A 108,913-nucleotide genomic window follows, 5' to 3' on the forward strand; every position below is an offset into this window, starting at 1 on the left:
TCGTCGGCATCATCACGCTGATCTTCTTCCGCACGTCCAAGTCCTGGGTCCACTACAGCGGTGATTCGAAATGACAACCATGGCAACACCCACACAGCCGAAACCCGTCAAGCAGGCAGCCGAAGCCCCGGCGCCCGTGTACAACCCGAAGTCCGAGTCAGCGGGCGCCAAACGCGCCAAGAGCGTCATCTTCCACATCGTGGCGCTGGCACTGACCGCCGTCGTCCTCTACCCGGCGCTCTGGATGATTGCCTCGTCCTTCAAGCCGAACGCCGAAATCGGCGGGTCGAACACCTCCCTGTGGTCCAGCAACTTCAGCTTCGACAACTTCGTCACGGCCATGGAAGGGATCGGCGGGGTCTCCACCCTGCAGTTCTTCACCAACTCCCTGGTCCTGGCCGTCGGCGCCGTGGTGGGCACCATCCTCTCCGCCTCCGTCTCGGCCTACGCCTTCGCCCGGATCAAGTTCCCCGGCCGCAGCATCTTCTTCGGCATGATGATTGCCACCCTGCTGCTGCCCTTCCACGTGGTGATCATTCCGCAGTACATCGTCTTCCAGCAGCTGGGCCTGGTGGACACCTACGTTCCGCTGCTGATCGGCAAGTTCCTGGCCGCGGACGCGTTCTTCGTGTTCCTGATGGTCCAGTTCATGCGGAACCTTCCGGCCGAACTGGACGAGGCGGCCCGCATCGACGGCGCCGGGCACGTGCGGATCTTCACCTCGATCATGCTTCCGCTGATGAAACCGGCGCTGATCTCCACCTCGATCTTCTCCTTCATCTGGAGCTGGAACGACTTCCTGGGCCCGCTGCTCTACCTGAACTCCCCGGAGAAGTATCCGCTGCCGCTGGCGCTGCGCCTCTTCGTGGACCAGACCCAGTCCTCTGACTACGGGGCAATGATCGCCATGTCCGTGATGGCCCTCCTTCCCGTCCTGGTGTTCTTCCTGGTCTTCCAGCGCTACATCGTTGAAGGCGTCTCAACCCAGGGCCTCAAGGGCTGACGGCGTGGACAGCACCACACCCGCGTCCGGCCGCGAGGAACCGATCCCGGTCAACCGCTTCGCCCTGTTTTCCGAGACCCTGCTGGCCGGACTGCTGGTGCTGGTGCTGTCCATCCCGCTGGTGACGATCCCCGCCGCGTATGCGGCGGGGATCGCCCACCTCGAGCGGCACCTCTCGGGCAGGGATGACTCAGTCCGCGGCCTCTGGGGCACGTTCCGCTCGGCGTTGCCGGGCAGCTGGAAGCTGGGAATCACGACGGCGGCAGCCGCCGTCGTGGTTGTCCTGAACCTCCTGCTCGCAACGGCCGGGCAGTTGCCGGGCAGCTCCGTTGTCCTGCCGGCCACGGTCGTCCTGGCGGCCGCAGGAGCCATCCTGCTGCTGCGCACCGCAGCAGCGTGGTCGGACTTTGCGGGCGGCCAGGCGCCCGGGCGCGGCTGGCCGTCCGCCCTGGCAGCCGCGAAGGCACTCTCGGTCCGCGACTGGACCGGCTCCCTCCTGCTGGCCGCCGCGCTCTTCGCCGCCGTGGTGTTTGTGTGGATGCTGGCAGCCCTGTTCGTCGTGGTGCCGGGCACCCTGGTCCTGGCCGCGGCCGCAGTCAAGATGCGCGCGGCGCGCGCGTAGCACCACACCGTCCCAGCAGGTCCCCTTCACAACCGAGTTGAGCCAGACGTGACTTCCGAGCGCCACCCGTCCGAAGAGTCCCTCCAAGCCCCCGAACATGGTCCAGGACATGGTTCAGGACAACGTTCAGCGCCGGCAGCTGCGCCAGGATTAGAACGGCCGCCGCGCTGGTACCACCCGCTGGCCCAGCGCAACTACCGCCTGTTCGTAGCCATTCAGCTGGCCGGCAGCACGGGCGTCTGGATGCAGCGCCTGGCCCAGGACTGGCTGGTCCTGCAGCTGACGGGAAGCCCCGCGGCCGTGGGCGTGGCGGTGGCGCTCCAGTTCCTGCCCATGCTGGTGGTGGGACCGCTCAGCGGCGTGCTGGTGGACCTCTTCCCGAAGCGCCGCATCCTGCTGATCTGCCAGTCCGTCACTGCCCTCCTGGCCCTCACCCTCGCCGTCCTGGATGCCGGCGGCGGGATCACCGTCTGGGCCGTATACGCCTGCTGTGCGGCCTTGGGTGTCACGTCCGCCGTGGATGGCCCGGCCCGCCAGGCTTTCGTCAACGAGGTGGTGGGGGATGCCGCCCTGCGACCCGCGATCGGCCTGAACAACGCTATCGGCCAGCTCGGGGCGATGGTGGGCCCCGCCCTCGGCGGCCTGCTGATCGCCAGGGCGGGTTCGGCTGCCGCCTTCGCCGCGAACGCGCTGGTGTGCCTGGCGGTACTGGGCATGATCATCGCCATCAGGACCTCCCAGCTGCACCCCAGCGAACCGCCCCTCCGCGGGCGCGGGCAGGTCCTGGCCGGCTTCCGCTACGTGCGCCACCGGCCGTCCCTCCTGCTGGTGATGCTGCTGGCCGGGCTCCTCGGCGCGTTCGGCATGAACGGACCCGTGGTGCTTGCGGCGTTCGCCAGCGACGTCTGGCACAGCGGCGCCGCCGGCTTTGGCATGTTCAACACGTTCAGTGCCGGCGGTGCCCTGGCCGGCGCGTTGCTGGCGGCGCGGCTCCGCACCCTGGGGCGCCGCGGAATCGTGGTGAGCGCGGGGCTGTTCGGCCTTACCCAGCTGGTGGCCGCCCTGATGCCGACGCAGGAGCTGTTTGTGGCCATGCTGGTACTGGTGGGGGTGATGACGCTGCTCTTCCTGACCAGCGCGGCAACCACCGTCCAGCTGGAAGCCGGAGCGGAAGTCCGGGGCCGCGTCCTTGCCCTGTACCTGCCGCTGCTGCTGGGCGGGCACGCCCTTGGCGGGCTGCTCGCCGGCTGGCTTACGGAAGAGTTCGGCGTCAGGACCGGACTGGTGGTGACCGGCGCGCTCGGAATGCTGTCCGCTGCAGTCATCGGGCTGCTGCTGTGGCTGACTGCCAGGCGGCGGTCCGGCGACGGGTCTTTTGCCAGCTAACCCGAGCCGTCGACCGCCGTAGTCCCTCGAGCCGGACAAAACCGGCAGCGCATCCGCATTGACTGCGACAGGGCATTGACTGTGACCGGGCACACATTTAGGGTAAGTGAGAAAGCGTTTTCTCGCTCGTTTCAATCCACCCGTCGAAGAGGACATCGAATGATTTTTCGCGCCCTAAAATCCCGGACTCCCAAGATTGCGGCAGTGGCGGCCGCCCTCGCGCTGACCCTTTCCGGCTGCGGAGGCGGTGCCCAGTCCGATGCCGGCGGCCCTGTGACGCTGCGCTTTACCTGGTGGGGCTCGGATGTCCGGCACAAAATGACGCAGAAGCTGATTGACGCGTTCGAGGCCAAGAACCCCAACATCAAGGTTGAGGGAGAGTACGGGGACTGGTCCGGCTACTGGGACAAGCTCGCCACCCAGGTGGCTTCGCAGCAGGCTCCGGACGTCATCCAGATGGACCTCCAGTACCTGGGTGAATATGCCAAGCGCGGGGCGCTGCTGGACCTCAAGGACGTGGACCTGTCCAAATTCGACAAGGCTGCGGCAGACGCGGGGAAGACCCCGGACGGACAGTTTGCCGTGACGGCGGGAATGAATGCACTGGTGGTGCTGGCCAACCCCTCGCTGGTCTCCGCCAGCGGCGTGCCGTTGCCGGACGACCAGTCCTGGACCTGGCAGGACTACGAGAAGACGGCCGCCGACATCACAGCCAAAGGCAAGGCGGGCACCTACGGATCCGGGCCCATCACCGGAGACGCCTCCTTCAATCTCTGGCTGCGGCAGCATGGGAAGTCCCTCTTCGCCGCGGACGGGAAGCTGGGGTTCGATGAGTCCGACGCCACGTCCTACTTCGAGTTCCAGGCCGGGCTCCGCGACGCCAAATCGGTGCCGCCCGCCTCCGTCATGACTGAAGAGGCCAGCGCATCGCTGGACCAGACAGGCCTCGCCACCAACAAGTTCGCCATGGGGTGGCTGTGGTCCAACCAGCTGGGAGCCCTGACCAAGGCCTCCGGCCAGCCCCTGGAGATCAAGCGGCCGCCGAGCACGGACGGTGATGCCAAGTCGGCAAAGCAGTACTACAAGGCGTCCCAGCTCTGGTCCGCGAGCTCGCGCACCAAGCACCCGAAAGAGGCACAGCAGTTCATCGATTTCCTGGCGAACAGCGTCGAAGCGGGCGAGATCGCGCTGGCTGACCGCGGCATCCCCGGCAACTCCGAAGTGCGCGACGCCATCCAGCCCAAACTCAGCCCGGCGGACGCCGCCACGGCCACCTTCATCAACGACATTGCGGATGAAGTGGGCGACGCCCCTGTTGTCCCGCCGGCAGGTTCAAGCCCGGCCTCGGAAATCCTCACCCGCTTCGTCACCGAGGTCCACTTCGGCCGGCTGAGCCCGGAGGAGGCCGCGAAGAAGTCGATCGACGAGATCAAGAGCGGACTCAGCTAGCGGGCCGAGCCAGGGCCGGCCGCCTGGCTATTCCGGCCGGAAGTGCCAGGTCCCCGGATGGATCCGGAACGTAACGGGGCCGGCTCCCGTGGAGGGCCCGACGACGGCGGAAACCGGCGTCGTCGGGCCCTCCGCCGTGTAGCGTCCGGCCGGCAGCACCACCACGGCGCGGACGCCGGCGGGCACCGTGCAGCCCAGTTCCATCCCGGCGGGGCCGCGATGCCAGCTGGCCGAAACCGTTCCGCGCTGGAGCGGGACACTCCCGCGGGCGTGCCCCAGCCGGCCGGCCGGCGGTTCGATGCGGGCCTCCGCGCCCCCGTCAGCCACCCGGATGCCGAGCAGGTGGCTCAGGATTTCCCGGATCACGGAAGCGGACCACGCGTGCGACTGGCTGTAGTCCGTGGCCTCGTCCAGTTCCCAGGCTTCCCAGGTGAAACTGGCCCCTGATTCCAGCAGCCGTGCCCAGCCGGGCTGCCCGGGGTTGGTCAGCAGGTCCAGCACCTCGTCCACCAGCCCCGCCGCCAGCAGTGCGCGCACCAGGCGGTGCACGGTCATGGGACCCTGCCGCATTCCCATCCCGGCCAGCCGCCGCCCGTCGTGCAGGACCCACTCCGGCGGGGTGATGCCGAGCGACAACGGGAAGGACGTGGCGTGCTGGGAGGCGTGGCTGCTGGGGGTGCCGTCCCCGTGCAGCCCGTCCACCATCACTCCGTCCACGCGCAGGCGGGCGTTGATCGCGGCGGAGAGCTCAACCGAGCGTGCACGGTACTCCTCGGCTTCCCGGCGTCGACCGGTCAGCCCGCACAACCCGGCCACCGCGTCCAGGACCGAAAAGGCCTGCGCGTTGACAGTGGTTTTGGCCGCGCATGCCATGTCGTAGCCGAACCGGCCGGGCGCCGGCCAGTCCACAATCCCGTGGAGGTAGGGACCGGAGCCGCCGCCGAGGCAGGTGACGAGTCCCGCCGTCGGGCCGTCCGCCGGGATGTGCCGCAGCACGTAACCGGCGGTGGCGCGCAGGGCCGGCAGCAGCTCTTCCACCAGGGCGGTATCGCCGCTGTTCCGGTGGTAATCCTCCACCCATTCCGGCATCATCAGGGAGAAATCCGGGATGTCGCGCTTGCCGTCGCCGTTGGGATACACCGCGTTGTAGCGGCCGTGGTCGCCGCCGCCGGACCAATACCGACCGGCCGACGCCGCAAACTCGCGCAAGGCCTGGGCCGTGAGCTGCCGCTCGCCGAAAAGTGCCATGGTGGCGTAAGAGATATTGACGGCGTCGCCCAGGAACTGGCCCTTTTCGCGGGTGGGGGTATCCACGAACTGTTCCTGCGCGCCGTACAGCGCGGAGTCCCGCAGCAGCGTGAACACGGCGTCAAGCGCCGGATCGGAACTGCTGAAGCCGCCCTCCCGCTGTCCGCTTCCGGGATGTTCGGAATGGACGACGACGCCGCCCACCGCGGCGATTTCCGCCGCCGGGATTCCGGGTACTTCGACGTACCGGAACCCCAGATGGACGGCGGCTTCGTAACGTTGCGGCCCGGAAGCCTGGGTGTAGGGAAAGGACATGTCCGTGTTCTGGCTGGCCGACTTGCCGCGGTCAACCCGGCCCTCTTTATCCAGGGTGTAGCCGGCCCGGATCATCACCGTGCGGCCGGCCCGGCCGTCGGCGAACTCCACCACCGGCCGGGCTGGAAGCACGCGGCCGAAGTCGGCCACCACCGTACCGTCCTGCGCCGTCAGCAGCCTGGCCGCAGGCACGGGTATCCGGGCCAGGAACGTGCGCCGGGGGAGAACGGCGGGAAAATCTGCCACGGGGTGCCTGCCGAGCGACGTGGCGGGTTCCCAGGTGGCGGACTCCGAGGCTGCCGGGGCGGTGGCGTCCAGATGCTCCACCGGGTCGCCTTCGTCGTTCCGGTAACCGGACTGCCGGTACGGACCTTCCGCCACCTGCCAGCCGGGACCGGTGCCGAACACTTCGCGGCGGCCGTCGTCGTAGTCGACATGGAGCTGGGCCAGGAGCCCGGGAACGCCGGCGGCCCTGCCCTGGCCCGGCCCGTACCAATGCACCCGGGCGGAGAGGACCACATCGCGGACCCCGGCCTGCAGCAGGGCGGTGACGTCGGCGGCGTCGTAATAGCCCTCACCCGGGTAGCCGAAGGACGACGTCTCCAGGACTGCCCTGCCTGAGGACGCTGTGTCGATGCGGAACACGGCCTGGTGGCTGGCGGCGGCGAACAGCCTGGCGCGCACCACGGTGCCGGAAAGCGGTATGTCCGTGCGGGCCAGCGTCCACTCGTCGGGCTGGCGGTGGGTGGTGGTGCGGGTCCATTTGGCGAGGCAGGCAGTTGCGCGGTCAGCCCCGACGTCGTAGAGGTGGTCAACAAGCGCCGTTCCGCCCGTGGTTTCAGTGACCAGGAGCGAGCCGTATTCGGCCTGGCTCCGCGGGCCCTGATGCAAGGCAAGGCTTCCCCGGAACCCGGCAGGGGCGGGCTCGTCCACAGTGAGTAGCTCCGCGCCGTCGAGCATCACCGTGATGGTGCGTCCGTCGTCGGTGACTGTCAGGTCCTGCCAGGTGCCGGGGACCAGGTCCTTGCCGGGCAGCCGTTCCTGGCCGATGGTCACGTCGCGTTCCCGCTGGGCGCTGGCGAGGACCTCGGTTGCGGGCACGGAAGCGCAGGGGATCTCCCACCGGGCCGCGCGCCGGAGGACCACGGCCCCGGCGGAATTCAGTTCCAGCAGCAGGCCGGTACCGGGGCCGGTGGTGCGCAGGAGCAGGCCCGCCCATCCCATCGCAGGCCTCAGGCGCGCCTCCAGCCGGACCTGGCGGACGGGCGGGGAGGGGAGCGGGAGGTACGGCGAACCGGCAACCCGCAGGGCGCCGTCGAACAATTCCAGCGGGGCGCGGCCGCCGGGCTCCCGGCGGATCCATTCGGCGTCCCAGTCCGGAGTGTCGAGGCCCGTGCTGAAACCCTGCGGCGCGGACCAGGGCCCGGGGACGCCGCTGGCGTCGTGGACGCGGACGGCCCACCGGTAGTCGGCGTCCGGTGCGAGCTCAAGGCCGCCGTAGGGGACATAGTGCTGCTCACCGGAGGCCACGATGCCCGAGTCCCACAGTTGCGTGCCGGCCGCGTCGTTGACCCGGAGCTGATAGGCGCTCTGATGGCGGGAGGCCGGATCACTTCCCTCTCCGGCCGCCAGGACCCAGCCGAAGTGCGGGCGCTTTGAGGCGGTCAGGCAGGCTTCAAGCCCGTCGGTGAGAAGACCGGCGGGGGCAAGGTGCCCCGTCACCTGCCAGCAGCCAATGCGCCAGCCTCGGACGGGGCCAGCGTGCCGTCGGCGATCCACACCGTGAAGGAGCGACGGATCGATTCTCCCGCGGCGAGGATCACCGGACTGTCCCAGGCCAGCGCCGAACCCACCCCCGGGTAGCCGTGCAGCCGGACGAACCAGGGATCGGGTGCCTCGGCCGGCGCCGCAAACACCAGGCTCGCCGCGCCCTCCGGGAACTCCGCGGTCCAGGCCAGCCAGGGCGAGACGGAGCCGTGGACGGCTGCCTCACCCTCCCGGTCCGCCGTGAAGACGTCCGCCGCGGAGCAAGCAGGCAGCCGCCAGAAGAACCCGCCGTAGCCGCTGCCCGCGGCACCGTTGGACCCGGGACCGCCCAGCGAAGCGTCGACGACGGCGGTCAGTTCGGTTGCCAGGTCCAGCCGCCAGGTCCGGTGGTCCACCCTCCCTGCGCGGGTGGTGCGGCGCTCGCGGAGGAGTTCGCTGCCGTCCGGCGCCTGCCAGCTCAGGTCCTGGTGGAGGGATACGCCGGCCGGTGATGCCGTCTCCGGCCTTGCCGCGAGCTGCACAATCCGGCCGTGGTCCGGGCGTTCCTCGTACCGTCCGGCGGCGCGGGTATACGTCTTGCCGCCCCAGAAGTTCGCGCCGTTCACGTCCTGCAGGGCGATGCCGGCGCCCAGGTGCCACGGATGGTCCGCGGGCAAGTGGTCGGTGACGGTGACGCCGCCGAATGACCGCACCGGATGCAGGTACGGGCGGGGCGAGAGGCGGGCCGCGAGGGCGGAACCGCTTCGGACCGTAACGATCGGCACTGCGGAAAGAGGCACTGTGGAAAGAGGCGCTGCGGAAAGAGGCGCTGCGGAAAGGGACAGGGTGTCCGCGCCGTCGGCAGAAGGCCGCGCCCAGGGCAGGCCGAGTTCGCTGAAGGTGGCGTGCGCCGCCGTCGCGCGTTCCAGGGCATCTTCGATGCCAGCGATCACCGGGTGGGCGGAGTCGCCCTCGCCTACCCAGTCGATATAGCGGGCAGGAACCAACTCAGGGGCAGCGGCGGTGCGGATCGCCTCCAGCACGCGCATGAACGCGCCGCTGTCCGCGAGGGAACTGATCAGCGGCGCACCGGTCGGCAGGTCCTGCGGGCGGCGGTTCCGCAAGTGCTCCAGCAGGTTCTCGGTAAGGTCGAGCCGGCCGAACACCTGATGGCGCTCGCCGGCGGCAGTGCTGACGGTCAGGCGGTCTTCGGTGTAGTGGAACACCGCAGTGCCTTCACTGCCCTGCAGGGTGACGTACGGTTCCACGGATTCCGTGGCGCAGAGGGTCAGTGCACAGGTGATGGGAAGGCCTGATGCGGTGCGGACGCGGATGACGGAGGTGTCGTCCGACTCGATGTCATTGGCGCGGTAGAGGTCAGTTTCCACCGAGGCGAGATCGTCCCCGGTCCGCGCGCCGGCGATCCGCAAAGCAGTGGCGATGGCGTGGGCCAGGGGGTTGGTCGCCACGCCGTCCACCACGTCGACGCCGTCCAGGCTGCGTTTGCCCGCCCAGCGCGACCTCTTGTAGTAGGCGCGGTCGCGTACCCAGCGGCCGGTCGCGGAGATTCCCAGGAGGGTGCCGATTTCGCCGGCGGCCAGCAGCTCTTCGATGGCCTGCAGGGCTTGCGAGCCCAGGCTCTGGAAGCCGATCTGGACGCTCCGTCCGGCCGCTGCGGCGGCGTCCTGCAGCCTGGTGAAATCGGCCAGGGAAGCCACCGGGGGCTTCTCCAAGTAGAGGTCGGCGTGGGGGAGGGCCGTGAGCGCGAGCGGTGCGTGCGTCTGGATGGGCGTGGCCACAATAATGAGGTCCAGCGCCGGGGTTGCCGCCAGGAGCTCGTCCAGGGTGCCGAACACTCCGGTTCCGGGCGGGAGCGCGCCGGCGGCCGGAGGATTCGGGTCGGCAACGGCCACCAGGGTGACGGCTCCATCGTGCTGGAGCCTTTCAAGGTTGTGGAGGTGGTGGGTGCCGAAGCCGTGAACGCCGACGAGGGCCACCCTGGCCGGGGCGGAGGCGATCCTGCCTTCTGTGGCAGGCATGTCGGGTTCTTCCGGGACGGGCGCGGACAGGGTGCCCATGGCTCTCCTCTTCTGTGCCCGGGGCTTCCCTTTCCGGGGCCGGGTCTGACGTCGGTGTCGATGCGGAAATCGCCGGGGCGGGGCCCGCGACCGTCGCTTTCAGGGTAGGCCGGGGGGCCCTCCTCATCGGATGGTAAGCGCTTTCCAATTTGCTGCTGCCATCAGTCTAACCCGGCTCGGGCCAATATGTAACGATTCAAATTTCGCCTTGACCGCCGCAGTAAAAGCGTCTAGATTTTCGAGAAACCGCTTACTGAGGTGACGTGGACCACTGTGGCCCCCGTTTCTGCAACGATGGAGATCCGAAGGGGGCTGGCTGTGCTGGCTGGAAGTTTTAGCGCCAAGGCGTACTCATTTTTCGACACCCTGCTCTGGATTGCCTGCCTGAACCTGCTGTGGATGGTGTTCTCGCTCGCCGGGCTGGGCGTCCTCGGGGCGGGCCCCGCCACGGCCGCCGCGCAGGTCATGGTGCGCCGCCGGGTCCGGGGCGAGGCTGCTCCGCTGTTCCGCTCCTTCGCCCGGGAGTATGGACGCAACTTTGGCCGCGGCAATGCCCTGGCGCTGCCGATCCTGCTGGCCGGAGCCGCCCTGGCCTTGAACTGGAACTACTTCTCCCGCTCCGGCGACCTTCTTTCGCAGCTGCTGGCGGCCGGGACCTTTGTTGCCGCGATCTTCCTGGTGGCTGTTGCCTGCCATCTCTTTCCGATGTTTGCCCGCTACGAGCTTCCGCTTCCGCAGTACCTCCTGATGTCCTCGCGGTTTGCCCTCCGGCACCTGGCGGGGACGGCGATCCTGCTGTTCGTGACCGCCGTCGCGCTGTTCGCCAGCCAGGCGCTGCCGGGACTTATCCCTTTCTTCAGCGTCGGAGCGTGGCTCTACGTGACCGGGTGGCTGTGCGACCGCTTCTTCACTGCGAACGACGAATCGGTGACCGGTAGTGCTGGCGAGCCTGCCGCGGGCGCCACGCTCCCGGCCGCCATGGTCGGAGCCCCCCTTGCCTGAGCCGTCCGACGCCCGCCGGAGCCTGGAGTCCTCCGCGTTGGCGCGGGCCAGCTTTCCCGGGCACGTAATGAAACGTATCAAAATGATGCCGGCACTTCCCGGACACACACCTGACTCCAGAGCCAGCCCCAAAAACTGACCAACCGAACCACCTGACCCAACCGACCCCGAAGAAGTGGAAAAGGAAATCACCATGATCCGTAGAAAACTCAGCCTGGCGGCCGCCGTCGTCACCGCCACCGCCTTGACCCTCACGGCGTGCAGCGGGGGTGAAGCGCCGGCTGCCGATTCCTCGAAGATCACCATCATGGCGCCGTTCCTGGAGGCACAGCCGCCGTCCGCCGACGGCGCGGTGCAGCAGAAGCTGGAGGAACTCACCGGCAAGGACGTGAGCATCACCTGGACGCCGAACGCGTCCTACGAGGACAAGATGAACATCACGCTCGCCTCCTCCGAGATCCCCCAGGTCATGGTGGTGCAGGGCAAGTCGCCGGGCTTCGTCAAGAATGCCGAGGCGGGGGCCTTCTGGGACCTCACCGACAAACTGGACGAGTACCCCAACCTGAAGACCACCTTCCCGGAGGTCGAGAAGAACGCCAGCGTCAACGGCAAGGTCTACGGCGTCTTCCGTGCCCGCAACCCCATCCGCTCGGCCGTCATGTTCCGCCAGGACTGGCTGGACAAGCTCGGACTGAAAGCTCCCGAAACCACTGAGGACCTCTACAAGGTGGCCAAAGCATTCACCGAACAGGACCCGGACGGCAACGGCCAGAACGACACCTGGGGCATCACCGTTCCCAAGTTCGGCGCCCTGGGCACCAACAGCCCGTACGACATGATTGAAACCTGGTACGGCGCGGGCAACCGGTGGACCGAAAGGGACGGAAAGCTGATTCCCAGCTTCGAGACCGAGGAATTCCTGGAAGCCAACCGCTTCGTCAAGAAGATGGTGGACGAGAAACTCATCAACCCGGACTTCGCCACCTTTGACGGCACCAAGTGGAACGAACCGTTCTTCAACGGCAAGGGCGGCATCATCGTTGACGTCGACTCCCGCGTCAGCGTCCTCATCAGCCTGTTCAAGCAGGCCAACCCGAACGACTTCCAGAACAAGGTGGGCTTCGTCGGCGGGCTCAAAGGCCCGGACGGCGAACTGCACACCCATCCCACGGACGGCTACTCCGGCTTCCTGGCCGTGCCCAAGACCAGCGTCCGCACCGAGGCTGAGCTGAAGAACGTTCTGCAGTTCCTCGACAAGATGAACTCCAAGGACGTGGCCGCGCTCCTCAACAACGGCATCGAAGGCATCAACTTCACTGTCCAGGACGGCAAGGCAGCCGCCATCAAACCCGAAACCCCTGAAGGCAAGGCCGTGGCCACGGACATCAAGAGCTACGCGCAGCTGGGCACCAACGTCACGGGCAACAACTTCTACCCCGTCAAGCAGGCCTCGGACTACGAGCAGGAAGTCTTCGACAAGCGGGTCGAGGTCATGGCTGAGGACCTGAAGAGCGCCGTCTACAACCCCGCCGCAGCGTTCGTTTCGCCCACCTACGTCGCCAAGGGCGCACAGCTGGACAACATCGTGGCCGACGCCCGGATCAAGTACCTCGCCGGCCAGACCGATGAGCAGGGCCTGAAGGATGCCATCAAGCTGTGGAAGACCAGCGGAGGCGACAAGGTCCAGGACGAGATCAACAAGCTCTGGCAGGACAGCAAGTGACAACGTCCACCGTTGACGTCAAAGCCCCGGAGCAGGCGCCGCCACCAGCGCCTGCGCCGGGGCGGCGGCGCCGCTTCGCCGTCCACTTCGCGCACTACAAGTGGCTGTACCTGCTCCTGCTGCCGGGGGTCCTCTACTTTGCGGTGTTCCGGTACGCCCCGATGTACGGCGTCAGCATTGCGTTCAAGGACTACGTCCCGTTCCTGGGCGTCAACGCCAGCCCGTGGGTGGGCTTCCAGCACTTCCAGGATTTCTTCGCCAACCCGGACTTCGGCCGGCTGCTGGGCAACACCCTGATCCTGGCCTTCCTGAACCTGGGCATCGCGTTCCCGCTGACCATCGTGCTGGCGCTGCTGCTGAATGAGGTCCGCCTCTCGATCCTCAAGCGCACCGTCCAGACGCTGGTGTACATCCCGCACTTCCTGTCCTGGACCATCGTGGCGTCGCTGAGCTTCCTGCTCTTCGCCCTGGACTTCGGGCCGCTGTTCCTGTTCATCAACTCAGTGCTTGGCACGGACATCGACTTCCTCTCCGACCCCGCCTGGTTCCGGCCGCTCATTGTGCTCCAGGAGATCTGGAAGAACACCGGCTGGGGCACCATCATCTTCCTCGCCGCCCTGGCCACCGTGGACCAGGACCAGTACGAGGCCGCGATCATCGACGGTGCCGGCAGGTTCCGCAGGGTCTGGCACATCACCCTGCCCGGGATCCGCTCCACCATCATCGTGATGCTCATCCTGGCGATCGGGCAGATGCTGAATACCGGCTTCGAACAGATCTACCTCATGACCAACGCCCTGAACCGCGAGGTGGCGGACGTCTTCGACACCTACGTGTACTTCGTGGGCATCACCCAGGGCGCCTACAGCTACTCCACCGCCGTCGGACTGTTCAAGTCCCTGGTGGGCATTGTGCTGATCTTCGGCACCAACGCCCTGGCCAAGCGGTTCAACCAGAGCGGACTGTTCTAATGAAGATCCACAACACCACCGGCGGCCGGATCTTCGATGCCGCCAACTACGTCTTCCTGGCCGTGATCGGCGTCCTGACACTGCTGCCGTTCGTCTACGTGTTCGCCGGCTCGTTTGCCACCGAAGCGGAAATCACCCGTCGGGCCTTCTTCGTCTGGCCGGAACAGTTCAGCCTGGGAGCCTACGAATACATCTTCTCCACCCCGGCCTTCATCCGGGCGCTGGTCACCACCGTCCTAGTCACGGCCGTGGGCACGGTGGTGCAGCTGATCCTGACCGTCACCATGGCCTACCCGCTGGCCAAGCGGAACCTTCGCGGCCGGCAGCTGATCCTGTCCCTGGTGGTCTTCGCGATGGTGTTCTCCGGCGGCATGATCCCCACCTTCCTGCTGATCAAGGACCTCGGCCTGCTCAACAGCTACTGGGCGCTGATCCTGCCGGCCGCCATCAACCCGTTCAGCCTGATCATCATCAAGAACTTCTTCCAGGAACTCCCGGCCGAGCTGGAAGAGTCTGCCAAGATGGACGGCGCCACGGAAATCGGGATCCTGTGGAGGATCCTGCTGCCCCTGTCCAAACCCGTACTGGCAACGTTCGCGCTCTTCTACGCCGTGGGCATCTGGAACGATTTCATGTCGCCCCTGCTCTACCTGAGCGACAACTCCAAGTGGACCCTGCAGATGTACCTGCGCCAGGTCACCGCCTCGTCCGACCTCCTGGGCTCCGGCAACGTGGACCCGAACTACATCCCGCCGGAACAGGGCATCAAATTCGCAGTGATCGTGGTGGCCACCCTGCCCATCCTGATCTTCTACCCCTTCCTGCAAAAGCACTTCGCCAAGGGCATGCTCATCGGCTCCGTCAAGGGCTGAGCCGGCTTCGGCTTGGGCAGGTGACGGCTCAACACGCAACAGAAGGAACAGCATGAAGATACTGCTCGCCGGTGATTCCACGGTGGCCAACTGTCCCACCCACGAGTACCCCATGAGCGGCTGGGGCGCGCAGCTGCCCCGGTACGTCTACCCCTGGGCCGCCGTGCACAACTTCGCCAAGGGCGGTGCCAGCACGGAGTCCTTCATTGAGGAGGGGCTCTGGGGTCAGCTCCTGGAAGCCGCGGAGGAGGGCAGCCTGGTGCTCATCCAGTTCGGTCACAACGACCAGAAACGCCCCCAGCTGGCAGCCAGGACGGGGTACGCGGCGAACCTGCGCCGGATGGTGGCGGAAGCGCAGGCGCTCGGGGCGGTGCCGGTGCTCTGCACTTCCGTGGAGCGCCGGCACTTCCTGGCGGACGGTGCCCTGGAAGACAGCCTGGAGGACTATCCCGAAGTGGTCCGTGAGATCGCGCTCGAACTGCATGTCGCCGTCGTCGACCTCAACGCCTGGACCCGCACGCTCTACCTGGGGCTGGGCGTCGAGGAATCGAAGCCGCTGTTCTGCCATTTCGGTCCCGGCGAGCACGCCCACTGGGCTGACGGACTGGCCGACAACACGCACTTCTCCCGTCACGGCGCGTCCCTGGTTGCCGGGGAGGTTGCCGCCCGGCTTGCGCTGCTGCAATGCACGACGGCGGGACTCACGACGGCGGGGCGGCGCTAGGTGGGCGCGTTGCCGCCCAGTCCGGAACTGCTTTACAGCAATCCGCTTGCCGGTCCGGCGGACGTGTCCGGCTGGGTGGCCGAGGGCCCGCTCCGGCAGGAATGCAGGGAGGGCGCCCTGGAGCTTTCCGGCGCACTGGACGATCAGGAGTTCGGGGACCACGCGCACTGGACTTTCTGGTGCCCGGTGGAGTTTCCGGACGACATCCGGATCAGCTGGGAGTTCCTGCCGCTCGCCGAGCCGGGGCTGGCCATGCTGTTCTTTTCGGCCACGGGGCACGGCGGGCATGACCTGTTTTCGGACAGCGTCGCCCGGCGCACGGGCTTCTACCCGCAATACCACTCGGGTGACATCGACGCCCTCCATGTTTCCTACTTCCGGCACAAGTACGAGTCCGAGCGGGCCTTCCGGACCTGCAACCTGCGGAAAAGTGCCGGCTTTGAACTGGTGGCCCAGGGCGCGGACCCGCTGCCGCCGGCGGAGGACGCCCGGGACTTCTACCGCATGGAACTCGTGAAGAACGGCCCGCGCGTGGCGTTCTCCATCAACGAGCTGCCCCTCTTTGACTGGACCGACTCCTCGGACCAGGTGCTGGGCGAGGGCTACCTCGGGTTCCGGCAGATGGCGCCGCTGCGTGCCGCCTACCGGAACCTCACGGTGGAGAAACTCTAGCCCTCAAGGCCCGTGCTGAGGCTGAGATCCCGCCATTCGTCCAGTTCCGCGCGCTCTGCCTGGGCGACGGCGTCAAACGCGCTGTACGCGTCCTGGCCAAGAACCAGGAGGGACGGCGGGGCCGCGCTTTCGGCGATCGCCATGATGGCCTCGGCGGCCTTCGCCGGGTCGCCCGGCTGCGTGCCGTGGACGGTGTCATGCTCTTTGCGTCGTTTCCCGGCCGTTTCGGCATAGTCCGCGATCGCCGTCGCCGACTGGGTGAGGGAGCGGCCGGCGAAGTCCGTGCGGAACGCGCCGGGCTCAATGACGGTGACGTTGATGCCAAGCGGCTGGAGTTCCCTGTGGAGTGAACCGGAGAGGCCCTCCAGGGCCGCCTTGGTGGCGGAGTAGTATCCGGAGCCGGCCGGCTTGATCCGCGCTCCAATGGAGGAGATGTTCAGGATGGACCCTGCCCTTTTTGCCCGCATGTCCGGGAGGACTGCCTTGATCATGTCGACGGCGCCGAAAACATTGGTGTCGAACAATTGCCGGATGTCGGCGTCGTCCGCTTCCTCAACGGCGGCGCGGTAGCCGTAGCCGGCATTGTTGACCAGCACGTCGACGCCGCCGAACCGCGTCCGCGCCTGCTGCACCACTGAGCTGATCTGTGCCGTGTCGGTGACGTCAAGGGGGAGGGCCAGGGCCGTGTCCGGGTACGCGGCCGCCATGTCCTGCAGCGTGGAGGCGTTACGCGCGGTGACCACCGCGTTGTGGCCGCGGGCGAGCACGGACTGGGCGAGGGCGCGGCCGAGACCGGTGGAGCATCCTGTGATGAGCCAGGTAGCCATGGGTGTTCCTTTCGTTGGTTATGCCCATCCAACAGGAAGTGGATCCCCGGCGGGAGGGCCTCTTGATACGGGTACTGGTAGCCCCTCCCGGGCTGATTCCCCCGGCGCATGATGAACCGCGGATCGTCAGGGAACGGTGCCGGCCGGGCTCAGGAACTCCGCAATTTTCGTCGCCATGGCCTGGGACTGCGTCCAGTGCAGGTAGTGGTTCCCGTCGAGGAGCACCAGCTCGCGGCGCTTCACATTTTCCAGTTGGCGCTCGTGGGAGCCCAGCCACTCCGGCTGCTGGCTGATCGTTTCCCGGGACAGGAATTGAAGGACGGGAACGTGGTCAGGGTAGCTGAGTGTTCGGATCTTCGCGGCGTTTTCCGCCATCCTGTTCGTCTCGTCGGTCAGCGCCTCGTTGCCGTAGTTCCAGCTGGCCAGCATGCGCATCTGCCCGCGCTCTTCCTGCGTGTAGTTGTCGCCAGCCGGGTCCGCCAGGCCCAACGCGGCGGCCCAGCGGACCAGGCCGGTGGTCGAGGGCAGCCGTTCCCAGAAATTGCCTGCGGCCGGCGCCTCGGTGTGGGCAGGATCTTCATCCGAGGCCATGCCTGCGGTGACCGTGGGGTCGATGCCGATAACGGCAGACACTTCCGCAGGGTACTTGTTGGCGTAGTACAGGGTGGTAAAGCCTGCTATTGAATGGCCGGCAAGGATGTACGGACGGTCGACGGCGAGCTGGGACAGCACTGTGTGAAGTTCCTCGCTCATGTTCTCGATGGTTCGCGGCCGGGCGGTCATTTCGCTGTGGCCGTATCCGAAACCCTCCACCGCCACCACCCGGAAGCCGGTCAGTTCCCGCACCAGCGGCGCGAAGTCCAGCCCCGGGGCGGGCGTGCCAAGCCCGCTGAGCAGCACGATGGTGGGGCCGGTGTCCCCGGAACGCGAGACATTGATGGTGCCCTGGTCGATCCGGACTTTCTCCCCGTACGCAGTGGCGTTCGAGCGTTCGATCCCTTCCAGGACGAGATTCGCCGCCGTAGAGGCCACCAGCAAACCGATGATCGTCAACAGCGCTACGACGGCGATCCGGAGTGCCCGCCGTCGTCTTTCTCCGCGAGGCAGCGGCCGGCCCGGTGCTGAACGGGTGCGGCGGGACAAGAAGCGCAACGGCATACTTCAAAATACCCCCGAGGGGTATCGGAGGCAAGGGCCTCAGCGGCTCCCGGCGGCGTCTAATCCGGCGTGGCGGCACCCGCCGTGCTTTGCCGCACCACCAGTTGGGGAGTGAAGATCACGGCGCGGTGGTGCGGCCGTGACGAGGCGGACCCCATGGCGTCCACTTCCTCGGCCAGCAGCTCGATGGCGGTCCGGCCCAGTGCTTCCGTGGGCTGGCGGATCGAGGAGAGCGGCACCACGGCGGACACGGCGAAGTCGATGTCGTCGTAGCCGATCAGGGCGATGTCTTCCGGAATCCGCAGCGTGTGCAGCATGGTGAGGGACTGCATCACGCCCAGTGCGAGCAGGTCATTGGCACAGAACACTCCATCCGGAAGTTCGCCGGCGCTGCGGCGGACCAGCCGGTCGCCCACGCCGCGGCCCGCCAGGACCGTTTGCCCGGCGGAATCCAGCACTTCCAGGGAGGCGTCCGGGACCTCGGCAACGGCGCGTTGCGCCCCCTGGAGGCGGTCCGCCACCTGGCGTATCGACGTCGGGCCTCCCACAAAGGCCAGCCGACGGCGGCCGGTGTCCAGCAGGTGCCGCGCCGCAAGGTAACCGCCGGCGTCGTCGTCAACGGAAACGGAACTGTACCTGGACTCGTCGGCCAGCCGGTCCACCAGGACGGTGGGCACGCCGCGTTCGCGCAGCTGGTCGAGGCGTTCGGTGACATCGCCCACCGGCGAGATGAGCAGGCCCTGGACCCGCTGCTCCTGGAAGAGGTCGATGTAGTTCGACTCGCGGCTCGCATCGTGCCCGCTGTCTCCGAGCAGGACTGCGCTGCCCTGCAGGGCGGCGGCATCCTCGGCGGCGCGGACCACGGACGTGAAGAAAGGGTTGCCGACGTCGAGCACAATCAGGCCGATGGTGCGGCTGTGCCCGGCCCGGAGCTGGCGGGCCGCGTCGTTGCGGACGAACCCGAGCTCGTCGATGGCCTGCAGAACCCGGTCCTTGGTCCGCTGCGACACCCGGTCGGGGTAGTTCAGGACATTGGACACCGTGCCCACCGCTACGCGGGCATGGTTCGCAACATCCTTGATGCTGGCTGACCGTGACATGTTTCTCCAAGCTCTCTCGTGCGGGGCGGCGTGTGTAAACGCCCGGATCACACCCCCGCGCCAATTGTCCTTGCCCGGGGCGCGTTCCCTTGCGAGCGAAACGGCCTTCCCGGAGAAAGGGTTTTCGTCCAATGACAATTGCTTGACACCTACTCGACTTCAAGAGTACTTTGAATCGTAACAATGAAACGATTCAAAGAATCCGAAATTCAGGAGAGCCGCAGATGAGGGTGTGTTTCCGCTCCTCGGTCCAACCCGGACTGATCGATGAGTACAAGCGCAGGCACGCCGCCGTCTGGCCGGAGATGCTGAAGGCACTCCAGGATGCGGGCTGGCACAACTATTCGCTGTTCCTGGGCACTGACGGGCTGCTGGTGGGCTACGTGGAATGCGACGACTTCGACGCCGTGAGGGCGCGGATGGCGCTCACCGACGTCAATGCCCGCTGGCAGGCGGAGATGGCCACTCTTTTTGACAACCCGGACAACACGGACCAGGCCCCCGACGAAGGGTTCCTGGTCCTCGAAGAAGTCTTCAATCTAGACGACCAGCTCGCCGCGGCGGAGTCCGCGGCACGCTGAGTCACCCAAGGCTCCAGCAGCGGGGCCGCAGCACCACCACCCCATACCGCAGCAACACAAGAGACCGGAAATAACCAACATGAATGACGTAGCAACGGCGCTGGGCAGGCTGGAAGAGCTTGCCATCGAAGTCCCCTCCTGGGCCTATGGCAACTCGGGCACCCGCTTCAAGGTGTTCGGCACACCGGGCACCCCGCGGACCGTGCAGGAGAAGATCGCGGACGCCGCGAAGGTGCACGAGCTGACGGGCCTGGCTCCCACCGTTGCACTGCACATTCCGTGGGACAAGGTGGATGACTACGCCGCCCTGCGTGAGTACGCGGCGGGCCTGGGCGTGGGCCTTGGCACCATCAACTCGAACACGTTCCAGGATGACGAGTACAAGTTCGGTTCCCTGACGTCCTCGAACGATGCAGTGCGCCGGCGCGCCATCGACCACCACCTCGAGTGCCTGGAGATCATGCACGCCACGGGCTCGAGCGATCTGAAGATCTGGCTGGCGGACGGCACCAACTACCCGGGCCAGGACGACATGCGGGGCAGGCAGGACCGGCTCGCCGAGTCCCTGCAGGAGATCTACGCCGCCCTGGGTGAGGACCAGCGCCTGGTGCTGGAGTACAAGTTCTTCGAACCGGCTTTTTACCACACCGATGTTCCGGACTGGGGCACGTCCTACGCCCAGACCCTGGCGCTGGGGGAGAAGGCGTTTGTCTGCCTGGACACCGGCCACCACGCCCCGGGCACCAACATCGAGTTCATCGTCATGCAGCTGCTCCGCCTGGGCAAGCTGGGTTCCTTCGACTTCAACTCGCGCTTCTACGCGGATGACGACCTGATCGTCGGTGCGGCGGACCCGTTCCAGCTGTTCCGGATCATGCACGAGGTGATCCGCGGCGGCGGCTTCGGGAAAGACTCCGGCGTGGCGCTCATGCTGGACCAGTGCCACAACCTGGAAGAGAAGATCCCGGGCCAGATCCGCTCCGTGCTCAACGTCCAGGAAATGACCGCGCGTGCCCTGCTGATCGACACCGCCGCTTTGGGCGAAGCCCAGCGTGCCGGCGATGTCCTGGCCGCCAACGCGGTGTTCAACGACGCCTTCTACACCGACGTCCGGCCCGTCCTGGCCGACTGGCGTGAATCCCGCGGCCTGCCCGCGGACCCGCTGGCAGCCTTCAAAGCCAGCGGCTACCAGAAACAGATCAACGAAGACCGCGTGGGCGGTCACCAGGCCGGATGGGGCGCATAAGAGCATGAGCAGCACGAACAAGACTGTTGAAGACCTGATTGCCCGTTCCAACCGCCTGGGTGCGGACAAGCGGAACACCAACTTCGCCGGCGGCAACACCTCCGCGAAGGGCACGGAGAAGGACCCGGTCACCGGCGAGGACGTCCAGCTGCTCTGGGTGAAAGGCTCCGGCGGGGACCTCGGAACCCTCAAAGCCGAAAACCTGGCCGTGCTCCGCCTGGACCGGCTGAACGCCCTGAAGAATGTCTACCCCGGGGTGGACCGCGAAGACGAAATGGTGGCCGCTTTTGATTACTGCCTGCACGGCAAGGGCGGCGCTGCGCCGTCGATCGACACCGCGATGCACGGGCTGGTGGACGCCGCGCACGTGGACCACCTGCACCCGGATTCCGGCATCGCGATCGCCACGGCCGTGGACGGGGAGGCACTGACCACCAAGATCTTCGGTGACAAGGTGGTCTGGGTTCCCTGGCGCCGCCCCGGTTTCCAGCTGGGCCTCGACATCGCCGCGATCAAGGACGCCAACCCGCAGGCCGTCGGCACCATCCTGGGCGGCCACGGCATCACCGCCTGGGGCGCCACGTCCGAAGAGGCCGAGGCCAACTCGCTCTGGATCATCGACCAGGCCGAAAAGTTCATCGCAGAGAACGGCCGCACCGAGCCGTTCGGTCCGAAACTGCCCGGCTACGGCGCCCTCCCCGACGCGGAACGCAAAGCCAAGGCCGCCGCGCTGGCCCCGGTGATCCGCGGGCTGGCGTCCACGGACAAACCGCAGCTGGGGCACTTCAGTGATGACGCCGTCGTGCTTGATTTCCTGGAAGCCGCCGAACACCCGCGGCTCGGTGCCCTGGGCACGTCCTGCCCGGACCACTTCCTGCGCACCAAGGTCAAGCCGCTGATCCTGGACCTGCCCGCCGACGCCTCGATCGAGGACTCGATCGCCCGGCTGCAGGAGCTCCACGCGGACTACCGCGAGGACTACCAGGCCTACTACAGCCGGCACGCAACCCCAGACAGCCCGGCGCTGCGCGGCGCGGACCCGGCCATCGTGCTGGTCCCGGGCGTGGGCATGTTCTCCTTCGGTGCGAACAAGCAGACCGCCCGCGTCGCCGGGGAGTTCTACCTCAACGCGATCAACGTGATGCGCGGCGCCGAGGCGATCTCCACCTACGCCCCGATCGAGGAATCCGAGAAGTTCCGGATCGAATACTGGGCCCTGGAAGAAGCCAAGCTCGCCCGGCTGCCCAAGCCCAAGTCCCACGCCACCCGCATCGCCCTGGTGACCGGCGCCGCCTCCGGCATCGGCAAAGCCATCGCCACCCGCCTCGCCGCGGAAGGCGCCTGCGTGGTGATTGCCGACCTGAACCTGGAGAATGCGCAGGCCGTCGCCGCCGAACTCGGCGGACCGGACGTGGCCATCGGCGTGCAGGCCGACGTCACCAACGAAGCCCAGGTCGCCGCGGCCATCCAGGAAGCGGTGCTGGCATTCGGCGGCGTGGACTTGGTGGTCAACAACGCCGGGCTCTCCATCTCCAAGCCGCTGCTGGAAACCACCGAGAAGGACTGGGACCTGCAGCACAACGTCATGGCCAAGGGCTCCTTCCTGGTGGCCAAGGCCGCAGCGAAGGTCATGATCGATCAGGACATGGGCGGGGACATCATCTACATCTCCTCGAAGAACTCCGTGTTCGCCGGCCCGAACAACATCGCCTACTCCGCAACCAAGGCAGACCAGGCCCACCAGGTCCGGCTCCTCGCGGCTGAACTCGGCGAATACGGCATCCGCGTCAACGGCATCAACCCCGACGGCGTGGTCCGCGGCTCCGGGATCTTCGCCGGCGGCTGGGGCGCCAAACGCGCCGCGGTGTACGGGGTGGACGAGCAGGAACTGGGCAAGTACTACGCCCAGCGCACCCTGCTCAAGCGCGAGGTCCTGCCCGAGCACGTGGCCAACGCCGCCGCCGTGCTCACCAGCGCCGAACTGTCCCACACCACCGGCCTCCACATCCCCGTGGACGCCGGCGTGGCCGCAGCCTTCCTGCGATGAGCAGCAGCCCAACACCCGGTGTCGACGGCGGCGTGGTCGCCGGCAGTGTATTCGCCGCTGTCGATATCGGCGCCTCCTCGGGCCGGGTCATCCTCGGCCGGGTGGCACCCGGCGTTGCCGGTGGTGAAGGCAAAGCGACTCTGGAAACGGTCCACCGCTTTCCGAACGGCGTGGTGGAGTCCGACGGCGGCCTGCGCTGGGATTTCGACGCCCTGTTCGCCGAGGTGCTCACGGGGCTCGCTGCCGCGGCCCGCGCAGCCGCCGAGCGCGGCGAAACGATCAGCAGCATCGGGATCGACACGTGGGCGGTGGACTACGGGCTGGTGGACTCTGCCGGGAACCTCATCGCGCAGCCGTTCAGCTATCGCGATGACCGCAGCCGCGCCGCCGTCGCCCGCGTCCACCAAAAACTGGACCCGGCCCGGCTCTACGCCACCACAGGCCTGCAGTTCCTGCAGTTCAACACCCTCTACCAGCTGGCAACCGAAAAGGACCTGGACGGGCTACAGGCCCTGCTCATCCCGGACCTGATCGCCTTCCTGCTCACCGGAGAGCGCCGCACCGAAGCCACCAACGCCTCCACCACCGGCCTCTTCGACGCTGTTGCGGGGGAGTGGGCCACCGAGTTCCTGGCCGCCCTGGGCCTGCCGAAGAAACTGTTCCCGCCGCTGATCCAGCCCGGCGAAACCGTCGGCACCCTGCTGCCCGGCATCGCCGCCCGGACCGGCCTGGCCGAGGCCACGAAAGTGGTGGCCGTCGGCTCGCATGACACCGCATCCGCCGTCGCCGCCGTCCCGGCCGAACACGGGAACTTCGCCTACATCTCCTCGGGAACCTGGTCGCTTGTCGGGGTCGAGCTGAAGAAGCCCGTGCTCACCGAGGCGAGCCGGCAGGCGAACTTCACCAACGAACGCGGCGTGGACGGCACCATCCGGTATCTCCGCAACGTCGGCGGGCTCTGGCTGCTCAGCGAATGCCAGCGCGCGTGGGCGCAACAGGGTTACACGGCCACGCTGGCGGACCTGCTGGCCGGCGCTGCGGCGCTGCCGTTGGGCGGACCCCAGATCAACGCGGACGATCCCTACTTCATCGCCCCGGACAACATGCCCGAACGGATCCGCGCGGCCGTCCGCAACACCGGCTCGGTTCTTAAGGACAGCCCCGCCGCGATCACCCGCTGCATCCTGGACAGCCTCGCTGCCGGGTACGCCCGGACCATCGCCGACGCCGAACGCCTCGCCGACGTGCGCGTCGACGTGGTGCACATTGTCGGCGGCGGCTCGCAGAACCGGCTCCTGTGCCAGCTCACTGCCGACGCCACCGGAAGACGCGTCATCGCCGGACCGGTCGAGGCCACCGCACTGGGCAACGTGCTGGTCCAGGCCCGGGCGGCAGGCGTGGTGTCGGGCGGGCTCGGCGAGCTGCGGGCCCTGGTGCGTGGCTCCCAGCCGTTGGAAAGCTTCCCGGCTGCGCAACGTGGCGTCGTGACGGTTGAATCCGCCGTGTCCGCCTGAGAAGATGCAACATCCTACGTATTGGCCGCTTCACAGAACCGGAATTCCATGCCACTTTTCGACCTACCGCTTGAGCAGCTCCGAAACTACACCTCCGGCGTCACCGCGCCGGTGGATCTCGATGCCTTCTGGGACCGCACCGTCAGCGAAGCCCGGGCATACCCGCTGGGCGCCGTGTTCGAGCCCGTGGACAACTACCTCACTGTAGTAGACACGTTCGATGTCACCTTCGCGGGATTCGGCGGTTCCCCGGTGAAGGGCTGGCTGCACCTGCCGGCGAACCGCCCGGCGGACGAGCCGCTTCCCGTCGTGGTGCAGTATGCGGGCTATTCCGGCGGACGCGGGCTGTCCAACCAGGACACCAAGTGGGCGCAGGCGGGCTACGCGCACTTCATCATGGACACGCGCGGGCAGGGCTACGGCGGACTCCTGGGGCACACCGCAGACCCGCACCCATCCGCCGGGGACGTGGCGCATGCGGGGCTGATGACCCGCGGCGCCGGAAGCCGTGAGGATTACTACTACCGCCGGGTCTATGTCGATGCCTTCCGCGCGGTGGAAGCGGCGCAGGCGCATCCCGCCGTCGACGCCTCCCGGGTTGTGGTTGCGGGTGTCAGCCAGGGCGGCGGCATCACCATTGCCGTGGCCGGGCTTGCGGCCGGAAGGCTCGACGGCGTCATCGCCGCGCTGCCGGACGTGCCGTTCCTGCAGGACTTCCCCCGCGCCATCGACATCACGCCGCGCGGACCCTATCCGGAAATCGCTGCCTTCCTGGCCCGCCACCGGGACCGTTACGAGTCGGTCCTCGCCGTGCTGAACTACTTCGACGGCGTCAACCTGGGCCGGGCGGCCACGGTGCCGGCGCTGTTCTCGGCCGCGCAGGCGGACGACATCTGCCCGCCGTCGACCGTTTTTGCCAGCTTCAACGCCTACGGAACGGGCGCTGGCAGCGGGGCGCCGGCCAAGGACATCGAGGTGTACCGGTTCAACAACCATGAGGGCGGCCAGGAGCACCAGTGGAACCGCCAGCTGGAGTACCTGCGCAAGCTGCTCGGGTAGCGCTTCCCTCCCAACTAGGTAGCAGCAGATGTCGTTTTGGCGGCTCAAAACGACACCTGCTGCTACCTAGTTGGGCCGGGCTAGTTGGGCCGGTCGAGAGGGGTGCGGTGTGTTGCGCGGAGTTTTGTGACGCCCCGGTTTGCGGCCGGTTGCTTCCGGGGTTATGGTCTTGGCTATGACAAACCGTTGGTATGCGTATTTTTCGTTGGCTCTGGAGGGGCCCGCGTCTAACTGACACGCATCCAACTTTCCTTCAGAGCCAACAGGGCAGAGATCATTCTCTGCCCTTCGCCATTTCTCCGGCGGGTTCTGATCTGGGCCCGCTCCGCACCTTCCGGAACAGGACCCCGCACCCATGAGCACCACAGCAGCCACCGAAACACAGCCTTCCAAGTCCACCTCAAACCTGCGCGTCAGCGAATTCCAGGCGCTTCCGTCACCCCAGGACATGATCGCGGAACTTCCGCTGGACGCCCGGGTTGCTGACGTCGTCGAACGCGGCAGGGACGAAGTCCGGGCCATCATGGACGGCGTGGACGACCGCCTGCTGGTGATCGTGGGCCCCTGCTCCATCCATGACCCCAAAGCGGGCCTGGAATACGCCCGCAGGCTGGTGAGCCAGGCCGAGAAGCACAAGGAAGACCTGCTGATCGTGATGCGGACCTACTTCGAGAAGCCCCGCACCACGGTGGGCTGGAAGGGCCTCATCAACGATCCGCACCTGGACGGCAGCCACGACATCGCCACCGGCCTGCGGGCAGCCCGCCGGTTCCTGAAGCAGGTCACCTCGCTGGGCCTCCCCACGGCCACGGAATTCCTGGAACCCATCAGCCCGCAGTACATGGCCGACCTCGTGTCTTGGGGCGCGATCGGTGCGCGCACCACGGAAAGCCAGATCCACCGCCAGCTGGCGTCAGGGCTGTCCATGCCCATCGGGTTCAAGAACGGGACCGACGGCGACCTCCAGGTTGCGGTGGATGCCTGCAGCGCCTCAGCGGCCTCCCAGGCGTTCCTGGGGATCGACGGCGACGGCCGGGCGGCGCTGGTGGCCACGGCCGGCAACCCGGACACGCACGTGATCCTCCGCGGCGGCCGCAAGGGCCCTAACTACTCCGCGGCCGACGTCGAAGCCGCGTCCGCCAAGCTGGCGGCCAAGCAGCTCAACCCCAGGCTCATTGTGGATGCCAGCCACGCCAACAGCGGCAAGAGCCACCACCGCCAGGCCGAGGTGGCCCTAGAAATCGGCGCCCAACTGGAAGACGGCGGAGCGGCAGCCGCGGCGATTGCCGGCGTCATGCTGGAGAGCTTCCTGGTGGGCGGCGCGCAGAACCTCGACGTGGCCGAGCACGCCGCAGGCACCGACGAACTGGTCTACGGCCAGAGCGTGACGGATGCCTGCATGGAGTGGGATGTCACGGCGTCGGTACTGGGCCAGCTGGCATCGTCGGCCCGCAAGCGCCGCGGCGCCAGCCAGGGCTGAAAGTCCCTGGCGGTTCAGCGAAACTGGTTACTGAAAATGACTTTCACAATGGCACCATCAGCCACTAGAGTAACTAGCACAGGGTAGGTTGATGGCTCAGCATCGGCACACCGCAATGGGGTTTCAATGGGGTTGCCTTTATCAGCTGTTAACAAAGGAATAAGGGAAATGTCCGCAGAGTCGAACTTCTCGAACGCTCAGTTCCTGACTGTGGCCGAAGTGGCCGAGCTCATGCGCGTTTCCAAAATGACCGTGTACCGCCTTGTTCATTCCGGAGAGATGCCGGCCGTCCGGTTCGGCCGCTCCTTCCGGGTGCCCGAGACCGCCGTCGAACAGTACGTCAAAGGTGCTGTCGTGGAAGGCCAAACGGACACCGCCTAACCTCCGCAGCGGCCGCAACCAAGGGGTGCGGTCTGGCGGGCGGTCAGTGGGAGCGCCGGATAAGCGGTACCCTGTTAGGGAACGTTTTTCGTTATTGTAAGAATCTGTTTGTTGTTTAGTCTGTTGCCTAGTCCACGGACCTCTTCCATCAGACAGGTACTCCATCTAGTTTGTAAGGAACTTTCGTGGGTTCAGTTATTAAGAAGCGTCGCAAGCGTATGGCCAAGAAGAAGCACCGCAAGTTGCTTCGTAAGACCCGCCACCAGCGCCGTAACAAGAAGTAGAGATACTTCCTACAGCGTGAGATGCCCGTTGCCTTTGGCAGCGGGCATTTTTCTTTGCTTGGTTCCCCGGCAACAGCGCTTCGCCGTCGCTTAGACACGCCCGAAAGGCGCTCCGACGGTCGCTGGGCGACCTGTGTCGCGCGTTCGGTCGCGATGCGCTCCTACGCGAAGCACTGTGGCCGATTGAGGCTCCGGAAGCTCAGCGGGCACGCCACTCGTGTGGTAAGAGTTAAACCGTGGGTCCGCGGAAGCGGGTGAAGCCCCGCCAGAGGCCGTAGGCGGCGCCGCCGACAGTCGCGGCTTTCAGCCCGAGCGTTGCGGCTCGGCGTCCGGATCGGAAGTCGTACACCGGCCAGTTGTTGTCCCGGGCGTGGCGGCGGAGCCGGGCGTCGGGATTGATGGCCACGGGATGGCCCACCATGCTCAGCAGCGGAATGTCATTGTGTGAGTCGCTGTAGGCCCAGCAGCGCTTGAGGTCCAGGTCTTCGGCGTCCGCGATGCCCTGGACGGCCACGGCCTTGGCCTGGCCGTGCAGGATGTCGCCCACCAGCCGGCCGGTGTAGGCCCCGTCCATGACTTCACCGACGGTTCCCAGGGCACCGGTCAGGCCCAGCCGGGTGGAAATCACGGTGGCCACCTCGATGGGGGTCGCCGTCACCAGCCACACCATGCGCCCCACCCGGAGGTGCTGCTGGGCCAGGGCTTTGGTGCCGGGCCAGATCCTGGACTCAATCATTTCGTCGAAGACTTCTTCGCCGAGGGCTTTGATGTCCTCCACGGTGATGCCGGCTGCAAGGGTCAGGGCCGAGTCCCGGACCGCGTGGACGTCATCCATGTTCTCGCCGCGGAGAATGAACTTGAACTGCTTCCACGCCATGCCTGCTGCCTGCGGCAGGGTGAAGGCGCCGCGCTGGTGCATTTTTCGGGCCACGTGGAAGAGGCTGGCGCCCTTCATGAGCGTGTTGTCGACGTCGAAGAAGGCGGCCTCGCCGTGCTGCAGCGCACCGGCCGGCTGCCGGACTACGGCGACGTACTTCTCCTCGGGCATGACTTGAGTCTAGTCAATGGTCGAGTCCGCGCTGTCGCGGCCTCGCAGACGAGTCCATGCTGATGGGTGCACACAGATGCGCGCCCCCGTCGCAGCGGGGCGGCAGCCCGGGCTACGGTTAAGGCATGGCAAAACCCGACGTCGTCCTGATCACCAAAGCTGACTGCCACCTCTGCGAGGCGGCGCGCGACGCCGTCGGACGGGTCACAGCGGCACTGGGACTTGAGTGGACGGAACAACTGGTGGACAACCAGCCGGAGCTGCGCGAGCGTTACGCCGAAGAGATCCCCGTTGTCCTGGTGGACGGCGTCCAGCGGGACTTCTGGAAGATCGACGAAACCCGCCTCGAGCGGATACTACGCCAGGCTGTGGCCAAATAGGCGCGACGACTTCTGCTTTGTTGGCAGCGCGGAGGGGGCTCTAGAGTGGACTCACAACGCGACGCAATGGAGCAGATAGTGACTTCGCTGGATTCATCCCCCGAGGCTGTCCACGGGGATAGCGGAACTGCGGCCAAGCAGATTCCGCCCGCGGCCGTGGCCCGGCTGACCATCTATTTGCGCGCCCTCACCACCATGCTGGCCGAAGGGATCGAACGCGTCTCGTCCGAGTCCCTGGCCGAAGCCTCGGGCGTCAGCTCGTCCACGCTCCGCAAGGACCTCTCGCACGTCGGGTCCTACGGCACCCGCGGCGTCGGCTACGAAGTGCAGTACCTCAGCCGCAACATCTCGGCCGCACTCGGGCTCACCCGGGACTGGAAAGTGGCAATCGTGGGCGCCGGCAACCTCGGCAAGGCCCTGGCGCGGTACGGCGGTTTCGAATCTCGGGGCTTCGACGTCGTGGCCATTTTTGACGCCGACCAGATGGTGGTGGGCAACGAGGTGGGCTGGCTGCGCGTCAGCGACGTCGCGGACCTGGAGCCTGTCCTCCAGCGGACCGGCGCCAACATGGTGGTGCTCGCCCTGCCGGCCGCCGTGGCCCAGGGTGTGTGCGACCGCGTCATCGCCGCCGGCGTGCGAAGCATCCTCAGTTTTGCGCCCGTGATGCTCCAGGTGCCGCCGGGCGTGAACCTGCGCAAGGTGGACATGGCCACCGAGCTGCAGATCCTGGCCTACCACGCCCAGCGGATCCAGAACCCCGACGACGGCGAGTAATCCCGCCGTCGAGAAGTGCCGCCGCTAGCGCCCGTAGGGGTAGCCCGGCTGCCCGTACGGGCCGGCGTACGGCTGGTACTTCCGGAAGTACGGCGCCGACCCGGGCAGGTACAGGAGCACGATCGCCGCGGCCCCGGCCAGGATGGACGGCGTCCCGAGTCCCATCTGCAGAACGCCCAGCAGGGAGAAGGCCGCGAAAATGGTACCCAGGACACGGGCCCAGTTGCGGCCCTTCCGGACGTTGAACGCCACCAGCGCGTACAGCAGCACGCCGACGGCGGCAATCAGCACCACCATTCCCACAATGACGCCCTTCACGGCCTCGAAATCCACGCCCGCTCCGCTGGTTGCCAGCCTGGCATCGAACTGGCTGCGCATGGCGGGGTCGTCTATGGAACCTATCGAGAGGAACACTGAGCCCACCCAAAGCGCGCAGGCGACGATCAGCAGCCAGAACGAGAGGTTGACCAGCGGGGGAGCGGCGGTGCCCGAGCTTCCCTGCTGCGGCAGTTCGGAGGGGTAGGCGAAGTACTGCGGCTTCCCGGACTGCTGCGGCTGCCCATACTGCGCCTGACCGAACTGCTGCTGGGGCTGGCCGTACTGGGGCGCCTGGCCATACTGCGGGGCCTGCGCGTACTGCGGCGGATGCGCAAAGGCGGACGGACCCTGCCCGTACTGCGGTGCCGGCTGGCCGTAGGAACCGCCGCTTGGATCGCTGGGATACGACGGCGGGACGGGCGGAGTGCTCATTAGTGATCCTTTGTGAGTCGGTTACTCAGTAATAGACACCGGGATCAGCCACCTCACCTGCCCCCAGCGTGATTTTGGTAACACGGTACCGTGCGGAAGGGCATTCTGGGCATAGTTTGCGGCTCAATTTCCGCTCAAGAGCTTGCCGGCCAAACGCAGAGGGCGCGGACTCCGGAGGCCCGCGACTGATTTCGCCGGTGCCGTCCAAAGTCCACGCCCTCCGGCTGTGGAACTGTGATGCTGTGGAACTGTGGTGCTGCGGAACGTGGTGCTTCGGGGTGCGTTAGCGTCCGTAGGGGTTGCCCGGCTGGGCGTACGGGCCGCCGAACGGCTGCTGCTTCTGGAAGTACGGCGCTGATGCCGGCAGGTAGAGCATCACAATGGCTGCGATCCCGAGCAGTACCGCGATGGAGCCGACGCTGAGCGGAAGCAGGCTGAAGATCGAGAGTGCGGCAAATACGGTGCCCAGGATGCGCGCCCAGTTCTTGCCCTTGCGCACGTTGAAGGCAACCAGTGCGTAGAGCCCGGCACCGATCAGGCCCATCACAACCATGGTTCCGATGACCACGCCCTTGATTGATTCAAAATCGATGTCTGCGCCGCCTGCCCGCATCTGCTCCTCGAAGGTGCTCCGCATGGCGGGATCATCCAGCGCGGGAATGGCGACCAGCAGGGAGATGAGCCAGAGGGCGCCCGCAGCAATGATCATCCAGAACGCGTTGTTGACCATCTTCGGAACCCCGGCGGCTCCGGGACCCTGCGGCTGTTCGGACGGGTACTGGGCATAGGGGGACTGGCCGTACTGCTGCGGCGCCTGGCCGAACGGCTGCTGTCCGTACTGGGGCTGTCCGTACTGCGGAGCGGCCGGTGGCTGCTGTCCGTACTGGGGTGCGTTCTGGCCGTACTGGGGAGCGCCCGGCGGCGTGTTTTGGCCGTACTGCGGAGCGGCCGGTGGCTGCTGTCCGTACTGGGGTGCGGCAGGTGACTGCGGCGCGTTCTGCCCGTACTGGGGAGCGTCGGGGCCAGGCTTGCCGTTCTCGGGTTCGTTCGGGGTGGCTGGAGGCGTGCTCATAGTTGGTCCTTCGCGGGTCGACTACTGACAAAACGGGTACCGGGATCAGTGACGGTTCCCCTGCCCCCAGCATGGTTTGGTTCCACCGTACCCCGCTGCGGTGGCCCGATGGATCATTCCGCAGAGGTATTCTGGCCGGCCCGGTTCAGCAGCCGGATTAAGCACAGCACCCCGCTCCGTCTCGGGGACGGAGCGGGGTGCTGTTGGTGCAGAACTACGAAGCGAAGAACTAGGCTGCCGGAGCGATGAACGCGAGCTCAAGGTTGATGGCAACCTTGTCGCTGACCAGCACTCCGCCGGCTTCGAGGACGGCGTTCCAGGTCAGGCCGAAGTCCTTGCGGCTGATGGTGGTTTCGGCGGTGAGGCCGGCGCGGGTGTTGCCGAACGGATCCACAGCCACGCCGTGGAGCTCGGTTTCGAGCGCCACCGGGCGGGTGACGCCCTTGATGGTGAGATCGCCCTGGAGCTCGTATGCGTCGCCCTTGGGAACGATCGCGTTGGAGACGAAGGAGATTTCCGGGAACTTCTCGACGTCGAAGAAATCTTCGCCGCGGACGTGGCCGTCGCGGTTGACGTCGCCCGAGTCAAAGCTGGCGGTCTGGATGGTGGCGTTGACCTTGGAGTCGGCAACGTCCTGGGCGAGGTCCAGCGTGGCTGCGGCGTCGGTGAACTGGCCGCGGACCTTGCTGATGCCTGCGTGGCGCACCGTGAAGCCGATTTCGCTGTGCGAGTTGTCGAGGGTCCAGGTGCCGGTGGTGATGTTGGCGGGCAGTGCCATGGTGTTGCTCCTTGTGATCTGTGGTGGAAGTTCTCTTGCGGAAGGACATCTGATCGCCAGCCAAAACTTCTTTGCTTGAAGTCTCAACTAACTGCTTCACCCAGTATAAACATGCATATGCATCTTTTATTCCAACTCCGGGGAACATTTCTCCAAACTTCTCAGTTCTACTTCCTGTAGAAGATTTCAGATCACCCGACATCTTTGAGAAACTGGTAAACATGCCCCAAGCCACTGTTCATCTCCTTCGCCATGGCGAGGTCCACAATCCGGACGGAATCCTCTACGGACGGCTGCCGGAATTCCACCTCTCCGAACTCGGGCAGCAGATGGCCAAGACGCTCGCCGTGCACTTCAGCGACCGCGTGGCCGACGGGGCGAACATTGTGCATCTCGTGGCCTCGCCGCTGACCCGCGCCCAGGAGACGGCCCTCCCCATCTCCGAAGCGCTGAACCTTGAAATCCACACCGAGGCGCGCATCATCGAGGCCGGCAACCACTTCGAAGGGCTCCGGGTCAACAAGGCCGAGCTCCTCAAGCCCAAGCACTGGCCGCACCTGCGCAACCCGTTCATCCCGTCCTGGGGTGAGCCGTACAAAGCCCAGGCCGCACGCGTCATCGCCGCAGTCCAGGACGCGCGCCTCCGTGCCATCGAGCTGGGCGGAGACCACGCGGAAGCCATCCTGGTCAGCCACCAGCTCCCCATCTGGTCCACCCGGCTGAGCGCCGAGGGCAAGCCCCTCTGGCACGATCCGCGCAAGCGCGAATGCACCCTCACGTCCATCACGTCGCTGGTTTTCGACGACGATGGCACCCTCCTGCGCGTGGAATACAGCGAGCCCGCTGCCGCACTCCTGCCCGGCGCCTCGAACACCCCGGGAGCCTGAGCGTGGCCGGATTCAAGTTCACCAAGGCGGCCGGCGCCCGCGACGTGACCACCGCAGCCTCCCGCCGCAGTGTGCTGGCCGCCGGCGGCCTGGGGCTGGCCGCGCTCACGCTGGGGCTTTCCGCGTGTGCCCAGGAAGACGCCCTGGCCAAGCAGGCCAAGGCCGGAGACAACAAGAACTACGTTGCCGGTGACGGGTCCGTGACCGAGTTCGCTGCTGCCGACCGCAAATCCGCCGTCAGTATCAAGGGAACCCTCTTTGACGGCACCACCGTGGAGCCGGCGGACTTCGTCGGAAAAGTCACCGTGCTCAACTTCTGGTTCGCTGCCTGTGCGCCGTGCCGCGTCGAAGCGCCGTCGCTCGAGGCCCTTCACCAGGAGTTCAAGCCGCAGGGAGTGCAGTTCTACGGCGTCAACCTCCGCGATGAAAAGGCCGCAGCCGAGGCGTTCGACAAGACGTTCAACCTGACCTACCCGAGCTTCCACGACAAGGACGGCGGCGTGCTCCTGGCCGTGTCCGGGCTGGTTCCTCCGGGTGCCGTGCCCACCACGCTGGTGCTCGACAAGCAGGGCCGGGTGGCCTCCCGTGTCCTCGGGGAAATCCAAAAGGGCACGCTCAAGGCCCTCATCGCCGCCGCCGTGGCAGAGTAACGGCGGCGCCCCCACGTGAACAGCCCCTTCGCCGAAGCCATCCTGAACGGTTCCCTGCTGCTTGCCATCCCGGTGGCTCTGCTCGCCGGATTCGTGTCCTTCCTCTCACCGTGCGTCCTGCCCCTGGTGCCGGGATACCTGGGCTATGTGACCGGGCTGACCGGCGTGGACCTGGAGAAGCAGAAGCGCGGCCGCATGCTGGCCGGAATCGGCCTGTTCGTGCTCGGCTTCTCGGTGATTTTCGTCCTGCTCGGCGGGGCGTTCGGCCAGCTGGGTTCGATGATCAGCGGCGGCCAGAATGCCTGGATCACCCAGGTGCTGGGTGTTCTGGTGATCATCATGGGCGTCGTGTTCATGGGCGGTTTCAGCTGGCTGCAGCGGGATGCCAAAATCCATGCCAAGCCGCCGGCCGGACTGTGGGGCGCGCCGTTGCTGGGGATCACCTTCGGCCTCGGATGGGCTCCGTGCATCGGGCCCACCTACTCCGCCGTCCAGCTGCTGAGCATGTCCGGCGGGTCCTCGGCCGCCAAGGGCGCGTTCCTGGCCTTCGTCTATAGCCTCGGGCTGGGCATCCCGTTCCTGCTGATTGCCCTGGCCGTGCGCCGGGGCGTCGGCGTGATGTCCTTCTTCCGCAAGCACCGGCTCGCCATCCAGCGGATCGGCGGGGGAATCCTGGTGGTCCTCGGCCTGCTGATGGCCAGCGGTGTGTGGGGGGCCTGGGTGTCCGGGCTGCAGTACTGGTTCCAAACCGATGTGAAATTGCCGATCTGATGAGCGAGCGAGTGAACGAAAAGAAGAAGCCTGCACCCGCAGACAATGCTGCAGCGAACCCCGTGGCCAAGGCCAAAGCGGAAGCCGCCATGCCGGCCCTGGGGTTCACCGGCATGCTGCGCTGGGCCTGGACCCAGCTGACCAGCATGCGCACCGCGTTGTTCCTGCTCCTGCTGCTGGCCGTTGCGGCCGTGCCCGGATCGCTGTTCCCGCAGCGCCCCGCGAACCCCTCAATCGTCACCCAGTACATTGCGGACCACCCGGACTACGGAAAGATCCTGGACTCGCTCCAGCTCTACGACGTGTACTCCTCCGCGTGGTTCTCCGCCATCTACATCCTGCTGTTCATCTCCCTGATCGGCTGCGTGGTTCCCCGCGCGATCGCCCACTACAAGGCGATGCGCTCCCAGCCCCCGCGCACCCCGGCCAGGCTCTCCCGCCTGCCCGAGTACGGCACGCTGGTGATCCCCGCGGACGCCGGGATCCCGGCGTCGGACGCCATTGCGGACGCTGCCGCGAAGCTGAAGAAACGCGGTTACCGCGTTGATGTCAGGGACGACGACGGCGCGCGGCCCTCTTTGGGGGCCGAGCGCGGCTTCCTGAAGGAAGTGGGAAACCTGGTGTTCCACACGTCGCTGATCGGCGTGCTGGTCTCCGTGGCGGCCGGCGGCCTGTTCGGGTACAGCGGGCAGCGGATCCTGGTGGAGGGCGACACGTTCGTAAACACCCTGGTGGGCTACGACCAGTTCACCCCGGGCACCAACTTCCAGAGCAGCCAGCTCCAGCCCTACTCCATCCAGCTGGATAAGTTCCAGATCACCTTCGACCGTGAATCGAAGGGCAAGTTCGGCCAGCCCATCGACTTCAAGGCGGACGTGACCACCCGGGAAACCCCGGACGCACCGGCCGAGAAGCAGGTGCTGAAGGTCAACGACCCCGTCAGCCTGGGCGGCACCAGCATCTACCTCACCGGCAACGGCTACGCCCCCGTGGTGACCATCCGCGACGGCGCCGGCAACGTCGCCATGCAGGGGCCGGTGGTGGCCAAGCTGCAGGGGGACAACTACTACTCCTCCGTGGTCATCAAGGTCCCGGACGCCAAGCCGGACCAGCTCGGGTTCGCCGGGTTCTTCCTGCCCACCGCGTTCGTCACCGAGGAAGGCGTGTCCTTCAGCGGGGACCCGGAGCTGATCAACCCGCAGCTCACGCTGAACTCGTACTTCGGCGACCTCGGACTAAACGCGGGCTCCCCGCAGAACGTCTTCGAGCTCGACGTGAAGAAGCTGACGCCGCTCAACGCCCGGAACCTCGACGCCGGCGGCATCACCCTGGCGCCCGGGACCACGTATACGCTCCCGGACGGCAAGGGAACCATCAGCTTCGACGGCGTGAAGCGCTACATCGGCGTGGACATCCACCACAACCCGGGCCAGCTCTACGCCCTGATCTTCGCCCTTCTGGCGGTGGCCGGACTGGTGACCTCCCTGTACGTGAACCGCCGGCGCGTCTGGGTCCGCACGGGTACGCACCCCGACGGCCGCACCATGGTGGAGTACGGTCTCCTGGCCCGCGGCGAAGACCACCGCCTGGCGGCGGAGGCGGAGATTATCCGCGGACTGCTGACGGAGGAATGGGGCCTGGACTCCCGGACGGCTTCACAGACAGCTCCCAGCGGGCCGGAGGATAATGGCCCCGCGGAGAGTGTCCCCAGCGGTGCCTCCGGGGATGCCGCCACGGAATCCCGCCCGGAAGACTTTATCCAGTCAACAGCCGGCTCATCCGAGTCGAAGAAGGACCAGTAATGCTCGCCATCAACGAAACCATGGGCCAGTACAGCGAGCTCTTTATGCTGCTGGCCGCCGGAACGTACACGGTTGCCTTTATCGCCTTCGCCTGGGACCTGGCCAAGAGCAGCAAGGCCCTCCTCGCCGTGGACCTCAAAGCTGCGGCCGCAGCCGAGGCGTCCGCGGCAGCGACGTCCAAAGTTCCGGTGGGTGCCGGCGTCGGCGCCGGTGCCGCCGTTGACCGCGCCGATTCGGACGTCAGCGGGCCGGCAGGCCGCGCCGAGCGGCCGTCGTCGGCCACCGGACGCGCCTCCAATGGTGCCGTGGCAGGCGCCGGGCAGACGGCCGACGCCGGCATGCGCTACGCCGCCGAACGCCGCGTTCCCGCCCGCGTTGCTGTTGCCCTGACCGTGCTGGGCGCCGTGATCCACGGAGCCGGCGTGGTCACCCGCGCCTTCGGTGCGGGCCGGGTGCCGTGGGGCAACATGTACGAGTTCCTCACCACCGGCGCCTTCGTGGCCGTCGCTGTCTTCCTGCTGGTCCTGATCCGGCGCGACCTGCGGTTCCTGGGCACCTTCGTGGTCGGCCTGGCGATCATCATGCTCGTGGCCGCCTCCGTGGCCTACTGGACCCCCGTGGGGCACCTGGTGCCGGCGCTGCAGAGCTACTGGCTGGTCATCCACGTGTCCATCGCGGTGCTGTCCTCGGCACTGTTCACGCTGACGTTCGCCATGTCCGCGCTGCAGCTGGTGCAGGCGCACCGGCAAAAGACCATCGCGTCCGGCGGCGCGGACAAACTGGGCTTCATGCGCCTGGTGCCTTCGGCGCTGAGCCTGGAAAACCTGTCCTACCGCATCAACGCCATCGCCTTCGTCGGCTGGACCTTCACCCTCATGTTCGGCGCCATCTGGGCCGAGAAAGCCTGGGGCCGCTTCTGGGGCTGGGACACCAAGGAAGTCTGGACGTTCGTGATCTGGGTGGTTTACGCCGGCTACCTGCACGCCCGCGCCACGCGCGGCTGGACCGGCACCCGGGCCGCGTGGCTGTCGATTGTGGGCTACCTCTGCGTGGTCTTCAACTTCACCATCGTGAACCAGTTCTTCAACGGCCTGCACTCCTACTCGGGCCTGTAGCCAGGCCGCCGGCCCGGACGACCGGCCCGGACTCGACTACTGCGCCGGACTATCCGCGCCGGAGTATCTGTGCCGGACTATCCGCGCCGGACTATCCGCGCCGGGATGCCAGGACGGCCATGAGGGCAGCGGCCGCTGCGACGCCGGCCATGACGTAGGCCATGCCCGTGTAGGAGCCTAGCCAAACCGCCGCCGCCGGGCCGGCAGCGGGGGCGACGGCGGTGACTGCTGTGAGCGGTGCGGCGAAGGTCCCCTGCAAGGTGCCGAGGTTCCGCGCTCCCCACCGGTCGGCGACGACAGTGGCCTGCAGCAGGGTGTGGCAGCCGCGGACAGCGCCGGCCAGGCTGCCCGCTGCGATCAGGGCAGGCAGGGGTCCCGGCAGGACGGCAAGCAGCAGGATCGCGCCGGCGGCAGTGCCGGTGATGGCAGGCAGCCGCGTCCGGACCGGAATGAAGCCGAAGAGCAGCCGGCCTCCGACCTGGCCTGCGCCCACGAGCCCGAGTCCTAGCGCGGCTACGGCGTAGCTGGCGCCTTTTTCCATCAGCAGGGGAATGATATTCAGGGTCACGGCGTAGAGGCCGAGGCACAGCAGCGCCATCAGGCCCTGCAGGCGGAGGAATTCAGGGCTGCGGCGGAGGGCGCGCACGCTGTTCCGGTCCAGGGCTCCCGTGCCCCGTCGAGGGTCAGCATTCCAGGTCTTGTTGAGATAGCGGGCGTGCAGCGGCACAGTGATCAGTCCCAGCAGCCCGGCCAGGACCAGGAAGGCCGCCCGCCAGCCGATGTTGCTGCACAGCGCGGCCGTGAGCGGAGCGAAGATGGTGGAGGCGAACCCGGCTGCGAGGGTCAGGATGGTCAGTGGCCGGACCCGCCCGGCGCCGTACCAGCGGGTGATCACGGTGAAGGCCGGCTGGTACAGGACCGCTGCCTGCGCCGTGCCGGCCAGCAGCCAGGCAGCGGCGAACAGCGGCAGGACGGGTGCCAGGGCCACCAGGGCCAGCGCGGCGACCCCGACTAGCGAGCCGCCGATCATCAGGGTGCGGGGGCCGGTGCTGTCCAGGGCGCGGCCGACGAGGATGCCGGCGCCGGCGGATACGAGGAGCCCGGCCGAAAACGCTCCGATGACCAGCGCCGGCTCCCAGCCGGTGTCCTCCGTGATCGGCAGGACGGCGGCTGGCAGGGCGTAGTAGAGGATGCCCCAGCCGGTGGTCTGGGTGATGCACAGGGCGGCAAGGCCGCCGCGGGGTGCACCCTCCGCCACCAGGGCCGGGGCGTCGGCCGGGGCGGGCATGCTAGTCCCCGGTCAGCTCCGCATACAGCTTCCGGACGCGGGCATTGATGTCCTCCCGGACCAGGCGCATGCGTTCCATGCCTTCGACGCCGCGCTCGGAAGGTTCGTCCGTTTCCCAGACCTCGAACCGGGTGCCTTCGCGGGGTTCGAGTTTTGCTTCCGTGCCAAGGACGATGACGGCGTCCACGGCAGCCAGGACTTCATCGGTGACCGGTTTGGGGTGTTCGCCGGTGATGTCGATCCCGAGTTCGGCCAGCGACTCCACGGACTGCGGGTTCAGTGACTTCCCCGGTTTGGTGCCGGCGGAGTAGACGGCGACGCTCCCGCCGGCCAGCTGTTTCATCAGTCCGGCGGCGAGCTGGGACTTGCCCCCGTTCTTGCTGCAGACGAAGAGGACCGCCGGGGTCTTTGGTGTGCTGCTGGGTTCCTGGGTCATAGGGGTGAGGTTTCCTTCGCGGGCGGTGATGCTTGCGGGGTCGGGGCGGGGCTTAGTTGATGCCGGAGCGGCCGTGGGACAGGCCGGTGGGGAAGCCCACCAGGACTGGTCCCGGAGCCGCGCAGCAGCCGGACTCCGCCGCGTCCGCGGCGGATGCTGCGGCGGGGACGTCGCAGCTGGTGCCGGCATCGGAGGAGCAGACGCCGGTCTCCGGGAGTTCGAGCTGGACGGTGTCGGAGGCTTCGCGGTCCCCGGCGAGGGCTGCCACCACTGAGCGGACCTGTTCGTAGCCGGTGGCCAGCAGGAAGGTGGGAGCCCGGCCGTAGGACTTCATGCCGACGATGTAGAAGTCCTTGTCCGGGTGCGCCAGGAGCCTGGCGCCGTGCGGGGGAACAGTACCGCAGGAGTGGAATTCGGGGTCGATCAGGGGGCCAAGCTGGCGCGGAGCCTCCACGGCGGGGTCCAGTTCGAGCCGGAGTTCGCGCAGGATATCCAGGTCCGGCCGGAACCCGGTGCAGGGCACCACGATGTCGGCGTCCAGCGTGCGCCCGTCAACGGCTGCCACGGTGACGTGCGAGTCCAGGGACTTGAAGGAGGAAATGCCGAAGCCGGTGTGCAGTTCGATGGTGCCGGCCTTGACCAGTCGGCGGAGCCTGCTCCCAAGCTGGCCTCGGGCGGGCAGCCCGTCGGCGTCGCCGCCACCGTAGACCTTCTCCGCGGAGGCGCCACGGACGGCCCACAGGATCCGGGTGTCGGGTTCATTCTTGGCCAGGTCCGCGAGGCTGATGAGCGTGTTGGCGGCGGAGTGCCCTGCTCCGACCACCAGGACTCGGCGCCCGGCGAAGGATGCGCGGTCCCGGCCGGTGACGTCGGGAAGCGGCGAGGAGATCCTGTCCGCGGCGGTCTCTTCGCCGATGGCGGGCAGGCCTGAGGTGCCGAGCGGATTGCGGATGGACCACGTGCCGGAGGCGTCAATGACGGCGGCCACGGTGTGGTCGCGGACTTCTCCGCCCGCACCTTCCACACGCACCACGAACGGTGTGGTGTCCCGGTTCCGGGTGTGTGTCTTGTCCATCCCGGACCGGGTTACCGCAACCACCCGGGCACCGTTCTCCAGCCGGGAAGCGATGGCCGGGAGCGCGGCGAGCGGTGCGAGGTAATCATCGATCAGCTCGCCGCCGTAGGGGAGGGCCGTGGGCCGGGGCGATTCCCAGCCGGAGGCTTCGAGCAGGCGGACGGCGGCGGCGTCGAGGTTGAACCGCCATGGGGAGAACAGCCGGATGTGGCGCCATTGCTCAATGGCGGCTCCCGCCGTCGGGCCAGCCTCGAAGATCAGCGGCTCCAGGCCGCGTTCCAGGAGATGGGCGGCAGCGGCCAGGCCCACGGGGCCGGCGCCGATCACGGCAACGGGAAGGTTCGTCGTCGAATCCAAGGTGTCCTCTTTCATCAGTTCGTGTGGCGGTTCGCGGCCCAACTAGGTAGCAGTAGATGTCGTTTTGAGGGCTCATAACGACATCTGCTGCTACCTAGTTGGGAAAGCAGGGTGGAAGGTGGCGGGCGGGGAGGGCGGCTAGCAGCAGTCCTGATCCGTGCAGGATTCGTCCTCGCAGCAGCCGTTGTCGGTGCAGCATCCGGTGTCCATTCAGCTCACCTCCTTCCCGTTGAGAAGCTCTGTTCAGTGAATCCCTAGGCGTGGGTGGGTTCCTCGACCAGGGCCGTTGCAATGCTGTCCGCATCATCCAGGGCGGCCAGGTACCGTTCCGCATCCAGGGCGGCGGCGCAGCCGGTCCCGGCGGCGGTGATGGCCTGGCGGTAGCGGTGGTCCACGGCGTCGCCGCAGGCGAAGACACCCGTCAGGTTGGTGACCGTGGTGGGGGAGTCCACCTTGATGTAACCCTCGGCGTCGAGCTCAACCTGGCCCTCGACGAGTTCCGTCCGCGGCACGTGTCCGATCGCCACGAAGATGCCCGTGGCGGCCTGCTCGCGGGTTTCCCCGGTCCGGGTGTCCGTGAGGGTGACACCGGTGACTTTGGGGTCGCCGTGGATGGCGGTCACGGCGGAGTGCCAGGCGAAGCTGATCTTGGGGTTGTCCTTGGCGCGCTGGGCCATGATGCGGGAGGCGCGGAGTTCACCCTTGCGGACCACCACGGTAACGGTCCGGGCGAAGCGGGTCAGGAACGTGGCTTCCTCCATGGCTGAGTCCCCGCCGCCGACGACGACGATGTCCTGGTCGCGGAAGAAGAAGCCGTCGCAGGTGGCGCACCAGGAGACGCCGTGGCCGCTGAGTTTCTTCTCCTCGGGAAGGCCGAGTTCCTTGTAGGCGGAGCCGGTGGCGAGGATGACGGCGGGCGCCTCGTAGGTGTCTCCGGCGCCGGTGACCACACGCTTGAGGTGCCCGGCTAGCGTCACCTCAGTGACGTCGTCGAACATCACCTGGGCGCCGAACCGCTGCGCCTGCTCCTGCAGGCCGTCCATGAGCTCCGGGCCCTGGATGCCGGACGGGAAACCCGGGAAGTTCTCCACCTCGGTGGTGTTCATCAGGGCGCCGCCGGCCGTTACCGATCCGGCCAGGACCAGGGGCTTCAGGCCTGCGCGGGCGGCGTAGATCGCTGCGGTGTAGCCGGCGGGGCCGGACCCGATGATGATCAGCTGTTCGGTGCTCACTTCGGCGGTCATGTGGTCTCCTGGGTAGTGGTTCGAAGGCGCTGTGCCCCAGCGCCGCGTAAACAAGTGCAACAAGGACGGGGCCTTCAATCAAGGGCCCGACGGAGCCGCCGCGCTCTGATGCAACCGGTAAGAGATAAATTGATGAAGATCGATATAGAGAGTATCCCCACCTATATCGATGAATGTCAATCTATGTGCATAATGGGTCTATGAACTCCCTGCAGATCGTCGAAGCCCCCGTGGACGCCTCATGCTGCGTCCCGTCGGTAAAGCCGGCGCTGAGTGCTGACGAGGCCCAGCAGCGGGCCCTGGTCTTCAAGGCGCTAGCCGACCCGAACAGGTTGCGGCTGCTGTCCATCGTCAAGGCCGGCGACTCGGGTGAGTCCTGCGTCTGCGACCTCACGGAACCGCTGGACCTGGGCCAGCCCACCGTGTCCCACCACTTGAAAGTGCTGGTGGAGGCCGGGCTGCTGCACCGCGAAAAGCGCGGCACCTGGGCTTATTACTCCCTGGTTCCGGGCGCACTGGAACAGACGGCCGGACTCCTCGAGAGCCTGTGAACCCGCAGCCTGCTCCAGGCCTCACGATCCGTGCCATGACGGACGCTGACTGGCCGGAGGTCCGGCGGATCTACCGCGAGGGCATTGAGACCGGTCACGCCACCTTTGAATCGGAGCCGCCGGACTGGAAACGGTTCAATACCTCACGGCTGCTTCCGCACCGGCTGGTGTGCGAGACGCCGCAGGGCCGAATCCTTGGCTGGGCGGCAGTCTCCGCGGTGTCATCGCGCCCGGCTTACGCCGGGGTGGTGGAGCACTCCGTCTATGTGGCTGCGGACGCCCGCGGACGCGGCGTGGGAGCGCTGCTGCTCCAGGCGCTGGCGGACTCCACCGAGGGCGGCGGGATCTGGACGATCCAGGCCAGTGTCTTTCCCGAGAACGACGCCAGCCTGAGGCTCCATCTCGCCAACGGTTACACGGTTGTGGGACGACGGCGGCGCATCGCCCTTATGACCCATGGCCCCTGTGCCGGGCAATGGCGCGACACCGTGCTGATCGAGCGGCGCTCGGCCGTCGTCTAGCCGTACTCGGTCGTCTAGCCGTACTCCGTCGTCCAGCCCTACATGACCTCGAAAGGCGCTACTTGACCTCGTCGGTGCCGTGCGCGTCGGTCTCGGGGTGGTGTGATTCCTCGGTGTGCTTGTCGCCCCGATGGGTGCCGTTCGGCTTCCCCTTGCCCTCGGCGCCGCCGGCAGGGCTGCCATTGACCTTGCGTTCCTTGGCCTGGAGTTCATCCTTGAGCTTTTTCAGGCGGTCCGCTTCGGCCTGGTTCCGACGGCGGATTTCCAGGTTGCGCAGGAAGTCGGGGTCGTCATCCGGCGCTGTGGTGCGGGCGTAGGACTGCGGGGCGGGGCGGCTTCCACGCGGCCGGCCGATGATGAACCAAAGTGCCGCTCCCACCACGGGGAGGACAACCATCACCACGATCCAGGCCGTCTTGGAAATACCCCTGGTGAGGTGCTTGTCAGTCCGGATCACGTCCACGAGGCCATAGACGAATATGGCAAGAACGGCAACGGCGACCAATACACGGGGCATACCACCAGTCTAGCGTCCGGGCGCCGGGCGGCGGACGGCTAAACTTGGACTGTGGCCTTTATGAAATACTCCCTGATCCGTCTGGCACTGTTTGTGCCGCTGTTCGTGCTGTTCAGCTTCCTTCAAATCGGAATCCTGCTCGCCGCGGTGTGCGCCGGCCTCATCGCTTTCGCGATCAGCTACCTGTTCTTCCAGAAGCAGCGCGACGCCGCCACGGCCACCCTGCATGAGCGGTTCTCCGGCCGGGCCAAGCCCATCCGGACCGCCGGCGAGGTGGAAGACGCCGACGCCGAGGACACCCTGGTGGATGCCAACCCGGACATCACCGTCCGCTCAGAAATTCCCCGCACCGAAGTTCCCCGCACCGAAGTTCCCCGCAAGGACGCTTAGGTCCGCTTAGGTCCGCTTAGCGGCACCGATGCTTAGAAGCACCGACGCCCGGCGGCACCGGCGCTTAGAGCCCGTGGCTTAGCACGAGGCCCAGCGAGAACAGCACGCTGTAACCCAGGTTGATCATGCCCGTCTGCTTCAGGACCGGGATCAGGCTCTTGCGCTTCCGGCCGTTGATCATCAGCCAAGAGGGCATCAGGCTGGCCGGGATCAGCAGCAGCACGATGAGCATCCACGGGCGCGACGGTGCCAGGACGATCACCAGCAGGATGGCCACGGCGAGCATCAGCACGTAGCTTTCGCGGGCGTGCTTGTCACCCAGCCGCACGGCCAGTGTCTTCTTGCCCGCCTGCATGTCCGTGGGGATGTCCCGGACATTGTTCGCCATCAGGAGCGCGCACGCGATCAGCCCGGTGCCTATTGCGCCGATGATGGCAGGCAGGCTGACCTGCCCCGCCTGCGTGTACGTGGTGCCAAGGGTGGCCACCAGGCCGAAGAACACAAACACGAACACGTCGCCCAGGCCCATGTAGCCGTACGGGTTCTTGCCGCCGGTGTACCCCCAGGCCGCCAGGACGCAGCCGAGACCCACCAGGATCAGCCACCACGCCTGCGTGATGAGCACCAGCACCAGGCCGAACAGCATCGCCAGCCCGAACGCGGCGAACGCGGCGCGCTTCACCATCTCCGGCTTCGCAGCGCCGGAGCCCACCAGGCGGAGCGGGCCCACGCGGTCCTCGTCCGTGCCCCGGATGCCGTCCGAGTAGTCGTTGGCGTAGTTCACGCCCACCTGCAGCAGCAGGGCCACCAGCGCGGCCAGGATGGCGTTGACGGGCTTGAACGCGTCCATCTCGAAGGCCGCGGCAGTGCCGATCAGGACCGGTGCGATGGCAGCCGGCAGGGTGCGCGGTCGGGCGCCTTGGATCCATTGTGCGGCTGTAGCCACGGTCAGTACTCCGATTGGTTCGTTGTTCGGTTCAGCTTGGGAAGAGCTTTTCTATTTTCCCTGATGCAGGGCGTCCAGCAGAACGGTCATGCCGAGGCGGTCCGGTTTGCCGTTGGGCAGCATCATGAGTTCCCCGGCAGCCAGGACGGTTTTGGGCGCCAGGGCGCCCAGTGCATCGTGCCTCCGCGCGGTGAAGCCTTCGATGCCGGCGGGCGTGGCGTCGTCCACGGCGACGTAGGCCGCCACCGCCTGGCCCCATTCCTCCGACGGGACGCCGGCCACGAAGGCCGCCAGCACGCCGTCGAGCTTTTCCAGCTCTGCCTGCACGTGCGTGGCGGACACCTTGACGCCTCCGGTGATGATGACGTCGTCGGCGCGGCCCAGCACCGTGAGCTTGCCGGTGGCGTCGATGGAGCCGAGGTCGCTGGTGCGGTACCAGGGGACGCCGTCCTCCTCGAAGAAGGCGTCGGCGGTGAGGGCGGGGTCGCCGAGGTAGCCGGCGGCGAGGGTGGCGCCGCCCAGCAGGATCCGGCCGTCCCCGTCCACGCGGGCGAGTACGTCCTCGAGCGGGAAGCCGTCGTAGACGCAGCCGCCGCAGGTTTCCGCGGAGCCGTAGGTGGTGATCACCCGCGCGCCGGCGTCCCGGGCCGCGGCGAGCAGTTCGGGCGACGCGGGGCCGCCGCCGAGCAGGATTCCGTTGAAGCGGCGGAGGGCGGCCAGCGTTTCAGCGGACGGGGCGTCCAGCAGCCGCTGCAGCTGCGTGGGCACCAGGGAGGTGAAGCGGATCTTGTCCGTGAGCTCCTGGGCGGCCGCGGTGAAGGCCTCCGGCGTGAAGCCGCCGGAGAGGTCCATGGCCCACGGCCGGGTGCCGGCGAAGAGGGAGCGCACCAGGACCTGTACCCCGGCCACGTACTGCACGGGGAGGGCCAGCAGCCACTGGCCCTCGCCCTTAAGCGCGAAGGCGGTGGCCACGGAGGACGCCGCCAGGGCCTCCACCGTGAGGACCGTTGCCTTGGGCGTACCGGTGGAACCCGAGGTCCGCACCACCACGGCGGCGTCCTCGAAGCCCGGCGTTTCCACGGCGGAGACCACCAGGTGGCCGTCGGCGTCGGCGGAAAGCTCGACGGCGGGGCCCTCGCCGTGGAGGGCGTCCGCCAGCGCCTTGAGTGCAGGCTCGATGTTCGGAAGCTGGGAAGTCACAGGGTCTGCCTTCGTCAGTGGGGCGGGCTTTAGAAGTAGTACGGGAACTGGGACCAGTCGGGGTCCCGCTTCTCGAGGAAGGCTTCCTTGCCTTCCAATGCCTCGTCCGTCATGTAGGCCAGCCGGGTGGCTTCGCCGGCGAAGACCTGCTGCCCGGCCAGGCCGTCGTCGGCCAGGTTGAAGGCGAACTTGAGCATGCGGATGGCCTGCGGCGACTGCCGCGCGATGTCCGCCGCGTATTCCAGGGCGACTTCCTCGAGGCGTTCGTGGTCCACGGCCTCGTTGACCGCGCCCATCCGGACCATGTCCTCGGCAGAGTATTCGCGGGCCAGGAAGAAGATCTCGCGGGCGGCCTTCTGGCCGATCTGGCGGGCCAGCAGCGCGGAGCCGTAGCCGGCGTCGAAACTTCCCACGGTGGCGTCCGTCTGCTTGAACTTGCCGTACTGGCGGGAGGCGATGGTGAGGTCCGAGACGACGTGCAGCGAGTGCCCGCCGCCGGCGGCCCAGCCGTTGACGACGGCGATGACCACCTTGGGCATGGTGCGCATGAGCCGCTGGACTTCCAGGATGTGCAGCCTGCCGGCGCGGGCGGGATCGATGGTCTCCTTGGTTTCGCCGTCTGCTGCGTTCTGTACTACGTACCGATACCCGTCCCTGCCCCGGATGCGCTGGTCTCCGCCGGAGCAGAAGGAGTGCCCGCCGTCCTTGGGCGAGGGCCCGTTGCCGGTCAGCAGCACGGTGGCCACGTTGGGGGTCATGCGGGCGTGGTCCATGGCCCGGTAGAGCTCGTCCACGGTGCCCGGGCGGAAGGCGTTGCGGACCTCCGGGCGGTTGAAGGCGATGCGGACCGTGGGCAGGTCCCGCAGCACCGCGCCGTCCGAATCCCGCTCCACCTGCCGGTGGTAGGTCATGTCCTGGAAGTCGTCGAAGCCGGCCACGGTGCGCCACCGGGAGGGGTCAAAGACGTCGGATACCTTGGCTGGAAATACGTTGCTCACAGACCGAGTCTAGTAATCGCCTCAGCTGATGCAGAACTCGTTGCCTTCGGGGTCCGCCATGGTGTGCCATTCGTGCGGCCCCTGGCTGGCCGTCCAGAGGAACGTTGCGCCGCGTGCCTCCAGCTCTTTGCGCACCTCATCCTTGTCCCTGCCGTCCAGGCGGACATCCCAGTGCACCCGGTTCTTGACGGTCTTTCCCTCGGGCGCGGTCTGGAACAGCAGCCGGCGTTCCGGAGCCTTGGCATCGATCTCTTCCGCCGGCCGGATGGCGGCCCCGGCCTCCCAGACCAGTTTGCCCTTGTGGGTTTTGGTCTCGGCTTCGGTGGCGTACCCCTGCTCGATCATGGACCGGATGAAGCCCTCGTCCTGCGGCTCCACGGCCCAGTCCAGTGTGTCCGCCCACCAGTCGGCAAGCTCGTGCGGGTTTTTGCAGTCGATGACGATCTGAATGTTGAGTCCCATTACCCAAAAGTACGACGGCGGCGGGCGCGGCGGTAGGGGGCGGACGGGTCCTAGGGCTGGACCTGCTGCAGCTGCTCCATCAGTTCGGGCGGGATGGCGTAGATGAACACCACTGCCAGCAGGTTCTTGGCGGCGTGCACGAAGTAGCTGAACATCAGGTTTTTCCCGGTCCACACGTACACGAACACCAGCGTGGCGCCCATGGCGAGGTACGGCATCAGCACGGGCAGGGTCAGCGTTTCCTGGCCCACGATGTGCAGGGCGGCGAAGAGGAAGGTGGACAGGACGCAGCACACCCAGATGTTGACGCGCCGGCTCAGCTTGCCGATCAGCAGGTGGCGGAAGATGTACTCCTCCACGAACGGGCCCACAATCACCAGCAGGGGCACGATCAGCCACGGCGATACCTGCTGCACGAGTGCCTGCACGTTGGCCTGGTTGGCGGAGCCCTGCACGGGTCCGGTCAGGGCCACCAGGATGGCGGTCAGGATCAGCATGGCCACCACTGCCACCGGGATCATGATGAGCGTGAACCACGGACGAGTGGCCAGCACGCGGAGGTCGCGGGAGGCGACGCGGCGGGCGGCGGCTACGGCCAGGATTCCCACGCCGCCGTAGAACAGTAGGTTCACCGAGTACACGGCCACGGTGGGGTCCGGGGACAGTTGCAGCAGCAACGGCTGCAGCAGCGGTCCGGCAACCGCAAAGAGCGCGGCGATGGCCACGTAGAGCCCCACGGTGGTGTAGTCGAGCGCGGAAAAACGGTAGAGCTCCGGCCGTGGCGCCGGGGAATTGCGGACAGCTGTTCCCATGTGTCCAGCCTAGCTGGCCAATGACTGCCGGCGTTGCAGCGGAGTTAGGGCGCCCGGTAGAATATTCGGTATGCCTAAATTTCTGTTTCGGTGCGCCAAAGTAGTCCGCCGAACCGGTTTCCTCCGCTCTGCCGGAGCCGCCGTCGTCGCCGCTTTCCTCTTCCTGTCCCTGGCCGCCTGCGGGGGTGCCGCTCCCGGCCAGGGCCCCGGCGATGAGAAGCCCGTGGTGCTGACCACCTTCACCGTGCTGGCCGACGTCGCCCAGAACGTGGCAGGGGACAAGCTGCAGGTCGAATCCATCACCAAGGCCGGCGCCGAAATCCACGGCTACGAGCCCACGCCCGGCGACATCCGCAAGGCCTCGAAGGCGGACCTGATCCTGGACAACGGCCTGAATCTGGAAGCGTGGTTTGCCCAGTTCGTCGAGGGCCTGGACGTCCCGCATGCCGTGGTGAGCGAGGGCGTGAAGGTGATGTCCATCAGCGAGGACTCTTACCAGGGCAAGCCGAACCCGCACGCCTGGATGTCGCCCGTGAACGTGCAGATCTACGTGGACAACATGGTGAAGGCGTTCTCTAAGCTCGATCCGGACAATGCCGCCACGTTCGAGGCGAACGGTGCGGCCTACAAGGCCAAACTGCAGGCCGTGAAAGACGAGATGGTGCAGAAGCTCGCCACCGTCCCCGCGGCACAGCGTGCCCTGGTGACCTGCGAAGGCGCCTTCTCCTACCTGACCCGCGACGCCGGCCTCAAGGAGGTCTACATCTGGGCAGTCAACGCCGAACAGCAGGCCACGCCGCAGCAGATCGCCCGGGCCATCGAATTCGTCAAGGCCAACAAAGTCCCGGCCGTCTTCTGCGAATCCACGGTGTCCGACGCCCCCATGCGCCAGGTGGTGGGAGCCACGGGTGCAAAATTCGGCGGTGTGCTCTACGTTGACTCGCTGTCCGAGGCGGACGGCCCCGTGCCCACGTACCTGGACCTCATCCGGCACGACTCCAAACTCATCACCGAAGCACTGGTTAGTGCCCCGGCGGGTGCAGGATCATGAGCACTCCGGCCATCCTCGTTGAAAACGTCACCGTCCACTACGGCGAAGTCCTGGCGCTGGACGCGGCATCGCTCAGCCTGGACACCGCCCGGATCTGCGGCCTGATCGGCATGAACGGCTCCGGCAAGTCCACGCTGTTCAAGGTGATCATGGGAATGATCAAGCCCGACGCCGGCCGCGTGCTGATCCATGGCCAGTCACCGGCCAAGGCGCGCAAGGAGGGGGGAATCGGCTATGTCCCGCAGAGCGAGGACGTGGACTGGCAGTTCCCGCTGTCCGTCCGCGACGTGGTGATGATGGGCCGCTACGGGCACCAGGGCTTCACCCGCCGCCCCTCCAAGGCTGACCGCGCCGCCGTCGACCTCGCCCTGGACCGGGTGGAACTGTCCGAGTTCGCGAACCGGCAGATCGGCCAGCTGTCCGGCGGCCAGAAGAAGCGCGCGTTCGTGGCCCGGGGCATCGCCCAAGGTGCCACGATGATGCTCCTGGACGAGCCGTTCGCCGGCGTGGACAAGCGCTCCGAAGCCACCATCACCCGCCTGCTGCGGGAACTCGCCTCGGACGGCTGCACCATCCTCATCTCCACGCACGACCTCCACGCCCTGCCGCAGCTGTGCGACGAAGCCGTGCTGCTGATGCGCAAGGTCCTGATGCACGGCCCGCCCGAGGTGGTCCTGCAGCCCGAACACCTGGCCATGGCCTTCGGCCTGGACGTCCTCAACCGGGACCTTCCGGAGCAGGAAACTGCCAACCAGCGCCGCCTTTCCAAGCAACAGGACTGGAGCTAAGCCATGGACCTCTTCGACATCGTGCTGGAGCCATTGAGCTACGACTTCATGGTGCGCGCCATCATCACCACGGCGCTCGCCGCCGTGGTCTGCGCCGTCCTGAGCTGCTGGCTGGTGCTGATCGGCTGGTCGCTCATGGGTGACGCCGTTTCCCACGCCGTGCTGCCCGGCGTCGTGCTTGCCTACATCGTCGGCGCGCCGTTCGCCCTGGGGGCGCTGGTGTTCGCACTGATCGCCGTCACCCTGATCGGGGTGGTCAGGAACACCAGCCGGGTCAAGGAGGACGCGGCGATCGGCATCGTGTTCACCTCGCTGTTCGCCCTGGGCCTGGTGCTCATCTCCGTCACGCCCAGCCAGACCGACCTCAACCACATCATCTTCGGCAACCTGCTGGGCGTCAGCATCCCGGACCTCATCCAGGTGCTGGTGCTGGGTGTGGTGGCGTTCGCCATCCTGATCCTCAAGCGCCGCGACCTCACGCTGTATGCCTTCGACCCCGTGCACGCCCACGCCATCGGGCTGTCGCCCAAGCGGCTGGGGGCACTGCTGCTGGGCCTGCTCGCGCTGACCTCCGTGGTGGCCCTGCAGACGGTCGGGGTGGTGCTGGTGGTGGCCATGCTGATCATCCCCGGGGCCACGGCGTACCTGCTGACGGACCGGTTCTCCCGCATGCTGGTGATCGCCCCGGTGGTCTCCGCAGTGTGCTCCATCGCCGGCATCTACCTGAGCTACTACCTGGACACCGCCTCCGGCGCCATGGTGGTGCTCACCCAGGGTGTGGTGTTCGCCGCCGTCTACCTGTTCAGCCCCCGCCAGGGGCTGATCGGCACCCGGCTGGCGAAGGCCCGCCGCAGGAAGGCAGTGGCGCTCGCCGTGTGAAGCGTACGACGGCGGCGCTTGACGCCGGGGGTCCGGCCGGGCAGGCTGGAGCGATGAAGTCCTAACCAGCAGCGCCCATTTCCCGGACCCCGTTAGGACTTCCCTTGACTGAACACCTTTCCCTGACCGGCGTCACCCATGGCTACGGTGACCGCCAGCTTTTTGCTGCCGTCGACCTCACGATTGGCGCCGGCGAGCACGTGGCCGTCGTCGGCGAAAACGGAGCCGGCAAATCAACCCTGCTGCGCATCCTGGCCGGGCTCGAGCCGCCGAACGAAGGCACGGCCGCCAGCCACGGACGCATCGGCTACCTCGCCCAGACCACCGGCCTGCCGGCGTCCTTCACGGTGGGCAACGCCATCGATGAGGCGCTGGCCTCACTCCGCGCCGTCGAGGCCGAGCTGGACAGCCTGGAATCCGGCCTGGCCGATGCGGACGAGGAGCAACTGGAGCGCTACGGCAACCTGCAGACCGAATACCAGCTCCGCGAAGGCTACGCGGCGGAATCGCGCGTGGAAGCGGCACTGGACCGGCTGGGCCTGGGCGGACTGGACCGGCAGCGGACGCTGGGTTCGCTCTCCGGCGGGGAGCAGCACCGGGTGGCGCTGGCCTGCGTGCTGGCTGACCCCGCGGACATCCTTCTGCTGGACGAGCCCACCAACCATTTGGACACGAGCGGCACTGCCTGGCTCGAGGCGCGGCTGGCCGCCCACCGGGGGACCGTCGTCGTGGTTTCCCATGACCGGGCGCTGCTGCGCAAGGTGGCCGTTTCCGTCATCGAAGTGGACGCCGAACGGTGCGCTGTCAACCGCTACGGGAACGGTTACGAAGGGTACCTGCGGGAGAAGGCGGCCGAGCGTGAACGCTGGGTGCAGCAGTACCGCGGCTGGCTCGATGCCATGGCCGCAGAACGCCTGCAGGCGGACACCGTGGCTGGGAAGATGGGCTACGCCCGCCGGCGCGACGGCGACAAGATGGGCTTCGACTTCAAGGCCGGCACCTGGCAGCAGGCAGCCAGCAGCAAGGTCCGCAACGCCCAGGAGCGGCTCCGCCGGCTCGAGGCCAACCCGGTGGACCGTCCGCCGGTTCCCCTGAAGCTGGCGGTGGACCTCCAGGGCGGGTCCGACGGCGCTGCCCTGGACGCCCCCGCCCTGGAGGCGCGCGGCGTGGAAGTTCACGGCCGGCTGGAACGGACCGATTTCCGGGTGGAGGCCGGCCAGAAGATCCTCATCACGGGTCCCAACGGCGCCGGCAAATCGACGCTGCTGTCCGTCCTTGCGGGAACCCTGGAACCCGATGCGGGCACCGTGGTGCGGCACGGCCGGATCGGCTACCTGCAGCAGGAACTGGAGCCGCCGCAACGCCCGGGGCAGCGGCTGCTCCCGGCCTTCGTCTCCGGCCTGGGCGGGAACATCGACGAACATGCGGAGGCTCTGCTGCGGCTGGGCCTCTTCCGGACCACCGAATTCCACGTGCCCGTGGGCAGCCTGTCCGCCGGGCAGCAGCGCAGGCTCGCCCTGGCACGGCTGCTGCTGGGCGGCTTCGGCACGATGCTCGTGGACGAACCCACCAACCACCTGGCGCCCGTCCTGGTGGAGCAGCTGGAAGCGGCCCTTTCGGAATTCGGCGGAACGCTGATCATGGTGAGCCACGACCGCGCGCTGGGGGAGTGGTTCAGCAAATGCGCCGCACGGGAAGGCACCGGCGGGAGCTGGCTCCGGTACGCCATGCGGGACGGCGCCCTCGTCTAGCTTCGCGTCTTGCTTCCGGCCTTGCCTCCAGTCGTTGGCGGGGCGCGGAAGCAGCCCGGAAAACGGTGAGGTTTGCGTTAAAGGATCGTTACGCCGCACGCGCCGGGCCGAAACAACTGCGGAGCAGGATGGAAGGGAGTCAGTGATTCCCACGCTCAAGTAGCACCCGCGCGCTCAGCCGCCGGGCCTACCCAGCCGGCCGAAAGGATCCCTCCCGTGATCACCAAGAACCTTTTCCTGCAGGGCGTTTTCCCCTTCGAAGGAGCGGGCCTCGACAAGCCCGCCCCCATCCACCGGGAGCTTGCCCACTTCGTTCCGGACGGAATCATCAACCAGACCCTCTACTTCCGGGGCGGGAACTCCAGTTCCGAGCTGATCACCGTGGTCCTGATGCGCGACGGCGTGCCCATGCGGTATTTCCCCATCGGCGCCAAGAGCGACGTCCACGTGCCGCTCCGCGTGGTGGAGGACATCGAGGGCGGCTCGGTGATTGAGGTGTTCCTGCTGGCGGCCGAGGGCGTGGCGGGCTTCGTGGTGATTGACCTGGGCATGGTGGAACACTGATGACCGCCGTCACAGACAAGACGCAGCCCACGTCCCAGCACAAAGGACAGCACAACGCCCAGCACAGGTTGCCCGGCCCTGTTCCCGCGTCGAAGGGCAAGCGGCCGCCCGGAACACGGGACGCCCGCCGTCGGCTGGTGGTGATCGGCAACGGCATGGCCGGTGCCCGGGCCGTGGAGGAAATCCTTGCCCGCGGCGGCGCCGAGCAGTTCACCATCACCATGTTCGGCGACGAGCCCTACGGCAACTACAACCGGATCATGCTCAGCCACGTCCTCTCCGGCGAGGAAAGCGACGCGGACATCTTCCTGAACTCCCTGCACTGGTACCAGGACAACAACATCACGCTGCACGCCGGGGTGCGGGTGGAACGGATCGACCGGTTCACCAAATACGTCTTCGCCAACAACGGCCACGTAGTCCCGTATGACGTGCTGATCATCGCTACCGGCAGCCAGTCATTCATGCCGCCCATGGACGGCCTGTACACCCCCAGCGGCTCCATCAAGCCCGGGGTCTTCACGTTCCGCACCATCGATGACACCCGCAACATGGTGAAGCACGCGCAGGACGAAGGCCATCCCTCGGACAGGCGACGCAGGGCCGTGGTGATCGGCGGCGGCCTGCTGGGGCTCGAAGCCGCGCGCGGGCTCCAAAGCCACGGCATCGACGTGGACGTGGTGCACTCCGGCGGGCACCTCATGAACGCCCAGATGGGGCCCGACGGCGGCGCGATCCTGCGCCGGAGCGTCGAAGCGCTCGGGATCCGGGTGCATACCGGCAGCCGCACCACCGCGGTCCTGGGCACGGACAAGGTCACCGGCGTCCGGCTGCGGGACCGGCCGGACATCGACTGCGACATGGTGGTGGTGGCCGCCGGAATCCGCCCGAACGTGGATGTCGCCGTCCTCAGCGGACTGCATGTGGAACGCGCCATCGTGGTGGACGACCAGCTGCGCGTGGTGGACGAGGACGACATCTATGCCGTGGGCGAATGCGTCCAGCACCGCGGCGAGGTCTACGGCCTGGTGGCCCCTCTCTGGGAGCAGGCCGTGGTGCTCGCCAACCACGTCACGGGCGCGGACTCTGCCGCGGCGTACCTTGGCTCCCGGATCGCCACGAAACTCAAGGTTGCCGGCGTCGAGGTCGCTTCCATGGGCCTGCAGGGCCCGGAACGGGAGACGGACGAACACATCGTGTTCTCCGAGCCCAGCCGCGGGGTGTTCAAGTCCATCGTCATCCGGGACAACAAGATGGTGGGCGCCACGCTCCTCGGTGACAGCCGCAAGGTGGCCTACCTGACCCAGGCCTTCGACAAGGGGCTGCCCCTGCCGGAGGAGCGGATCGCGCTGATGTTCGACCTGGGCGGTCCCGGGGAGGAACAGGGCGTGGCCGAGCTCAACGACGACGCCCAGGTGTGCAACTGCAACGGCGTCAGCAAGAAATCCCTGGTGGATGCGGTCAAAGGCGGGTGCAACACCGTGGCCGGCGCCATGGACGCCACGCGGGCCGGCAAAGGCTGCGGTTCCTGCAAGCTGCTGGTGAAGCAGGTGGTGGAATGGGCGGCCGACGGCGACGTGGCGGAGGACCCGGCTGCCAGCTATTACGTCCCGGGCGTCCCGCTGGACAAGGCCTCGCTGATGGCGGCCATCCGCAAGCAGGGGCTCCGCTCGGTGTCCTCCGTGTTCGCCGCCCTGGCGCCGGGCAGCGCGGAGGATGCGAAATCGAAGATGGGCCTGGCGTCGCTGATGAAGATGATGCTGGCGGACCAGTACATCGATGAGCGGGACGCCCGGTTCATCAACGACCGCGTGCACGCGAACATCCAGCGGGACGGCACGTTCTCCGTGGTGCCGCAGATGAAGGGCGGCGTGACCTCCGTGCAGCAGCTGCGCCGGATTGCCGACGTCGCAGAGAAGCACAACATCCCGCTGATCAAGCTCACCGGCGGGCAGCGCATCGACCTGCTGGGTGTGCCCAAGGAGGACCTGCCGCAGGTCTGGGCGGACCTGGACATGCCGTCCGGCTACGCCTACGGGAAGAGCTTCCGCACGGTCAAGACGTGCGTGGGCAAGGACTTCTGCCGCTACGGGACCGGCGATTCCACCAGGCTGGGCATCGACATCGAGTCGCGGTTCCAGGGCATCGAGGCGCCGGCCAAACTGAAGCTGGCGGTGTCCGGCTGCCCGCGGAACTGCGCCGAGTCGCTGGTCAAGGACGTGGGCGTGGTGGCCGTTGAAGGCGGCCGCTGGGAAATCTATGTCGGGGGAGCGGCCGGCGCCCACATCCGCAAAGGCGACCTGCTGGCCACCGTCGATGACCCGGAGGAGGTCAAGGTGCTGACGGGCCGGTTCATGCAGTACTACCGGGAGAACGCCAACTGGCTGGAACGGACGTACTCGTTCGTGCCGCGGGTGGGCATCGACCACATCCGGGCTGTCGTGGTGGACGATGCCGAGGGCCTTGCCGACGGGTTGGACGCCGCGATGCAGGCCTCCGTGGACAGCTATATGGATCCGTGGACTGAACGCGACGATCCGCTGACACCCGGGCAGTTCCGCACCTCGCTGCCGCTGACGGTGCTTCCCCAGGTGCCGGTCCGATGAACGCGGGCTTCAACCTGGGCCCGGTGGACCAGATCCCGTTCGGTGAGGGGCGGGCCTTCGGCGTCGACGGGGAGCAGGTGGCGGTGTTCCGGCTCCGCGACGGGAGCCTTCGGGCGCTGTCCGCCGTGTGCCCGCACAAGGGCGGCCCGATCGCGGACGGCACCATCGACCAGGACCTGGTCCTGTGCCCGTTGCACCAAAACGCCTTCAGCCTGGACACCGGCTGTTCCACCACCGGCGCCGAACCTCTGACCAGCTACGACGTCCAAATGGATAACCATCAGAATATTATTCTGCGTACCGCCGCACGATAGGTGAATTTATTCGGCATATCCCCTTTCAACTGTTGTCTGCGTCACTGACGGTTCCGCCGGGCTTGTAAACTGGGGAGGCCGCGCGAACTTCGACGCCCTGCGAGTTTTGGTCCGGATAATTGCCCCAAACGGGGGATAAACCCGAATTATCCGAACCTAAGCTCCGCGTTCCTGAGCCGGCCATCCCCCGACCCACAAGGAACAGTTGTGCCACAAAGTACCCCCACAGAACTCGTGAGCCCGCCGGCGCAATCCGCCGTCGTCGACTCCACCCTCAGCGCCGAGGGCTACAAGAAGTCCCTGAGCGGCCGCCAGGTCACCATGATCGCCATGGGCGGCGCCATCGGCGTCGGCCTCTTCATGGGTGCCGGCGGACGCCTGGCCTCCACCGGCCCCGCGCTGATCTTCTCCTACGCCATTGCCGGCGTCATCGCGTACCTGCTGATGCGCGCGCTCGGCGAACTCATCATGTACCGCCAGACGTCGGGTTCCTTCGTCAGCTACGCCGGCGAAATGTTCGGCAAGAAGGGCGCGTACCTGTCCGGCTGGATGTACTTCATCAACTGGGCCATGACCGGCATCGCCGAGCTCATCGCGATCGGACTGTACTTCCAGTTCTTCTTCCCCAACGTGCCCGTTGAACTGTCGGCCATCGCAGCACTGCTGCTGCTGGTGGGCGTCAACCTCCTGAGCGTCAAGGCGTTCGGCGAATTCGAATTCTGGGCCTCCTGCCTCAAGGTCGGCGCCATCGTGATCTTCCTGGCAGTGGGCACCTTCATGGTGGTTACCAACGCCCAGGTGGGCGACGGCCACGCATCGGTCAACAACCTCTTCGCGGCCGAAGGCGGAATGTTCCCCAAGGGTGCACTCGTCATGATCCTGGTCCTGAACGCCGTGATCTTCGCCTACAACGGCATCGAGCTCGTCGGCATTACGGCCGGCGAAATGCAGGACCCCGCCAAGGAAGTGCCCAAGGCGATCCGCGCCGTCGTGTTCCGCATCGTGGTGTTCTACGTCGGTTCCGTGACGCTGCTGGCCATGCTGCTGCCGTCTGACCAGTACGTGGCCGGCACCTCGCCGTTCGTCACCGTGTTCGGCCAGATGGGCCTGGGCTGGATGGGCGACGTCATGAACATGATCGTCATCACCGCCGCACTGTCCTCCTGCAACTCGGGCCTGTACTCGATCGGCCGGATCTTCCGCACCATGGCCAACAACGGCCACGCCCCGGAATGGCTGACCCGGATGTCCAAGAGCCACGTGCCGTACGCCGCCATCCTGGCCATCGGCGCCGTGTACCTCGTCGGGATCCTGCTGAACATCTGGCTGGGCGGCTCGCACGCGTTCGACCTTGCCCTCAACTCCGCCTCGATCGGCGTGATCTTCACGTGGGGCGCCATCTTCGCCAGCCAGATCGCGCTGCGCAAGAAAAAGGGCAAGGTCTCCTCCCTGCCCGCGCCCGGCGGAACCTGGAGCAGCTGGGCCGGCCTGGTTGCCCTGCTGGCCATCACGGTGCTGATCGGCTTCGACACCATGACCAGCAAGTCCGGCGAGGTCTTCCACCTGGGCCTCTGGACCCTGGCCACCATCCCGTTCTTCGCCCTGGTGCTGTGGCTCGGCTGGCAGAAGGTCCGGAACAACGAACCGAAGAGCGAGCTCTTCAGCTAACGCTTTTCACCCAAGCAGTACGACGACGGCGGCGGTCACCTTCCAAGGCGGCCGCCGTCGTCGTCCCCGTCTTTTGAGCGCCCGGGGGAAGCGCGAGCGGACACTTGAGGCCCCCGGAGGAGCGCGAGCGGACACTTGAGCCCCTGGTGCAGGGCCATAACTGTCCGTTCGCGCTGAGTGGTCAGGCCTTAAGGTGCCGGGCGAAGTGGTCTTCGATCCGCTGCCAGGCCTCCGCCGCCGCTTCCGGGTCCGGCTTGACGCCCATGACGCGGAAGAGCGGGCGCAGCACGCGGGGTCCTTCCTCGGCGTCGTTCATGAACGCGTGTCCGGCGCCGTCGAATTCCTTGATGTCGTGCTCGATGCCCAGCTTGTCCAGCGCGGTTTCCAGTTTCGCAGCGGCGCCAGGCAGGGAGCGGTCCGCCTTGCCGAAATTGCCCACCACGGGACAGGCGCCGAGTAGCGCTTCCTCCGGGTTCCTGGGCAGCCTGCCGTAATTGACGGCCGCGGCGTCGAAACCGTCCTTGGCGATCAGCAGTGCGAAGCCGCCGCCCATGCAGAAGCCGATGACGCCGATCTTGCCGTTGGTGCGCCCCGATTCCTCCAGCCAGTCCCGCGCTGCGGCGAGGTCCGCGAAGGCCTTACCCGAGCCGGACAGGAGCGAGCGCATGGTGGAGACCAGGCAGCGCCGCGGTCCGCCGTCGCTGAAGAGGTCCACCGCCAGGGTCAGGTACCCGGCGGCTGCCAGCCGGTCCGCCTGGCGCCGCGAGATGTCGTTGAGGCCGAATGCCTCATGGATCATCAGGACGGCCGGAAACGGCCCTGTCCCGGATGGCTCCGCAAGGTAGCCGCGCAGGTTGGCGGAGCCGACGGCGGATGCTCCGCCGTGAGGGGTGCCCGCGGGGGTGCCCGCGCCGCTGAGGTCGATGATCGTCATGGGGCGGACCTTCCGTTGGCGGTTGCTGTCCACCCGAGAATCTCACAAAAAACGGCGGGCATCCCCCAAAGGAATGCCCGCCGCGTTGCCCGTGGCAGCGGCCGAAGCCACCGCCTGGGATGCTCTAGTCTCTTTTGAACTCGTCCTTCACGTTTTCGCCAACTTTCTTGGCGTCAGCAACAACCTGGTCCTTCTGACCCTCTGCGCGCAGACGGTCATTGTCCGTGGCGTTGCCGGCCGCTTCCTTGGCCTTGCCGCCGAGGTGCTCTGCTTCGTTCTGAATTTTGTCGCCGATACCCATGGTGTATTCCACCTCTCGTTGCCGGTAAAAAAACTAAGCGGTTTCACCATAACACAAAGCATGCTTACTAATTCAAGGAATAAGTCCATGAGTTAGGCAAGGTCCATCCGGCGTCGTGCCGTGACGGTTGTCGGCGCTGCCGGATAGGCTCGGGGCATGGACCACAAGACCACCCTCGCCCGTCACGTCAACGCCAGCCCGGACAAGGTGTGGGCCGTGATCTCGGACATCCCGGGCTCCGCCGCCACCCTCTCCGGAGTCGACTCCGTCCAGATGCTCAGCGAGGGCGGATATGGCGAAGGCACCCGATGGAAGGAAACCCGCACCATGATGGGCCGGGCCGAAACCGTGGAAATGTGGGTGTCCCAGGCCGAACCGCCGTCGGCCGCCAGGGCCGGCACCACAACCGTCAAGGCGCTCCAGGGCGGCGCGGACTACACCACGCGGTTCATTCTTGCCGAGCGCGACGGCGGGACGGACCTGACTTTGACCTTCGGCGCCGAGGTGGTCAAGCCCACGCTCCTGAGCAAAGTCATGATGGCCCTCTTCGGCAGGATCGGCATGAGCATGACCAGGAAAATGCTGGCCAGGGACCTGTCCGAGATTGCTGCGAAGGCCGAGTCCCTCTGATGGCGGGCAGGCCCGCCGCAGGAAGTGGTACCGCAGGAAGAGCGCCCAAGGTGACGGCGCCGAGGCTCTCGCCGGTCCGGCTTGAGGAGCTCCGCGATGAGCCGTCCCCGGATTTCCAGCGCGGCGAAAGGTACGACGGCGTCAGGTTCAGCCGCGCTGACGCCGACGGACTCGAGCTGAGCGGCACGGACTTCGCCGAGTGTGAATTCGAGGGCGCCTCCTTCAACGAAACACAGCTCCGCGGCGCCACCTTCCGGGACTGCGTCCTGGTCGACGTCTACGCCCCCGTGTTTACCGCCGCGCGGGCCACGCTCCGCGACGTCGAGATCAGCAATCCACGGTGGGGTTCGGCGGAACTGTACGAGAGCGGCTGGACGTCGGTGCGGATCGACGGCGGCAAGCTGGACTACGTCAACCTCCGCGGCTCAAGGCTGACGGACGTGCAGATCAGCGACTGCATCATCAACGAGCTGGACCTTGGCTCCGTGACGGGTACACGCGTGGCCCTGAAGAACTGCACCATCGGCACCCTGGACCTGGCCGGTGCGAAGTTCAAGGACTTCGACCTGCGCGGCACTGACTTCCGCACCATCAGTGGACTCGAGAGCCTGGCCGGCGTGGTGATCGACGACTACCAGCTGAGCCTGCTGGCACCGCTCCTGGCAGCCCATCTCGGCATCACTGTCCTCTAGCCTCCAGACTGGCGGCTGGCGGGTTCCTGCGTAACCCGGTTGACCCCTTGCGGCCGCAGTGTAATCTTTATAGAACGAACGGTCGGTAAATTAGGCCCCGAGCTCTTGCCGCCGCAGATGACATTGCCGTTAATCGCGTGAAGGGTGTTTCCATGGCCTCAGCAGTAGCAGGACCGCAGGCATTTCTGGTGGGCGGTGCCCGGACACCGGTGGGCCGTTACGGAGGAGCGCTCTCCGCGGTCCGCCCGGATGACCTCGCCGCCCTCGTGGTCCGCGAGGCCGTCACCCGCGCAGGCCTTGACCCCGATTCCATCGACGAGGTGATCCTCGGCAACGCCAACGGCGCCGGCGAGGAAAACCGCAACGTGGCCCGCATGGCCACCCTGCTGGCAGGCCTGCCCCTCCACATCCCCGGCATCACCGTCAACCGGCTGTGCGCCTCCGGCCTGAGCGCCATCATCATGGCCAGCCAGATGATCAAGTCCGGTGCAGCTGACATCGTGATCGCCGGCGGCGTCGAGTCGATGAGCCGTGCCCCCTGGGTGCAGGAAAAGCCGCAGACCGCCTTCGCGAAGCCCGGCGCCATCTTCGACACCTCCATCGGCTGGCGCTTCGCCAATCCGCTGTTCCAGAAGGGCGAGCTGTCCCGCGACGGCAAGATGACCTACTCCATGCCGGAAACGGCAGAGGAAGTGGGCCGCGTGGACGGCATCTCCCGCGAAGACGCCGACGCCTTCGCCGTCCGCTCGCACGAACGCTCCCTCGCGGCCATCGCGGCCGGCCGGTTCAAGGACGAAATCGTCCCGGTGACGGTCAAGACCCGCAAGGGCGAAACGGTAGTGGACACCGACGAAGGCCCCCGCGCCGGCACCACCATGGACGTGCTCGCCGGGCTCCGCCCCGTGGTCAAGGGCGGCTCGATCGTCACCGCCGGCAACTCCTCCACGCTGAACGACGGCGCCTCAGCGATCATCGTGGCCTCCGAAGCGGCCATCGAAAGGCTCGGCCTCACGCCCCGGGCCCGCATCGTGGACGGCGCCTCCGCCGGCTGCGAACCCGAGATCATGGGTATCGGGCCTGTCCCGGCCACGCAGAAAGTCCTCAAGCGCAGCGGGTACAGTGTGGGCGACCTCGGCGCGGTCGAACTCAACGAAGCCTTTGCCACCCAGTCGCTCGCCAGCATGCGGCGGCTCGGCCTGGACCCGGAGATTGTTAACCGCGACGGCGGCGCCATCAGCCTGGGGCACCCGCTCGGTTCCAGCGGCTCACGGATCGCCATCACCCTGCTGGGCCGGATGGAACGCGAGGACGCCAGGATGGGCCTGGCCACCATGTGCATCGGCGTCGGCCAGGGCACCGCGATGCTGCTGGAGCGCGTGTAATGGCGGCCCCGGAAAGCGCGAACGGGCACTTGAGCACCCGCGGCCTGGGCACCCTGGACTTCAAAACCCTCCTGGTCGAGGAGCGTGAGGACCGCGTGGTGGTGCTCCTCAACCGCCCCGAAGTCCGGAACGCGATCGACCAGCAGATGGTGGACGAACTCCATGCCGTGTGCGCCGCGCTGGAGCAGAACCCCAAGGTACTCATCATTGCGGGCGTGGACGGTGTCTTCGCCTCGGGTGCGGACATCGCCCAGCTGCGGGAACGGCGCCGGGACGACGCCCTCCAGGGCATCAATTCCACGATCTTCGTCCGGATCGCCAAGCTGCCCATGCCCGTCATTGCGGCCCTGGACGGCTACTGCCTGGGTGGTGGCGCGGAACTCGCCTACGCCGCGGACTTCCGGATCGGCACACCCAGCGTCCGCATCGGCAATCCCGAGACCGGCCTGGGCATCCTCGCCGCGGCGGGCGCCAGCTGGCGGCTCAAGGAGCTGGTGGGCGAACCCGTCGCCAAGCAGATCCTGCTGGCCGGCCTGGTGCTGCGCGCCGAGCAGGCCCTTGCCGTCAACCTCATCACTGAGATCCACGAGGCACCGGTCCTGATGGACGGCGCCCACAGCCTCGCCGACCGTATTGCGCGGCAGGATCCGCTGGCCGTGCGGATCACCAAGTCCGTGTTCCACGCTCCGGCCGAGGCGCACCCGCTGATCGACCAGCTGGCGCAGGGGATCCTCTTCGAGTCCCAGGCGAAGTTCGATCGCATGCAGGCCTTCTTGGACAAGAAGACTGACAAGAAGACAGCCAAGAATTCAGACCAATCAGACGGGACGAAGTAACCATGGGCAATTCCGTACTTCCGGCGGGGCTTCCCGCTACTGTCGGCGTCCTCGGCGGCGGCCGGATGGGGGCGGGCATCGCCCACGCCTTCCTGATCAACGGAGCCGACGTCCTGGTGGTGGAGCGGGACGAAGCCTCGGCCGAAGCTGCCCGGGAACGCGTGGAGTCCGCGGCCGCCAAGAGCATCGAGCGCGGCGCCACAGACGGCAACCTGGACGAGATGGTTTCCCGGCTCTCCGTGACCGTTGACTACGACGACTTCAAGGACCGCCAGCTGGTGGTGGAAGCCGTTCCGGAGGACTGGGACCTGAAAGTGGCATCCCTGCGCGGCATCGAGGAGCGCCTCGCCGCAGACGCCTACCTGGCCTCCAATACGTCCTCGCTGTCCGTCAACGGACTGGCCAAGGAACTGAAGCGTCCGGGCAACTTCCTGGGCCTGCACTTCTTCAACCCGGTGCCGGCGTCCACGCTGATCGAAGTGGTGCTCGGCGAACGGACGTCACCCGAGCTGGCTACCGCAGCGAAAAGGTGGGTCGAGGCGCTCGGCAAGACCGCCGTCGTCGTCAATGATGCGCCCGGTTTTGCCTCCTCACGCCTGGGCGTGGCCATCGCCCTGGAAGCGATGCGCATGGTGGAGGAAGGTGTCGCGTCCGCAGAGGACATCGACAACGCCATGGTGCTGGGCTACAAGCACCCCACCGGGCCGCTGCGGACCACGGACATCGTGGGCCTGGACGTCCGGCTGGGCATCGCGGAATACCTGCAGTCGACCCTGGGGGAGCGCTTCGCGCCGCCGCAGATCCTGCGCGACAAAGTGGCCCGCGGCGAACTCGGACGGAAGACCGGCAAGGGCTTCTTCGACTGGCCGGCCTAGAGTCCGACGGCGGTGGGCCGGCTAGCGCCCGACGGCGGTGGGCCGGCTAGCGCCCGGCCCGCGCGTCGAGCGCGGACTTCAGGCCGTTCAGGGCCGGGTCCCGGAGTGACATGAACGCCGGCTTCATGAACGGTTCGGTGATCCTGAGGGCGCCCTTGAGCTGGAACTCCGCCGTGTACTTCACGGTGGAGCCGGTCCCGTCCGGCGAGACGTCGATGGAGTCCTCGGAAATCACCGTTTTGTTTTCGCCCCGCAGCTTGATGTGGTTCCGGCTCAGCTCCACCACCTCATAGATGAGCGTCTGCCGCTTTCCCCGGAATTCGGCTTCGGCGTGGTACCGGTGGCCCACGGCAACAGGGCCCTCGGAGAGCTTCTTCACCACAGGGGTCCCGGGATCCCATTCGGCGGTGTTCTCGAACGCTGACAGGTAGGTGAAGGCTTCCTCTGCCCCGAGGGGAGAGCTGACGGATCCGGCTACTGTGATCATGCCGACAGCCTAGCCGTTGCCCCCTAGGATGGTGCGGTGACTTCCATCGAACCCATCACACTGACCGGTCGGCACGTCGTCCTCGAGCCGCTGAGCCACGCGCACCAGGACGGCCTGGTGGACGCTGCCCGCGACGGTGAGCTCTGGAAGCTCTGGTACACCAGCGTGCCCACCCCGCAGGGCATGGCTGCAGAGATCGACCGCCGGCTGGGCCTCCAGGAGCAGGGGTCCATGCTGCCGTTCACCACGCGCCTGATCGACCCGGCCACCGGCCGTCCCGGCCGGGTGATCGGGATGACCACGTACATGAATATCGACGCCGCCACTCCCCGCGTGGAGATCGGGTCCACCTGGAATGCGGCTTCGTCGCACGGCACCGGGACCAACCCGGACTCCAAGCTCCTGCTCCTGCGGCACGCCTTCGAAACGCTGGGCTGCCCCGCCGTCGAGTTCCGGACGCACTGGCTGAACCACCAGTCCCGCGAAGCGATTGCCCGGCTTGGAGCCAAGCAGGACGGCGTGCTCCGCAGCCACACCCGGACCGCGGACGGGCAGCTCCGGGACACCGTGGTGTTCTCGATCCTGGAGCACGAGTGGCCCATGGTCCGGGCCAGCCTGGAGTTCAGGCTGGCCAAGCAGCGCTAGGGCCAGGGCGCCCGGATCGGGGAGCCTTGGCCCACGCGGTCCGGACCCTACCTCGCCAAGGTGCCCGGCTTAACCTCGTTCATCACGGCCGTGGCATAGGCCCGGTGCCCGGTGGGCGTCGGGTGGAAGTTGGAGTCAGCCAGAGGATTCCCGCTGTTGTACGCGATCCACGGGGCGGTCGAGTTCACGGCGTGCCCGGCGAACCTCGCTGTGACGTCGACAAACTGCGCGTTCGCCCCGTAGGCATTGGCACTGGAGACTGCCGTGGCGATTGCGGCATTGAGTTTGTCCGTGGCCCGGTTGATCAGACGCTGTTCGTCCGCGGAGAAGTACGGATTCCCGTCCGCCGGCTCGAACAGCCTGGGGTAGCCCAAGACAGCGATCTTCGCGGACGGAGCCACCGTGTGGATCTGGCCGTAGACATTCGCGAGCACCGCACCCACCTGACTCATCCCGCCTTCGGAGGCCGAGACGGCGTTGGCGCACACTTCAACGCCGTAGGCGGCGCAGGCGCCCAGCACCTGGCTTACTCCGGCGTCGTTGGCACCGGCGGTGATGGTGACGATTCCGGTGGACGGATTCAGTTTCCCTGCGCCGATGAGGCCCGTGAGCTGGGCCTGGACGCTAATTTGTTGTTGGAGCGGGTCATCGCCCGAAAAAAGGAGTGCCCCGTGGCAGGCGGCATTGACCACCAGGGACACCCGGCCTGTTTTGTCGACGTCGGTAACGTACCCGGGGGTGCTCTGCCAGCACGTCGCATCATCCGGTTTGTCCGCTTCTCCGGCGCCGGTCCCCGCAGTGTAGGAGTCACCGACGGCGATGTAATCAAGTCCTCCGGCAGGTGCCGCCCCGGCCGGCACCGCCAGCCCCGTGGCCAGTGCCAGTGTTGCCAAACCGGCCGCGAATGCCGCGCGCCGCCGTCGTAAAATCCGGTCACTCATCAGTTTCCCCTTTGTTCTGAACTGTGCACCGGGGCTGCGGAGCCACGGGCCGCGGCCAGGCCGCAAGTACGCCCAAGGGTACGCCGCCGCCCGGCCACCGGATACGGGCCGGAGTACCTGTTTATTGCCGGGGGCTACTCCAATCTTCGGCCGTTACCCGTGCCGGATGTCGGGGGTCTGTGATTAGCTGTCTGGATGGAACAGCCTGGACAGCCCGTGAACTGGGACGGAGCCGTGAATGCCTGGCGCATTTCCGGCAGCGTTTTCCGGATGGGGCGCCGGGAATGGGTCACCGAGTCAGGCTGGAAACAGGCGTACGACGACGGCGTCCGCACCGTGATTGACCTCCGGAACCCCTCGGAACAAGGGCTGAGGGACACGGACCCCGAGGTGAGCGCCGAGGTGCTGGCGGCGTTCGACGTCGTGCACGCCCCCACCGAGGACCCGCAGCACCCGGAGTTCAAAGAATTATGCTTCCCCTACCTGAACGATCCGGCCTGCTACGCGGCCAACGCCCGGCTGTTCCCGGACAAACTCGTGGCCGTCTTCAAAGCGGTAGCAGCAGCCCCCGCCGGTGTGGTGATCCACTGCTCGGCCGGGCGGGACCGCAGCGGAATGATCGCCGCCATGCTCCAGGACCTCACCGGTGCCGGCGACCACGAGATCGTGGCCGGCTACCAGGCAGCCATGCGGGGCATCAATGAGCGCCACCGTACGGTCGGCCCGCCCCACAAACATGAGCGCTACCTGGACGAGGACACTTTGGTGCCCCTGCTGGAGAAGCGCGGCGGCGGAGCGCTGGAATTCGTCCGGGCGCTGAACACCAGAAACTACCTGTTGCGGCACGGGATCACCCCGGCCGAGTTGGCTGCCATCCAGTCTCGGCTGGCAAGCAGGGTGACGACGTAAACACACTATGGGGGACACCTTGACGCATCATTCCGGCCGGCATCCGTTCAACCGCGCCCTGGGACTGGCTGCAACGGCCTCTTTGGCGTTCGGCGCCACCTTCCTGGCGGTTCCTGCCGTCGCGGAGTCCGGTGCGCCGGTTCCCGATCCGTCGGTGTCGGCGCCAGCAGCTACGTCTGCGCCCGTTTCGACGTCGGCGCCTGCCACGGCAGCGCCCGCCCCGGGCGGTTCCACCCCGGCCATCAGCGACGCCGGCCTGACGGAGGCTGTTCTCCGCGACCTGGGAATGACGCTGGAACAGTTCAACGCGGCCGGTGACCAGGGCAAACGCGCGGCCGACGCCGTTGCCTCCTTACGTGCGTTGCCCGGCTATGTGGGAATCAGCTTGAAAGACGGCCGGATCCTGGTGGAAGGCAGCGGCCCGGAGCTTGAGTCCCGGGTGGCTGAACTGAATGCGGCCGGACCCGGCGATTTTGTGATGGTTGCTGCCACGACGACTGCGGGATCCGCGCCGTCTGCTCCGCCGGCGCAGCCCGTCGCGCCCTCGCCGTCTGCGCCGCCTGCCCCGGAACGAGTCGCAGCCAGCACCGACCAGCTGTTCAAGGACTACGTCCGCGAGGTGGGTGCCGAAGGCCTTCAGGCGGTGGCCTACGCCAACGGCAGCTTTGTGATCCGCACCGGCGGCACCAACCAGCCTGAGGCCGGCGGCACCCCGGCGAACACCGTGGCGTCCGGAACCTCAGCGGCTTCGCCCTCGCCGTCGGAATTCGTGGCGCGCTACACCAACGTCCGGCTTGAGCAGGGCGCTCCGCTTGCGCCCGAGGAGGACTTCTTCGGCGGGCAGGGCTACGTCCTCAACACCGGCGTGATCTGCTCCGCCGGCTACGGGGCCTACAGCCCGGACGGTGAGTCGCTGGTCCTCACCGCAGGCCACTGCACCGAAGACGGCACCGTTTCCACCGCAAACGTGGAGCGTCCGGCATCACCCGCAAACAATCTGCTGGGCACCCTTGGCTTCAGCCAGTTCGGCGGCCCGGGCAACTCCTGGATCACCGGCGACGAAGCCAACCCCGGAAACGTGGGCACCGATATCGCTGTCATCGAAGGCATCCGGCCGGGCATCGACGTCCAGCCCGCAGCCAGCCGCTGGGACGCACCCACGGATCCCGGATCCACGGCCGTGAAGATCATCGGAACCGCCTCGCCGTCCCCGGGGCAGGCGGTCTGCCGCTCCGGCCGGACCGCCGGCTGGTCCTGCGGCACGGTGGACGAGGTGGGCATCTACGTCGTGGGCGGGTTCACCCCGGACCCGGCCGACCTCCGGGCCTTCCGCGGGTTCCTTTCCACGTCCGTGCAGTCCAGCGGCGGCGACTCCGGCGGCCCCTGGATCAGCGGCAACTTCGCCGTCGGCACACACTCCGCTGGAGACCAGGTGGTCCCCGGCCAGCCGATCAACAACTTCGCCGTGGCCACCACGCTGGAGGACGCCATGACCCGGCTTCCCGGCGTCCAGCTCCAGCTGTTCCTCAACAAACCCTCACTCACGAGCCCGGCCGACGGCGCCGGTGTGGCTCTCGACCAGCCCATCACCGGACAGGTCGCGGCGGCGCCCGCCTCTGCCGTTGCGGCCGGATCGAAGGTGCGCATCACCATGCCCGGGCAGGCGCCGATGGACGTCCCTGTGGACGGCTCGGGGCAGTGGCAGTTCACCGCGCCCTCCTCGGCAGGCCGGCTGCAATTCACCGCCGAAACCGTCAACGGCTTCAGCCACTCCGGCGCCAGCTCGTTCGACGTCACAGTACTGCCGGCCGAGCTGCCGGCACCCGTCATTTCGACGCCCGGGGAAGCCGCCGCACTCACAGGACTCGAGCACATTGCAGGGACCGGAACCCCCGGTGCCCGCGTGGTGCTCTCCGGCGACGCCACCGGGCAGGCGGTGGTGGGGCCCGACGGCACCTGGACCGTGCCGGTCACCGGCCCCGCAAAGTTCGGCGCGTTCACCGTCACGGCCGTGCAGACCGCAGGGGGCGTCGCCGACAGCCCGGCGGCAACCCGGACTTTCACGGTAGTGCCGCCGTCGCCGTCGGTTGCCAACATCCAGAACGGCCAGCATTTCGCCCACGACGCGGTTCCCCGGCGGATCACCGGTTCAGCGCTGGACGGCGCGACGGTGACCGTCACCGTGGACGGCGCAGCAGCCGTGCAGACCGCTGCGAACGGCACGTGGAGCTCGCCGGTTCCGGCCGGGCTTACCGCCGGCACCCACACGCTCACGGTCAGCCAGGCGGTCGACGGCGTGGCCTCGGCGCCGGTGAACCTCACCTTCGTGGTTGACCCGGCACCGGTCATTGTTCCGGCGTCGATCACCCCGGCGGGCGCGTCGGGTCAGCTGCCGGCCACCGGAGCCGACGGCCTGCTCACTGCGGCCGGCGTCGGCGCGGGCGTCCTGCTGCTGGGCGGTGCCGCGCTGGTTTTTGCCAGGCGGCGCTCCCGCCGCTGAGGTGCTCTTCCAGGCTATTGGAAGTCGGCCAGCCAGAGATCCGGGCCGAACACTTCGTACTGGATGTCCTTGGCCGGGACGCCCCGGGCAACCAGCGCACTCCGGACGGACTTCAGGAAGGGGAGGGGGCCGCACAGGTAGTATTCGGCGTCGTCCGGCAGTTCCACCGCATTGACGTCCATGAACCCCTTGAAGGCCGGCGCACTTTCGGACCCCGGTGCGGCCGGTACATCGCCCGGTTCGAGGAACCAGGTGTTCAACGATCCGTCGGCCAGCTTGGCGAGGTCCTCGGTGACCTGGGCCCGCAGCGGGAACGACGCCGGCATGTCATCCGCGTGGAGGAGCATGACCTGACGCTGGGAGCCGGACTTCACCAGATGGGACAGCATGCCGGCCATCGGAGTAATGCCGATGCCGGCGCTGGCCAGGACCACCGGCCGGTCCGTGTATTCGAGGACCACGTCACCGAATGGAGCCGAGAGGACCACCTCGTCACCCTCGTGGATTTCGTTGTGGAGCAGGTTGGACATCTCGCCGTCGGGCGTGGGGAGTCCATGGACCCGCTTCACTGCGAACTGCCGGTGATGGCCGTCGTCGGCCTTGGTGAGGCTGTATTGCCTGGGCTGGTGCACGCCGTCGTGCATCAGCATCTTGATGGTGACGTACTGCCCCGGCAGGGAGGGCTTGACGTCCCGCTCGTCGGTTCGTTCCACGATGAAGGTGACCACGTCGTCGGTTTCCTGGATCCGCCGGACTACCCGCCAGGTCCGCCAGATCGTTTCGGGTGAGAGGTGCACGGCGTTGTAGAGGCCGCGTTCCTTGTTGATGAGCATGTTGGCCATGAGCCAGTAGACCTCGTCCCAGGCTGCTGCAACGTCGGGTGTCACGGCATCGCCAAGCACGTCCACAATGGACCACATCAGATGGTCGTGGACCACCTGGTACTGGTCCGGGCTCAGGCCAAGCGAGACGTGTTTGTGCGCGATCCGGGACAGCAGGTGATCCGGCAGCTGATCGGGTTTGTCCACCAGGAACCCGGCGAACGCGGCAATGGACCCCGCCAACGCCTGCTGCTGCCGGCCGTCCGCCTGGTTCCCCCGGTTGAAGAGGCCGTCCTGGAGGTCCGGACGTGCCTCGAACATGTGCTTGTAGAACCGCTTGGCAATCTCCTCGATGTGCTCGCCAACTACAGGCAGCGTTGCCTTGATGACGGGAGATGCAGTGTCTGAGAGCATGGTTGATCCCTTCCGGTCATGCCGGTTGCAGGCGGTGTTTCGTCGCTCGGCACAGCAAACGTAGCAGTCGGGGCCGTTCCACTTCCGGGCCGATCGGCCCTTCATTGCACGGGAAAACGGGTGTAACGCACGACGGCGGGCGGCTCAGTTTTCCGCGGTCAGCTCACCCCGGGCGATGCTGTCCGAAGAATGCGCCGGGTTGCCGTCGAACGGCTCGTTGGATACATCCACGATGGGGTAGTCCGCCAGGTCGAGTCCCGCGGGGAGGGCGAAAACGCCGGGCTCGCCGTCCAGTACGCCGAGACTGACGAGCTTGGACAGGTCCGGCGAAATCACCCAGACCTCCCGGAACCCGCTGATTTGTCCGTCGGACAGCTGGACCACCAGCTGGCGCGAGCCGTCCGGAAGCTTTTCCACCAGGGCCTTGCCGGTCGAGGTGTAGGACGCCAGCGGCTGCAGCGGAGCCTGGGCGATAACCACGGGCTGGGGCGCCGTGGGCGAGGGTGAGGGACCCGCCTGCGGGCCCTGGCCGAGCACGTTGTAGCCCGCCCACACCGCGGCCGCGCCCACCACGATCCCTGCGGCGGCTGCCATCGCCACCCAGCGCCGGGCACCCGCGCCGGTCCTGGGGGTCCTGGGGGACCGGGATCCTGTGGAACCTACAGCTCCTGCGGAACCTGCCGCTCCCGAACCTGCCGCTCCCGAACCTGCCGCCGTGCCCTCTACTCGCGGACGGAGCGGCGTCGGAGGGGTGACCGGCGTCGCCGAGCCGGCCGCCGTCGTCGTGCTGTCCGCGGCGGTGCTGTCCGCGGTGGTCTGGCGGCTCAGCGGGTCCTCCGCCTGATCGGGGGAGAGCCCCAGTGCCTGATGGATGGCTGCCCAGTTGCGCGGACCGGGCGTGGCGAGTTCCACTGCCGCGGGATCCACCGTGGCGGCACGGACCGTGCGTTCCAGGGCCGCGAGGGTGCCGGAACATACACCGCAGAACGCCAGGTGGTCGGCCTCGGCGGGTGTCAGGGCAGGTTCGCCCAGGGCCATCAGGCTCAGCTGCTCATCGTCAAGATGCTTCATGGCCCACCTCCAGCCGGGTCCGCATCCGGGTGAGGCTGCGCCGGATGTGGCTCTTGACCGTGCCGAGGGGCAGTTGCAGGCGCGACGAAATCTGATCGTGCGTGAGGTCCTCGTAGAACGCCAGCTTCATGATCGCCTTCTGTGGATCGCCCAACCGGTCCAGCTCTTCCTCCAAGGTTATGCGGTCGGCCACGGCTTCCACGTCAGCTGCGGGCGGGCCGGCCACCCGGTCATCACCGACGAACTGTCCGGCAGCGTGTTCCAGTTCCTGCCGGCGCATCCGCGCGGACAGTGCATCGGAAATCGCGTTGCGCGTGATCCCCACCAGCCAGGCGGGCAGGCGGGCGGCTTCCGGCCGGTAACTGGTGCGCGATTTCCAGGCGCGAATAAAGACTTCCTGCGTGACGTCGTCGGCCGCTGAGCGTTCCCCCAGCGACCTCAGCGCCAGGGTGAACACCAGCGGACTCAGCCGCCGGTAGGCCTCGGCGAGGGCCGCTTCCTGGCCGGACGCGAACGCATGATCGAGAGCAGCGTCCCAATCATGCGGGCCGGCAGGCGTCATGGATGGCTCCTTCGAGCGGCAGTGAGACCTGTGGAACCACATTATGCCGTGCCCGCTGACGGTCCGCCAGAGAGCCGGGCAGCGGCCCGGCCCGGAGCTGCGCCAGGAGCTCCGCCTGAGGTCCCGCCTGAGGTCCCGCCAACGCGCAGGGTCTTGACCATCGCAGCGGCAGCGGAGCAAGCTCAAAGAAGGCCCTCCGGCAATCCCGGGCCCAGCAGAGCCTCCGTGCCGCAGGTCCTCAGCCCTGAACCCCGATTCCAGGAGAGCCCCATGAGCACCACAACATTCAACGACCTGCTCGCCAAACAGGTGGGCAACGAGTTCGCGGCATCCCAGCAGTACATCGCCATCGCGGCCTGGTTTGACGGGCAGGACCTGCCCAGGCTTGCCAAGCACTTCTACCGGCAGTCGCTCGAGGAACGGAACCACGCGATGATGATGGTCCGGTACATCCTGGACCGCGGCATCAAAATTTCGATTCCGGGGGTCGAACCGGTCCGGAACGATTTCACCTCGGCCGAGGAACCCCTGGTCCTTGCCCTGGCCCAGGAAATTGAAGTCACGGACCGCATCAAGGAACTCTTCGCTGCGGCCCGGGCCGAAAACGACCCCCTGGGCGAACAGTTCATGCTCTGGTTCCTCAAGGAACAGGTGGAAGAGGTCGCATCCATGTCCACGCTCCTGAACGTGGCCCGCCGGGCGGACAACCTGTTCGACGTCGAGATGTTCCTGGCCCGTGAGCGGGTGGGCGACGCCGGCGGCGGACACGGCGGCGGGCATGGCGGGGGCGGCGGCCAGCACGGGCACGGCGGCGGGCACGGCGGTGGAGGCCACGACTCCGGCACGCCGGAAGCGGCGGGCGGAGCGCTCTAAAGCACGCCGGTGGGGCCGCCCGTCCAGGCGGCCCCACCGGTGATGGATATTAGTGATGGTGCACGTCGTTCCTGCGCACGTCGTCCCCGTGCACGTCGTTCCCGGGGGCCGCGTCAGTCGCGGCCGCAGCCACGGTCCTCGGAGTCGATCACCTGGACGGCCACGTCCAGGGTGCCGTCGGCCAGGCTGCCCCAGGCGTAGACGATCGTGTTCTTGCCGGCCTCGACGGTCACGTCAGCCGGCCCGATCACCGGATCGGTGGTCCCGGCCGCGGCAACCGACGCGGAAACGGTCCCGGCCTCGAGCTTCAGGGTTGCCTCGTCGGGATTGCTGAGTTCCTCGATCACTGCCGTTCCGCCGGCCAGGACGTCGACGGCGGGAGCCGCGGCTACGTGCCTCACCGTCAGTTTGCCTTTGTTGTCGTTGCGGGGAGCCTTCGTGTCGTTGGTGAACAGCGTGGCCGTGGGGGCGCCGTCAGCATCGAGGTGGGCCACCGCGGTGTAGTTGCCGCCGCTGTCCAGTTCAACGTCCACCGGCCCGATCACCGGGTTGTCGGCGCTGGTGGCGTCCGAGGCGGTGACGGCGATTTCGTAATCGCCGGCCGCGAGCTCCAGCGGGCCCGCGAGGGTTCCCGGAGTGAAGTCGTCCAGGGTGAGGTTCCCGTCCACCCACACGTCCACGGTCAGGCCGGGCACGCCGTGCAGGACCGAGAGCTTCGCGGGGGCATCGTCGTGGTTCCAGCCGCCGGCCTGGGCGGGGGTCGCGAAGGTCAGTGCTGCCAGGAGCGACAGTGCTCCGGCGGCGTAGGTTGTTTTGCGCATTTCAAACTCCTCAGAGGGACGCCCGGTACGGGCTGTGTTTGTGCTTACGCCCTTACTACCGGCGGGAGCCCCTCTTTGGATGCAAAGTCATGAAGTTTTTTCCGCGCGGCCTTTCCGGTCCATCAGCAGGTTGGTGATCCGGAGGGTGCACAGGCGCTGGCCGGCCTCGTTGGTGAGCAGGACCTCGTGCGTGGTGAGCGTTCCGCCCAGGTGGATGGGCGTGGCCGTGATGGTGATCTGGCCTTCGCGCGCTGATTTGTGGTGCGTGGCGGACACGTCCACCCCTACGGCGGTCTTGCCCAGGGTGCTGGCGTGAATCACGGCGGCCCAGGACCCCACGGCCTCGCCCACGGCCAGTGAGGCGCCGCCGTGCAGCAGCCCGAACGACTGCCGGTTGCCCTCGACGGGCATTGTGGCAACGACGCGCTCCACGGATTCCTCGACGATTTTCACGCCCATCTTCTCGTCGAGTTCGCCGAGCGTGATTTTCCACAGTTCGGCGCTGCCGGTTTCGGGCTGCATGGGCCACTTCTCTTTCGTAGGGTCTTCCCAGTGTGCAACAGGCTAGTGTGCAGCACGGCACATTCATGTACTGTAGACATATTACCGAACGGACGGTCAGTAATGCACTGGCCGTGATGATCTTGCCCCCGCTGGAAGGACCCGTCAACGATGACCACCACTGCAACTGCTCCGAAATCCTCACTGGACACTGTGGAGACCGTCCCCAGTTTCGTCCGGGACTCCTGGTGGACGCCCGACGCCGCCGCCGCGGCTTCCGCCGTTCCCGTCCTGGACGCCAGCACCGGCGAGCTCCTCGCCAAGGTGAGCACCGAGGGACTGGACCTTGCCGACGTCGTGGATTACGGACGCACCACCGGCCAGACGGAACTCGGCACGCTGACGTTCCACCAGCGCGCCCTGAAGCTCAAGGAACTGGCCCAGTACCTGAACGCCCGCCGCGAGCACTTCTACGAGCTGTCCGCCCAGACCGGCGCCACCAAGATCGACTCCATGGTGGACATCGACGGCGGCATCGGCGTGCTGTTCACCTTCAGCTCCAAGGGCCGCCGCGAGCTGCCCAACTCGCAGGTGGTGGTGGACGGCCCCATGGAGGTGCTGTCCAGGGACGGATCCTTCGCCGGTGAGCACATCTTCACCCGCATCCCGGGCGTCGCCGTCCAGATCAACGCCTTCAACTTCCCGGTGTGGGGCATGCTGGAGAAGTTTGCGCCCGCGTTCATCGCCGGCGTTCCCACCATCGTCAAGCCGGCAACTCCCACGGGCTACGTTGCTGCGGCCGTGGTCAAGGCCATTGTGGAGTCCAACATCCTGCCCAAGGGCTCGCTGCAGCTCATCTCCGGATCGGCCCGCACGCTCCTGGACCACCTCGACTACCGCGACCTCGTTGCCTTCACCGGGTCCGCCTCCACCGCCAATTCGCTGAAGTCGCACCCGAACGTGGTGAAGGGCGGCGTCCGCTTCACCTCGGAGACCGACTCGCTCAACGCAGCCATCCTGGGCCCGGACGCGGTCAAGGGCACGCCGGAGTTCGACGCCTTCATCAAGTCCGTGGTCACCGAAATGACCGTCAAGGCGGGACAGAAGTGCACGTCCATCCGCCGCACCATCGTGCCCCGGGAGCTGGTGTCCGACGTCGTTGCCGCCGTGGGTGCCCGCATCGAGGAACGCGTGGTGCTGGGTGATCCCCGCGCCGAGGGCGTCACCATGGGTGCCCTTGCGTCCCTTGAGCAGCTGGCCGACGTCCGGGCAGCTGTCCAGGCAATGCTCGACGCCGGCGGCGAGCTTGCGTACGGCACGCTCGATTCGCCCAAGGTGACCAAAGCGGACGGGGGAGTGGCCGTCGTCGAAGGCGGTGCCTTTATGTCCCCGGTGCTGCTCAGCTGGGCGGACGCCGAAGCTGAGGAAGTCCACTCGCTGGAGGCCTTCGGTCCTGTTTCTTCGGTGATCGGCTACACCGACCTGGCCGACGCAGTGCGCCTCGCCGCCCGCGGCGGCGGCTCGCTGGTGGCTTCGGTGTGCACCAACGATCCCGAGGTTGCCCGTGAACTGGTTACCGGGATCGCCGCCCACCACGGCCGCGTTTTGATGCTCAACCGCGAGGACGCCCGTTCGTCAACGGGCCATGGGTCACCGGTGCCGCACCTGGTCCACGGCGGTCCCGGCCGGGCCGGTGGCGGCGAAGAGCTCGGCGGCATCCGCTCGGTGATGCACCACATGCAGCGCACCGCCATCCAGGGCTCGCCCAACATGCTCACCGCCGTCACGGGCCTCTGGCACACCGGCGCGGACCGCAACTTCACGCTGGAAACCGAAGGCCAGCACCCGTTCCGGAAGAACCTGAGCACCCTGCGCATCGGCGACGCTGTCCGCTCCGATCTCCGTGAAGTCACCCTCGAGGAGATCACCAAGTTCGCCAACTCCACCGGCGACACCTTCTACGCCCACACCAACCAGGAAGCCGCGGAGGCCAACCCGTTCTTCCCGGGCATCGTGGCGCACGGGTACCTGCTGCTGGCCTGGGGCGCCGGGCTGTTCGTTGAGCCTGCCCCGGGCCCCGTGCTGGCAAACTACGGCCTGGAGAACCTGCGCTTCATCACCCCGGTGGCTGCAGGGGATTCCATCCGCGTCACCCTGACCGCCAAGAAGATCACCCCGCGCGAGACCGACGAGTACGGCGAGGTGGCCTGGGACGCCGTCCTCACCAACCAGAACGACGAAATCGTGGCCACCTACGACGTCCTCACCCTCGTCGAGAAGTAGCCCGGACACAAAGCAACCCCCGGACGCTCTCTCACTTTTGGCGGGCTTTACCGCAATGCTCCCTCACCATGTGGACCAGTTCAATGCCGGTGGGGGAGCGTTGTGGTGTCGGGTAAAAGGTCAGCCTTGGCGGGCCTTCATACGGGGGTTCTTCTTGTTGATGACGAAAGTGCGGCCCCGGCGGCGGACGATCTGGGCTCCAGGGATCTTCTTTAGTGCCCGCAGGGAGTTTCGTACCTTCATGATGTGCTCCTTGGTGTTGATTCGGTGCGGTGGTTAAGGCCAAATGGATCGGGGAAAAGCCCCGCGTCGTCGTTCATTTCCGCCTCGGACAGCTCGCAGGCCGTCAGCAGGGCAGCGATTTCAGCGGGGTCGATGTCGTCGCCAGTGACGGCCAGGACTGTCCCGCGGTCGCCGAACTCGGGATGCCAATCCAGCGCGGCGTCGGGGCTCGTCGCAATAGCGAAGGGCAGGGAGTCCCGGTCGGTCTGCCAGGGACCGGTGTTTTCCAGCCATACGCGGGGGCCTATTCCCTGGATGGCAATCCTGCACTCCGGCGCCGAGGCCACCCAGAGCCGTCCGCGCAGCCAGCAGGATCCCTCAGCCAGGGCTGTCAGGGCCAGCCGGAAACGCTCCGGGTGAAGGGGCCGAGCAATCCGCTGCACCACAGTGATGAACGGCGAGGAGGATTCGGCCGGGATCCGCACCGAGCCTGCTGCCGTCCGGGCTGTTGCCTCAGCAAGGTTGTGCCGCCCGGGCCGTACGTCGCCCGCGTGGTCAGCCACTGCAATGTGGGGAGCCACCTCTTTGATGAGCTGGACTCCGCGGCCACGCATCGCCTGATCGACCGGCACCAGGGCTGGATCGGCCAGTAGGACTGTGTCGCTGAAGGCGAGTTCTCCAATGAGGAATTCTCCCGGAGTGCGGTCATCATCCGGAACGGGGGTAAAGCCGGACTCGAACACTGTGTGACGGTCCCAGAGCTGGTCCTCCACCGCATCGGGAGCGCATGCCAGGACCACTGCATCGATTGTGACTGACGCGCCGAGGCCCCTCAGGAGTGCGTGCACCGCCGTCATGGACGTCACTGCGGGAGGCAGGCCCAGAATAACGGGCGTAGCCGGTGTCGACAGCCGGCGTACCGTCGGCACCACATCCAGCCGGACGGTGCAGCTGAGGCAGGCGTGTTCGAGCCTGGATTCCGAACGCTCGAGTCGCTTGCCGTCTCTGAAGATTCTCCGGACCACGAGCCCGTCTTCGAGCAGGTCATGGAAGACGAGCACGGCACCCGGCGTCTCCGCAGCCAGGGCGGCGCACGCCTGTTGCCGGCTGAAAGCGTCCAAGGAACTTACCACTGTCACATTCATGCTTTGAGGGTATATGAGAATCATTCTCAATTACAAATGGAATTGATTTCGGGGTGTTAATACGACCGGAAGTGAGAGAGGGTTGGGGGTTTTCCGGCGGGAAGTGAGAGGGCGTTGGGGGTTTTTCGGCGGGAAGTGAGAGAGGGTTGGGCCGGTTCTTTCTGACCTGCTCCGGCGTAGAATTTTCTGCGTAGGAGGTGGCGAAATGACCCTAGTACTCAACAAAGCCACAACAGTCCTGCCCGTCGATGATGTAGAGCGTGCCCGGCATTTCTATGCGGACACTTTGGGGCTCCCGCACCGGGGCGTGGCAGATGACGGAAGCGAATTGTTTGGCTCGGAGGGCGGCCCGATGCTGCAGCTGATGCCTGTCAGGGATGGCAAGCATTCAGAGCACACCACCCTGAGTTTCGAAGTCAGCGAGATTGAACGCACGGTCAGGGAAATGGAAGCCAGGGGCGTCGCGTTCCAGGATTACGACCTGCCGGATCTCAAGACCGAGAACCACATTTGTACAACGGATTCCGAAAAGTGCGCATGGTTCATGGATTCAGAGCACAACATCCTCTGCGTGCACGAGAACATCAACACGGTGGCGGATTACCAGCTCTAACCCCCGGCCCAGGGTTTACGTGCCGAGGAACAGCGCTCCGGCTTGCCGGGGCGCTGTTCTGTGTCGGCGCCCGGTTAAGGGTGCTCTGTGTTCACGGCGAATCCGGCGGCGTCGCGGACCACGGCGTGACCGGCCGCTCCTGCCTGACGCCGTCCACCGTGACGTCCACCCGTTCGTTAAAGAAGCTCACCAGCCCGTGGATCTGGGCGGCGTCGCGGAACCGCTGGTCGTACATCCACGCGATGTTCCGCCCGGTTTCCGAGTTCGGGTACGTCCAGTAGCTCGCCGTGCCCTTGTATGGACAGACCGTCTTCTTGGGGCTGGGCTCCATGATGTCCAGCCTGACGTCCGCGGGCGGGATGTAGTAGCGCACCGGCAGCATGGTCTCGTACAGCAGCTGGGCGGCGTTCGTGGTGGCCAGCGTGACGTCGTCGAGCCTCACCTCAACGGTGAGGGACGACGCCCGGATGTCCACGCGGTGGAACGGGTCACGGGGGTGCCCGATGATCTCTTCGTCGTCTTCCAGCCAATCGAAGGCGTTGAAATCCAGCACCACATGTCCGGCGAGGTCGGGGTCGGCCGGCCGGAAGGCCGCGCGGGGCAGCCTCGTCCCGGAAGTCACGACGTCGAACTCCTCACCGTCCGCTGTGTGCCGCCCGAAGCCCGTGCGCGGATCCAAGGCGTGCGGTCCGTCCGCGCTGAGCCTGAAACCGTGCTCCGCGATCTGGCCCGGCTGCTGCGACGGGGGCGCGAGTTCGGCTTGAAGGTCCACTTCGGGGACGGCGTAGATGGGGGTCACGCGCTTGGGTTCCCACACCAGGAGCGCATACAAGGTGTCGACGACGGTGTTCCCGCCCACCATGGCACGGACGCGTTTGGGCGTGGGTTGGTACCGCAAATGCGGGAACGTGCCGAAGAGGACTTCGGATAATTTCGTGGCCATGACTACAGGGTGGGCGCCACACATGCCGCCGTCAATGAGTGCCCCGGAGGGCCCATCGGCGTAGATGGGGGAGAACGGACTTAGCGTGCCGCGTTGAGCCCTTTGAAAGCCATTGTGATGACGTCGTCGGCCAGCTTTTCCGGGGACAGCGAGCCGCCCGGCTTGTACCATTCGACGATCGAGTTGATGGTGCCGAACAGGAGTCGCGTGACCGTGCGGGGATCGATGTCCTCGCGGAGGGAACCCTCATCGCGGGCGGCGGAGATCAGGGCCGCCACCTTGTGGTCGAAGGTGCGGCGGCGTTCCATGGCGTCGCGCTCGATGTCCGTGTTGCCGCGCAGGCGCAGCAGCAGGGTGACGAACGGAAGGCGTTCCACCAGCACGGAAATGGTTTCGCGGAGTACGAACTCGAGCCGGGCCTCGGCCGTCCCGGACTGGGCCTGCGGCTGCTCCAGGATGGCCTCGAGGCCGCCCAGTGCCTGCTCCAGGGCGAGCTTGAGGAGGTCGCCCTTGGACGGTACGTGGTGGTAGATGGCCGACTTGGAAATGCCAAGGTTTTCGGCAAGGATGCCCATTGACGTGGCGTCGTAGCCGTGGCGGTTGAAGACCTCGACGGCGATCTGCAGCACCGACTGCTGGTCGTATCCCGGGCGGCCGCGCTTGGTGGGTGCATCAGTTGTGGACATACCGGCTATTTTCTCATGAACGTTCGGTTATTAGGCGCAATCAGTGTCACGGACCAGAAATGCCTTGCCTGCGCGGTGCCCCGGTGCTAGAAAGCTTGTAGAGGAACTATCGGCGCGGGGACCGGTTCTGACTCAAATGTTTCAAGGATCGGGACGGGATCAGGTACGTTGGGCTGCCCGGCTGGCGGTTAGCCATCGGCACGTCACAGCGCTGTCGCGCATTGGCAGTAGTGCACTGAATGCCTCCCGTAAAAGGACGGTCCCCGGCTGCAGCAGCCGGGGACCTTCCCCATGTGGGTGACTGTCCGCATGTGGCACCGGAATGCCAACGTTGCGGCCAGACGTGCCGACATGGGCAATTGCGGACTCTTCCGCTCCTGACGTAGTACTCAGCCTATTGCGCTCCCCGGGGGCTGGTGCTAAAACTCTCTAAAACCTCGTCTCATAAGGGGGCCAAGAACGCGGAGCACGGGGCTGGGTGGGCCGGGCTAATGTGGCTGCCTGTGCGGGCGGCATGCAATCGGATCCGGGAATGTCGAGAACACCCAAGGAAACCCCATGACACTCAAGCGCGGGCGCGCCGCCACCATCCTTTTTGCCATCCTCATCACTGTCTGCGGTCTGATCGGCATCGAACAAGGACCGTCATCCTCAGCAGCAGCAAGTCTCAACTTCACCACCAACGGGAGCCAAATCACCGACCCCGACGGCAATGCCTTCATCCCGCGGGGGTCCAATTTTAACGGTCCCCACTTCGTCTGGGAGCCCAACCCCATCGGTAAGTCGTCGACGGTCCAGGACGTGTGGAAGATGAACACCATCAGGCTCGACGTCGCCTTGGACCGCGGAACGAATGACTACCCGCACTACAACTTCGGATCGAGCTCGGACTTCGATGCCATCATCAACGAGTACACGGCCAAGAAGATTGTGGTGATGCTGGCACAGTTCACTCTCAGGGCGGGCTCATATCCCACAGCAGCTGAGCTGAACGAATTGAAGGGGTGGTGGGCGGACAAAGCGGCGAAATACAAGGACAATCCATATGTCTGGTTCAACCTCCAGAACGAACCCGGCGAGAACGGCTGGATGCTGCCGCCTGATGACACCTGGTACTCCAACCATGTGGCCATGTCGCAAGCGATCAGGGCCACCGGCGCCCAGAATGTGATTGTCTACGACGGCGCCCACTTCGGCCAGGAGCGCGCGGGCGGCGGTAATGACCAGTCAGCATTCCTCAGGTGGGGCACGCAATTGAAGGCCGAGTTCGGCAACACCGTCTTTTCCGTACATGTTTATGACCGCTGGGACACAGCTGAACAGCTCGGCCAGTTCCTCGCTGATGTGCAGGGGCAAGGATTGCCGATCATCATCGGTGAGACTGGGTTCCCGGAGCAATGGGAAGCCGTGGATCGGGGTGCAGGAATCCGCGCCGGTGCCATTGCGGCGTTCCAGGCTGCGACCGAGCGCAGGGTGGGGCTCTTCTCATGGCATGCCCAAGGCGGCGACAACCACAACCTCGTCCGAGGAGGCCCGTTGGATTGGGTGGATTCACTCACCCAGCCCACGAACCTCACCGAATTAGGCCAGATGCAGTGGGACTACCTCCAGGAACTGGCCCGGTAGGCGTTTGCCCGGCCCGGTTGGGCGGCGCCCAACCGGGCCGGGCCGCAAGTGTACGTTCGCGCTATGCCTTCGGACGCATGTCGTAGGTCCGGCGGAGCTTGCCGTTTGAGCGCTCCAGTGAGCCGGGCTCGACGACGTTGACGGTGCAGGATGAGCCGACGTGGATCTTGATCTGCTGCTGCAGGACCTTGGCGGCCGAGGCCACGACCTCTGCCGAGACGGATTCCCGGCGTTCGATCTTCACCGTGAGCTGGTCCATCCGCTGGCCCTCGGGCCGGGTGAGTTCCAGCTGGAAGTGCGGGCTGAGCTCGGGGATGCGCAGCGCGATTTCCTCGATCTGCGAGGGGAACAGGTTCACGCCGCGAAGGATGATCATGTCGTCGCTGCGGCCGGTGATGCGGCCCATGCGGCGGTGCGCGGGGCGGGCCGTGCCGGGCAGCAGCCGCGTGAGGTCCTTGGTGCGGTACCGGATGATGGGCAGCGCTTCCTTGGTGAGCGAGGTGAACACCAGTTCGCCGTGTTCGCCGTCGCCCAGGACCTTCGTGGGGTCGAACGCGTCGATGATCTCGGGGCGGAAGTGGTCCTCCCAGATGTGGCTGCCGTCCTGGGTCTCCACGGCTTCGCCGGCCACCCCGGGGCCCATGACCTCGGACAGGCCGTAGATGTCGCAGGCCTTGATGTTCATGGTGGTTTCGAGCTCGTGGCGCATTTCCTCGGTCCACGGCTCGGCACCCAGCACGGCGTACTTGAGGGACGTGGAGGCCGGGTCGATGCCCTGCTTCATCATCGCGTCGGCGATGGTCAGCAGGTAGGTGGGGGTGGCCAGGATCGCGTCCGGCTTGAAGTCCTGGATGAGGGTGATCTGGCGTTCGGTCTGGCCGCCCGAGATCGGGATGACCGTGCAGCCCAGGGCCTCGGCGCCGGCGTGGGCGCCCATGCCGCCGGTGAACAGGCCGTAGCCGTAGGCGTTGTGGACCTTCATGCCCGGGCGGACGCCGGAAGCGCGGAGGGAACGTGCCACCAGCTTGGCCCAGTCGGCGAGGTCCTTCTTGGTGTAGCCCACCACGGTGGCGCGGCCGGTGGTGCCGGAGCTGGCGTGGATGCGGGCCACCTCGTGCTGCGGCACGGCGAACATGCCGAAGGGGTACTCCAGCCGGAGGTCTTCCTTGGTGGTGAAGGGGAACTTGCCAAGGTCGGCCAGCTCGCGGAGGTCCGTGGGGTGGACGCCGGCCTCGTCGAACTTGCGCTTGTACAGCGGAACGCGGTCGTAGGCGTAGGCGACCGTGTGCTGGAGGCGGCTCAGCTGCAATGCCTCCAGCTCGTCGCGGGATATCGTTTCTTCGCGGTCCAGCACGGCGTCGGCGGCAGCTGCTGGTTCTGTGGCGTGGAGGGTCATCTGGGGGTCCCTGTTTCTATTTCTTGGAGATGGTGCGGCTGCGGCCGCGGAACTCGGCGATGAGCTCGCCCGGTGTTTCATGGTTGGCGCTGTCGGCTGCGGTGCCGGCGGCGGTACCTGTGTTGGTGCCTATGGCCGTGTGGGGGTCCGCGGCGTAGATCTGCACGTCGTAAAGTCCGCTGCGGCCGGCATGCGCGCGTCGGTTGGCGACGGCGGTGATCACCTGGCCGGTGAAGGCCGGCTTGAGGAAGTTGATGTCGACGCCGGACGCCACGGTGATCGTGTCGCCGTCGGCTCCCGCTGTGCCGGCCGGCGTGCTTGCCGGGTTGCAGGCCAAGGCAAAGGCGGTATCGCCGAAGGCGAAGATCATTCCGCCGTGGGCCATGCCGAAGCCGTTGAGCATTTCCTGCCGGAGGGTCATGCGGATGGTGGCGTGACCGTCGTCCAGTTTGAGGACTTCGATGCCCATCCATTCAGAGGCATAGTCGTTTTCAAGGATGGGGTGGGTGGCCCCGGAGAGTGTTGCTTCAGCCATGCGTCATTGCCTCCAGCTTTATTTACCGAATGTTCATTAGGTAATCCCATTTTGGGGCATGCTGTCAAGAGCCGCTGCTGTTTCCGGCCGCAGGGAGAGGGTGCTTGTGGGTGCTTCCCGGTCCCGCTAACTGCCCCACATCTCGGAACTGTTCAAGGACGTGAACACAAACATCCCGCCCACAAAGGCGAAGAATCCGCCGAAGAACCGGGCATAGGCGGGACTGGCCAAGAATGATCCGGAGTAGTCCACGCCCATCGGCTTGGACTCCTTCATGTACTTCGACATGGCGGTAGCGGATCCGTTCAGGTTCGTCAGCATGCTCAGCCCAAGGAGGATGGCCACGAGGCCGAGGGCGCCGGACGCCCAGCGGGTGACTTCCCTGGCCCCCAGGGGAACGGACACGAAGGTGACAACAAAGACGATGAAGAACAGGATGTAAAAGGTCTTCACTGGCTGCGGCAGGGCTGCCAGGAATTTGAGCGGGTTCACGGAGCCTCCTGATCATGCGTCTGCTGAGCATAGCCCCGCTGGTCCCGAACTGGAATGGGATTATCAGTTATCCGCTGGCCCGGCCTGAGCCATAGGAATCAGCCGTGATCGGCGTACGATCGGAGGCGGGGGAAGCCGACCCATGACAGGGGATGCCATGAGCGGAATTTTGGGGCAGGCGCGCACGTACTCAAGTGCTTTGGGGGCGTCAAACTTGTTGGCCGGGACGTTTGTTTTTGATGCCAGATCCCGGGTTATGACGTGGTCTGATGAGCTTTACAGCATCCACGGCTACCGCCGGGGTGACGTCGTTCCAACGATGGAGCTGACGATGGCGCACAAGCATCCGGATGACCTGCCGCGGATCCAGGAGGTCAGCAACGAACTGTTCGCACATGGCGGTCATGTGGCCATGTACCACCGCCTCATCGATGCCACGTCCCGCGAGCGAAAAGTGCTGACGGCGGGGGAGGCGGTGCTGGACGGGACCGGCAAGCTGTCGACCATCTCGGGAGTCATGCTGGACCTGACGTCAACAATCCAACGGGAGACGGAACTGGCCGCACGCGAAGCCGTCCGCGGCGCGATGGCCACCCGGAGCACCATCGCGAAAGCCGAGGGCATCCTCATGGGCCGGCTCGGCATCGGATCGGATGAGGCCTTCAAACTGCTGACCACCTACAGCAACACCAGCAACATCAAACTCGCCGGCGTGGCCTCCGGCCTCGTGGCACTTGCTGACAGCCCCGCGGAGGCTACCGCGCTGGGGCACTTCATCCAGCAGCTCAGCCAGACCCGCCAGCGCCGCTGACCGAACCGCTGCCGCGGACCGAACCGCGCCGCTATCCGAGGTCTCGACGCCGGCGGACCAGTCCCAGGCAGAGTGCGGCCGCTGCTGCGGCGGCAGCCGCGACGATGCCGAAGGGCACGGGATCGTTGGCACCGCAGATGCCCACCAGGGGTGCCGCCAGGCCGCCGAAGGAGAACCGGGCCAGGCCCAGGAGCGAGGATGCCGTGCCGGCGATGTCGGGATATTCCTTGAGCGCCAGCGAGGTGGCCGGCGGGCTGGTCACGGCCACGCCGCTGACCATGGTGAACAGGGACAGGATGATGGCGATCAGGGGCAGGTGCAGGAGCGCCGTGGCCAGCAGCCCCAGGGCGCCGGCGAGGGCCATGGCCAGGCCCAGGGCGAGGGTTCCCCGTTCGGACCAGTGCTCAGCCAGCCGGCCGGAGATGAACCCGAAGATCACGAAGCCCAGGGAGTTCAGTCCGAAGGCGAACGAGTAGCCCTGCGGGGAGAGCCCGTACATGCCCTGGAGGATGTACGTTGCCCCGCTCAGGTAGGCGAAAATCGCGGCGTAGGTGAAGCCCGTGATCAGGACGGCGCCCACGAACATCCGGTCCGCCAGGAGCCGGCGGAAGTCGTTGAGGGTGTGGGAGAGGCCTCCCGTGATGCGCCGGTCCTGCGGGAGGGTCTCCCGGAAAACCACCAGGGACGCGACGAGGATGGCCACACCCACTGCGGCGAGGAACAGGAACACTCCGCGCCAGTCCGTGACGGCCGCGAGCTGGCCGCCGATCACGGGGCCGATGATGGCAGCCAGTCCGCCCAGGACGGTGAGGCGGCCGTAGTAGCGGATCAGCTTCCCGCCCGAGTAGACGTCCCGGCCGGCGGCCTGCGCGATGACAATGCCCACAGCCCCGGCGAGGCCCTGCACGAACCGGGCGAGGATGAGGGTTTCGACCGTGGGGCTGAGCGCGCACAGCACCGAGGTGACCGTGTAGGCGATCACGCCGATGATCAGCGGCTTCCGGCGGCCGAAGCGGTCCGACAGGGGTCCGGCGACCACCTGCCCGATGGCTAGGCCGAGCAGGCAGGCGGTGATGGTCAGCTGCGCCACGGACGTTGTGCTGCGGAGCTCGGCGGTGAGGGCGGGAAGGACCGGCAGGTAGAGGTCCATGGAAATCGGACCGAAGATTGTCAGCAGCCCGAGCACCACCGCCAGCGGCCGGCCGACGGCCTGTTTTGGCGCGGGAGCAGGTCCGGGTGCAGTGGCGTGGGCAGGGGCGCCGGTGGCGGTCATGCTGGCTCCGTTCCAGTGGTGAGGGGGTTGATTTCCCATTCAACCCGGCCGCGCCATTCCTAGCCACGGCTCTCCCTATCCGGGTTCTGGCAGTACCTCCCTGGGACCCCCTGCCCCGGTGTAGCGTGAACGGGTGGATAACAGGATGGCGGTGAGGGAGTTCCTCGCCTCAAGGCGCGCTAAGATCTCTCCGGAAATGGCCGGACTCACGCTTTTTGGCGGACGACGCCGGGTCCCCGGCTTGCGCCGCGAAGAGGTCGCCATGCTCGCCGGGGTCAGCGTGGACTATTACACGAAACTTGAGCGCGGGAACCTTGCCGGCACCTCCGAAAGTGTCCTCGACGCCGTCGCCAGGGCCTTGAAACTGGACGAAGCGGAACGGGACCACCTCTACAACCTTGCCAGGGCCTCCAGTGCGTCCGGCCGGACCAAGCAGCGTCCCCTCCAGAGCGGGACCGTGCGCCCGCCCCTCCAGTTCATGCTGGACGCCATCACGGCGGCGCCTGCCTTCATCGGCAACCAGCACATGGACATTGTGGCGGCCAACCAGCTCGGCTACGCCCTGTACTCGGAGATGTACCGCGGTCCCGCCCGGCCGGCCAACCACTCCCGGTTCATCTTCCTTGATCCCCGGGCCCGCGACTTCTACCCCAACTGGGAACTGGCCGCCAACACCAACGTGGCACTGCTGCGCACCTACAGCGGCCAGAACCCCTTCGACAAGCGCCTGGCGGACCTCGTCGGGGAACTGTCCACGCGCAGCGAGGAGTTCCGCATCCGGTGGGCAGCGCACAACGTCCGCCGCCACTACGCCGGAACCAAGGTGTTCCACCATCCGGTGGTAGGGGAACTCGAGCTCACGTACGAAGCGATGGACCTGGCCGAGGACCCCGGCTTCAGGCTGACCGTCTACCCGGCCGTGCCGGGATCGCCGTCGGATGAACGGCTGCGGCTGCTGGCCAGCTGGGCCGCCACCGAACATATCCGGGAACTCGCCGTCGGACCCGTTCAGGAGTATCCCGTCGAAGGCCAGCCCGGCACACCGGTCCAACTGCCGACCCAGCCCGCACCCCACAGCAGGGATGTCCAGCGGTCCTGACCGTGGAAGTATGGAGGGACGGAGCATCACCACGTCACTACCTAAGGGCGGATCATGGCCAAGGGGATTTACGTCAGCGCGACCACACCGGGATCCGGTAAGTCGCTGATAGCGCTGGGGCTTGCGGACACGCTGCACCGGCACGCGGACCGCATCGGCTTCTTCAAACCCGTGGTCCACGGCACCGACGCCGCCTCGGACCCCATGGTGGCCCTGATGAAATCCCGGTTCGACCTCGACGACGACCGCTGCCGAGGCGGCCTGACGTTCGCCGAGGTCCGCTCGCTGCTGGCGGAGGGAAACCGGGCGGAGATCGACGCCCGCTGCGTGGAGATCTTCGCCGACATGTCCCGCCACTGCGACGTGGTGATTGTGGAGGGGACCGACCTCACCGGCCAGGATGCCGCCGTCGAATTCGACCTCAACGCCCGGCTCGCCAACAACCTGGCCGCGTCCATCGTTGCGGTGGTGGGCGCGAAGGGGCGCACCGTGGCGGAGGCGGCCGACGCCGTCGAGGTTGCCCGCAAGGAACTGGCGGCGGAACGCTGCAGCCTGCTGGCCATCATGGTGAACCGTGCCGATCCGGAGGACGTGGACGGGATCGTCGCGGCCGTGAAGCCCGGCGCGTCCGGCCGGCCCGTGTACGTCTTCCCGGAGCTGGAGGACATCGCCCGCCCCACCACCGGCGAGGTGGCCACCGCCCTGGGGATCCGCCAGGTCGCCGGCCGGCAGGACATGGAACGCGACGTGCACTCCATCAAGGTGGCGGCCATGAGCGTGGCCAACTTCCTGCACGTGCTCGACGACGGTGCGCTGGTGATCGTCCCGGGCGACCGCGCGGACGTGATGGTCGCGTGCCTGGCGTCGTCGTTCTCGCCGGAGTTCCCGGTGCCGTCAGCGCTGATCCTCACCGGCGGCCTGGCCCCGGACCCCAACATTTACTCGCTGCTGGCGCAGGCGCCGTTCCCCGTATTCGCCAGCCCGGACGATACCTACACCACGGCCAAGCGCGTGTCAGAGGTCCGCAGCGAAATCTGGTCCGGGCACCGGCGCAAGGTGGCCTCCGCCGTCGGGCTGTGGGCAAAGCGCGTGGACGAGGCCGAGCTGGTGGAGCGCCTGCACCTGCCGCGGCTGGAGCGGATGACGCCGCTCCGTTTCCTGCACGACCTGATCGAACGGGCCCGGCTGCAGCGCCGGCACATCGTGCTGCCCGAGGGGAACGACGTGCGGATCCTGCGTGCGGCGGAAATCCTGCACCGGCGGGACGTCTGCGACCTCACCATCCTGGGCAACGAGTCGGACGTCCGCGAGCTTGCGTCCACGCAGGGCATCGACCTGTCCGGCATGAAAATTGTGGATCCCGCCACGTCCGAGCTGCGCCAGCAGTTTGCCGAGAAGTACGCGGAGCTGCGTGCGCACAAGGGCGTGGACCTGGCCCGGGCGCTGGAGGTCATGCTGGACGGCAGCTACTTCGGCACCATGATGGTCCAGCTGGGCGTGGTGGACGGCATGGTGTCCGGTGCTGCGCACACCACCGCCCACACCATCCGCCCGGCGCTGGAGTTCGTGAAGACCCGCGACGGCGTGAAGATCGTTTCCTCGGTGTTCCTGATGCTGATGCCGGACCGGGTGCTGGTGTACGGCGACTGCGCGGTCAACCCGGACCCGAACGCCGAGCAGCTGGCGGACATCGCGCTGGCCTCGGCCGAGACCGCCACGCAGTTCGGCGTGGACCCGCGGGTGGCCATGCTGTCCTACTCCACCGGCGGATCCGGCACCGGCGAGGCGGTGGACAAAGTCCGGCAGGCCACCGAAGCGGTGAAGGCGCGCCGCCCGGACCTCGCCGTCGAAGGCCCCATCCAGTACGACGCCGCCGTGGATGCCGCGATCGCGCAGTCCAAGATGCCGGGCTCGTCCGTCGCCGGGCAGGCCACCGTGTTCATCTTCCCGGACCTGAACACCGGCAACAACACGTACAAGGCGGTGCAGCAGTCCTCGGGGGCGGTCGCCGTCGGGCCTGTCCTGCAGGGGCTCCGCAAGCCGGTGAACGACCTCTCCCGCGGCTGCACGGTGGAGGACATCGTGAACACGGTGGCCATCACGGCCGTGCAGGCGCAGTCCGTGGAACCGGCCGCCGAACCGGCACCCGCCGCCGCGCACGCGTAGCTAGCGCACGCGTAGCTAGCTGTCTTCGGGCGTGAGGTCCAGGTCCTCCACGTTTTCGGGCGGCTCGGGGGACTCGCCCACCTCGGCGGCTTTGAGGTTGCCTGTGTCGTCCAGGGCCGGGTTCGCGCCCTCGACGCCGGTGGGGTCCTTCGCCTTGGACCCGGACTCCGGCGCGGTGCCCGCAGGTCCGGCGCTCTCCGGTGCGGTGGCGTCCGGCTCCCCGCCGGTCGGCTGGGTGGTGCTGTCACTCATGGAAAAGCCCTCCGTGCATAGTCCAGCTGGTCCGCCGACTCTAAGCGCCCGCCGCGCCCGATGCAATGGCGCTACGATCGAACTTCCACCGACCACCGCAGCAGCTACGGCTTAGGAGGCCCAGTGCTCGTCCTCGTCATCAACTCCGGTTCGTCCTCGCTCAAGTACCAGGTGCGCGACGTGGCATCCCACAGCGTCCTGACCGAGGGGCTGATCGAAAAGATCGGCATGGGCAACGGCGGTGAAGGCGACGGCGAAATCGAGGGCCCGCGCGACCACGCCGAGGCACTGGAGCAGGTGGACGCCGCCATCCACGAGGTGCTGGGCGACCGGAAACTGGACGCCGTGGGCCACCGGGTGGTGCACGGCGGGGAGCGCTTCGGTGAGCCCGTGCTGATCGACAACGAGATCACCCGCGCCATCGAGCGGCTCAACCCGCTGGCTCCGCTCCACAACCCGGCCAACGTGCTGGGCATCCGCGCCATCGCCAAGAAATGGCCGGACATGCCGCAGGTTGCCGTGTTTGACACAGCCTTCCACCGCACCCTGCCCGAGCACGCGTGGCGCTACGCGGTGCCGGACTCGCTCTACACCAACCACGGAATCCGCCGCTACGGCTTCCACGGCACCTCGCACGAGTACGTCTCGCACCAGGCAGCGGCGCTGCTGGACCTCCCGGTGGAAGAGTTCGACGGCGTCCTCGCCCACCTGGGGAACGGCGCCTCCGTCACGGCCATCCGGGGCGGGAAGTCCGTGGACACCTCCATGGGGTTCACCCCGCTGGAGGGCCTGGTGATGGGCACCCGCTCCGGCGACCTCGACCCGTCCATCCTTGTGTTCCTGGGCCGGGCCGGCTGGTCCACGGAGGACCTCGACTCGCTGCTCAACCGCGAATCCGGGCTCAAGGGCCTGGCCGGCAACAACGACATGCGCTCCGTAGTGGAGGCCGCCGAAGCCGGCGATGCCCGCGCTGCCACTGCGCTCGCCGTCGCGTCCTACCGGCTGGCCAAGTACATCGGCGGGTACCACGTGGCCGTGGGCGGGGCGAAAGCGCTGGTGTTCACCGCCGGCATCGGCGAAAATTCGCACCAGTTCCGCACACTGGTGGGGGACAAGCTGGGGGCGCTGGGCATAGAGCTCGACGCCGGGCTGAACAGTGAGCGGTCCAAGGAACCGCGGGTGATTTCCACCGCCGCGTCGCTCATCCCAGTCCTGGTGGTCCCCACCGACGAGGAGCGCGCCATCGCAGAGGCGACCGCCGTCGTCGTGCATTCATCGGTTGCCCCCTAACCCCGACGCTCCCTCACTTCTGGTCGCATTTACCGGGACGCTCCCTCACTAGTCACACGTGGGCGAGGTTGCTGGAGAGTTCGCGGTGCGCGCCGGCCTGGTCCTGGAGGGCCTTGGCCCGCTCCTCGAACACGCCGACGGCGTCAGCTCCCGCGGCGAAGCGCAGCGGTGGCTCGTCCAGTTCCGCCAGGTTGATGAGGGCGGCGGCGAGCTTGGCCGGGTCGCCGCCCTGCTGCCCGTCCATGCTGCGCCATGCGGCCACGGTCTGTTCGGTGCGCTCGGCGTAGTCATCGATTGTGGTTTCGGCGTACCGGGTGGATTCCGGGGTGAGCAGCTCGGTGCGGAAGAACCCCGGCTCCACGATCATGCTGCGGATGCCGAACGGGGCGACCTCCAGGGCCAGGGACTCCGCCCAGCCCTCCACGCCGAACTTCGACGCGGCGTAGGCGGACAGGAACTCTCCGCCCGCGATGCCGGCCGTCGAGGAGATGGTGACCACCAGACCTGAGCGCTGGGCCCGCATCACCGGCAGGGCCGCACGGGTGACGTTGATGGGCCCGAACATGGTGGTTTCGATCTGCGCCCGGAAGTCCTCGGGGCTGATTTCCTCGAAGAACCCGGCGTAGAAGTTACCGGCGTTGTTCACGAGGACGTCGATCCGGCCGAACCGGTCGACGGCGGTCTGGATGGCGGCGGCGGCGTCGGCGGGGTCGGTGACGTCGAGCCTTACGGCCAGCAGGTTCTCGTTGTCGCCCAGGGCCTGGGCGACCTTTTCCGGGTTGCGGCCGGTGGCCACCACGGCATGGCCGGCGGCCAGTGCGGCCTTCGCAATGTCGGTGCCCATACCGCGGCCGGCTCCGGTGATGAACCAGACCTTCTTCCCGGTGACGGCGTCCCCGGCGAGGGTGTTGGTCTGGGCAAGTGTGTCCTGGGCGAGGGTGTTCTGTTCAGTCATTGTGAGGTGCTGTCTTTCCTGCTGGTTGTTTCGGTCTTGGTGGTTGGGTGGGTCGTGATGGTTGATTCGGCGGGTGATGCCGCCCAGCTGGCGAGGAATGCCAGCGCGTTTTCGGACGCGGAGCCGGGCTCCGCGGTGAAGGTGAACAGGGTCTGTCCTTCGTCGCCGGGGAGGTGCAGGGTTTCGAACTGCAGGGACAGGTCCCCGGCCACCGGGTGGTGGAACCGTTTGGACCCGGTGGTGTGGATCCGCACGTCGTGTCCCGCCCACAATCCGGCGAACAGGCCGCAGCGGGTGGTCAGTTCCCCGACCAGCTCGTTCAGCGCCCGGTCATGGGGATTCCGCCCCGTTTCCAGCCGCAGCATCGCCACCGTGGTGGCCGCGATCGCCCGCCAGTCGGGGTACAGGTCTGCTGCGCGCGGGTCGAGGAAAAGGTAGCGGGCCTGGTTCGGCAGCCGGCCGGGCGTGTCCGGACCGGAGGCCACGGCGGAGTCGAAGACCTCCGAGTACAGCGCGCGGCCCAGGAGGTTGGCGGCCAGCACGTCAGAACGCCCGTTCTGCACGATGGCCACCACTCCGGTCATTCCGTCCAGGAGACGCAGCACCCCGGGACGGACCCGCTGCTGCGCGGGCCGGCGGGAGGCCTGGCGCCGTGCCCCGCGTAAGGGGGCGTTGGCCGTCCGGGCCAGATCCATCAGGTGGGTCCGCTCGGCGTCGTCCAGTTGGAGGGCGGAGGCCACGGCCTCAAGCACCGAGTCGGAGACGCCCCGGATGCTGCCGCGTTCCAGCCGCGTGTAGTAGTCCGTGCTCACCCCGGCAAGCTGTGCCACTTCCTCGCGGCGAAGGCCCGGCACCCGGCGCAGCTCCCCGTAGCTGGGGATACCGGCCTGCTCCGGGCTGATCTTCGCACGACGCGAGATCAGGAACTCGCGGATTTCGTTTTTTCTGTCCACATCCACCACGCTACGCAGGCCGCAGATCCGGTGGCAGTGTCTATTGGACACCCCCAGTGTGCTGACGCCGTCAGTGCTGAAGCGGCCAGTGTTGCAGCCGCCAGTGCTGAAGCCGCGGAGGGTACGCTCAAACCATGCCGGACATCAGACTGCCCATCCGCACCGACCGCCTGGTCCTGCGCCGCTTCGAGGCCGCCGACCTCGACGCCTTCTACGCCTACCACTCGCTGCCCGCAACCGCACGGTTCCTGCCGGGCGAAGCCAAGAGCTACACGCAGTGCATGGAACGCGTGGGCAACTACGCCAACTTTGTCTTCAAAAAGGAGGGCGACTGGGTGGCGCTGGCCATCGAGGCCGCGGACTCGCCAGGCTTGATCGGCGAAGTGGTGCTGAAATGGCTGCCGGGCTTCGGCCAGGCGGAAGTCGGCTGGAGCCTTGCCCCGGGGGCGCGCGGCAAGGGCTACGCCACCGAAGCTGCGGAGGCGATGCTGAAGCTGGGTTTCGAGGGCCTGGACTTCCACCGGATCGACGCCAAACTGGACGCGCTGAACACGGCGTCGGCCTCGATCTGCGAGCGGCTGGGCATGCGCCTCGAAGGCAAGCACGTGGACAAGTGGCGTTACAAGGGCGCCTGGGCCACGGAAGTTGTCTACGCCATGCTCCGCGACGAATGGGCCGGCCGGAAGCAGGCAGCTGACACGCCGGCTGCCCGGAATTAAGCGCCGGCCCCGTACGTCCCGTATTCCGGAAGCCCTGCCGACTCATAGACAAGAATGGCGAGTCCGCCCGGCGTCGTCCTGCTGCTGACCAGGCGCAGGCCCGCCGGGACGCCTCCCACCGGGAACAGCCGCCGCCCGTTCCCCACCACCACCGGGGCGATCACCAGCCTCACCTCGTCAATCAGCCCGGCGGCTAACAGGGACTGCGCCAGCCTGGCACTCCCGTGGATCTGCAGCTCCCTTCCGGGCTGCCGCTTCAAGTCGGCGACCTGCGCCGCGACGTCCCCGGAGAGGATGGTCGTCGGTGTCCAAGACGCCTGCTTCAAGCTATGGGAAGCCACGTACTTCGGCAGGCCGTTCATCTTTTCGGAGAACGGATCGTCGGGGTCCGTCATCTGCGGCCAGTCACGCGAAAAGTTGTCGTAGGTGCGGCGGCCGAACAGCAATGCGTCCGCCCCGCCCAGCCAGTCCACAGCCTGTTGCACGAACTCCTCATCCAGGTGCGGGACGAACCACCCTCCCTGGGTGAAGCCGTCGCTGGTGTCTTCATCCGGGGAGCCGGGACCCTGCGACACACCGTCCAAGGTCAGGAACTCCATCAACGTCAGTCTCATTGCGTGTTACCTCTCCGTATCGGTTCAGCAGCGGTTCTCGAGTACCTCACTTCGTCCACCATCACGGTACGCGGGGCTCGCTTCCGTTGGCAGTGTCTATGGCCCCAGTCTGCTCAAGCGGCCAGGGTTGGCCGATTTTGGAAGGGCTACCCCTTCCGCGCCCATGCTCCTAATCTGTTGCTACGGGCGAACATATCTCGCCCGCTCCAGCCACATTGAAGCAATGGAAAGCCTGGCCATGCCTCCCGCAGGGGATCACGGGCACCGTTGGGAAGCAGCCGGCTTGGAGAGGAGAAGCGATGGAAACGGGAGTGGAACCAAGAGCATTCTGGGGGAGGATCGGTGCGATTGCGCTTCCCCTCGGCGTCATCCTGCTGGTGGCCGCAACGGCGGTCCACCCGTCCAGGGAGCACCCCATGAACCACACAGCGGTCTTTATGGAGTACGCGCAGAACGACGGCTGGATTGCCATCCACTTCGCGCAGTGGGTGGCTGCCCTGATGTTCTCCGGCGGCCTCGTGGCTCTGTACTTCGCCATGACCGCCCAGAAGGAGGGGCCAAAACCGCTGGCGCGCTTCGGCCTGGTAGCGGTGGTGCTGACCGCGGCGGCCATCACCATGCTCCAGGCGGTGGACGGCGTGGCGCTCAAATGGGCTGTGGACGCCTGGGCCGTTGCTCCCGCCGATCAGGAGTCGTCAGCGCTGTCAGCTGCCATGGGGTTGAGATGGACTGAGTACGCTCTGCAGAGCTACTCCAACATCCTGCTGGGACTCGCGCTGATTTTCTACGGCCTGGCCATCGCGTACGGATACGCATTTGCCCGGTGGCCGGGATGGCTGGCTGCCGCCTCGGGAGTCGCCTGGATCGTCCACGGCCTGATGGTTTCCTACGTTGGCCTGTTCGACTCGCCGCCCCGGTTGGTGGCCCTGGTCCTCATGGCTGCCTGGGCGTTCGTCATGGCTGTGCAAATGTGGCCCAGCGGCCGCCGCGGACATGCCGCCAGCGCCGCGGCACCGACCGGTCCAGTCACCGCCTAGACAAGGCGCCTAGATCCTGCCAACCCCCGGTGACCGAGCCTGTCGAGATCCGGGTCCCGACAGGCTCAACCGCCGGTCGACCCAGTCGCAGGCTCAACCACCGGTCGCCGCAGCCGCAGGCTCAACCGCCGGTCGAAGTGGGTGTGGGCGTGGCTAGGCCCGGTTCCGTCGGCGCTGCAGTGGGCTCAGCGGTGGTGGCCGGACTCTCCGTCACGGCGCCGCCGGTGACGGGCCCTGCCGGAACCGGTGCCGTCGTCGTTCCCGAGGGCGCCGGTGCCCCGCCGGTGGCGGAGGGGACGGGCGCCTGGCTTGACCCGGGCGCTGATTCGGACGGTCCGGGCACCGGAGTGGCCGTGGAGCTTGGCGTCGCGGACGTGGCGGTGCCCTTGGTGGCGCTGGGATCGTTCCGTACTATCTCCATGACTTGCTCCTTGAACGCGTCGAGGCGTCCCTGGATTTCGGAGAGCGGAACGTTTTGCAGGTTCCGCCCGAACTCGGCGATCTCAGCCCACAGCGCGTTGAGCCGGGCCATGCCGTCGTCGCTGAGCGGTCCATCCAACGTGAGCACCAGCTGGCTGGCCAGCGCATACGTGAGGCACCGGACGCAGTTGTAGTTCGCGGCAGCGGACAGGTTCTCCGGAACGACCACGTCCGCCTGGCCCACCATCAGCACCACCTGGAAACCCACAGCGACGGCCGCGCAATCGGTGCAGCTGGCGAAGGCGTAGGCCTCGTTGGTGGTGTCCACAGGTTCGCCGTCCTCGGCCCAGACCAGGGCGAAGGCGACGTCGTACACCACCGAGCCGTCCTGCGTGTTGACCGCCAGAGCTTGGTTGTCGCCCTCTTCAGGGGCGGCCGGCTGGTCGAAGGGGAAAACCCACGACGGCGGCGCGGCGGCCTCGCTGCCGGCGTTCGTGCTGCGGGTGGCGGCAGTGTCGGCGCGGGGGACCATGACCATGCTCAGCTGGGGCTGTTCCCGGGTGGGTTTCGCGGCACCGGCGGGCCACAACGCCACCGTCTTCCCGGCCCGGCCCTCACTCAGCTTTGTGGATGACGCCGTGGGGAACACCGCCGTCGTGACATCGGCCAGGGTGCCGCGTTCGTACGGCTGGACCGGCCGGTACGTGTCTGTTCCGGGCCACCAGGCCCAGGCCAGGCCGGCGGCAACAGCGGCGACGACGGCCATCGCGGCACCGCGCTGGACTGCCTTGCCGCGGGTCTTCTGCCACAGCCCTGTTGTCAGCTGGCGGACCAGTCGCAGCAGGACGTAGAAGATGCCCACCACGGGAAGCGCGACGGCGGCGATCGCCAGGGCGCGCACCGCGGCGCCCGCGATGTCACCGGCGGTGAGACTTTCGGTCAGTTGGGACTGCTGCTTCAGCACGCTTGCCCATGCTGTGCCCAGGAGCCTCGGCAGCGAGATCACCATCATTGCCAGGCTGAACAGCAGGAGCGGCACGGTGACCAGCACCCAGATGGTCACAACGGCGCGCGCCCAGGGCTTGAGAACCTGCGCCTCCGGGTCGGTCCGGCGCCACGGCAGCAGCCCCAGCAGGGTCGGCTTGATGCGCTGGAAGAGGTCCGGCACACCGGTGGCGTCGGCCAGGATGTGGTAGCCGTCGAAGCGGACCAGGGGAAGCAGCTGGCGGACCATCTGCAGGATCTGGGTGACCACCACCAGCAGCAGCGCATCAAAGCCGGTGGCCCACCAGGCACCCATGGTGGCCACGGCAACGATCGCGTTGAAATACAGCCCGCCCAGGTCCGTGCGGATCCGGCCGCCGCGGCCCAGCCGGTAGGAGTCCGTGACGTCGGTGAAGAATGCGGGCCAGATCAAGTACAGGCCTGCGCCCATGGCTCCCGGCGTGGCGCCGCCGCGGCGTGCGGCGGCAGCATGGCCAAACTCGTGGAAACCGGCGGACAGCACGGTCACAGCCAGGACCAGCAACACCAGGCCGGGGTTGGCGAAGGCGTCATGCGTGGCCGAGCCGAGTCCCTTGACCATCAGCACCCACCAGCACGCGGCGATGAAGGCTGCGCACACTGCCACGATGACGAGCGGATTGAAGAGCACCGCAAACGGGGCGGTCAGTTTCCGTGTGCGGTCCGGATCGGTCACGGTGTACCGGAAGCGCATGCCCAGCAGCGGATCGGCCTTCTTCACTTCGGGCTGCGAACCGTCGGCCAGCCGGAGCAGCCCCAGCGGCAGCAGCTGCGAGCTGATCAGTGTGCGGACGTTGTCCGGGCTGACCAGCTTGCCGAACCTGGAACCGGCATGGTCCGCAACCTCATCGACGCTGCGGTGGCCGTCGATCGCTTCCAGCACGAGGTACAGCAGTCGCGTGAGCTGGATGGCCTGCCCGTCGGCACGGCGTACCAGTGACGGCGGCTCACGGTAGCCGGAGCCCTTCGTTTCGCCGATCAGCTCAATGCCGTCGGCGCGGACGGGAACGTCGGGCGAGGCGGCGGGCGTCCCGGATTCGTCCGTCAGCTGGCCTGCGGCGGGCGCGGAGGAAGCCGGCGGGCCGTCCAGCCGGGACGGCCCGCCGTGCACAGTGCTCATTAAGGCGTGCTCATTGTGGTGTTTGTCTCCGGGCTCTACTGGCGGAGATCGGACTGCTGGTCAGCGGATGCGGTGGCTTCGCCGTCGATGTGCTGGCTGATGATGGCATCCTGCTGGGCCACGGCGAACGCGTCGCTGTCGATGGAACCGATGTTGGCAGCCACCGCCGCGTCGATCGGGGCGGCAACGTTCGCGTTGGCTGCAACTGCGCCGTTGATCGGAGCAGCGATGTCCGCGTCGGCGGCCAGATCCACGTTGACGTTCAGGAGGTCCCCGTCCAAGGCGGCGGAGGGATCCACCGGCAGGGCGCCGACGTCGGTGGTTCCGCCAGCGGTGGTTCCGTCCGCCGCGCCGCTGCCGGCAGTGTCTGCGTCGGTTGTCTCAGGCGCCTGGTCAATAGTGCTGTCCTGCGTGGAGTCTGCCGTGGCATCAGCCGTGATGCCCTGATCGATGATCACGCCCTGGTCAGCAAGGGCCTGTGCCTCGGAACCGTACGAGAGGATGTTCGCGGAGGCCGCAGCGTCGATCGGGGCTGCCACGTTGGCGTTGGCTGCCACAGCGAGGTCGATAGGTGCTGCGGCGTTGATGCCCAGATCCAGGTCGGCGTTCAGGTCCAGGACGGAGGCTACTTCCTTATCCGGAAGCGCGGTGCCACCCTGTGCCATCAGTTCTTCGTCGGAAAGCGGTGTCAAGCCCTGTTCAGTGCTCACGAATAACTCCAGTTCCGGCACGGGTTCTGCTGCCCCCAGTGAGCAGTTTCTAAACCGATGTGCCTAATGCCAGTCAATAGTAAGCATGATGATCATTATTTGGTAGCTATCCCGGCCGAGGCAGCCAATGCTCGGCGTTGACACCCCAGCCGGGGGCGGCCCACACTGGCGCTAAACCTACCTGGCGGCCGAGCCGTGCCGTCAGAAGGCGTGTCCGAGGAGTGCCCGCCATGCCCGTCATCGAAGAAAGTGTGTTCATTGCCCGCCCGCCCCAGGAAGTGTTCGAGTTCCTGATCAGGAGCGAGAACATCCCCGTGTGGGATTCGTCCGTTGTCCAGGCCGAACAGGTGGGAGATGGTCCTGTCGGGGTGGGCACCCGGACCAAAGGCAGCAGCAAGGTATTGGGCAGGCACTTCGACTGGGTCAGCGAAAACACCCACTTCGATCCGCCCAACAAGACGGTGATCCGGTCCGTTGAAGGCCAGTTCGACTTCACGATCACCGACACCCTAGAGCCCGAGGGCGACGGGACCCGCCTCACCCACCGCATCGATGCAGGTTCAGGGCTCGGCGGGGTGTTCGGAAAACTGGCCGACCCCTTCGTGCAGAAGGCCCACACCCGGACGGTCCGCGCCAATCTGGAGACGCTCGCGGACCTGCTTGCCGAACACCCCGACGGCGGTTAACCCGCCCAGTAGCCCATCGACTGCTCCGTAACGGCCGTTTAGGGGATCCAAAAGGGCCGTCACGGAGCAATCGATGGAGTTACTTCAGCCCGGCCCCCGGCAGCAGTTCCACTGCGCCCACGGAGTCGGCCACGAAGGCGTAGTCCCAGGCACGTTCGCGCCACTGGACGTACCGGCCGGAGGCTCCGCCGTGGCCGCCGTCCATCTCGATCTTCATGACGATCGGCTCGGACCCGGTGGAAACAGCACGGAGGGCCTGCACCCACTTGGCCGGCTCCACGTAAAGCACACGCGTGTCGTTGAAGGAGGTCACGGCGGCGATCTTCGGATAAGGCAGGGCGCCCACGTTCTCGTACGGCGTGTAGGACTTCATGTATGCGTACACCTCGGGGTCCGTGATCGGGTTGCCCCATTCCTCCCACTCGAGGGCGGACAGGGGCAGCTCCGGATCGAGGATGGTGGTCAGCGCGTCCACGAACGGCACGGCGGCCACAATCGCGGCGTACTTTTCCGGTGCCAGGTTGGCCACGGCGCCCATCAGCAGCCCGCCGGCGGAGCCGCCCATTGCCGCGATCCGGGACGGCGAAACCCACTCGGAACCAGCCAGCCAGTCTGTGGCCGCGATGAAGTCGGTGAACGTGTTCTTCTTGTGGAGCTTCTTGCCGTCCTCGTACCAGTGGCGGCCCAGCTCGCCGCCGCCGCGGATGTGCGCAATCACGAACACAATCCCTCGGTCCAGCAGCGACAGCCGCGGGATGCCGAAGCCGGGGTCCATGCTCAGCTCGTAGGAGCCATAGCCGTACACCAGGCCGGCCGCGGAGGAATCGCGGGAAACGGATGCGTGCCGCAGCACCGACAGGGGAACCTTGGTGCCGTCGGCCGCCGTCGCCCATTCACGGGTGGCCACGTAGTCGGAGGGGGAGTAGCCGCCCAGCACCGGGCTTTCCTTGCGGAGCAGCAGCTCACCGGCCGGCTGAGCCGGAGTCGGCAGCACGAAGTCGTACACGCGGGACGGCGTGAAGTATGACGTGTAGCCCATCCGGATCACCGGCGCCTCATAGTCGGAGCCCGCCACACCGGCGGTGTACAGTTCCTCGTCGAACGCCGGCTCCACCGGGTCGCCCTGCTCTGCCGTGCCCAGGCCGGCCAGTGCCAGCACCTGCACGCGCTCGATGGTGTCCTTGCGGACGGACACAATCACGTGCGTGGACGTAACGCCCGCGCCGTTGACGCGCACCTGGTCGGAATGTTCGACGACGGTGGTCCACTCCTGCTCGGCCAGCGGCCTGGTGAGCTCGGCCGGGTCCACCAGCGACACCATGGAGTTGATGGCATTGCGGTTGTGCGTCACCAGGATCTTCTCGGCGCCATCCAAGAGGAACGGTTCGGCCTCGTAGAGGACGCGTTCGTCGCGGGAAATCACGGTGCTGAGTCCGGCGTCGTAATCGTCGAAGCGGAGCAGCCGCGTCTCGCTGTACTCGGAGCAGCCGATGCTCAGCACGAGGTGACGACGGTCGGAGGCGAGGTCGAAGCCCAGCCACATGGCGACGTCGTCCTCCTGGTAAATCACCTCATCGTCGGTGACGGGCGTGCCCAGCACGTGGGACTTGACCTGGTAGGGGCGCCAGGCGTCGTCCACCACGGTGTAGAACAGGCGCGTGCCGTCGGGGGAGAAGGAGACGCCGTAGAAGATGTTCTCGATGACGTCCGGGAGCATCTCGCCGGTGCGGAGGTCCTTGAAGCGCAGCGTGAAGCGTTCGTCGCCGGCGTTGTCCACCGCGTAGGCGTAAAGGTTGCCGTCAACGGTCACGGCGGTGCCGCCCACGGCGAAGAACGGCTTGCCTTCGGCTTCCACGTTGCAGTCCAGCAGGACTTCTTCACCGGGAAGTTCGACGCCGGCCTCCACCGCCGGGGGCGTCCAGTCGGCCACCGGGTCCCCGGTGTTCAGGGCCTTGACCCGGCACTGGATGCCGTACTCCTTGCCCTCCACGGAACGGGTGTAGTACCACCAGCCGTCCTTGCGGTTCGGGACGGACAGATCCGTCTCCTGGGTGCGGCCCTTGATTTCCTGGAAGATGGCCTCGCGGAGCGGTTCCTGGTGGGCGGTGACCGCTTCCTGATAGGCGTTCTCTGCCTTGAGGTGCTCCACCACGTCTTCGGAGTCCTTGGCCCGCAGCCATTCGTAGTTGTCCACGAAGGTGTCGCCGTGGTGGGTCCGTTCCGTGGGGATCTTCCTGGCTACGGGGGCGGCGGACGCAGGGGTGTGGTCGGCAGGGTGCTGCACTGGAGTCTGGGTCATTGACTCAATATATAAAGCTATTCCGCTGCGGGCACCCGCGTTCGCTACCGGGGGATAGAGTGGTCCGCTATCGCCGTGCGTAGCGCCCTGCACACCGCGTCACTTCTGCAACTTAAAGACAAGTAGTGGCCACTCACGCACAGGATGTTGGCGGTAAATAGTCTTTAGGAGTCGGTCGGCGGAGGACCTGGTCCCCCTGGGAACTCCCGCCAGTCCGATACTTGGCCCGGACAACGTTTCCGGATCACGTTGAGCTGGGCCGGCGGTGACAAGCCTTCTGAGACCGAGGCTTCCCCAGGCGCCGCCGGCCCTTAGCTCACGTGAAGTGTCTCAGCCCCACGTAGGCGCCTTGCTCCCGTCTCATAACGAGGAGACGAAACAGTCACCGCTTCGCAGAGCCGAAAGAATAGGTGCAAAAGACCCTATTCGCCCCGACCCCGCATGGTGTCTTTTGAAGAATCGGGAACTCAAAGCAGAGCTCCTGAGAAGGAGTACATTTTCAGGCGGTTCCTGGCGAGGCCCAGGAGCCGTCGTAACGATTCTGTAGGACGCGCATTCTGTATGTCGCGTCGGATATTGGCCCGTATTACTGGGGGGCAACGGACTATTCTCGGGCAACGGGATAGTCGGTGTCCGAGTGGATGTGCCACTATGCGCTGGTCTATGCCAGCGCCATCTCAGAGGTCAATCCCATGAAGAAAATCATCAAACAACTCATCATGCTTTTCACGGTTGTCCTGCTGGCTTTCACGGCAGGGGTGTCGGCTGCCCAGGCAGCTAGTCCGCATTTTAAGAAGGGCGGTTCGCCGGTCTGCACCGTGAGCATCAGTGGATCTACGGCAACAACAACATGTAGGGCGGTCATCACCGGACTCGGCGGCGAAGACCTTCTTGCCACCGTCACGGTCAGCGGAGCTGCCGTGTACCAGTGCCAGAACGGCGGCGGAAACACTGCACCTGGACAGAACAAGGTGGTCATTGGTCCGGCCGTCGCTCCAACCTTCATTGACAGCAGCGCTATCAAGAACGGCAACCTCACGCTCAACACGCTCGCGGCAGTGCTGACGGCGCCGAGCACAGTAACCGGGGCCGAAGCTGGATGCCCGAATCCCAACTGGACCGGCGTCAACCCCGTGGTAACGGTGACGAGCATTACCCTTGTCATCGAACAGCCTCCGGGAACGGAAATCTTCAACTGCACGAAGACCGGTACCAACCTGACCGGATCGGTGGCGCTCACCTGCTAAACCAATCTCGCGGATAGCATGATTCCGCGGTACGCAGCCAGGCTCCAGTCACGGCCTCCTAGAGGCGTTGCCTGGAGCCTGGTTCCGTTATCGGGCGGAAGCGCCGGCCGGCACTAGCCCCGGCAGGAAGCGCACCAAGGCCACCATGCCGACGAGTTCCACCAGTGTCTGCGTCACCACCACCAAGGCGGCGAGGGCCAGCGGCTCCGGGAGCGCCAGTGCCAGCGGAAGCACCACCAGGGAATTGCGGGTGGCACCGCTGAACACCACAGCCAGGGTGGCCGGGGCATCCAGCCGGGCAGCCCGGGCCGCGAGCAGGCCCAGCGGCACCATCACCAGCAGGAACGCGGCATACAGCGGCACCACGGCCACCAGCGAACCCAGCTCAGAGCGCACGCCCGTGATCTGCGAACCCACCACCACGGCCAGCGTCACCATCATGAGCGGGACCATCAGGGCTGCCATAACGGCCATGACCCGCCGCCCGACGACGGCACGTCCGACGCCGGGAAGGTCACCTTCCCGGCCCGGCAAGGACCGTCCGGCAAGCCACTGCGTCAGTGCCGCCAAAGCCAGCGGGACAACGATGAGCCCCACCAAGGCCTGCACGAACGGTGCCGGGTCGATCGCGGACACCAGGCCCGGCCCCACGAACACCAGCAGATACACGGGGAGCAGGAGCATCTGGGCGAGCATCAGCACAGGTGCCGCGGCGAGCAGCCGGTTACTGGCCCCGCCCGCCAGGCCGGTGAACACGATCACGTAGTCGACGCACGGCGTCAGCAGCACCAGCAGCATGCCCACCAGGAGTGCCTGGTCGTTGGCGACGAACCGGCTCAGCCCGAAAACCACAACGGGCACCACGGCGAAATTGAGCACCAGCACGGCTGCCATGAAACGCAGGTCGCGCACGGCCTGCCCCAATGACGCGAACGGGATGCCCAGGAACGTGGCGTAGAGCAGCAGCCCCAGCACGGGATTGATGGCCAGCTCCAGGGCAGCGGCGCTACCGGGTGCCAGGAAACCCGCGGCCCCGCCGGCAACTATGGCGGCAAGATAAAGGCCGATCTGGCGGCGTTTCATCCATGCCACAAACGTCCCGGTCCTCACCGGCTCCATCGTAGGCGAGTCATTACCCCACGCCGCAGCCGGCCACAACACCCCGTGCGGTTCATAACGCCACTCTTTCCGCATGTGACGCACAATGTTGCGTACGTCACATTCGCTCCCTAGGCTGATGGAGGTCGCAGCGTCGCGGCCATGCAGTGAATAGGGGAAACACTTGAACGACAAACTCAAGGTTTTAGTACGACTCGATCTCGATTGCGGACAGGCTGAAGTTGCCGCCCAAGGCCATGTGACGGCGAAAAGCCTCCAGGCCCTGTATGTGGTTGTGAAGAGGGCAAATCATTTGAAGGAAGGACTCCACCTGGTGGTGGATGTGAGCCACGCGCGTGTTGAGCCGGCTGCAATGGAGCAGCTGCAGGCATGTTCGGAATCGCACCACTTGCCGGCGTCCATTGATCCGCTTCAGGCGGAATGCAACATCAGCGTCCTGGCTCCCGCGCCGCCGGTTGCGGCGCACAAGGGTACGGAGAGGGCAACCCGACTCAGGAGCCGGGCCATGAGCCTCGCCGCGTAAGCGGCGGATCGCACCTCACCGGAACTCACTTCACCGGAACGCACGACGGCGGAACGTTCGACGGCGGCCTGGCCGCCTAAGCGGCCGCCGTCGCCGGAACTTATCTCACCAAAACCATCACCCTGATTCAACAGCCACCTGTGTAGGTCCTTAATCGCCTGCAGATGGCCACTTTGGCGTGGTGGAGGCTTTCCTTGGTAGCCGAGCCGTCAGTTCCGGAGTTCCCGCCCTCTCAGTTCCCGCCCTCAAATCCGTTGGCCGCCACGTAGTCCGCCAGGGTTCCGCTGGCGAGTGCTGCGGATATGGCGCCTATGGCGCCGGGGTTCTGGAAGACGATCGACTGCCCGGTGGTGCTGAAGCCGAAGCCGCCGTCGGGCAGCCGGAAGAAGATGGCATCTTCGGGGCCCACGTCGCGCAGGCTGAAGCCCAGCTTGGCCATGGTTTCCACAGTGAGGCCCGGGCTGACGGTCCAGTGCGGCCGGACCGCGTTGACCACGTTCAGGACGGTTTGCGGGTTGGTGAGGGTGCCGGCGCTCATGAACTTGCTGATGACGGCTTTGAGGAATGTCTGCTGGTTGCGGATGCGCTGGAAGTCGCCGTCGGCAAACGCGTAGCGCTCGCGGACGAACTCCAGGGCCTGGCCGCCGGTGAGGTGGTTGATGCCGGCGGGGAAGTTGTGCCGGGTGTCGTGGGTGGACGTGAAGGGCACGGTGACGTTCACGTCCACGCCGCCCAGGGCATCGGTGGCGGCCCACAGGCCCGGGAAGTCCACCATCACGGCGTGGTCGATGTGGGTGTTGAACAGCCCTTCCACGGTCTGGACCATGAGCGGAATGCCGCCCAGTTCCAGCCCGGCGTTGATCTTGGCTTCGCCGCGGCCGGGAATGTTGACCCACATGTCGCGCATGATCGAGATGCCGTAGATCTTCTGCCGGTCGGCCGGAACATGGACCAGCATCAGGACGTCGCCGCGCTGATCGGCCGGTGTTCCGGCGGCGGCCTGGGCTTCCTCCGCCCGGGAATCGCCGCGGCTGTCGCTGCCGATGATCAGGATGTTCATGGCCACGGGCGGCGGTTCAGGTGCCGGCGGAGGCGGCGCGGGCGGTGCCGGGGCCGGTTCGGTGGGGGACGGCGTCGCGGTGGCGCCTTCCGCCGTCGCCACCCCGCTGGCGGTGGGGGCGGGCGGACCGCCGCGTCCCACCTGCGAGAACGCGTACGCCGTGCTGCCCAGGGCCATCACCAGGACCATGGCCAGGACGGCTTTGAGCCAGGTGGGCTGCCGGCGCAGCCAGACGGGAAGCCATGCAAAATTTCCCTTCGGCGGCTTGCTTTCAGCCGCTCCTTCCGGATCAGACTGGTTGTCCATAACCGGACGCTACCACCGCTAATGCGGAAAAGGGCGACGCCGAAAGTCCTGTTATGTGGGCGTGTTGAGCCGGGCGTAGCGGAGGATGGTGAGGATGGCGGGGGCTAGCTCGTCTTCCATCTGCCGGTACACCTCGGGGCCGCGTTTGTAGGGGTCGATCACTTCGTTGTCGGCGCTGTCCGCGGCGAGGGCGAGGTGCCGGACGGAGGCGAGGCGGGCGGGCAGGCCGCGCCAGAGTGTGCCGGCGTCGGGCGCTTTTTTGCTCGCTTCGCCCGCTGCGGCGTCGCGCTCCTCAAGGGCTTCCAGCATGCGCGCGAATTCCCGGATGGTGAAGGTGCGCTTCAGCAGGGAGGCGTCCAGTTGCAGCACCTCGCCGCGATGCTTGGAGGTCATGGTCAGCACGATGTCCGTGTCGCGCAGGATTTTGGGGGTCAGCTGCCGGGCCGCGAAGCCCTTGTCCGTGCCGCCGTACATGTTCACGATCTCGGCCGAGAGCGGCTGAATGGGGCTGCCAACCATGGCACGCGTACCGGCGCTCCGCACTTCGAAGCCGCCGGGCAGGACCTGGTCCAGTCCGGCCTGCAGCAGGCGTTCGGCCACGGGGGAGCGGCAGATGTTTCCCGTGCAGACTGTGAGGATCCGTACGGGCGTTGGCGATTCCACGGTGAGGGCTCTTTCCGGAGTGGCTGTCAGATCGGTGCGATCCCTGATCTTCAACTTAACATGCGGGGCCGCCCCTGCCCGGGGGCGAATCGCCTAGATGAATCAGCAGATGTTGATCCAAAATTGTGCATCGATTGCGTGAACCTAAAGGCACAGTGTGCACAGTGGAGTCAACCGGTGAAACCGGTCACAGCAGCTGGGCGACCCGTTCGGGAGGTCCAACCGATTGCTACGGGGGACGTAGATGTCAGAGCTTGCTTATCGCATCAAGGACCATGCCGGAACCACGCGCCGCAGGGCGGTGTGGGGCGGCGAGCGATCGGTTCCGTCCATGCCAGCGACGTATGTCTCTCCCTCCGCAGCTGCTGTCCTTCCGGCCGCGGCGGTGCCGGCTTTGACCGGGCCAGCTTCGACTGCGGCAGTGTCGAGCGGGGCAACTTCGAGCGGGTCAGCTTCAGCGATGCTGGTCTCGGGTGTCCGGGCCATTCCTTCGACCACGCATCCCAACGAGGCCGGCCACCTGCGGCCCGCGGTCAAGGTGCCCGTCGCGCTCAGCCTGAGGGGTCTTGGCGCCGTTTCCGGTTCGGTGAGCGTCCGCATCACCATAAATCCGGTAGTGCTCGTTGCGTCGGCCTTGCAGGTTGGTGGGCAGGCGCCGGTGCCTGGCAGTTTGTCGTTTTCCTTCATCAGCGTGGGTGCGGCATGCGTTTTGCCGACGCTAAGCCTCAAGGGTGCCACTTTCACGGCGGACTTCATGTATGAGGTGGCCGCCGGTTCAACTGACCTGGACTTCGCGATCGACGGTTACGGCCGCCGTGGCAGGAATAGCGACCGCCGCGACTTCGAGGTGACCGCTGACGTTACCGTCTGCGAGCATGGCAAGCAGTCGCCGACGGTTCTCGCGGTCAGCTCCGTCATCCACGTATAGCCTCCGTCAATCACCTCTAGCTCCGCCATCCATCTGCGGGTGGCGCGCAGTTAAGTGGCACGCCGTGAAGTAGGGCGCCGCACAGCGGTCGACCGCCGTCTAGGGTTGACCGCCGTGAAGTGAGGCGCCGTCCGTTTCGCCGGGCCGCAGTGCCCAGCCCGGCAGTTCAGGGCGTGCACCTTTCAGCATCTGAAGTAGTTGTTTCGTCGTGGGACCTGGCTTGGGTCGATGTGGGGTGGCGGGATGAACCAGGGGATCCCGGTTCTGACCTGGATCTGCCACTGCTCTTTGTGGATCAAGTGGTGATGGGAACTGCAGAGCAGCGTGCCGTTGTCTGTGCTGGTGGTTCCGCCGCGTGACCAGTAGGTGATGTGGTGGGCCTCGCACCAGGGTGCGGGGATGCTGCAGCCGGGGAAGGCGCAGCCTTGGTCGCGGGCGGTGAGGGCTTTGCGGATGTGGGGCGGGAAGACCCTGGTGGTCCGTCCGATGTCCAGGATCCGTCCCTGGCTGCCGAGCAGGACGGGGATGATGTCGGCGTCGCAAGCGATTTTGCGGACGGTGGCGGCGGTGACGGGGCCGGTGAACGTGAAGGAGCCCGTGCCGGGGATGCCTGTGACGGGGATGCCTGCCGTGGCACCCGTGCCCGTGCCCGTGCCGCGGAAGCCGGTGCCGGTTCCGGTGGCGGTGCTTGAACGGTGGCCGGGTCCTTGGGCGGCGGGGTGTTCGAGGTTGTCCAGCCGGGCCAGGAGGTCGCGGTAGTCGATGGTGACCATGACCTGGGGCCGGAGCCCGCCCGCGGCCGGGAGTGTGCCGGTGGTCAGTCCTGCTTTAACCGCGCCGACGAGACCATCCAGGAGCTGCTGCGGGCGGGTCCTCTTATCGAGGTCCGGCTTCTCCTCACCGGTGCTGCCTGTCCCGTCACCGTCGCTACCGGCACTGCCCTCACCAGCGCGGGTGCGGGGGTTGGTGGCGATGTTCATCGCCGTCAGCAGGTGCTCGGATTGCTCCGTGGTCGCCAAGATTTCCATCCGCTGCAGTCCGCGGCGGGGCTGTTTGATGAACACACCCTGGCGGTGCCGGAGCTCGGTTTCGGTGGGTTCGGACCCGTCCTGGTCGATCGCCTCCGTCCACTGCCCGGCGACCCGGGCGACGAAGTCGGTGTCGTGCTCCACCGCGGCCCGGGTCAGGGCATGCTCCATCCGGCCGGTAACTTCCGCATCCGCGTGGTGGCCGGCCCGGTCCAGGGCGAGCGTGATGATGGTCGCGGACCGCGACGCGACGGTCCCGGCTGCGACGGCGGCGGCGAGTTCCGGCCGTTCCGGTGGTTGGGTGTGCCCGGTGATCCCGGTCCGCGGCAGTACCGCCCCGGCCAGCGCGAGCCGGCGGCGGGCTTCGCCGGCACCGATCCGGAGCCGCAAACGGAGGAACTCGGTGGTGTTCCGGCAGCCGTCGTCCGCAGGGTCCGGTTCCGCGGGGACCGAAGCTTCGCCACTCACTGCCGTTTTGGCAGCCTGGCTGGTGTCGATTTGGTTGGTGTCCGCTTCGCTGGTGGCCCAGCCGATGGGGCCTTG

General features: G+C 66.8%; 106 protein-coding genes (1 of these 106 only partly in view). 59 read left to right on the top strand and 47 right to left on the bottom strand.

The window, feature by feature from the left end; translation table 11 throughout:
* The 5 genes from BS38_RS0105920 to BS38_RS0105940 form a co-directional block, all read left to right on the top strand.
* Positions 1-74, top strand: partial view of a carbohydrate ABC transporter permease gene (locus BS38_RS0105920; RefSeq protein ID WP_028269961.1) — the final stretch only. 880 nt of this gene lie to the left of the window's left edge; only the last 74 of its 954 coding nucleotides appear in the window; its start codon lies beyond the left edge, outside the window; its stop codon occupies positions 72-74.
* Positions 71-1,003: a carbohydrate ABC transporter permease gene (locus BS38_RS0105925; RefSeq protein ID WP_028269962.1), complete on the top strand. Its 933-nt coding sequence runs from the start codon at positions 71-73 to the stop codon at positions 1,001-1,003. Before BS38_RS0105920 ends, BS38_RS0105925 begins: the two co-directional genes overlap by 4 nt.
* Before the next feature lie 4 nt (positions 1,004-1,007).
* A complete protein-coding gene (locus BS38_RS0105930; protein ID WP_028269963.1) occupies positions 1,008-1,625 on the top strand; it encodes a hypothetical protein in 618 nt (205 codons plus the stop codon).
* A gap of 48 nt (positions 1,626-1,673) precedes the next feature.
* Complete coding sequence (locus BS38_RS24515; protein ID WP_081818829.1) at positions 1,674-3,011, top strand: MFS transporter; 1,338 nt, start codon at positions 1,674-1,676, stop codon at positions 3,009-3,011.
* A 159-nt stretch (positions 3,012-3,170) separates the two neighbouring features.
* Complete coding sequence (locus BS38_RS0105940) at positions 3,171-4,460, top strand: ABC transporter substrate-binding protein (protein ID WP_028269964.1); 1,290 nt, start codon at positions 3,171-3,173, stop codon at positions 4,458-4,460.
* Positions 4,461-4,487: 27 nt separating this feature from the next.
* Here BS38_RS0105940 and BS38_RS24520 read toward each other — a convergent pair whose 3' ends face one another.
* Both BS38_RS24520 and BS38_RS0105950 read right to left on the bottom strand, forming a co-directional pair.
* Positions 4,488-7,745, bottom strand: coding sequence for a family 78 glycoside hydrolase catalytic domain (locus BS38_RS24520; RefSeq protein ID WP_231511105.1), 3,258 nt, complete (start codon positions 7,743-7,745; stop codon positions 4,488-4,490).
* Entirely contained in the window at positions 7,742-9,808 is a 2,067-nt protein-coding gene (locus tag BS38_RS0105950; RefSeq protein ID WP_051628760.1) for a DUF6807 family protein, read from the bottom strand. Before BS38_RS0105950 ends, BS38_RS24520 begins: the two co-directional genes overlap by 4 nt.
* Positions 9,809-10,165: 357 nt before the next feature.
* Between BS38_RS0105950 and BS38_RS0105955 the strand changes: the two genes are divergently transcribed.
* The 6 genes from BS38_RS0105955 (at position 10,166) to BS38_RS0105980 (ending at position 15,811) form a co-directional block, all read left to right on the top strand.
* Positions 10,166-10,849, top strand: coding sequence for a YesL family protein (locus BS38_RS0105955; protein ID WP_028269966.1), 684 nt, complete (start codon positions 10,166-10,168; stop codon positions 10,847-10,849).
* Between the two features lie 193 nt (positions 10,850-11,042).
* A complete protein-coding gene (locus tag BS38_RS0105960; RefSeq protein WP_028269967.1) occupies positions 11,043-12,572 on the top strand; it encodes an extracellular solute-binding protein in 1,530 nt (509 codons plus the stop codon).
* Positions 12,569-13,543 (top strand): ABC transporter permease, encoded by a 975-nt coding sequence (locus BS38_RS0105965; protein WP_028269968.1) that lies wholly within the window; start codon positions 12,569-12,571, stop codon positions 13,541-13,543. Before BS38_RS0105960 ends, BS38_RS0105965 begins: the two co-directional genes overlap by 4 nt.
* Entirely contained in the window at positions 13,543-14,415 is an 873-nt protein-coding gene (locus BS38_RS0105970; protein ID WP_028269969.1) for a carbohydrate ABC transporter permease, read from the top strand. Before BS38_RS0105965 ends, BS38_RS0105970 begins: the two co-directional genes overlap by 1 nt.
* A 52-nt stretch (positions 14,416-14,467) precedes the next feature.
* A complete protein-coding gene (locus BS38_RS0105975; protein WP_028269970.1) occupies positions 14,468-15,139 on the top strand; it encodes a rhamnogalacturonan acetylesterase in 672 nt (223 codons plus the stop codon).
* A 9-nt stretch (positions 15,140-15,148) separates the two neighbouring features.
* Positions 15,149-15,811: a DUF1961 family protein gene (locus tag BS38_RS0105980; RefSeq protein ID WP_442853335.1), complete on the top strand. Its 663-nt coding sequence runs from the start codon at positions 15,149-15,151 to the stop codon at positions 15,809-15,811.
* On the opposite strand, the gene BS38_RS0105985 is transcribed toward BS38_RS0105980, so the two are convergent.
* The 3 genes from BS38_RS0105985 to BS38_RS0105995 form a co-directional block, all read right to left on the bottom strand.
* Entirely contained in the window at positions 15,808-16,638 is an 831-nt protein-coding gene (locus BS38_RS0105985; RefSeq protein WP_028269972.1) for an oxidoreductase, read from the bottom strand. The genes BS38_RS0105980 and BS38_RS0105985 overlap by 4 nt on opposite strands.
* A gap of 126 nt (positions 16,639-16,764) precedes the next feature.
* Entirely contained in the window at positions 16,765-17,691 is a 927-nt protein-coding gene (locus tag BS38_RS0105990) for an alpha/beta fold hydrolase (protein WP_231511106.1), read from the bottom strand.
* A 164-nt stretch (positions 17,692-17,855) separates the two neighbouring features.
* Complete coding sequence (locus BS38_RS0105995) at positions 17,856-18,896, bottom strand: LacI family DNA-binding transcriptional regulator (RefSeq protein ID WP_028269974.1); 1,041 nt, start codon at positions 18,894-18,896, stop codon at positions 17,856-17,858.
* A gap of 224 nt (positions 18,897-19,120) precedes the next feature.
* Here BS38_RS0105995 and BS38_RS0106000 point away from each other — a divergent pair, with 224 nt between their 5' ends.
* The 8 genes from BS38_RS0106000 to BS38_RS26650 all read left to right on the top strand — a co-directional run bounded on the left by BS38_RS0106000 (position 19,121) and on the right by BS38_RS26650 (position 27,488).
* Entirely contained in the window at positions 19,121-19,477 is a 357-nt protein-coding gene (locus BS38_RS0106000; protein WP_028269975.1) for an L-rhamnose mutarotase, read from the top strand.
* A gap of 79 nt (positions 19,478-19,556) precedes the next feature.
* Complete coding sequence (gene rhaI / locus BS38_RS0106005) at positions 19,557-20,723, top strand: L-rhamnose isomerase (protein ID WP_028269976.1); 1,167 nt, start codon at positions 19,557-19,559, stop codon at positions 20,721-20,723.
* A gap of 4 nt (positions 20,724-20,727) precedes the next feature.
* Positions 20,728-22,770 (top strand): bifunctional rhamnulose-1-phosphate aldolase/short-chain dehydrogenase, encoded by a 2,043-nt coding sequence (locus tag BS38_RS0106010; protein ID WP_028269977.1) that lies wholly within the window; start codon positions 20,728-20,730, stop codon positions 22,768-22,770.
* Entirely contained in the window at positions 22,767-24,284 is a 1,518-nt protein-coding gene (locus BS38_RS24525; RefSeq protein ID WP_051628752.1) for a rhamnulokinase, read from the top strand. Before BS38_RS0106010 ends, BS38_RS24525 begins: the two co-directional genes overlap by 4 nt.
* Before the next feature lie 48 nt (positions 24,285-24,332).
* On the top strand, positions 24,333-25,343 hold the full coding sequence (locus BS38_RS0106020; protein WP_028269978.1) for an acetylxylan esterase: 1,011 nt from the start codon (positions 24,333-24,335) through the stop codon (positions 25,341-25,343).
* A 355-nt stretch (positions 25,344-25,698) separates the two neighbouring features.
* Entirely contained in the window at positions 25,699-26,823 is a 1,125-nt protein-coding gene (locus BS38_RS0106025; protein WP_028269979.1) for a 3-deoxy-7-phosphoheptulonate synthase, read from the top strand.
* Positions 26,824-26,991: 168 nt separating this feature from the next.
* Positions 26,992-27,204, top strand: coding sequence for a helix-turn-helix domain-containing protein (locus tag BS38_RS0106030; RefSeq protein WP_028269980.1), 213 nt, complete (start codon positions 26,992-26,994; stop codon positions 27,202-27,204).
* Positions 27,205-27,389: 185 nt separating this feature from the next.
* Positions 27,390-27,488, top strand: a complete 99-nt coding sequence (locus tag BS38_RS26650) for a 30S ribosomal protein bS22 (RefSeq protein ID WP_003792170.1) — start codon at positions 27,390-27,392, stop codon at positions 27,486-27,488.
* Between the two features lie 229 nt (positions 27,489-27,717).
* On the opposite strand, the gene BS38_RS0106035 is transcribed toward BS38_RS26650, so the two are convergent.
* Entirely contained in the window at positions 27,718-28,536 is an 819-nt protein-coding gene (locus BS38_RS0106035; RefSeq protein WP_028269981.1) for an HAD family hydrolase, read from the bottom strand.
* A 125-nt stretch (positions 28,537-28,661) separates the two neighbouring features.
* Here BS38_RS0106035 and BS38_RS0106040 point away from each other — a divergent pair, with 125 nt between their 5' ends.
* Positions 28,662-28,916, top strand: a complete 255-nt coding sequence (locus BS38_RS0106040; RefSeq protein ID WP_028269982.1) for a glutaredoxin family protein — start codon at positions 28,662-28,664, stop codon at positions 28,914-28,916.
* 78 nt (positions 28,917-28,994) lie between these two features.
* On the top strand, positions 28,995-29,690 hold the full coding sequence (locus BS38_RS0106045) for a redox-sensing transcriptional repressor Rex (protein WP_028269983.1): 696 nt from the start codon (positions 28,995-28,997) through the stop codon (positions 29,688-29,690).
* 24 nt (positions 29,691-29,714) lie between these two features.
* On the opposite strand, the gene BS38_RS0106050 is transcribed toward BS38_RS0106045, so the two are convergent.
* The 3 genes from BS38_RS0106050 to BS38_RS0106060 form a co-directional block, all read right to left on the bottom strand.
* Positions 29,715-30,440, bottom strand: coding sequence for a hypothetical protein (locus BS38_RS0106050; RefSeq protein ID WP_028269984.1), 726 nt, complete (start codon positions 30,438-30,440; stop codon positions 29,715-29,717).
* 283 nt (positions 30,441-30,723) lie between these two features.
* A complete protein-coding gene (locus tag BS38_RS0106055) occupies positions 30,724-31,512 on the bottom strand; it encodes a hypothetical protein (RefSeq protein ID WP_028269985.1) in 789 nt (262 codons plus the stop codon).
* 229 nt (positions 31,513-31,741) lie between these two features.
* The gene (locus BS38_RS0106060) at positions 31,742-32,290 is read right to left on the bottom strand and encodes a YceI family protein (RefSeq protein WP_028269986.1); all 549 of its coding nucleotides are present in this window, start codon (positions 32,288-32,290) and stop codon (positions 31,742-31,744) included.
* Positions 32,291-32,511: 221 nt separating this feature from the next.
* Here BS38_RS0106060 and BS38_RS0106065 point away from each other — a divergent pair, with 221 nt between their 5' ends.
* From BS38_RS0106065 to ccsB, 5 genes are all read left to right on the top strand, one after another.
* The gene (locus tag BS38_RS0106065; RefSeq protein WP_028269987.1) at positions 32,512-33,177 is read left to right on the top strand and encodes a histidine phosphatase family protein; all 666 of its coding nucleotides are present in this window, start codon (positions 32,512-32,514) and stop codon (positions 33,175-33,177) included.
* A 71-nt stretch (positions 33,178-33,248) separates the two neighbouring features.
* Entirely contained in the window at positions 33,249-33,827 is a 579-nt protein-coding gene (locus BS38_RS0106070) for a TlpA family protein disulfide reductase (protein ID WP_028269988.1), read from the top strand.
* Between the two features lie 15 nt (positions 33,828-33,842).
* Positions 33,843-34,598 carry a cytochrome c biogenesis CcdA family protein gene (locus BS38_RS0106075; protein ID WP_028269989.1) on the top strand — a complete coding sequence of 252 codons (756 nt, stop codon included), beginning with the start codon at positions 33,843-33,845 and terminating at the stop codon, positions 34,596-34,598.
* Entirely contained in the window at positions 34,598-36,400 is a 1,803-nt protein-coding gene (resB, locus tag BS38_RS0106080) for a cytochrome c biogenesis protein ResB (protein WP_028269990.1), read from the top strand. Before BS38_RS0106075 ends, resB begins: the two co-directional genes overlap by 1 nt.
* Positions 36,400-37,515, top strand: coding sequence for a c-type cytochrome biogenesis protein CcsB (gene ccsB / locus BS38_RS0106085; RefSeq protein WP_028269991.1), 1,116 nt, complete (start codon positions 36,400-36,402; stop codon positions 37,513-37,515). Before resB ends, ccsB begins: the two co-directional genes overlap by 1 nt.
* A 91-nt stretch (positions 37,516-37,606) precedes the next feature.
* Here ccsB and BS38_RS0106090 read toward each other — a convergent pair whose 3' ends face one another.
* From BS38_RS0106090 to trxB, 4 genes are all read right to left on the bottom strand, one after another.
* Positions 37,607-38,803, bottom strand: coding sequence for an MFS transporter (locus BS38_RS0106090; protein ID WP_051628753.1), 1,197 nt, complete (start codon positions 38,801-38,803; stop codon positions 37,607-37,609).
* A 1-nt stretch (position 38,804) separates the two neighbouring features.
* Complete coding sequence (locus tag BS38_RS0106095; RefSeq protein ID WP_028269993.1) at positions 38,805-39,239, bottom strand: arsenate-mycothiol transferase ArsC; 435 nt, start codon at positions 39,237-39,239, stop codon at positions 38,805-38,807.
* A gap of 52 nt (positions 39,240-39,291) precedes the next feature.
* Positions 39,292-40,671 carry an FAD-dependent oxidoreductase gene (locus tag BS38_RS0106100; RefSeq protein WP_028269994.1) on the bottom strand — a complete coding sequence of 460 codons (1,380 nt, stop codon included), beginning with the start codon at positions 40,669-40,671 and terminating at the stop codon, positions 39,292-39,294.
* A gap of 254 nt (positions 40,672-40,925) precedes the next feature.
* Positions 40,926-41,903: a thioredoxin-disulfide reductase gene (gene trxB, locus BS38_RS0106105; protein ID WP_028269995.1), complete on the bottom strand. Its 978-nt coding sequence runs from the start codon at positions 41,901-41,903 to the stop codon at positions 40,926-40,928.
* A gap of 212 nt (positions 41,904-42,115) precedes the next feature.
* Between trxB and BS38_RS0106110 the strand changes: the two genes are divergently transcribed.
* Together BS38_RS0106110 and BS38_RS0106115 are read left to right on the top strand one after the other, a co-directional pair.
* On the top strand, positions 42,116-42,466 hold the full coding sequence (locus BS38_RS0106110) for an ArsR/SmtB family transcription factor (RefSeq protein WP_028269996.1): 351 nt from the start codon (positions 42,116-42,118) through the stop codon (positions 42,464-42,466).
* A gap of 35 nt (positions 42,467-42,501) precedes the next feature.
* Positions 42,502-42,987 (top strand): GNAT family N-acetyltransferase, encoded by a 486-nt coding sequence (locus BS38_RS0106115; protein WP_043437894.1) that lies wholly within the window; start codon positions 42,502-42,504, stop codon positions 42,985-42,987.
* Positions 42,988-43,045: 58 nt separating this feature from the next.
* Here the strand turns inward: BS38_RS0106115 and BS38_RS0106120 are convergent, their stop codons facing one another.
* Positions 43,046-43,504, bottom strand: coding sequence for a PLDc N-terminal domain-containing protein (locus tag BS38_RS0106120; RefSeq protein ID WP_028269998.1), 459 nt, complete (start codon positions 43,502-43,504; stop codon positions 43,046-43,048).
* Between the two features lie 60 nt (positions 43,505-43,564).
* Here BS38_RS0106120 and BS38_RS0106125 point away from each other — a divergent pair, with 60 nt between their 5' ends.
* Positions 43,565-43,894 carry a DUF4229 domain-containing protein gene (locus BS38_RS0106125; RefSeq protein WP_043437844.1) on the top strand — a complete coding sequence of 110 codons (330 nt, stop codon included), beginning with the start codon at positions 43,565-43,567 and terminating at the stop codon, positions 43,892-43,894.
* A gap of 64 nt (positions 43,895-43,958) precedes the next feature.
* On the opposite strand, the gene BS38_RS0106130 is transcribed toward BS38_RS0106125, so the two are convergent.
* From BS38_RS0106130 to BS38_RS0106150, 5 genes are read right to left on the bottom strand one after another with little or no spacing between them, the layout of a single operon-like run.
* On the bottom strand, positions 43,959-44,840 hold the full coding sequence (locus BS38_RS0106130) for a 1,4-dihydroxy-2-naphthoate polyprenyltransferase (protein ID WP_028270000.1): 882 nt from the start codon (positions 44,838-44,840) through the stop codon (positions 43,959-43,961).
* Positions 44,841-44,891: 51 nt separating this feature from the next.
* Entirely contained in the window at positions 44,892-46,040 is a 1,149-nt protein-coding gene (locus BS38_RS0106135) for an AMP-binding protein (protein WP_028270001.1), read from the bottom strand.
* Positions 46,041-46,069: 29 nt separating this feature from the next.
* Positions 46,070-47,038, bottom strand: coding sequence for a 1,4-dihydroxy-2-naphthoyl-CoA synthase (locus BS38_RS0106140; protein ID WP_028270002.1), 969 nt, complete (start codon positions 47,036-47,038; stop codon positions 46,070-46,072).
* Between the two features lie 21 nt (positions 47,039-47,059).
* The gene (locus BS38_RS0106145; protein ID WP_028270003.1) at positions 47,060-47,500 is read right to left on the bottom strand and encodes a VOC family protein; all 441 of its coding nucleotides are present in this window, start codon (positions 47,498-47,500) and stop codon (positions 47,060-47,062) included.
* A 50-nt stretch (positions 47,501-47,550) separates the two neighbouring features.
* Entirely contained in the window at positions 47,551-48,312 is a 762-nt protein-coding gene (locus BS38_RS0106150; protein WP_028270004.1) for a CPBP family intramembrane glutamic endopeptidase, read from the bottom strand.
* A gap of 70 nt (positions 48,313-48,382) precedes the next feature.
* Here BS38_RS0106150 and BS38_RS0106155 point away from each other — a divergent pair, with 70 nt between their 5' ends.
* The 8 genes from BS38_RS0106155 to BS38_RS0106190 all read left to right on the top strand — a co-directional run bounded on the left by BS38_RS0106155 (position 48,383) and on the right by BS38_RS0106190 (position 57,933).
* A complete protein-coding gene (locus tag BS38_RS0106155) occupies positions 48,383-49,363 on the top strand; it encodes a metal ABC transporter substrate-binding protein (protein WP_028270005.1) in 981 nt (326 codons plus the stop codon).
* On the top strand, positions 49,360-50,151 hold the full coding sequence (locus BS38_RS0106160) for a metal ABC transporter ATP-binding protein (RefSeq protein ID WP_028270006.1): 792 nt from the start codon (positions 49,360-49,362) through the stop codon (positions 50,149-50,151). The genes BS38_RS0106155 and BS38_RS0106160 overlap by 4 nt, the downstream gene beginning before the upstream one ends.
* A gap of 3 nt (positions 50,152-50,154) precedes the next feature.
* A complete protein-coding gene (locus BS38_RS0106165; protein ID WP_028270007.1) occupies positions 50,155-51,030 on the top strand; it encodes a metal ABC transporter permease in 876 nt (291 codons plus the stop codon).
* A 104-nt stretch (positions 51,031-51,134) separates the two neighbouring features.
* Positions 51,135-52,781: an ABC-F family ATP-binding cassette domain-containing protein gene (locus BS38_RS0106170; RefSeq protein WP_028270008.1), complete on the top strand. Its 1,647-nt coding sequence runs from the start codon at positions 51,135-51,137 to the stop codon at positions 52,779-52,781.
* Positions 52,782-52,997: 216 nt separating this feature from the next.
* On the top strand, positions 52,998-53,345 hold the full coding sequence (locus BS38_RS0106175; protein WP_028270009.1) for a hypothetical protein: 348 nt from the start codon (positions 52,998-53,000) through the stop codon (positions 53,343-53,345).
* Positions 53,345-55,951, top strand: a complete 2,607-nt coding sequence (gene nirB / locus BS38_RS0106180) for a nitrite reductase large subunit NirB (RefSeq protein WP_269319489.1) — start codon at positions 53,345-53,347, stop codon at positions 55,949-55,951. Before BS38_RS0106175 ends, nirB begins: the two co-directional genes overlap by 1 nt.
* Positions 55,948-56,265: a Rieske (2Fe-2S) protein gene (locus tag BS38_RS0106185; protein WP_028270011.1), complete on the top strand. Its 318-nt coding sequence runs from the start codon at positions 55,948-55,950 to the stop codon at positions 56,263-56,265. Before nirB ends, BS38_RS0106185 begins: the two co-directional genes overlap by 4 nt.
* Before the next feature lie 207 nt (positions 56,266-56,472).
* Positions 56,473-57,933: an amino acid permease gene (locus BS38_RS0106190; protein ID WP_028270012.1), complete on the top strand. Its 1,461-nt coding sequence runs from the start codon at positions 56,473-56,475 to the stop codon at positions 57,931-57,933.
* 181 nt (positions 57,934-58,114) lie between these two features.
* Here the strand turns inward: BS38_RS0106190 and BS38_RS0106195 are convergent, their stop codons facing one another.
* The gene (locus BS38_RS0106195) at positions 58,115-58,867 is read right to left on the bottom strand and encodes a dienelactone hydrolase family protein (RefSeq protein WP_028270013.1); all 753 of its coding nucleotides are present in this window, start codon (positions 58,865-58,867) and stop codon (positions 58,115-58,117) included.
* 124 nt (positions 58,868-58,991) lie between these two features.
* Positions 58,992-59,168 carry a CsbD family protein gene (locus tag BS38_RS24530; protein ID WP_011693098.1) on the bottom strand — a complete coding sequence of 59 codons (177 nt, stop codon included), beginning with the start codon at positions 59,166-59,168 and terminating at the stop codon, positions 58,992-58,994.
* 156 nt (positions 59,169-59,324) lie between these two features.
* Between BS38_RS24530 and BS38_RS0106205 the strand changes: the two genes are divergently transcribed.
* From BS38_RS0106205 to BS38_RS0106225, 5 genes are all read left to right on the top strand, one after another.
* On the top strand, positions 59,325-59,798 hold the full coding sequence (locus BS38_RS0106205) for an SRPBCC family protein (protein WP_028270014.1): 474 nt from the start codon (positions 59,325-59,327) through the stop codon (positions 59,796-59,798).
* The gene (locus BS38_RS0106210) at positions 59,798-60,490 is read left to right on the top strand and encodes a pentapeptide repeat-containing protein (protein WP_028270015.1); all 693 of its coding nucleotides are present in this window, start codon (positions 59,798-59,800) and stop codon (positions 60,488-60,490) included. The genes BS38_RS0106205 and BS38_RS0106210 overlap by 1 nt, the downstream gene beginning before the upstream one ends.
* A 152-nt stretch (positions 60,491-60,642) precedes the next feature.
* Complete coding sequence (locus BS38_RS0106215; RefSeq protein ID WP_028270016.1) at positions 60,643-61,872, top strand: thiolase family protein; 1,230 nt, start codon at positions 60,643-60,645, stop codon at positions 61,870-61,872.
* The gene (locus tag BS38_RS0106220; RefSeq protein WP_028270017.1) at positions 61,872-62,708 is read left to right on the top strand and encodes an enoyl-CoA hydratase/isomerase family protein; all 837 of its coding nucleotides are present in this window, start codon (positions 61,872-61,874) and stop codon (positions 62,706-62,708) included. The genes BS38_RS0106215 and BS38_RS0106220 overlap by 1 nt, the downstream gene beginning before the upstream one ends.
* A gap of 2 nt (positions 62,709-62,710) precedes the next feature.
* Positions 62,711-63,583 (top strand): 3-hydroxyacyl-CoA dehydrogenase family protein, encoded by an 873-nt coding sequence (locus BS38_RS0106225; protein WP_028270018.1) that lies wholly within the window; start codon positions 62,711-62,713, stop codon positions 63,581-63,583.
* A gap of 46 nt (positions 63,584-63,629) precedes the next feature.
* Here BS38_RS0106225 and BS38_RS0106230 read toward each other — a convergent pair whose 3' ends face one another.
* Positions 63,630-64,070: an SRPBCC family protein gene (locus BS38_RS0106230; RefSeq protein ID WP_028270019.1), complete on the bottom strand. Its 441-nt coding sequence runs from the start codon at positions 64,068-64,070 to the stop codon at positions 63,630-63,632.
* A gap of 36 nt (positions 64,071-64,106) precedes the next feature.
* On the opposite strand from BS38_RS0106230, the gene BS38_RS0106235 reads away from it, so the two are divergent.
* Positions 64,107-64,715 (top strand): GNAT family N-acetyltransferase, encoded by a 609-nt coding sequence (locus BS38_RS0106235; RefSeq protein ID WP_028270020.1) that lies wholly within the window; start codon positions 64,107-64,109, stop codon positions 64,713-64,715.
* Positions 64,716-64,762: 47 nt separating this feature from the next.
* On the opposite strand, the gene BS38_RS0106240 is transcribed toward BS38_RS0106235, so the two are convergent.
* Complete coding sequence (locus BS38_RS0106240) at positions 64,763-65,656, bottom strand: SGNH/GDSL hydrolase family protein (protein WP_028270021.1); 894 nt, start codon at positions 65,654-65,656, stop codon at positions 64,763-64,765.
* 195 nt (positions 65,657-65,851) lie between these two features.
* On the opposite strand from BS38_RS0106240, the gene BS38_RS0106245 reads away from it, so the two are divergent.
* A complete protein-coding gene (locus tag BS38_RS0106245) occupies positions 65,852-66,565 on the top strand; it encodes a tyrosine-protein phosphatase (protein ID WP_028270022.1) in 714 nt (237 codons plus the stop codon).
* A 19-nt stretch (positions 66,566-66,584) separates the two neighbouring features.
* Complete coding sequence (locus tag BS38_RS0106250) at positions 66,585-69,065, top strand: trypsin-like serine protease (RefSeq protein WP_028270023.1); 2,481 nt, start codon at positions 66,585-66,587, stop codon at positions 69,063-69,065.
* Between the two features lie 14 nt (positions 69,066-69,079).
* On the opposite strand, the gene BS38_RS0106255 is transcribed toward BS38_RS0106250, so the two are convergent.
* The 3 genes from BS38_RS0106255 to BS38_RS0106265 all read right to left on the bottom strand — a co-directional run bounded on the left by BS38_RS0106255 (position 69,080) and on the right by BS38_RS0106265 (position 71,933).
* Complete coding sequence (locus tag BS38_RS0106255; protein ID WP_028270024.1) at positions 69,080-70,300, bottom strand: globin domain-containing protein; 1,221 nt, start codon at positions 70,298-70,300, stop codon at positions 69,080-69,082.
* A gap of 144 nt (positions 70,301-70,444) precedes the next feature.
* Positions 70,445-71,371: an anti-sigma factor gene (locus BS38_RS0106260; RefSeq protein ID WP_028270025.1), complete on the bottom strand. Its 927-nt coding sequence runs from the start codon at positions 71,369-71,371 to the stop codon at positions 70,445-70,447.
* A complete protein-coding gene (locus BS38_RS0106265; protein ID WP_028270026.1) occupies positions 71,358-71,933 on the bottom strand; it encodes an RNA polymerase sigma factor in 576 nt (191 codons plus the stop codon). Before BS38_RS0106265 ends, BS38_RS0106260 begins: the two co-directional genes overlap by 14 nt.
* A gap of 270 nt (positions 71,934-72,203) precedes the next feature.
* Between BS38_RS0106265 and BS38_RS24535 the strand changes: the two genes are divergently transcribed.
* Positions 72,204-72,806: a ferritin gene (locus BS38_RS24535; protein ID WP_043437851.1), complete on the top strand. Its 603-nt coding sequence runs from the start codon at positions 72,204-72,206 to the stop codon at positions 72,804-72,806.
* Between the two features lie 113 nt (positions 72,807-72,919).
* Here the strand turns inward: BS38_RS24535 and BS38_RS0106275 are convergent, their stop codons facing one another.
* Positions 72,920-73,627: a DUF4397 domain-containing protein gene (locus BS38_RS0106275; RefSeq protein ID WP_028270027.1), complete on the bottom strand. Its 708-nt coding sequence runs from the start codon at positions 73,625-73,627 to the stop codon at positions 72,920-72,922.
* A gap of 87 nt (positions 73,628-73,714) precedes the next feature.
* Positions 73,715-74,149 carry a PaaI family thioesterase gene (locus tag BS38_RS0106280; protein WP_028270028.1) on the bottom strand — a complete coding sequence of 145 codons (435 nt, stop codon included), beginning with the start codon at positions 74,147-74,149 and terminating at the stop codon, positions 73,715-73,717.
* A gap of 150 nt (positions 74,150-74,299) precedes the next feature.
* Between BS38_RS0106280 and paaZ the strand changes: the two genes are divergently transcribed.
* Positions 74,300-76,411, top strand: coding sequence for a phenylacetic acid degradation bifunctional protein PaaZ (gene paaZ, locus BS38_RS0106285; protein WP_028270029.1), 2,112 nt, complete (start codon positions 74,300-74,302; stop codon positions 76,409-76,411).
* A gap of 120 nt (positions 76,412-76,531) precedes the next feature.
* Here paaZ and ykgO read toward each other — a convergent pair whose 3' ends face one another.
* A complete protein-coding gene (gene ykgO / locus BS38_RS0106290; RefSeq protein WP_011693081.1) occupies positions 76,532-76,654 on the bottom strand; it encodes a type B 50S ribosomal protein L36 in 123 nt (40 codons plus the stop codon).
* The gene (locus BS38_RS0106295) at positions 76,651-77,778 is read right to left on the bottom strand and encodes a GTP-binding protein (RefSeq protein ID WP_043437853.1); all 1,128 of its coding nucleotides are present in this window, start codon (positions 77,776-77,778) and stop codon (positions 76,651-76,653) included. The genes ykgO and BS38_RS0106295 overlap by 4 nt, the downstream gene beginning before the upstream one ends.
* Positions 77,779-77,983: 205 nt before the next feature.
* Here BS38_RS0106295 and BS38_RS0106300 point away from each other — a divergent pair, with 205 nt between their 5' ends.
* A complete protein-coding gene (locus BS38_RS0106300; protein WP_028270031.1) occupies positions 77,984-78,391 on the top strand; it encodes a VOC family protein in 408 nt (135 codons plus the stop codon).
* A gap of 91 nt (positions 78,392-78,482) precedes the next feature.
* On the opposite strand, the gene BS38_RS0106305 is transcribed toward BS38_RS0106300, so the two are convergent.
* Both BS38_RS0106305 and BS38_RS0106310 read right to left on the bottom strand, forming a co-directional pair.
* Positions 78,483-79,334 carry a DUF427 domain-containing protein gene (locus BS38_RS0106305; RefSeq protein WP_028270032.1) on the bottom strand — a complete coding sequence of 284 codons (852 nt, stop codon included), beginning with the start codon at positions 79,332-79,334 and terminating at the stop codon, positions 78,483-78,485.
* 80 nt (positions 79,335-79,414) lie between these two features.
* On the bottom strand, positions 79,415-80,020 hold the full coding sequence (locus BS38_RS0106310; protein ID WP_028270033.1) for a TetR/AcrR family transcriptional regulator: 606 nt from the start codon (positions 80,018-80,020) through the stop codon (positions 79,415-79,417).
* Between the two features lie 558 nt (positions 80,021-80,578).
* Between BS38_RS0106310 and BS38_RS0106315 the strand changes: the two genes are divergently transcribed.
* Positions 80,579-81,646 carry a cellulase family glycosylhydrolase gene (locus tag BS38_RS0106315; protein ID WP_028270034.1) on the top strand — a complete coding sequence of 356 codons (1,068 nt, stop codon included), beginning with the start codon at positions 80,579-80,581 and terminating at the stop codon, positions 81,644-81,646.
* Positions 81,647-81,707: 61 nt separating this feature from the next.
* On the opposite strand, the gene paaK is transcribed toward BS38_RS0106315, so the two are convergent.
* The 3 genes from paaK to BS38_RS0106330 form a co-directional block, all read right to left on the bottom strand.
* Positions 81,708-83,042, bottom strand: a complete 1,335-nt coding sequence (gene paaK / locus BS38_RS0106320) for a phenylacetate--CoA ligase PaaK (protein WP_028270035.1) — start codon at positions 83,040-83,042, stop codon at positions 81,708-81,710.
* 16 nt (positions 83,043-83,058) lie between these two features.
* Positions 83,059-83,577 (bottom strand): hotdog fold thioesterase, encoded by a 519-nt coding sequence (locus BS38_RS0106325; protein WP_028270036.1) that lies wholly within the window; start codon positions 83,575-83,577, stop codon positions 83,059-83,061.
* 126 nt (positions 83,578-83,703) lie between these two features.
* Complete coding sequence (locus BS38_RS0106330) at positions 83,704-84,069, bottom strand: hypothetical protein (protein WP_028270037.1); 366 nt, start codon at positions 84,067-84,069, stop codon at positions 83,704-83,706.
* Positions 84,070-84,226: 157 nt separating this feature from the next.
* Here BS38_RS0106330 and BS38_RS24540 point away from each other — a divergent pair, with 157 nt between their 5' ends.
* Complete coding sequence (locus BS38_RS24540; RefSeq protein WP_043437855.1) at positions 84,227-84,880, top strand: PAS and ANTAR domain-containing protein; 654 nt, start codon at positions 84,227-84,229, stop codon at positions 84,878-84,880.
* A 31-nt stretch (positions 84,881-84,911) separates the two neighbouring features.
* Here the strand turns inward: BS38_RS24540 and BS38_RS0106340 are convergent, their stop codons facing one another.
* On the bottom strand, positions 84,912-86,153 hold the full coding sequence (locus BS38_RS0106340; protein ID WP_028270038.1) for a multidrug effflux MFS transporter: 1,242 nt from the start codon (positions 86,151-86,153) through the stop codon (positions 84,912-84,914).
* Positions 86,154-86,286: 133 nt separating this feature from the next.
* Between BS38_RS0106340 and BS38_RS24545 the strand changes: the two genes are divergently transcribed.
* Together BS38_RS24545 and pta are read left to right on the top strand one after the other, a co-directional pair.
* Positions 86,287-87,252 (top strand): helix-turn-helix transcriptional regulator, encoded by a 966-nt coding sequence (locus BS38_RS24545; protein WP_231511108.1) that lies wholly within the window; start codon positions 86,287-86,289, stop codon positions 87,250-87,252.
* A 54-nt stretch (positions 87,253-87,306) separates the two neighbouring features.
* Positions 87,307-89,418 carry a phosphate acetyltransferase gene (gene pta, locus BS38_RS0106350; protein ID WP_028270039.1) on the top strand — a complete coding sequence of 704 codons (2,112 nt, stop codon included), beginning with the start codon at positions 87,307-87,309 and terminating at the stop codon, positions 89,416-89,418.
* A gap of 15 nt (positions 89,419-89,433) precedes the next feature.
* On the opposite strand, the gene BS38_RS24550 is transcribed toward pta, so the two are convergent.
* Positions 89,434-89,670 carry a hypothetical protein gene (locus BS38_RS24550; RefSeq protein WP_051628755.1) on the bottom strand — a complete coding sequence of 79 codons (237 nt, stop codon included), beginning with the start codon at positions 89,668-89,670 and terminating at the stop codon, positions 89,434-89,436.
* A 123-nt stretch (positions 89,671-89,793) separates the two neighbouring features.
* Between BS38_RS24550 and BS38_RS0106360 the strand changes: the two genes are divergently transcribed.
* Positions 89,794-90,960: an acetate kinase gene (locus BS38_RS0106360; RefSeq protein ID WP_028270040.1), complete on the top strand. Its 1,167-nt coding sequence runs from the start codon at positions 89,794-89,796 to the stop codon at positions 90,958-90,960.
* A gap of 52 nt (positions 90,961-91,012) precedes the next feature.
* On the opposite strand, the gene BS38_RS0106365 is transcribed toward BS38_RS0106360, so the two are convergent.
* Both BS38_RS0106365 and BS38_RS24555 read right to left on the bottom strand, forming a co-directional pair.
* Complete coding sequence (locus BS38_RS0106365) at positions 91,013-91,915, bottom strand: SDR family oxidoreductase (protein ID WP_081818831.1); 903 nt, start codon at positions 91,913-91,915, stop codon at positions 91,013-91,015.
* A complete protein-coding gene (locus tag BS38_RS24555; RefSeq protein ID WP_051628762.1) occupies positions 91,912-92,868 on the bottom strand; it encodes a helix-turn-helix transcriptional regulator in 957 nt (318 codons plus the stop codon). Before BS38_RS24555 ends, BS38_RS0106365 begins: the two co-directional genes overlap by 4 nt.
* Positions 92,869-93,002: 134 nt before the next feature.
* Between BS38_RS24555 and BS38_RS0106375 the strand changes: the two genes are divergently transcribed.
* Positions 93,003-93,587: a GNAT family N-acetyltransferase gene (locus BS38_RS0106375; protein WP_028270042.1), complete on the top strand. Its 585-nt coding sequence runs from the start codon at positions 93,003-93,005 to the stop codon at positions 93,585-93,587.
* Here the strand turns inward: BS38_RS0106375 and BS38_RS0106380 are convergent.
* Positions 93,584-94,201: a dihydrofolate reductase family protein gene (locus tag BS38_RS0106380; protein WP_028270043.1), complete on the bottom strand. Its 618-nt coding sequence runs from the start codon at positions 94,199-94,201 to the stop codon at positions 93,584-93,586. The two genes, BS38_RS0106375 and BS38_RS0106380, sit on opposite strands and share 4 nt — an antisense overlap.
* A 299-nt stretch (positions 94,202-94,500) precedes the next feature.
* Here BS38_RS0106380 and BS38_RS0106385 point away from each other — a divergent pair, with 299 nt between their 5' ends.
* Entirely contained in the window at positions 94,501-95,238 is a 738-nt protein-coding gene (locus BS38_RS0106385) for a hypothetical protein (RefSeq protein ID WP_028270044.1), read from the top strand.
* Between the two features lie 121 nt (positions 95,239-95,359).
* On the opposite strand, the gene BS38_RS0106390 is transcribed toward BS38_RS0106385, so the two are convergent.
* Both BS38_RS0106390 and BS38_RS0106395 read right to left on the bottom strand, forming a co-directional pair.
* Positions 95,360-97,801: a hypothetical protein gene (locus BS38_RS0106390; protein WP_028270045.1), complete on the bottom strand. Its 2,442-nt coding sequence runs from the start codon at positions 97,799-97,801 to the stop codon at positions 95,360-95,362.
* 35 nt (positions 97,802-97,836) lie between these two features.
* Positions 97,837-98,511, bottom strand: coding sequence for a hypothetical protein (locus tag BS38_RS0106395; protein WP_028270046.1), 675 nt, complete (start codon positions 98,509-98,511; stop codon positions 97,837-97,839).
* Between the two features lie 230 nt (positions 98,512-98,741).
* On the opposite strand from BS38_RS0106395, the gene BS38_RS0106400 reads away from it, so the two are divergent.
* Positions 98,742-99,197, top strand: coding sequence for an SRPBCC family protein (locus tag BS38_RS0106400; protein WP_028270047.1), 456 nt, complete (start codon positions 98,742-98,744; stop codon positions 99,195-99,197).
* Between the two features lie 79 nt (positions 99,198-99,276).
* Here BS38_RS0106400 and BS38_RS0106405 read toward each other — a convergent pair whose 3' ends face one another.
* Positions 99,277-101,496, bottom strand: coding sequence for a S9 family peptidase (locus tag BS38_RS0106405; RefSeq protein WP_028270048.1), 2,220 nt, complete (start codon positions 101,494-101,496; stop codon positions 99,277-99,279).
* 692 nt (positions 101,497-102,188) lie between these two features.
* Here BS38_RS0106405 and BS38_RS0106410 point away from each other — a divergent pair.
* A complete protein-coding gene (locus BS38_RS0106410; RefSeq protein WP_197024905.1) occupies positions 102,189-102,743 on the top strand; it encodes a hypothetical protein in 555 nt (184 codons plus the stop codon).
* 87 nt (positions 102,744-102,830) lie between these two features.
* Here BS38_RS0106410 and BS38_RS0106415 read toward each other — a convergent pair whose 3' ends face one another.
* Complete coding sequence (locus tag BS38_RS0106415) at positions 102,831-103,826, bottom strand: arsenic resistance protein (protein WP_028270050.1); 996 nt, start codon at positions 103,824-103,826, stop codon at positions 102,831-102,833.
* A gap of 199 nt (positions 103,827-104,025) precedes the next feature.
* Here BS38_RS0106415 and BS38_RS0106420 point away from each other — a divergent pair, with 199 nt between their 5' ends.
* Complete coding sequence (locus tag BS38_RS0106420; protein ID WP_028270051.1) at positions 104,026-104,385, top strand: hypothetical protein; 360 nt, start codon at positions 104,026-104,028, stop codon at positions 104,383-104,385.
* Positions 104,386-104,617: 232 nt separating this feature from the next.
* Here the strand turns inward: BS38_RS0106420 and BS38_RS0106425 are convergent, their stop codons facing one another.
* Together BS38_RS0106425 and BS38_RS0106430 are read right to left on the bottom strand one after the other, a co-directional pair.
* The gene (locus BS38_RS0106425) at positions 104,618-105,751 is read right to left on the bottom strand and encodes an LCP family protein (RefSeq protein WP_028270052.1); all 1,134 of its coding nucleotides are present in this window, start codon (positions 105,749-105,751) and stop codon (positions 104,618-104,620) included.
* A 51-nt stretch (positions 105,752-105,802) separates the two neighbouring features.
* Entirely contained in the window at positions 105,803-106,414 is a 612-nt protein-coding gene (locus BS38_RS0106430) for an arsenate reductase/protein-tyrosine-phosphatase family protein (RefSeq protein ID WP_028270053.1), read from the bottom strand.
* Positions 106,415-106,658: 244 nt separating this feature from the next.
* On the opposite strand from BS38_RS0106430, the gene BS38_RS27045 reads away from it, so the two are divergent.
* Positions 106,659-107,342: a hypothetical protein gene (locus BS38_RS27045; protein WP_156037074.1), complete on the top strand. Its 684-nt coding sequence runs from the start codon at positions 106,659-106,661 to the stop codon at positions 107,340-107,342.
* 182 nt (positions 107,343-107,524) lie between these two features.
* On the opposite strand, the gene BS38_RS24560 is transcribed toward BS38_RS27045, so the two are convergent.
* Positions 107,525-108,913, bottom strand: a 1,389-nt coding sequence (locus BS38_RS24560) for an HNH endonuclease signature motif containing protein (RefSeq protein WP_081818832.1), incomplete at its 5' end; no start/stop codon positions are given.

The sequence above is a fragment of the Arthrobacter sp. UNC362MFTsu5.1 genome (assembly GCF_000685965.1).
In the GTDB taxonomy this organism is placed as follows: domain Bacteria; phylum Actinomycetota; class Actinomycetes; order Actinomycetales; family Micrococcaceae; genus Arthrobacter.

Excerpts from the sequence above, each read along its gene's own strand:
- BS38_RS0105925 (WP_028269962.1), top strand. The coding sequence starts at position 71 with ATGACAACCATGGCAACACCCACACAGCCGAAACCCGTCAAGCAGGCA.
- BS38_RS0105940 (WP_028269964.1), top strand. The coding sequence starts at position 3,171 with ATGATTTTTCGCGCCCTAAAATCCCGGACTCCCAAGATTGCGGCAGTG.
- BS38_RS0105950 (WP_051628760.1), bottom strand. The coding sequence starts at position 9,808 with ATGCCTGCCACAGAAGGCAGGATCGCCTCCGCCCCGGCCAGGGTGGCC.
- BS38_RS0105960 (WP_028269967.1), top strand. The coding sequence starts at position 11,043 with ATGATCCGTAGAAAACTCAGCCTGGCGGCCGCCGTCGTCACCGCCACC.
- BS38_RS0105970 (WP_028269969.1), top strand. The coding sequence starts at position 13,543 with ATGAAGATCCACAACACCACCGGCGGCCGGATCTTCGATGCCGCCAAC.
- BS38_RS0105975 (WP_028269970.1), top strand. The coding sequence starts at position 14,468 with ATGAAGATACTGCTCGCCGGTGATTCCACGGTGGCCAACTGTCCCACC.
- BS38_RS0105985 (WP_028269972.1), bottom strand. The coding sequence starts at position 16,638 with ATGGCTACCTGGCTCATCACAGGATGCTCCACCGGTCTCGGCCGCGCC.
- BS38_RS0105995 (WP_028269974.1), bottom strand. The coding sequence starts at position 18,896 with ATGTCACGGTCAGCCAGCATCAAGGATGTTGCGAACCATGCCCGCGTA.
- BS38_RS0106000 (WP_028269975.1), top strand. The coding sequence starts at position 19,121 with ATGAGGGTGTGTTTCCGCTCCTCGGTCCAACCCGGACTGATCGATGAG.
- rhaI (WP_028269976.1), top strand. The coding sequence starts at position 19,557 with ATGAATGACGTAGCAACGGCGCTGGGCAGGCTGGAAGAGCTTGCCATC.
- BS38_RS0106010 (WP_028269977.1), top strand. The coding sequence starts at position 20,728 with ATGAGCAGCACGAACAAGACTGTTGAAGACCTGATTGCCCGTTCCAAC.
- BS38_RS24525 (WP_051628752.1), top strand. The coding sequence starts at position 22,767 with ATGAGCAGCAGCCCAACACCCGGTGTCGACGGCGGCGTGGTCGCCGGC.
- BS38_RS0106020 (WP_028269978.1), top strand. The coding sequence starts at position 24,333 with ATGCCACTTTTCGACCTACCGCTTGAGCAGCTCCGAAACTACACCTCC.
- BS38_RS0106025 (WP_028269979.1), top strand. The coding sequence starts at position 25,699 with ATGAGCACCACAGCAGCCACCGAAACACAGCCTTCCAAGTCCACCTCA.
- BS38_RS0106030 (WP_028269980.1), top strand. The coding sequence starts at position 26,992 with ATGTCCGCAGAGTCGAACTTCTCGAACGCTCAGTTCCTGACTGTGGCC.
- BS38_RS0106035 (WP_028269981.1), bottom strand. The coding sequence starts at position 28,536 with ATGCCCGAGGAGAAGTACGTCGCCGTAGTCCGGCAGCCGGCCGGTGCG.
- BS38_RS0106040 (WP_028269982.1), top strand. The coding sequence starts at position 28,662 with ATGGCAAAACCCGACGTCGTCCTGATCACCAAAGCTGACTGCCACCTC.
- BS38_RS0106050 (WP_028269984.1), bottom strand. The coding sequence starts at position 30,440 with ATGAGCACTCCGCCCGTCCCGCCGTCGTATCCCAGCGATCCAAGCGGC.
- BS38_RS0106055 (WP_028269985.1), bottom strand. The coding sequence starts at position 31,512 with ATGAGCACGCCTCCAGCCACCCCGAACGAACCCGAGAACGGCAAGCCT.
- BS38_RS0106060 (WP_028269986.1), bottom strand. The coding sequence starts at position 32,290 with ATGGCACTGCCCGCCAACATCACCACCGGCACCTGGACCCTCGACAAC.
- BS38_RS0106065 (WP_028269987.1), top strand. The coding sequence starts at position 32,512 with ATGCCCCAAGCCACTGTTCATCTCCTTCGCCATGGCGAGGTCCACAAT.
- resB (WP_028269990.1), top strand. The coding sequence starts at position 34,598 with ATGAGCGAGCGAGTGAACGAAAAGAAGAAGCCTGCACCCGCAGACAAT.
- ccsB (WP_028269991.1), top strand. The coding sequence starts at position 36,400 with ATGCTCGCCATCAACGAAACCATGGGCCAGTACAGCGAGCTCTTTATG.
- BS38_RS0106090 (WP_051628753.1), bottom strand. The coding sequence starts at position 38,803 with ATGCCCGCCCCGGCCGACGCCCCGGCCCTGGTGGCGGAGGGTGCACCC.
- BS38_RS0106095 (WP_028269993.1), bottom strand. The coding sequence starts at position 39,239 with ATGACCCAGGAACCCAGCAGCACACCAAAGACCCCGGCGGTCCTCTTC.
- BS38_RS0106110 (WP_028269996.1), top strand. The coding sequence starts at position 42,116 with ATGAACTCCCTGCAGATCGTCGAAGCCCCCGTGGACGCCTCATGCTGC.
- BS38_RS0106115 (WP_043437894.1), top strand. The coding sequence starts at position 42,502 with ATGACGGACGCTGACTGGCCGGAGGTCCGGCGGATCTACCGCGAGGGC.
- BS38_RS0106120 (WP_028269998.1), bottom strand. The coding sequence starts at position 43,504 with ATGCCCCGTGTATTGGTCGCCGTTGCCGTTCTTGCCATATTCGTCTAT.
- BS38_RS0106125 (WP_043437844.1), top strand. The coding sequence starts at position 43,565 with ATGAAATACTCCCTGATCCGTCTGGCACTGTTTGTGCCGCTGTTCGTG.
- BS38_RS0106145 (WP_028270003.1), bottom strand. The coding sequence starts at position 47,500 with ATGGGACTCAACATTCAGATCGTCATCGACTGCAAAAACCCGCACGAG.
- BS38_RS0106150 (WP_028270004.1), bottom strand. The coding sequence starts at position 48,312 with ATGGGAACAGCTGTCCGCAATTCCCCGGCGCCACGGCCGGAGCTCTAC.
- BS38_RS0106155 (WP_028270005.1), top strand. The coding sequence starts at position 48,383 with ATGCCTAAATTTCTGTTTCGGTGCGCCAAAGTAGTCCGCCGAACCGGT.
- BS38_RS0106160 (WP_028270006.1), top strand. The coding sequence starts at position 49,360 with ATGAGCACTCCGGCCATCCTCGTTGAAAACGTCACCGTCCACTACGGC.
- BS38_RS0106165 (WP_028270007.1), top strand. The coding sequence starts at position 50,155 with ATGGACCTCTTCGACATCGTGCTGGAGCCATTGAGCTACGACTTCATG.
- nirB (WP_269319489.1), top strand. The coding sequence starts at position 53,345 with ATGACCGCCGTCACAGACAAGACGCAGCCCACGTCCCAGCACAAAGGA.
- BS38_RS0106185 (WP_028270011.1), top strand. The coding sequence starts at position 55,948 with ATGAACGCGGGCTTCAACCTGGGCCCGGTGGACCAGATCCCGTTCGGT.
- BS38_RS0106195 (WP_028270013.1), bottom strand. The coding sequence starts at position 58,867 with ATGACGATCATCGACCTCAGCGGCGCGGGCACCCCCGCGGGCACCCCT.
- BS38_RS24530 (WP_011693098.1), bottom strand. The coding sequence starts at position 59,168 with ATGGGTATCGGCGACAAAATTCAGAACGAAGCAGAGCACCTCGGCGGC.
- BS38_RS0106205 (WP_028270014.1), top strand. The coding sequence starts at position 59,325 with ATGGACCACAAGACCACCCTCGCCCGTCACGTCAACGCCAGCCCGGAC.
- BS38_RS0106210 (WP_028270015.1), top strand. The coding sequence starts at position 59,798 with ATGGCGGGCAGGCCCGCCGCAGGAAGTGGTACCGCAGGAAGAGCGCCC.
- BS38_RS0106215 (WP_028270016.1), top strand. The coding sequence starts at position 60,643 with ATGGCCTCAGCAGTAGCAGGACCGCAGGCATTTCTGGTGGGCGGTGCC.
- BS38_RS0106220 (WP_028270017.1), top strand. The coding sequence starts at position 61,872 with ATGGCGGCCCCGGAAAGCGCGAACGGGCACTTGAGCACCCGCGGCCTG.
- BS38_RS0106225 (WP_028270018.1), top strand. The coding sequence starts at position 62,711 with ATGGGCAATTCCGTACTTCCGGCGGGGCTTCCCGCTACTGTCGGCGTC.
- BS38_RS0106230 (WP_028270019.1), bottom strand. The coding sequence starts at position 64,070 with ATGATCACAGTAGCCGGATCCGTCAGCTCTCCCCTCGGGGCAGAGGAA.
- BS38_RS0106240 (WP_028270021.1), bottom strand. The coding sequence starts at position 65,656 with ATGAGTGACCGGATTTTACGACGGCGGCGCGCGGCATTCGCGGCCGGT.
- BS38_RS0106245 (WP_028270022.1), top strand. The coding sequence starts at position 65,852 with ATGGAACAGCCTGGACAGCCCGTGAACTGGGACGGAGCCGTGAATGCC.
- BS38_RS0106255 (WP_028270024.1), bottom strand. The coding sequence starts at position 70,300 with ATGCTCTCAGACACTGCATCTCCCGTCATCAAGGCAACGCTGCCTGTA.
- BS38_RS0106260 (WP_028270025.1), bottom strand. The coding sequence starts at position 71,371 with ATGAAGCATCTTGACGATGAGCAGCTGAGCCTGATGGCCCTGGGCGAA.
- BS38_RS0106265 (WP_028270026.1), bottom strand. The coding sequence starts at position 71,933 with ATGACGCCTGCCGGCCCGCATGATTGGGACGCTGCTCTCGATCATGCG.
- BS38_RS24535 (WP_043437851.1), top strand. The coding sequence starts at position 72,204 with ATGAGCACCACAACATTCAACGACCTGCTCGCCAAACAGGTGGGCAAC.
- BS38_RS0106275 (WP_028270027.1), bottom strand. The coding sequence starts at position 73,627 with ATGCGCAAAACAACCTACGCCGCCGGAGCACTGTCGCTCCTGGCAGCA.
- BS38_RS0106280 (WP_028270028.1), bottom strand. The coding sequence starts at position 74,149 with ATGCAGCCCGAAACCGGCAGCGCCGAACTGTGGAAAATCACGCTCGGC.
- paaZ (WP_028270029.1), top strand. The coding sequence starts at position 74,300 with ATGACCACCACTGCAACTGCTCCGAAATCCTCACTGGACACTGTGGAG.
- ykgO (WP_011693081.1), bottom strand. The coding sequence starts at position 76,654 with ATGAAGGTACGAAACTCCCTGCGGGCACTAAAGAAGATCCCTGGAGCC.
- BS38_RS0106295 (WP_043437853.1), bottom strand. The coding sequence starts at position 77,778 with ATGAATGTGACAGTGGTAAGTTCCTTGGACGCTTTCAGCCGGCAACAG.
- BS38_RS0106300 (WP_028270031.1), top strand. The coding sequence starts at position 77,984 with ATGACCCTAGTACTCAACAAAGCCACAACAGTCCTGCCCGTCGATGAT.
- BS38_RS0106305 (WP_028270032.1), bottom strand. The coding sequence starts at position 79,334 with ATGGCCACGAAATTATCCGAAGTCCTCTTCGGCACGTTCCCGCATTTG.
- BS38_RS0106310 (WP_028270033.1), bottom strand. The coding sequence starts at position 80,020 with ATGTCCACAACTGATGCACCCACCAAGCGCGGCCGCCCGGGATACGAC.
- BS38_RS0106315 (WP_028270034.1), top strand. The coding sequence starts at position 80,579 with ATGACACTCAAGCGCGGGCGCGCCGCCACCATCCTTTTTGCCATCCTC.
- paaK (WP_028270035.1), bottom strand. The coding sequence starts at position 83,042 with ATGACCCTCCACGCCACAGAACCAGCAGCTGCCGCCGACGCCGTGCTG.
- BS38_RS0106325 (WP_028270036.1), bottom strand. The coding sequence starts at position 83,577 with ATGGCTGAAGCAACACTCTCCGGGGCCACCCACCCCATCCTTGAAAAC.
- BS38_RS24540 (WP_043437855.1), top strand. The coding sequence starts at position 84,227 with ATGAGCGGAATTTTGGGGCAGGCGCGCACGTACTCAAGTGCTTTGGGG.
- BS38_RS0106340 (WP_028270038.1), bottom strand. The coding sequence starts at position 86,153 with ATGACCGCCACCGGCGCCCCTGCCCACGCCACTGCACCCGGACCTGCT.
- pta (WP_028270039.1), top strand. The coding sequence starts at position 87,307 with ATGGCCAAGGGGATTTACGTCAGCGCGACCACACCGGGATCCGGTAAG.
- BS38_RS24550 (WP_051628755.1), bottom strand. The coding sequence starts at position 89,670 with ATGAGTGACAGCACCACCCAGCCGACCGGCGGGGAGCCGGACGCCACC.
- BS38_RS0106365 (WP_081818831.1), bottom strand. The coding sequence starts at position 91,915 with ATGACTGAACAGAACACCCTCGCCCAGGACACACTTGCCCAGACCAAC.
- BS38_RS0106375 (WP_028270042.1), top strand. The coding sequence starts at position 93,003 with ATGCCGGACATCAGACTGCCCATCCGCACCGACCGCCTGGTCCTGCGC.
- BS38_RS0106380 (WP_028270043.1), bottom strand. The coding sequence starts at position 94,201 with ATGAGACTGACGTTGATGGAGTTCCTGACCTTGGACGGTGTGTCGCAG.
- BS38_RS0106385 (WP_028270044.1), top strand. The coding sequence starts at position 94,501 with ATGGAAACGGGAGTGGAACCAAGAGCATTCTGGGGGAGGATCGGTGCG.
- BS38_RS0106390 (WP_028270045.1), bottom strand. The coding sequence starts at position 97,801 with ATGAGCACTGTGCACGGCGGGCCGTCCCGGCTGGACGGCCCGCCGGCT.
- BS38_RS0106400 (WP_028270047.1), top strand. The coding sequence starts at position 98,742 with ATGCCCGTCATCGAAGAAAGTGTGTTCATTGCCCGCCCGCCCCAGGAA.
- BS38_RS0106405 (WP_028270048.1), bottom strand. The coding sequence starts at position 101,496 with ATGACCCAGACTCCAGTGCAGCACCCTGCCGACCACACCCCTGCGTCC.
- BS38_RS0106410 (WP_197024905.1), top strand. The coding sequence starts at position 102,189 with ATGAAGAAAATCATCAAACAACTCATCATGCTTTTCACGGTTGTCCTG.
- BS38_RS0106415 (WP_028270050.1), bottom strand. The coding sequence starts at position 103,826 with ATGAAACGCCGCCAGATCGGCCTTTATCTTGCCGCCATAGTTGCCGGC.
- BS38_RS0106425 (WP_028270052.1), bottom strand. The coding sequence starts at position 105,751 with ATGGACAACCAGTCTGATCCGGAAGGAGCGGCTGAAAGCAAGCCGCCG.
- BS38_RS27045 (WP_156037074.1), top strand. The coding sequence starts at position 106,659 with ATGTCAGAGCTTGCTTATCGCATCAAGGACCATGCCGGAACCACGCGC.